General features: G+C 72.3%; 105 protein-coding genes and 3 tRNA genes (2 of these 108 only partly in view). 42 read left to right on the plus strand and 66 right to left on the minus strand.

The features are described from left to right. The 5 genes in view from IRY44_RS10405 to IRY44_RS10425 are tightly spaced (at most 28 nt apart) and all read right to left on the minus strand, a layout consistent with a single transcriptional unit that may run on beyond the window. On the minus strand, positions 1–820 hold the 5' portion of the coding sequence (locus IRY44_RS10405; RefSeq protein ID WP_194800227.1) for a penicillin-binding protein 2. Its footprint begins 689 nt before the window's first position; the window shows 820 of its 1,509 coding nt (coding positions 1–820); the start codon lies at positions 818–820; its stop codon lies off the left edge, out of view. Continuing rightward, positions 817–2,310 (minus strand): FtsW/RodA/SpoVE family cell cycle protein, encoded by a 1,494-nt coding sequence (locus tag IRY44_RS10410; RefSeq protein WP_194800228.1) that lies wholly within the window; start codon positions 2,308–2,310, stop codon positions 817–819. The genes IRY44_RS10405 and IRY44_RS10410 overlap by 4 nt, the downstream gene beginning before the upstream one ends. A 28-nt stretch (positions 2,311–2,338) precedes the next feature. Beyond that, positions 2,339–3,775 carry a PP2C family serine/threonine-protein phosphatase gene (locus IRY44_RS10415; RefSeq protein WP_194800229.1) on the minus strand — a complete coding sequence of 479 codons (1,437 nt, stop codon included), beginning with the start codon at positions 3,773–3,775 and terminating at the stop codon, positions 2,339–2,341. Then, positions 3,772–4,257, minus strand: coding sequence for an FHA domain-containing protein (locus IRY44_RS10420; RefSeq protein ID WP_128138039.1), 486 nt, complete (start codon positions 4,255–4,257; stop codon positions 3,772–3,774). Before IRY44_RS10420 ends, IRY44_RS10415 begins: the two co-directional genes overlap by 4 nt. 6 nt (positions 4,258–4,263) lie before the next feature. After that, entirely contained in the window at positions 4,264–5,052 is a 789-nt protein-coding gene (locus tag IRY44_RS10425) for a DUF3662 and FHA domain-containing protein (RefSeq protein WP_026267912.1), read from the minus strand. A gap of 209 nt (positions 5,053–5,261) precedes the next feature. Between IRY44_RS10425 and IRY44_RS10430 the strand changes: the two genes are divergently transcribed. The 4 genes from IRY44_RS10430 (at position 5,262) to IRY44_RS10445 (ending at position 8,024) form a co-directional block, all read left to right on the plus strand. After that, a tRNA-Leu gene (locus IRY44_RS10430) sits at positions 5,262–5,347 on the plus strand. A 71-nt stretch (positions 5,348–5,418) separates the two neighbouring features. After that, positions 5,419–6,528, plus strand: coding sequence for an NAD-dependent epimerase/dehydratase family protein (locus IRY44_RS10435; RefSeq protein ID WP_194800230.1), 1,110 nt, complete (start codon positions 5,419–5,421; stop codon positions 6,526–6,528). Then, entirely contained in the window at positions 6,525–7,331 is an 807-nt protein-coding gene (locus IRY44_RS10440) for a WecB/TagA/CpsF family glycosyltransferase (RefSeq protein WP_194800231.1), read from the plus strand. The genes IRY44_RS10435 and IRY44_RS10440 overlap by 4 nt, the downstream gene beginning before the upstream one ends. Before the next feature lie 90 nt (positions 7,332–7,421). Further along, a complete protein-coding gene (locus IRY44_RS10445; RefSeq protein WP_194800232.1) occupies positions 7,422–8,024 on the plus strand; it encodes a hypothetical protein in 603 nt (200 codons plus the stop codon). Here IRY44_RS10445 and IRY44_RS10450 read toward each other — a convergent pair. The 3 genes from IRY44_RS10450 to IRY44_RS10460 all read right to left on the minus strand — a co-directional run bounded on the left by IRY44_RS10450 (position 7,992) and on the right by IRY44_RS10460 (position 9,612). Continuing rightward, entirely contained in the window at positions 7,992–8,390 is a 399-nt protein-coding gene (locus IRY44_RS10450; protein WP_194800233.1) for a hypothetical protein, read from the minus strand. The two genes, IRY44_RS10445 and IRY44_RS10450, sit on opposite strands and share 33 nt — an antisense overlap. 149 nt (positions 8,391–8,539) lie before the next feature. Further along, positions 8,540–8,761 (minus strand): DUF397 domain-containing protein, encoded by a 222-nt coding sequence (locus IRY44_RS10455; RefSeq protein WP_194800234.1) that lies wholly within the window; start codon positions 8,759–8,761, stop codon positions 8,540–8,542. After that, positions 8,731–9,612: a helix-turn-helix transcriptional regulator gene (locus IRY44_RS10460; RefSeq protein ID WP_194800235.1), complete on the minus strand. Its 882-nt coding sequence runs from the start codon at positions 9,610–9,612 to the stop codon at positions 8,731–8,733. Before IRY44_RS10460 ends, IRY44_RS10455 begins: the two co-directional genes overlap by 31 nt. A gap of 617 nt (positions 9,613–10,229) precedes the next feature. On the opposite strand from IRY44_RS10460, the gene IRY44_RS10465 reads away from it, so the two are divergent. Then, positions 10,230–10,517 (plus strand): hypothetical protein, encoded by a 288-nt coding sequence (locus IRY44_RS10465; RefSeq protein ID WP_018785581.1) that lies wholly within the window; start codon positions 10,230–10,232, stop codon positions 10,515–10,517. Positions 10,518–10,615: 98 nt separating this feature from the next. Then, positions 10,616–11,095, plus strand: a complete 480-nt coding sequence (locus IRY44_RS10470; RefSeq protein ID WP_194800236.1) for a hypothetical protein — start codon at positions 10,616–10,618, stop codon at positions 11,093–11,095. Positions 11,096–11,130: 35 nt separating this feature from the next. Here IRY44_RS10470 and IRY44_RS10475 read toward each other — a convergent pair whose 3' ends face one another. Beyond that, on the minus strand, positions 11,131–12,057 hold the full coding sequence (locus IRY44_RS10475; RefSeq protein WP_194800237.1) for a PASTA domain-containing protein: 927 nt from the start codon (positions 12,055–12,057) through the stop codon (positions 11,131–11,133). Between the two features lie 97 nt (positions 12,058–12,154). Further along, positions 12,155–12,826 carry a PASTA domain-containing protein gene (locus IRY44_RS10480; protein WP_228531852.1) on the minus strand — a complete coding sequence of 224 codons (672 nt, stop codon included), beginning with the start codon at positions 12,824–12,826 and terminating at the stop codon, positions 12,155–12,157. Between the two features lie 103 nt (positions 12,827–12,929). Here IRY44_RS10480 and IRY44_RS10485 point away from each other — a divergent pair, with 103 nt between their 5' ends. Continuing rightward, positions 12,930–14,405, plus strand: a complete 1,476-nt coding sequence (locus IRY44_RS10485) for a hypothetical protein (RefSeq protein ID WP_194800239.1) — start codon at positions 12,930–12,932, stop codon at positions 14,403–14,405. 166 nt (positions 14,406–14,571) lie between these two features. On the opposite strand, the gene IRY44_RS10490 is transcribed toward IRY44_RS10485, so the two are convergent. Further along, on the minus strand, positions 14,572–16,050 hold the full coding sequence (locus IRY44_RS10490; RefSeq protein ID WP_194800240.1) for a glutamate--cysteine ligase: 1,479 nt from the start codon (positions 16,048–16,050) through the stop codon (positions 14,572–14,574). A gap of 253 nt (positions 16,051–16,303) precedes the next feature. Then, entirely contained in the window at positions 16,304–16,885 is a 582-nt protein-coding gene (locus tag IRY44_RS10495) for a YceI family protein (protein WP_194800241.1), read from the minus strand. Between the two features lie 101 nt (positions 16,886–16,986). Between IRY44_RS10495 and IRY44_RS10500 the strand changes: the two genes are divergently transcribed. Further along, positions 16,987–17,478 carry a MarR family winged helix-turn-helix transcriptional regulator gene (locus IRY44_RS10500; protein ID WP_194800242.1) on the plus strand — a complete coding sequence of 164 codons (492 nt, stop codon included), beginning with the start codon at positions 16,987–16,989 and terminating at the stop codon, positions 17,476–17,478. A gap of 268 nt (positions 17,479–17,746) precedes the next feature. Here IRY44_RS10500 and IRY44_RS10505 read toward each other — a convergent pair whose 3' ends face one another. The 9 genes from IRY44_RS10505 to IRY44_RS10545 all read right to left on the minus strand — a co-directional run bounded on the left by IRY44_RS10505 (position 17,747) and on the right by IRY44_RS10545 (position 32,324). Further along, positions 17,747–20,278: a helix-turn-helix domain-containing protein gene (locus IRY44_RS10505; protein ID WP_194800243.1), complete on the minus strand. Its 2,532-nt coding sequence runs from the start codon at positions 20,276–20,278 to the stop codon at positions 17,747–17,749. Between the two features lie 102 nt (positions 20,279–20,380). After that, the gene (locus IRY44_RS10510) at positions 20,381–21,529 is read right to left on the minus strand and encodes an acyl-CoA dehydrogenase family protein (RefSeq protein WP_194800244.1); all 1,149 of its coding nucleotides are present in this window, start codon (positions 21,527–21,529) and stop codon (positions 20,381–20,383) included. A 92-nt stretch (positions 21,530–21,621) separates the two neighbouring features. Further along, complete coding sequence (locus IRY44_RS10515) at positions 21,622–23,154, minus strand: acyl-CoA carboxylase subunit beta (RefSeq protein ID WP_064448130.1); 1,533 nt, start codon at positions 23,152–23,154, stop codon at positions 21,622–21,624. Positions 23,155–23,343: 189 nt separating this feature from the next. Further along, positions 23,344–24,264, minus strand: coding sequence for a hydroxymethylglutaryl-CoA lyase (locus IRY44_RS10520; protein WP_194800245.1), 921 nt, complete (start codon positions 24,262–24,264; stop codon positions 23,344–23,346). A gap of 25 nt (positions 24,265–24,289) precedes the next feature. Further along, positions 24,290–25,627: an acetyl/propionyl/methylcrotonyl-CoA carboxylase subunit alpha gene (locus IRY44_RS10525; RefSeq protein WP_194800426.1), complete on the minus strand. Its 1,338-nt coding sequence runs from the start codon at positions 25,625–25,627 to the stop codon at positions 24,290–24,292. 77 nt (positions 25,628–25,704) lie between these two features. After that, positions 25,705–26,319, minus strand: a complete 615-nt coding sequence (locus IRY44_RS10530; protein ID WP_120572441.1) for a TetR/AcrR family transcriptional regulator — start codon at positions 26,317–26,319, stop codon at positions 25,705–25,707. 71 nt (positions 26,320–26,390) lie between these two features. Next, complete coding sequence (locus tag IRY44_RS10535) at positions 26,391–29,234, minus strand: hypothetical protein (RefSeq protein WP_194800246.1); 2,844 nt, start codon at positions 29,232–29,234, stop codon at positions 26,391–26,393. Further along, a complete protein-coding gene (locus tag IRY44_RS10540) occupies positions 29,227–31,020 on the minus strand; it encodes an HSP90 family protein (protein ID WP_194800247.1) in 1,794 nt (597 codons plus the stop codon). Before IRY44_RS10540 ends, IRY44_RS10535 begins: the two co-directional genes overlap by 8 nt. Before the next feature lie 164 nt (positions 31,021–31,184). Next, the gene (locus IRY44_RS10545; RefSeq protein ID WP_194800248.1) at positions 31,185–32,324 is read right to left on the minus strand and encodes an NAD(P)/FAD-dependent oxidoreductase; all 1,140 of its coding nucleotides are present in this window, start codon (positions 32,322–32,324) and stop codon (positions 31,185–31,187) included. 91 nt (positions 32,325–32,415) lie between these two features. On the opposite strand from IRY44_RS10545, the gene IRY44_RS10550 reads away from it, so the two are divergent. Genes IRY44_RS10550 through IRY44_RS10560 form a run of 3 tightly spaced genes read left to right on the plus strand, consistent with a single transcriptional unit; the run spans position 32,416 to position 34,751 of the window. Then, the gene (locus IRY44_RS10550) at positions 32,416–33,015 is read left to right on the plus strand and encodes a TetR family transcriptional regulator (RefSeq protein WP_194800249.1); all 600 of its coding nucleotides are present in this window, start codon (positions 32,416–32,418) and stop codon (positions 33,013–33,015) included. A gap of 15 nt (positions 33,016–33,030) precedes the next feature. Beyond that, positions 33,031–33,561: a SigE family RNA polymerase sigma factor gene (locus IRY44_RS10555; RefSeq protein ID WP_194800250.1), complete on the plus strand. Its 531-nt coding sequence runs from the start codon at positions 33,031–33,033 to the stop codon at positions 33,559–33,561. Continuing rightward, positions 33,558–34,751: a hypothetical protein gene (locus IRY44_RS10560; RefSeq protein ID WP_194800251.1), complete on the plus strand. Its 1,194-nt coding sequence runs from the start codon at positions 33,558–33,560 to the stop codon at positions 34,749–34,751. The genes IRY44_RS10555 and IRY44_RS10560 overlap by 4 nt, the downstream gene beginning before the upstream one ends. 55 nt (positions 34,752–34,806) lie before the next feature. Here the strand turns inward: IRY44_RS10560 and IRY44_RS10565 are convergent, their stop codons facing one another. The 3 genes from IRY44_RS10565 to IRY44_RS10575 are packed head-to-tail and all read right to left on the minus strand — an operon-like array spanning position 34,807 to position 36,969. Then, positions 34,807–35,709 carry a sulfurtransferase gene (locus IRY44_RS10565; RefSeq protein WP_194800252.1) on the minus strand — a complete coding sequence of 301 codons (903 nt, stop codon included), beginning with the start codon at positions 35,707–35,709 and terminating at the stop codon, positions 34,807–34,809. A gap of 40 nt (positions 35,710–35,749) precedes the next feature. Further along, positions 35,750–36,196 (minus strand): hypothetical protein, encoded by a 447-nt coding sequence (locus tag IRY44_RS10570; protein ID WP_194800253.1) that lies wholly within the window; start codon positions 36,194–36,196, stop codon positions 35,750–35,752. A 2-nt stretch (positions 36,197–36,198) separates the two neighbouring features. Further along, a complete protein-coding gene (locus tag IRY44_RS10575; protein WP_194800254.1) occupies positions 36,199–36,969 on the minus strand; it encodes an SGNH/GDSL hydrolase family protein in 771 nt (256 codons plus the stop codon). Positions 36,970–37,222: 253 nt separating this feature from the next. On the opposite strand from IRY44_RS10575, the gene IRY44_RS10580 reads away from it, so the two are divergent. Next, the gene (locus IRY44_RS10580; RefSeq protein ID WP_194800255.1) at positions 37,223–38,686 is read left to right on the plus strand and encodes a hypothetical protein; all 1,464 of its coding nucleotides are present in this window, start codon (positions 37,223–37,225) and stop codon (positions 38,684–38,686) included. Between the two features lie 18 nt (positions 38,687–38,704). Then, positions 38,705–40,105 (plus strand): PQQ-like beta-propeller repeat protein, encoded by a 1,401-nt coding sequence (locus tag IRY44_RS10585; RefSeq protein WP_194800256.1) that lies wholly within the window; start codon positions 38,705–38,707, stop codon positions 40,103–40,105. A gap of 14 nt (positions 40,106–40,119) precedes the next feature. Here the strand turns inward: IRY44_RS10585 and IRY44_RS10590 are convergent, their stop codons facing one another. Both IRY44_RS10590 and IRY44_RS10595 read right to left on the minus strand, forming a co-directional pair. Next, positions 40,120–40,635 carry a putative immunity protein gene (locus IRY44_RS10590; RefSeq protein ID WP_194800257.1) on the minus strand — a complete coding sequence of 172 codons (516 nt, stop codon included), beginning with the start codon at positions 40,633–40,635 and terminating at the stop codon, positions 40,120–40,122. Further along, positions 40,632–41,189, minus strand: coding sequence for a putative immunity protein (locus IRY44_RS10595; RefSeq protein WP_194800258.1), 558 nt, complete (start codon positions 41,187–41,189; stop codon positions 40,632–40,634). The genes IRY44_RS10590 and IRY44_RS10595 overlap by 4 nt, the downstream gene beginning before the upstream one ends. A gap of 32 nt (positions 41,190–41,221) precedes the next feature. Here IRY44_RS10595 and IRY44_RS10600 point away from each other — a divergent pair, with 32 nt between their 5' ends. Then, positions 41,222–41,356, plus strand: coding sequence for a DUF397 domain-containing protein (locus IRY44_RS10600; protein WP_194800259.1), 135 nt, complete (start codon positions 41,222–41,224; stop codon positions 41,354–41,356). Here the strand turns inward: IRY44_RS10600 and IRY44_RS10605 are convergent. Together IRY44_RS10605 and IRY44_RS10610 are read right to left on the minus strand one after the other, a co-directional pair. Further along, complete coding sequence (locus IRY44_RS10605; protein WP_194800260.1) at positions 41,331–42,104, minus strand: class I SAM-dependent methyltransferase; 774 nt, start codon at positions 42,102–42,104, stop codon at positions 41,331–41,333. The two genes, IRY44_RS10600 and IRY44_RS10605, sit on opposite strands and share 26 nt — an antisense overlap. After that, on the minus strand, positions 42,101–42,478 hold the full coding sequence (locus IRY44_RS10610) for a VOC family protein (protein ID WP_194800261.1): 378 nt from the start codon (positions 42,476–42,478) through the stop codon (positions 42,101–42,103). The genes IRY44_RS10605 and IRY44_RS10610 overlap by 4 nt, the downstream gene beginning before the upstream one ends. Before the next feature lie 173 nt (positions 42,479–42,651). Here IRY44_RS10610 and IRY44_RS10615 point away from each other — a divergent pair, with 173 nt between their 5' ends. The 4 genes from IRY44_RS10615 (at position 42,652) to IRY44_RS10630 (ending at position 46,055) form a co-directional block, all read left to right on the plus strand. After that, positions 42,652–44,421 carry a proline--tRNA ligase gene (locus IRY44_RS10615; RefSeq protein ID WP_194800262.1) on the plus strand — a complete coding sequence of 590 codons (1,770 nt, stop codon included), beginning with the start codon at positions 42,652–42,654 and terminating at the stop codon, positions 44,419–44,421. A 54-nt stretch (positions 44,422–44,475) separates the two neighbouring features. Then, on the plus strand, positions 44,476–44,895 hold the full coding sequence (locus IRY44_RS10620; RefSeq protein WP_194800263.1) for a CBS domain-containing protein: 420 nt from the start codon (positions 44,476–44,478) through the stop codon (positions 44,893–44,895). A gap of 81 nt (positions 44,896–44,976) precedes the next feature. Continuing rightward, complete coding sequence (locus tag IRY44_RS10625) at positions 44,977–45,402, plus strand: SufE family protein (protein ID WP_194800264.1); 426 nt, start codon at positions 44,977–44,979, stop codon at positions 45,400–45,402. A 20-nt stretch (positions 45,403–45,422) separates the two neighbouring features. Further along, the gene (locus IRY44_RS10630) at positions 45,423–46,055 is read left to right on the plus strand and encodes a DsbA family protein (protein ID WP_013283254.1); all 633 of its coding nucleotides are present in this window, start codon (positions 45,423–45,425) and stop codon (positions 46,053–46,055) included. A 36-nt stretch (positions 46,056–46,091) separates the two neighbouring features. On the opposite strand, the gene IRY44_RS10635 is transcribed toward IRY44_RS10630, so the two are convergent. From IRY44_RS10635 to IRY44_RS10650, 4 genes are all read right to left on the minus strand, one after another. Next, positions 46,092–46,640, minus strand: coding sequence for a YbaK/EbsC family protein (locus tag IRY44_RS10635; RefSeq protein ID WP_194800427.1), 549 nt, complete (start codon positions 46,638–46,640; stop codon positions 46,092–46,094). Positions 46,641–46,699: 59 nt separating this feature from the next. Continuing rightward, a complete protein-coding gene (locus IRY44_RS10640) occupies positions 46,700–46,897 on the minus strand; it encodes a hypothetical protein (protein ID WP_013283252.1) in 198 nt (65 codons plus the stop codon). A 36-nt stretch (positions 46,898–46,933) separates the two neighbouring features. Next, positions 46,934–47,713 carry an SDR family oxidoreductase gene (locus tag IRY44_RS10645; protein ID WP_194800265.1) on the minus strand — a complete coding sequence of 260 codons (780 nt, stop codon included), beginning with the start codon at positions 47,711–47,713 and terminating at the stop codon, positions 46,934–46,936. Positions 47,714–48,071: 358 nt separating this feature from the next. After that, the gene (locus tag IRY44_RS10650) at positions 48,072–49,448 is read right to left on the minus strand and encodes an MFS transporter (RefSeq protein ID WP_194800266.1); all 1,377 of its coding nucleotides are present in this window, start codon (positions 49,446–49,448) and stop codon (positions 48,072–48,074) included. A gap of 160 nt (positions 49,449–49,608) precedes the next feature. Between IRY44_RS10650 and IRY44_RS10655 the strand changes: the two genes are divergently transcribed. Beyond that, positions 49,609–54,078, plus strand: coding sequence for an HAD-IC family P-type ATPase (locus IRY44_RS10655; protein WP_194800267.1), 4,470 nt, complete (start codon positions 49,609–49,611; stop codon positions 54,076–54,078). Here the strand turns inward: IRY44_RS10655 and IRY44_RS10660 are convergent. Both IRY44_RS10660 and IRY44_RS10665 read right to left on the minus strand, forming a co-directional pair. Continuing rightward, a complete protein-coding gene (locus IRY44_RS10660) occupies positions 54,075–55,022 on the minus strand; it encodes an L-threonylcarbamoyladenylate synthase (protein ID WP_194800428.1) in 948 nt (315 codons plus the stop codon). The genes IRY44_RS10655 and IRY44_RS10660 overlap by 4 nt on opposite strands. 89 nt (positions 55,023–55,111) lie before the next feature. Then, positions 55,112–55,702: a helix-turn-helix domain-containing protein gene (locus tag IRY44_RS10665; protein WP_194800268.1), complete on the minus strand. Its 591-nt coding sequence runs from the start codon at positions 55,700–55,702 to the stop codon at positions 55,112–55,114. A 65-nt stretch (positions 55,703–55,767) separates the two neighbouring features. Here IRY44_RS10665 and IRY44_RS10670 point away from each other — a divergent pair, with 65 nt between their 5' ends. Next, the gene (locus IRY44_RS10670) at positions 55,768–56,358 is read left to right on the plus strand and encodes a dienelactone hydrolase family protein (RefSeq protein ID WP_194800269.1); all 591 of its coding nucleotides are present in this window, start codon (positions 55,768–55,770) and stop codon (positions 56,356–56,358) included. Positions 56,359–56,361: 3 nt separating this feature from the next. On the opposite strand, the gene IRY44_RS10675 is transcribed toward IRY44_RS10670, so the two are convergent. Genes IRY44_RS10675 through IRY44_RS10690 form a run of 4 tightly spaced genes read right to left on the minus strand, consistent with a single transcriptional unit; the run spans position 56,362 to position 58,350 of the window. After that, positions 56,362–57,060 (minus strand): PH domain-containing protein, encoded by a 699-nt coding sequence (locus tag IRY44_RS10675; RefSeq protein ID WP_194800270.1) that lies wholly within the window; start codon positions 57,058–57,060, stop codon positions 56,362–56,364. Positions 57,061–57,102: 42 nt separating this feature from the next. Further along, positions 57,103–57,651 carry a hypothetical protein gene (locus IRY44_RS10680; protein ID WP_194800271.1) on the minus strand — a complete coding sequence of 183 codons (549 nt, stop codon included), beginning with the start codon at positions 57,649–57,651 and terminating at the stop codon, positions 57,103–57,105. 10 nt (positions 57,652–57,661) lie between these two features. After that, positions 57,662–58,048, minus strand: a complete 387-nt coding sequence (locus tag IRY44_RS10685; RefSeq protein ID WP_013283243.1) for a VOC family protein — start codon at positions 58,046–58,048, stop codon at positions 57,662–57,664. Next, complete coding sequence (locus IRY44_RS10690; protein WP_194800272.1) at positions 58,045–58,350, minus strand: helix-turn-helix transcriptional regulator; 306 nt, start codon at positions 58,348–58,350, stop codon at positions 58,045–58,047. The genes IRY44_RS10685 and IRY44_RS10690 overlap by 4 nt, the downstream gene beginning before the upstream one ends. Before the next feature lie 51 nt (positions 58,351–58,401). Between IRY44_RS10690 and IRY44_RS10695 the strand changes: the two genes are divergently transcribed. After that, positions 58,402–58,938 (plus strand): AAA family ATPase, encoded by a 537-nt coding sequence (locus IRY44_RS10695; RefSeq protein WP_194800273.1) that lies wholly within the window; start codon positions 58,402–58,404, stop codon positions 58,936–58,938. Positions 58,939–59,017: 79 nt separating this feature from the next. Continuing rightward, a complete protein-coding gene (locus IRY44_RS10700) occupies positions 59,018–59,758 on the plus strand; it encodes an LPXTG cell wall anchor domain-containing protein (protein ID WP_194800274.1) in 741 nt (246 codons plus the stop codon). A gap of 66 nt (positions 59,759–59,824) precedes the next feature. Here the strand turns inward: IRY44_RS10700 and IRY44_RS10705 are convergent, their stop codons facing one another. Next, positions 59,825–60,217, minus strand: a complete 393-nt coding sequence (locus tag IRY44_RS10705; protein ID WP_194800275.1) for an ester cyclase — start codon at positions 60,215–60,217, stop codon at positions 59,825–59,827. A gap of 203 nt (positions 60,218–60,420) precedes the next feature. Between IRY44_RS10705 and IRY44_RS10710 the strand changes: the two genes are divergently transcribed. Next, positions 60,421–61,008: a DUF4240 domain-containing protein gene (locus IRY44_RS10710; protein ID WP_194800276.1), complete on the plus strand. Its 588-nt coding sequence runs from the start codon at positions 60,421–60,423 to the stop codon at positions 61,006–61,008. 445 nt (positions 61,009–61,453) lie between these two features. Further along, positions 61,454–61,801, plus strand: coding sequence for an ImmA/IrrE family metallo-endopeptidase (locus IRY44_RS10715; RefSeq protein WP_194800277.1), 348 nt, complete (start codon positions 61,454–61,456; stop codon positions 61,799–61,801). A gap of 2 nt (positions 61,802–61,803) precedes the next feature. On the opposite strand, the gene IRY44_RS10720 is transcribed toward IRY44_RS10715, so the two are convergent. From IRY44_RS10720 to gyrB, 6 genes are all read right to left on the minus strand, one after another. Further along, positions 61,804–61,879 (minus strand) — tRNA-Ala (locus IRY44_RS10720). A 9-nt stretch (positions 61,880–61,888) separates the two neighbouring features. Then, positions 61,889–62,017 (minus strand): DLW-39 family protein, encoded by a 129-nt coding sequence (locus tag IRY44_RS30670; protein ID WP_013283222.1) that lies wholly within the window; start codon positions 62,015–62,017, stop codon positions 61,889–61,891. Between the two features lie 43 nt (positions 62,018–62,060). Then, positions 62,061–62,134, minus strand: a tRNA-Ile gene (locus IRY44_RS10725). Between the two features lie 143 nt (positions 62,135–62,277). Continuing rightward, positions 62,278–63,204 carry a DUF3566 domain-containing protein gene (locus IRY44_RS10730; RefSeq protein WP_194800278.1) on the minus strand — a complete coding sequence of 309 codons (927 nt, stop codon included), beginning with the start codon at positions 63,202–63,204 and terminating at the stop codon, positions 62,278–62,280. Between the two features lie 3 nt (positions 63,205–63,207). Beyond that, complete coding sequence (gene gyrA / locus IRY44_RS10735) at positions 63,208–65,727, minus strand: DNA gyrase subunit A (protein WP_064448044.1); 2,520 nt, start codon at positions 65,725–65,727, stop codon at positions 63,208–63,210. Between the two features lie 131 nt (positions 65,728–65,858). Further along, positions 65,859–67,805 carry a DNA topoisomerase (ATP-hydrolyzing) subunit B gene (gene gyrB / locus IRY44_RS10740; protein WP_120572508.1) on the minus strand — a complete coding sequence of 649 codons (1,947 nt, stop codon included), beginning with the start codon at positions 67,803–67,805 and terminating at the stop codon, positions 65,859–65,861. A gap of 548 nt (positions 67,806–68,353) precedes the next feature. Between gyrB and IRY44_RS10745 the strand changes: the two genes are divergently transcribed. Then, positions 68,354–68,908 carry a hypothetical protein gene (locus tag IRY44_RS10745; protein ID WP_013283218.1) on the plus strand — a complete coding sequence of 185 codons (555 nt, stop codon included), beginning with the start codon at positions 68,354–68,356 and terminating at the stop codon, positions 68,906–68,908. On the opposite strand, the gene IRY44_RS10750 is transcribed toward IRY44_RS10745, so the two are convergent. Further along, positions 68,893–69,381 (minus strand): MarR family winged helix-turn-helix transcriptional regulator, encoded by a 489-nt coding sequence (locus tag IRY44_RS10750; RefSeq protein WP_194800279.1) that lies wholly within the window; start codon positions 69,379–69,381, stop codon positions 68,893–68,895. The genes IRY44_RS10745 and IRY44_RS10750 overlap by 16 nt on opposite strands. An 87-nt stretch (positions 69,382–69,468) precedes the next feature. Between IRY44_RS10750 and IRY44_RS10755 the strand changes: the two genes are divergently transcribed. Next, positions 69,469–69,708, plus strand: coding sequence for a hypothetical protein (locus IRY44_RS10755; RefSeq protein WP_013283216.1), 240 nt, complete (start codon positions 69,469–69,471; stop codon positions 69,706–69,708). On the opposite strand, the gene IRY44_RS10760 is transcribed toward IRY44_RS10755, so the two are convergent. The 5 genes from IRY44_RS10760 to dnaA form a co-directional block, all read right to left on the minus strand. Further along, complete coding sequence (locus tag IRY44_RS10760; RefSeq protein WP_194800280.1) at positions 69,699–70,304, minus strand: DciA family protein; 606 nt, start codon at positions 70,302–70,304, stop codon at positions 69,699–69,701. The two genes, IRY44_RS10755 and IRY44_RS10760, sit on opposite strands and share 10 nt — an antisense overlap. Then, positions 70,297–71,427 carry a DNA replication/repair protein RecF gene (recF, locus tag IRY44_RS10765; protein ID WP_013473313.1) on the minus strand — a complete coding sequence of 377 codons (1,131 nt, stop codon included), beginning with the start codon at positions 71,425–71,427 and terminating at the stop codon, positions 70,297–70,299. The genes IRY44_RS10760 and recF overlap by 8 nt, the downstream gene beginning before the upstream one ends. A gap of 16 nt (positions 71,428–71,443) precedes the next feature. Next, positions 71,444–72,316 (minus strand): phosphogluconate dehydrogenase (NAD(+)-dependent, decarboxylating), encoded by an 873-nt coding sequence (gnd, locus tag IRY44_RS10770; protein ID WP_013283213.1) that lies wholly within the window; start codon positions 72,314–72,316, stop codon positions 71,444–71,446. 39 nt (positions 72,317–72,355) lie between these two features. After that, positions 72,356–73,489 (minus strand): DNA polymerase III subunit beta, encoded by a 1,134-nt coding sequence (gene dnaN, locus IRY44_RS10775; RefSeq protein WP_194800281.1) that lies wholly within the window; start codon positions 73,487–73,489, stop codon positions 72,356–72,358. A 1,023-nt stretch (positions 73,490–74,512) separates the two neighbouring features. Further along, positions 74,513–76,345 carry a chromosomal replication initiator protein DnaA gene (gene dnaA, locus IRY44_RS10780; protein ID WP_194800282.1) on the minus strand — a complete coding sequence of 611 codons (1,833 nt, stop codon included), beginning with the start codon at positions 76,343–76,345 and terminating at the stop codon, positions 74,513–74,515. Between the two features lie 576 nt (positions 76,346–76,921). Here dnaA and rpmH point away from each other — a divergent pair. The 9 genes from rpmH to IRY44_RS10825 all read left to right on the plus strand — a co-directional run bounded on the left by rpmH (position 76,922) and on the right by IRY44_RS10825 (position 85,777). Next, positions 76,922–77,059: a 50S ribosomal protein L34 gene (rpmH, locus tag IRY44_RS10785; protein WP_018788530.1), complete on the plus strand. Its 138-nt coding sequence runs from the start codon at positions 76,922–76,924 to the stop codon at positions 77,057–77,059. 34 nt (positions 77,060–77,093) lie between these two features. Further along, positions 77,094–77,507 carry a ribonuclease P protein component gene (gene rnpA, locus IRY44_RS10790; RefSeq protein WP_194800283.1) on the plus strand — a complete coding sequence of 138 codons (414 nt, stop codon included), beginning with the start codon at positions 77,094–77,096 and terminating at the stop codon, positions 77,505–77,507. Positions 77,508–77,551: 44 nt separating this feature from the next. Then, positions 77,552–77,791: a membrane protein insertion efficiency factor YidD gene (yidD, locus tag IRY44_RS10795; RefSeq protein ID WP_013477538.1), complete on the plus strand. Its 240-nt coding sequence runs from the start codon at positions 77,552–77,554 to the stop codon at positions 77,789–77,791. Further along, positions 77,792–78,793, plus strand: a complete 1,002-nt coding sequence (yidC, locus tag IRY44_RS10800; RefSeq protein ID WP_194800284.1) for a membrane protein insertase YidC — start codon at positions 77,792–77,794, stop codon at positions 78,791–78,793. It begins immediately after the preceding gene. Between the two features lie 211 nt (positions 78,794–79,004). Next, positions 79,005–79,592 carry a R3H domain-containing nucleic acid-binding protein gene (locus IRY44_RS10805; protein ID WP_135242593.1) on the plus strand — a complete coding sequence of 196 codons (588 nt, stop codon included), beginning with the start codon at positions 79,005–79,007 and terminating at the stop codon, positions 79,590–79,592. 236 nt (positions 79,593–79,828) lie between these two features. Continuing rightward, complete coding sequence (rsmG, locus tag IRY44_RS10810; RefSeq protein ID WP_228531913.1) at positions 79,829–80,692, plus strand: 16S rRNA (guanine(527)-N(7))-methyltransferase RsmG; 864 nt, start codon at positions 79,829–79,831, stop codon at positions 80,690–80,692. 245 nt (positions 80,693–80,937) lie between these two features. Next, complete coding sequence (locus IRY44_RS31165) at positions 80,938–82,275, plus strand: ParA family protein (RefSeq protein WP_269697864.1); 1,338 nt, start codon at positions 80,938–80,940, stop codon at positions 82,273–82,275. A gap of 27 nt (positions 82,276–82,302) precedes the next feature. Then, positions 82,303–83,343, plus strand: a complete 1,041-nt coding sequence (locus IRY44_RS10820; protein WP_194800285.1) for a ParB/RepB/Spo0J family partition protein — start codon at positions 82,303–82,305, stop codon at positions 83,341–83,343. A gap of 1,567 nt (positions 83,344–84,910) precedes the next feature. Next, the gene (locus IRY44_RS10825; RefSeq protein ID WP_194800286.1) at positions 84,911–85,777 is read left to right on the plus strand and encodes a hypothetical protein; all 867 of its coding nucleotides are present in this window, start codon (positions 84,911–84,913) and stop codon (positions 85,775–85,777) included. Positions 85,778–85,779: 2 nt separating this feature from the next. Here IRY44_RS10825 and IRY44_RS10830 read toward each other — a convergent pair whose 3' ends face one another. Together IRY44_RS10830 and IRY44_RS10835 are read right to left on the minus strand one after the other, a co-directional pair. Continuing rightward, positions 85,780–86,772 (minus strand): D-alanine--D-alanine ligase, encoded by a 993-nt coding sequence (locus tag IRY44_RS10830; RefSeq protein WP_194800287.1) that lies wholly within the window; start codon positions 86,770–86,772, stop codon positions 85,780–85,782. Positions 86,773–86,779: 7 nt separating this feature from the next. Further along, positions 86,780–88,093 (minus strand): PLP-dependent aminotransferase family protein, encoded by a 1,314-nt coding sequence (locus IRY44_RS10835; RefSeq protein WP_194800288.1) that lies wholly within the window; start codon positions 88,091–88,093, stop codon positions 86,780–86,782. 282 nt (positions 88,094–88,375) lie between these two features. Between IRY44_RS10835 and IRY44_RS10840 the strand changes: the two genes are divergently transcribed. Further along, on the plus strand, positions 88,376–89,032 hold the full coding sequence (locus IRY44_RS10840) for a GNAT family N-acetyltransferase (RefSeq protein WP_194800289.1): 657 nt from the start codon (positions 88,376–88,378) through the stop codon (positions 89,030–89,032). 8 nt (positions 89,033–89,040) lie between these two features. Here the strand turns inward: IRY44_RS10840 and IRY44_RS10845 are convergent, their stop codons facing one another. The 7 genes from IRY44_RS10845 to murJ all read right to left on the minus strand — a co-directional run bounded on the left by IRY44_RS10845 (position 89,041) and on the right by murJ (position 97,319). Then, positions 89,041–90,201 (minus strand): N-acetylmuramoyl-L-alanine amidase, encoded by a 1,161-nt coding sequence (locus IRY44_RS10845; protein ID WP_194800290.1) that lies wholly within the window; start codon positions 90,199–90,201, stop codon positions 89,041–89,043. A 162-nt stretch (positions 90,202–90,363) separates the two neighbouring features. Beyond that, positions 90,364–90,687 carry a thioredoxin gene (trxA, locus tag IRY44_RS10850; RefSeq protein ID WP_013289375.1) on the minus strand — a complete coding sequence of 108 codons (324 nt, stop codon included), beginning with the start codon at positions 90,685–90,687 and terminating at the stop codon, positions 90,364–90,366. Between the two features lie 38 nt (positions 90,688–90,725). Then, on the minus strand, positions 90,726–91,679 hold the full coding sequence (gene trxB / locus IRY44_RS10855) for a thioredoxin-disulfide reductase (protein ID WP_194800291.1): 954 nt from the start codon (positions 91,677–91,679) through the stop codon (positions 90,726–90,728). A gap of 177 nt (positions 91,680–91,856) precedes the next feature. Then, the gene (locus IRY44_RS10860; protein WP_194800292.1) at positions 91,857–92,804 is read right to left on the minus strand and encodes a hypothetical protein; all 948 of its coding nucleotides are present in this window, start codon (positions 92,802–92,804) and stop codon (positions 91,857–91,859) included. Beyond that, the gene (gene sigM / locus IRY44_RS10865; RefSeq protein WP_194800293.1) at positions 92,801–93,505 is read right to left on the minus strand and encodes an RNA polymerase sigma factor SigM; all 705 of its coding nucleotides are present in this window, start codon (positions 93,503–93,505) and stop codon (positions 92,801–92,803) included. The genes IRY44_RS10860 and sigM overlap by 4 nt, the downstream gene beginning before the upstream one ends. A 43-nt stretch (positions 93,506–93,548) precedes the next feature. After that, positions 93,549–95,159, minus strand: a complete 1,611-nt coding sequence (locus IRY44_RS10870; protein ID WP_194800294.1) for a protein kinase family protein — start codon at positions 95,157–95,159, stop codon at positions 93,549–93,551. A gap of 411 nt (positions 95,160–95,570) precedes the next feature. Then, entirely contained in the window at positions 95,571–97,319 is a 1,749-nt protein-coding gene (gene murJ, locus IRY44_RS10875; RefSeq protein ID WP_194800295.1) for a murein biosynthesis integral membrane protein MurJ, read from the minus strand. A 132-nt stretch (positions 97,320–97,451) separates the two neighbouring features. On the opposite strand from murJ, the gene IRY44_RS10880 reads away from it, so the two are divergent. Both IRY44_RS10880 and IRY44_RS10885 read left to right on the plus strand, forming a co-directional pair. Continuing rightward, the gene (locus IRY44_RS10880) at positions 97,452–98,912 is read left to right on the plus strand and encodes a CCA tRNA nucleotidyltransferase (protein ID WP_194800296.1); all 1,461 of its coding nucleotides are present in this window, start codon (positions 97,452–97,454) and stop codon (positions 98,910–98,912) included. Between the two features lie 177 nt (positions 98,913–99,089). Continuing rightward, positions 99,090–101,126, plus strand: coding sequence for a S8 family serine peptidase (locus IRY44_RS10885; RefSeq protein ID WP_194800297.1), 2,037 nt, complete (start codon positions 99,090–99,092; stop codon positions 101,124–101,126). A 56-nt stretch (positions 101,127–101,182) separates the two neighbouring features. On the opposite strand, the gene IRY44_RS10890 is transcribed toward IRY44_RS10885, so the two are convergent. Beyond that, positions 101,183–102,691, minus strand: a complete 1,509-nt coding sequence (locus tag IRY44_RS10890) for a flotillin family protein (RefSeq protein WP_194800298.1) — start codon at positions 102,689–102,691, stop codon at positions 101,183–101,185. A gap of 25 nt (positions 102,692–102,716) precedes the next feature. Next, positions 102,717–103,259, minus strand: coding sequence for a hypothetical protein (locus IRY44_RS10895; RefSeq protein WP_194800299.1), 543 nt, complete (start codon positions 103,257–103,259; stop codon positions 102,717–102,719). A gap of 79 nt (positions 103,260–103,338) precedes the next feature. On the opposite strand from IRY44_RS10895, the gene IRY44_RS10900 reads away from it, so the two are divergent. Next, a complete protein-coding gene (locus IRY44_RS10900) occupies positions 103,339–103,818 on the plus strand; it encodes a methylated-DNA--[protein]-cysteine S-methyltransferase (RefSeq protein WP_194800300.1) in 480 nt (159 codons plus the stop codon). A gap of 65 nt (positions 103,819–103,883) precedes the next feature. Here IRY44_RS10900 and IRY44_RS10905 read toward each other — a convergent pair whose 3' ends face one another. Then, positions 103,884–104,963, minus strand: coding sequence for an inositol-3-phosphate synthase (locus IRY44_RS10905; protein WP_013289364.1), 1,080 nt, complete (start codon positions 104,961–104,963; stop codon positions 103,884–103,886). Between the two features lie 23 nt (positions 104,964–104,986). Next, the gene (locus IRY44_RS10910; protein ID WP_120572535.1) at positions 104,987–105,625 is read right to left on the minus strand and encodes a PadR family transcriptional regulator; all 639 of its coding nucleotides are present in this window, start codon (positions 105,623–105,625) and stop codon (positions 104,987–104,989) included. Between the two features lie 175 nt (positions 105,626–105,800). On the opposite strand from IRY44_RS10910, the gene IRY44_RS10915 reads away from it, so the two are divergent. From IRY44_RS10915 to IRY44_RS10925, 3 genes are all read left to right on the plus strand, one after another. After that, entirely contained in the window at positions 105,801–106,247 is a 447-nt protein-coding gene (locus tag IRY44_RS10915) for a DUF5318 domain-containing protein (RefSeq protein ID WP_013289362.1), read from the plus strand. Positions 106,248–106,441: 194 nt separating this feature from the next. Then, entirely contained in the window at positions 106,442–109,249 is a 2,808-nt protein-coding gene (locus IRY44_RS10920) for a transglycosylase domain-containing protein (protein WP_194800301.1), read from the plus strand. Between the two features lie 121 nt (positions 109,250–109,370). Beyond that, complete coding sequence (locus IRY44_RS10925) at positions 109,371–110,927, plus strand: glycosyltransferase family 87 protein (RefSeq protein WP_194800302.1); 1,557 nt, start codon at positions 109,371–109,373, stop codon at positions 110,925–110,927. Between the two features lie 21 nt (positions 110,928–110,948). Here IRY44_RS10925 and IRY44_RS10930 read toward each other — a convergent pair whose 3' ends face one another. Together IRY44_RS10930 and IRY44_RS10935 are read right to left on the minus strand one after the other, a co-directional pair. Further along, on the minus strand, positions 110,949–112,949 hold the full coding sequence (locus IRY44_RS10930; RefSeq protein WP_269697858.1) for a hypothetical protein: 2,001 nt from the start codon (positions 112,947–112,949) through the stop codon (positions 110,949–110,951). Beyond that, positions 112,946–113,197: the 3' end of a deoxyribonuclease IV gene (locus tag IRY44_RS10935; RefSeq protein WP_194800303.1), read on the minus strand. Its footprint extends 531 nt past the window's final position; only the last 252 of its 783 coding nucleotides appear in the window; its start codon lies beyond the right edge, outside the window; it ends in the stop codon at positions 112,946–112,948. The genes IRY44_RS10930 and IRY44_RS10935 overlap by 4 nt, the downstream gene beginning before the upstream one ends.

Below are 113,197 nucleotides of genomic sequence, written 5' to 3' on the forward strand. Positions count from 1 at the left end.
GCAGCGTGACCTGCGACTCGGGGCAGATCGACGGCGCCGCGTTGCGGATCGGCTGGCCCGCGCCGGGCGCGGTGTAGCTGGAGCCGGCCGGGATGCGGGTCTGCTGGCCGACTCCGTTCTCCAGCGCCGCCGCGGCCATGACGATCTTGAAGGTGGAACCCGGCGGCAGTGTCTCGGACAGGGCCCGGTTCGCCAGCGGCCGGTCCTTGTCCTTCTCCAGCGTGTTGTACGCCCGGTCCGCCTCGGTGCTGTTGTGGCTGGCCAGCGGGTTCGGGTCGAAGCTCGGCATGGAGACGAGCGCCTGCACCGCGCCGGTACGCGGGTCGATCGCGATGGCCGCGCCCTTGGTCGCGCCGACCTGGTTGTCGTTCAGCTGCTTGAACGCCGTCTCCTGGGCCCGCTTGGAGAGCGTCAGCAGCACGTTGCCGCCACCGGTCTCGTCACCGGTGAACATGTCCTTGATCCGGCTGGCGATGAGCGCGTCGCTGGTGCCGGCCAGGAAGTCGTTCTCCACCCGCTCGATGCCGCTCGCGCTGCCGTTGACCGGCTTCCAGCCGAGCACGTGCGCGTACATCGCCCCGCCCGGATAGGTGCGCTGGTACTTCAGCTCACCACCGGTCTCCTTGCTGACCGCGTACGCGGTGCCGCCGACCTCGATGTTGCCGCGCTTGCGGTCGTACTCGGCGACCTGGACCCGGCCGTTGTAGTCGCTGTTGCGGTACTCGTCGGCCTTGTACGCCTGGATCCAGTTCAGGTTGGCGAACAGCAGCCCGAACAGGACCATCACGACAACGCCGACGCGGCGCAGGGGGGCGTTCACGGCCGGATCACCTCCGTCTGGGCGCCGTGCAACTGCTCGGGCGGACCACCGGCGGGCCGGGCGGCCGGACCACCGCCGCCGGTCACCGGGCGGCGGGCGCCGTCGGAGACCCGCAGCAGCACCGCGATGAGCAGCCAGTTCGCCATCAGTGAGGAGCCACCGGCGGACAGGAACGGGGTGGTCTGACCGGTCAACGGGATGAGCTTGCTGATGCCGCCGACGATGACGAAGACCTGCAGACCCAGCGTGAACGCCAGACCACCGGCGAGCAGCTTGCCGAACGAGTCACGTACCGCCAGCGCGGCCCGCAGGCCCCGCTCCACGATCAGCAGGTAGATCACCAGCAGCGCGGAGAGACCGAACAGGCCGATCTCCTCACCGATGCCGGCGAAGATGAAGTCGGTCTGCACCTCGGGCAGCAGCGCCGGCTGGCCGCCGCCCGGCCCGGCCCCGAACAGGCCGCCGGTGCCGAGCGTGAGCAGACCCTGCACCAGCTGGTAGCCCCTGTCGTACGGCTCGGCGAACGGGTCCAGCCAGATCTGCGCCCGGTCGTAGAAGTTCGCGAACGGACCGCCCACGGTGCTGCCCAGCACGTACGCCAGGTAGGCGCCGCCGAAGAACAGGATCAGACCGATGAGCAGCCAGCTCACCCGCTCGGTGGCGATGTAGAGCGTCACCACGAACATGCCGAAGTAGAGCAGCGACGTGCCCAGGTCCTTCTCGAAGATCAGGACCAGGAGGCTGACCAGCCACACCACGAGCACCGGGCCGAGGTCACGCCCGCGCGGGAAGTCGATGCCCAGCACGCGCCGGCTCGCGAGTGAGAGCACCTCGCGCTTGCGCACCAGGTAGTAGGCGAAGAACGTGAGCAGGGTCAGCTTGGCGAACTCACCCGGCTGGATCTGCCCCAGGCCGGGCACGATGATCCAGAGCTTGGCGCCGTTGATCTCGGAGAACCGCGACGGCAGCAACGCCGGGATCATCACCAGCACGATGCCGGCCAGGCCCAGGGTGTACGCGTACCGGGACAACGACCGGTGGTCCCGCAGGATCGCCAGCAGCCCGGCCGCCAGCACCACGGCGGCCAGCGTCCAGGCGAGCTGCCGGCCACCGGTGCCGGCGAAGATGGCCAGGTCCTCCCGCTCTGCGGGCGTGGCCTTGGCCAGGTCGTACCGGCGCAGGAAGCCGACCCCGATGCCGTTGAGCAGCGCCACCGCCGGCAGCAGCGCCGGATCGGCGAACGGCGCCAGCCAGCGGATCACCAGGTGCAGGCCGAGGAAGACCAGCCCCAGCGCGGCGGCCGGGATCCAGAAGTCGGGCGTGATCGTGTCCAGCGCCTTCGCCTCGACCATCGCCGCGTACGCCGCCACGAGCACCATGGCGAGCAGGAGCAGCGACAGCTCGGCGTTACGCCGGGACCGGGCCAGGCGTACGCCGGACTGCTCGCCCGTCGAAGCGGGCGAGGCGGCCGGTACGGCGGCTGCGGTCACGGATACGTCCTCGGGATCGAGCCGGCACTCACTCCGGCGACCGGCAACCCGCCGGGTCGGCCGGCGGAACGGTGTCGGAGGGTACGGCGTCGGGCGTGATGGTCGTCAGCGGCGTCGGCGCGCCGGGACTCGGTGAGCCGACCGGCGGAACGGACGGTGCGGGACTGCCGCTGACCTGCGGGTTCAGCCCACCCGCTGCCGGGCTGGGGCTGGTCGCACCGGGCGACGGGTCGGGCGGGCAGAGCGGCTTGAGGTTCGGGTTCGCCGGGTCGTCGCTGGTCAGCTCCGCCAGCCGGCGCTCCGCGTCCGGCTCGTTGCGGGCCTGGATGCCCTGCTTCACCCGCTCCTGGGCGGCGAGGGTGAGGTCGTCGAGCCGGGACTCGCTGCGCTCGTGCACGTTCGACAGGTCCAGTCCGGCGACCTGGCCGGGCACCCCGCGGAAGACGGCCAGCTGACCGTCGTCGGTGGCGCCGACGTAGAACTGCCGCTGGGTGTACGTCCACCCGCCGAACGCGCCACCGCCGACGATCACCGCGAGCGCCAGCACCATGGCGACGGTACGCAGCGGCCGCCGACGGCGACGCTCCGGCTCGTCGTCGCGGTTGTCCGCCGGCTCCTCCGGCGCGGGCGGCCGGGGGGCGGACAGCGCCGAGGCGCGGGCCGCCGGGGTGGAGTCGTCGGCCGAGGTCGCCATGCCCCGGTCGCGGGCGGCGGCGCCGCCGACGATCGGGGACGCCTCGACGATGTCCTGGTCGGTGGCGTCGGCGATGATCACCGTGATGTTGTCCGGGCCGCCGCCGCGCAGCGCGAGCTGCACCAGGCGTTCCACGCAGCGCTGCGGGTCGGGGTACTCCCGCATGGTGTCCGCGATGGTCTCCGCGCTGACCACGCCGGAGAGCCCGTCGGAGCAGATCAGGTAGCGGTCGCCGGGCAGCACCTGGCGGACGCTGTACTCCGGGTCGATGTCGCGGCCGTCGAGCGCCCGGGTGAGCAGCGAGCGCTGGGGGTGGCTGCTCGCCTCCTCCGCGCTGATCCGGCCCTCGTCGACGAGCATCTGGACGTACGTGTCGTCCTTGGTGATCTGCGCGAACTCACCGTTGCGCAGGAGATAGGCCCGGGAGTCACCGATGTGGACCATGCCGAGCTTGCTGCCGGAGAAGAGGGTCGCGGTGAGCGTCGTGCCCATCCCCTCCAGCTGCGGGTTGGCGTCCACGGTGTCGCGGAGCTGCTGGTTGGCGGTGCCCACGGCGGAGCGGAGCGCGTCGACCAGGGCGTCACCGGGGACGTCCTCGTCGAGCGGCGCCATGGCACCGATGACGATGTTGCTGGCGACGTCACCGGCGGCCATGCCGCCCATGCCGTCGGCCACGGCGAGCAGCCGCGGTCCGGCGTAGACGGAATCCTGGTTGCCGTCTCGGATCAGACCGCGGTCGCTGTGGGCCGCGTAGCGCAGGGTCAGAGTCATGGCCGTAATTCGAGGGAAGTGCGGCCGATCCGGATCGGCACGCCGAGGGGGACGGGGGTTGGTCCGGTGACCTTAGCGCGATCGAGATAGGTGCCGTTAGTCGATCCGAGGTCCTCGACGTACCACTGCCCGTCGCGGGGCACCAGCCGGGCGTGTCGCGCCGAGGCGTAGTCGTCGGTGATCACCAGGGTCGAGTCCTCCGCCCGGCCGATGGTGATCTGGGCCTCTCCGAGCGTGATCCGGGTGCCGGCGAGCTGACCGGCGGTGACCACCAACTGGTGGGCGGCCCGGCCGCGCTTGGCCTTCGCCGGCTTCCCCGGCTGCCCGGTCGACGCGCCGATCCCCCGCGGCGCGGCCACCAGCTTGCCCGACCGGGCACCGGCGAAGAGGTCCCGGCGGATCACGCCGACCACCGTGAACACGAAGATCCACAGCAGGATGAGGAACCCGAACCGGGCGACGGTGATGACCAGTTCCGGCAACGCGGGTCAGCCGTCCACGCGGAAGGTCAGCGTCGTGGTGCCGAGCTGGATCATGTCGCCGGGGTTGAGGGCGACCGCCGACACCCGCTGGCCGTTGACCATCGTGCCGTTGGTGGAGCCCAGGTCGGTCAGCACCACCTGGCCGCCGTCGAAGTCCAGCCGGGCGTGGCGCCGGGAGATGCCGACGTCGGGCAGGCGCAGGTTGGCCTGGTCGCCGCGGCCGATCACGGTCGAGCCCATCTGGAGCGGGTAGGTGCGGCCGTCGCCGGAGACCAAGCGGACGTTGCGGCCACCGCCGTGACCGGGCGGAGGGCCGTAGCCGCCACCCTGGTCGTACGCCGGGTACGCCGGGCCGGCGTCGTAGCCGCCGGGCGCGGAGACCGGGGCGACGTCGCCGCCGGTGTACACCTCGGCGGTGACCCGGAACATGCCGGTGTCCAGGCCTTCACCGCGTTCGACCTCGACGATCACGTCGCCGTAGACCGTCCACGCCTGCTCGCCGATGAACTCGGCCTGCGACTGCGCCAGCTCCTGGGCCAGCGCGGCAGCGTACGGCGCCAGCCGACTGTGGTCGTAGGGCGAGAGATCGATCACGTAGCGGTTGGGCACAAGGGTGCGCCCACCGGCCAGGATCGCCTTGTGCGCCTCGGCCTCCCGCTGCATGGCGTTGAGGATCTCCACGGGGTGGACCACCCCTTTGAAGACCTTGGCGAAGGCCCCCTCGACCAGGCCTTCCAGACGCTTCTCGAAGCGTTGCAGCACGCTCACCGGCTCCTCCTCGGGTCCCGAGGCAATGATGGTATCCGGACACCGCCTCCGCAGCTCACACGCCGCTCGGCCGGCTGCCGTCGGCCCGTTCGTGACCAGGCCCGCGAGCGTGCTAAAGTTTCGCCCGCCACGAGCGGTGATCGTTCGTGGCGTGGCCAGTGGACAGCGTAATATGTCCCGGCACCCGCCGCAGATGGCGGGCGCGGGATGCGATATGGTGTTCCGGGTCGTGCCACGGGGATGTGGCGGAATGGCAGACGCGCACGGTTCAGGTCCGTGTGTCCGAAAGGACGTGGGGGTTCAACTCCCCCCATCCCCACCAGAACAAGGGCTCCGCACACAGCGGGGCCCTTGCTTCGTATCGGGGCGTTCCGGACGTCACGCTATGCTCCGATGGTTTCCCTGCCTCCCACGGACCAGGAGTGGCGTGTGACTGTCGCGTTGGTGACCGGTTCCGGCGGTCTGATCGGCTCCGAGGCGGCCCGGCACTTCGCCGGACTCGGTCTCGACGTGGTCGGCATCGACAACGACATGCGGCGGTACTTCTTCGGCGAGGACGGCTCGACCGCCTGGAGCCTGGACCGGCTCGCCGCCGACCTCGGCTCCGCGTACACCCACCACGCCGTCGACATCCGCGACCGCGACGGGCTGGAGCAGGTCTTCAAGCGGTACGGCAAGGACATCGCCGTGGTGATCCACAGCGCCGCCCAGCCGAGCCACGACTGGGCCGCCAAGGAGCCGTTCACCGACTTCGACGTGAACGCCGGCGGCACACTCAACGTGCTGGAGAACACCCGGCGGCACGCGATCGACGCGCCGTTCATCCACTGCTCCACGAACAAGGTGTACGGCGACCGGCCGAACTCGCTCCCGCTGATCGAGCTGGAGACCCGCTACGAGCTGCCCGAGGACCACCGCTGGTACGAAGGCATCACCGAGGACATGTCGATCGACGAGTCGCTGCACTCGATCTTCGGCGCCTCGAAGGTCGCCTCCGACGTGATGGTCCAGGAGTACGGCCGCTACTTCGGCATGAAGACCGCCTGCTTCCGGGGCGGCACGCTGACCGGCCCGGCGCACTCCGCCGCCGAGCTGCACGGCTTCCTGGCGTACCTGATGCGCTGCGTGATGGAGGGCCGGACCTACAACCTCTTCGGCTACAAGGGGAAGATGGTCCGGGACGCGATCCACTCGCACGACGTGCTGACCGCGTTCGAGGCGTTCTTCCGCGAGCCGCGCTCGGCCCAGGTCTACAACCTCGGCGGCGGCCGACACTCCAACACCTCGCACATCGAGGCGTTCCGGGTCGCCCAGGAGATCACCGGCCGCGAGGCCCGGATCAACTACGTCGAGCAGGCCCGCACCGGCGACCACCAGTGGTACGTCAGCAGCATGGCCCGCTTCGAGGAGCACTACCCGTCCTGGAAGATCACGTACGACGTGCCGATGATCCTCCGCGAGATCTACGAGGCGAACGTCGGCAAGTGGGTGCCGAAGGCATGACCACCGGGACCAAGCGCAACGTGCTCGGCGTCGGGGTCGACGCCACCGACTACGCAGGGGCCACCGAGGCCGTCGTGGCGGCCGCGCACGAACGCCGCCCGCTGGCGCTGACCGCGCTCGCCGTGCACGGCGTGATGACCGGCGTGCTCGACCCGGCGCACAACGCCCGGCTCAACTCGTTCGACGTGGTCACCCCCGACGGGCAGCCGGTGCGCTGGGCGCTCAACCTGCTGCACGGCGCCGGGCTCACCGACCGCGTCTACGGGCCGGAGCTGACCCTGCGGGTGCTCGCCCGGTTCGCCGAGGAAGGGCTGCCGGTCTACCTCTACGGCTCCACCGAGGAGACCCTGTCCCGGCTGGTACCGGCGCTGGAGCAGAAGTTCCCCGCGCTGAAGATCGCCGGGGTCGAGCCGTCCAAGTTCCGCGCCGCCACCCCCGGCGAGGACGCCGAGATCGCCGACCGGATCCGGGCCAGCGGTGCCCGCCTCGTCCTGGTCGGGCTCGGCTGCCCGCGCCAGGAGGTCTTCGCGTACGCCATGCGCCCGCTGCTCGACATGCCGCTGATGGCCGTCGGCGCGGCCTTCGACTACCACGCCGGCCTGCTGCGCAACCCACCACCGTGGATGCAGCGCGCCGGGCTGGAGTGGTTCTGGCGGCTCGGCCTGGAACCCAAGCGCCTGTGGCGCCGGTACGTCATCCTCAACCCGGCCTACCTGGCCCGGCTCGCCGCCCAGAAGACCGGCCTGTGGAAGGCCACCCCGCCGGCTCCGGCCACCGGGCGTCCCGCCACGTTCGACATCTGAGCCGCCCCTACCCCTACGGGCCCGGGTACGGGGCGAACCGGGGTGCCGTCCCGGATTCGCCGAACGTCGAAACGGGCAAGGCTAGGGGGCATGGATGACCGTCTCGCCGTACTGCTTCCCGTCGCCGCCGTCTGGCTCGCCGCCGGACTGGTCGCGGAGGGCCTGCCCGGGCTCGACCGCGCCTGCGCGCTGCGCCGGCGTACCGGATGGTTGTCCGCCCTGGTGCTGACCGGCCTCGCGCTCACCGCGGCGGTCCTCGCCGTGGGCCTGCAGAGCGCCGGCGACACCACTGTGGACCGGGCCGCCGCCGCGCTCGGCCTCGCGGCCGTGCCGGCAGCGGTGGTGGCGGTCTGCACGGTACGGCGGGTCCGGCGGCTGCGGTCCGGTGCGGGCGCGTTCGCGGCGGCGCCGGGCACCCCCGCCCCGCACGGACTGCGCGCGGCGGCGGCGCACCCGCTGATCGCGCTGCCGCTCCAGGCGACGGCGATCGCGGTGCTGGTGGCGGTGCTGCCGGCGGCCGGGGTCGACCTGTTCGCCGCGCCGGGCGTCGCCGGCCCGGCGATCACCGTCGGGGTGCTCGGCGTGTGCGCGATCGGGGTACGCCACGCGCTGCGGCACAACCGGCTCGCCGAGCGGGCCATGCCGGCCGCCGAGGCGGTGTCAGCGCGACCGGCTCGCGCCCTGCACGTATAGCAGCTCCAGGATCGCGCGGGTCGCCTCGAACCAGCGATCCAGCCAGCCGGGCGGAGGCACGCTGCCCTTCGGGGGCAGCTCCATCAGCAGGCCGCGCAGCAGCGGGTGGTCCACCAGGGACTCCTGCTGCTCGAGCGGCCAGCCGCTCGGCGGGAAGGACGGCTCGGTCAGCGGGTTGGGGTCCAGCGACGGCAGGGACAGCGGCGCCGCTGCCTGCTCGGGGACGCCACCCTCGCGGGTGTCGTCGCCGTCACCGGAGACCACCTCGGTGAGGACGGTGTCCCGGCGGGCACCCCGGTACTTGCCACCGAACCGCTCGGGCTTGCCCGGGCCGCTGGTGAGGTTCTCTGAACCGATCGTCGTCATCCGTCTCGCCTGCCTTGTTCGGTTGCCGATCCGTGCGGTTCAACGAGGCGGATCGGAACTGGCGACGGGTGCCCGCCGCGGCGCGGGTACGCGGACGCGAATGGTCCCGCCCGGCGGCGCTGCCGGGCGGGACCACATCTCGGTGCCGGTCAGCTCCGGCCGAACACGCCGTTCCGGGCGCGGGCGACGAAGGCGTGCCAGTCACCCGGAGCGAAGACCAGGGCCGGGCCGGTCTTGTCCTTCGAGTCCCGCACTCCGACCACCCCGGTCACGTACGCGACCTCGACGCAGTTGTCGCAGTTCGGCCCGCTCTTCGAGCTCTTGAACCACGTCGCCTGCGTCAGGTCCACGGGGAACTCCTTGGTCGCCATTTCCACAGTGGCTCCTCTGCCAGTTTCGCGATGTGTGCGACGGACTCCTCCGGGCGCATGGCCGCTGCTCGAATGTGATCGAAGATGAAGCTGTACTTCTGCAGTTCGTCACTCTTCTCCAGGAAGAGCCCACCCGTGGCGTTCTCCGCGTACACGACATCGGGATCACTCGGCTCGGGGAAGCTGAGGATCGTGAAGGTCCCGTCCATGCCGGCGTGCGCTCCCACCTCGAAGGGCAGGACCTGCACTGTCACGTTCGGCAGTTCGGCCACCTCCACCAACCGCTTGAGCTGACCACGCATCACCGCGTCGCCGCCAACCGGCCGGCTCAGCACCGCCTCATCGAGCACCACCCACAGATCGACCGGATCGTCCTGCGTCAACAACGACTGACGGCCCAGACGGACACGCACCCGTTGGTCGACCTGTTCGTCGGTGAAGTCCGGCCGGGCCGCCCGGATCATCGCGCTCGCGTACTCCTCGGTCTCCAGCAGGCCGGGCACCACCTGCTGCTCGTACGCCCGGATGGAGCTGGCCGCCGCCTCCAGGCCGACGTACGCGCCGACGAGAACCGTGCTGTACGGATGCCACCAGCCCTTCTGCCGGGCCTCCCGGGCGATCTGCACCAGCTCGTCGCTCTCCGCGCCGACGACACCGTAGATGCGCAGCATGTCGCGGACGTCGCGCGGGGTCGCCGTGGTGTGGCCGGTCTCGATCCGGGAGATCTTCGACGCCGAGCACTCCAGCTGCTCGGCGACGACTTCGATGGTGATGCCCGCCGCCTCCCGCTGCCGGCGGAGTTCCGCACCCAGCCGGCGCCGCCGGATGGTGGGGCTGCGCCGTTCACTCACGGTGCCGTCCATCGGATTGCGGGACCACGCTTCACAGTCACCCGGCTACCTCCGGTCGGTCGCGCCCCGGTGCGGCTCCCACCGCGGGCGCGACCGGCGAGCGGCGGGTGTCGTTCGCGGCAGGGGGTGGTGCCGGTCGTCGACCGGCCGCGACGGGCGAAACCGGCGTCCAGTGTGCCGCTCAGATACCTGACGCTTCAAGTTTCGCCGTTTGCGTGTCCGACTCACCTATCGGCAAAAGTCGACGTGCAACTTGCATGTCGCACGTCCCTGATGCAGTCTGTCCGTATGGCACGGGTTACTCACCGTCTTCGCTTGATCTCCGGGCGTGGTGACACCACGGTCCGTGGGACGGCCGGAGGGGAGCCGTCCCGCGCAGTGCGACCTGCCCCGGAATGAAGACCCCGTCGCTGCACGCCAGTTTGGCTGCGGCGGCGGGAGCGGTAACCGGGAGCAGCCGGGTGATGGTCGGGTGGCGGTCCGCCACCGTGGGTACGGCCCGACCAGCACCGACCCACCGACCGCCGGTCCACGAGGCAGACCCCCCGTCACCGGACCGCACCCGACCCCCGTTTCAGCCTCGCCGGTCCCGCCGGCCGACCTTCCCAGGAGCCCATGTGCTTCCCCGCTCCGGTGACGTACTGCACGTGACTCGCGCGGCGAGTGTCCAGTTCCTCCGACCGATCATGTTCCGGGTGATCCGGGTGCTCGACTGGCCGACCTACGACGGTTGGCTCTGGCTCGACGGCTACGAGTTGAACGCGGCGGGGGACGCGGTCAACCGGAGGTCGATCTTCGTACTCCAGGAGGGGTTGCGGCAGCTCCAAGCCGCGCCGGCTCCGCGTCAGCACACCGTGCGGACGGCCCGCCGCCCGGTGGTCCGGACTCCGGTCCGGGTCGGCTGACCTGACGATTCCCGGCCGGGAGGGCGTGCCGTCGCCATAGAATCGGTACGCCCACCCCGGCACGTTCCACCCCGCGCGCCACGGACCCTGAACCTGGGATGGTCATGGTCAACTTGCCCGCCGCGCGCCGGCACCACCGGTCCCGTATCGGCTATGCCCTCGGGCTCTTCCTCTTCCTCGTCACCGCGACCGCCCTCGCGCTCGCGGTCCGTCACCCCGCCTTCTCCGCCACCCAGCAGCTCGCCGAGCCCGTACCGGCACCGGAGATCACCGTGGCCGGCGAGGACGGCCGGACGGACTCCGACGCGGCCACGACCGATACGACCGATTCCGATACGGCCCACTCGGATGCCGCCGGGTCCGATGCGATCGACGACGAGGACGGCGAGGCCGCCGACCCGCCGGAGGACGACGACGACCGGGCCTCGGGTACCGGGGGCGGGGAGGGCACGCTCGCCGAGCGGCCCACCGCTGTCACCGACGACCTCAGCCGGTCGCTGTTCTACTCCGGGCTGCTCGGGCTCGCCATCTCACTGGCCGGACTGGGCCTGGTCGGCACCCGCAGACGCCAGTGGTGATCGTGGCGGCGCCGGCCAGGGCGTCTCGGTGATCGTCAGGGCGTCGTGGTCGTCGCCGGGGCGGAGCCCGGGGTGCTCGGGCCGCTCGTCGGTGGCGCGGGTACGGCCACCACGATCGTGACCCGTTCGTCCTCGCCCACCGGGTAACCGGCCTCGGGATCGGTGGAGATCACCGTGCCGGCCGGGCGATCCGACGCCCGCCGCTGCACCCGGTAGTCCAGGTCCAGCCGGTCGAGCGCCGCCCGGGCGGCGGCCTCCGGCAGCCCCACCAGCGGTGGCATCGGCACCTCGGCCGGGGCGGTCGTGGCCGGCGCCGTACTCGGCGGTGAACTGCTCGGCGCGGCGCTGGTCGGGGCGGCGCTGGTCGGGGCGGCGCTCGTCTGCGCCGAGATGCTCGGCACCGGCGGGCCCGGATCGGAGTTCCGGTCGGCGGCACGCAACGCCAGCCACACCCCCACCCCGATCAACCCGAGCAGGAGCAGCGCCATGATGCCCAGCAGGATCGGCATCCACCAGCGGCGCCCGGCCTGCTCGTCGCCGTAGTACTCGCCGCCGGGCTCGGGGTAGCCCGCCGGACGCGGTGGAGGTACGCCGGCCCGCCCGGACCAGGCACCCACCGGTTCCTGCGCGGCGGTCGCGTCGAGCGGGCGGCGCGGGCCACCCGGCCCTTCCGGGCCTGCCTGTCCTGCCGGGCCGCCGGGCAACGGACGGGCGGCGTCGCCCGCGTTCCGCGGCATCGCGCGGGTCGCCTCCACGTCCTCCTCGCCTGCGTTCCTCGGCAGCGCCCGGGTCGCGTCCGCGTCGTGCCCGGCCGCGTCCCGGGGCATCGCGCGGGTGACGTCGGCGTCCTCCCCGGCGGCGTTCCTCGGCATCGCCCGCGTGGCATCCGCGTCCGGCTCGGGAGGCAGCGCCCGGGTCGCGTCCGCGTCACCGGCGGGTGGTTCCTGACGGTCGTCGCTCATGGCACGTCCTTTCCCCACCGGGACGGGGCGCACGGCCCTCGATCGTCCACCGTAGCGGGCCACGGCGACACCGGCCGGGATCAGCGCGCCGCGCCGGTCAGAGAGTCGGCGACGGGGAGACCGTCGGCGGCGTGGACGCCCGGTCCCCGCAGGTGAGGGTCACCTGGTCGTTCCACCGGGCGGTACTGCCGGCCACCGGCACCTGTGCCGTGACCGGACCCTGCCGGCCGGTGGCGTACCGGGGATAGAGGCCCGCCTCCACCAGATCGTCTGCCGCGTCGGAGCAGGACAGCATGCCCACGTCCGGCACGCTCACGGCCGGCGCCGGCCCGGAGACCCACACGGTGACAGTGGTGCCGCGCTTCACCGGAGTGCCCGGAGCCGGTGAGGCGCGCTCCACGGTGCGTCCGCTGCCCGTACCGAAGACCAGTCGCCAACCGAGGCGGCGCTCGCGCAGGTCCCGGCGGGCCTGCTCGAAGTCGACGCCCACCACCTCGGGCACGGTGAGCCCGGCCGGGGCGCTGGTGCGCGTACCGGATGATGGGGCGGCGGTGGTCGGCGGCGCCGTGGTCGGGGAGGCCGATGTGGACGCGGCGGCGGGCGGAGCGGAGTCGCCGGGCGCGGCCGAGCGCTCCGGCTCACCGGCGAGGATCCACCCGACGCTGGCGCCGATCACGGCCAGCAGGACCACTGCCACACCACCACCGAGGAGCAGCCTGCCCCGCCCCGGCCCGGTGCCGTCGCCCGCCGGTTGCCGCTCGTCCGTCATGCTCCCCCGCCCGATCATCGACGACCGTATCCCTTGCTCACTGACGGTCACGGCCAGTCGTTACGACTCGCCGCGCCGACCACGGGACGTTACGCTCCCCGGCATGGTCAGACGGGGCTGGGGAGGATCGACAGCCGCCGCGCTCGGCGTCGCCGCCGGCGCGGGCGCCGCGCAGCTCGGTTTCGGGTACGGGCTGGGCATCATCAACTGGGTGCCGGACGGCGCGGTACGGGCCGAGGCGGCCTGGGTGGCGAGCCTCGCCTGGGCGACCTGGATCGCGGCGACATCGGTCATCGTCGGTGCGGTCTGCGCCCAGCGCCTGCGTGGTGGCACCGACGAGTCGCCGGGCACGCTGCCCCGGCTCGGCCTGGCGCTCGCCGCGGGTGTCGGCGCGATCGTCACCGTCCTGCTGGTGGCGGTACCCGCGCGGGCGGCCCGGGTGCCGGACGTCTCCTCGCCGCAGGCTGTCGCCGCCGCGTACGCGGGCGCGGGGCTGGTGCTCGGCGTACTGCTCGCCGTCTGGGCGCTGCACACCCGCGCCGCCGCCACCAACCTGATCGCCACCACCGGCTGGCTCTGGCTGCTCGCGGTGGTGTCGGTGGTCGACGGGGTGGTCGCCGGCCGTGGCCTGACCACCGCTCAGCTCGGGATCTGGCAGATCAGCGCGGACCGTGGCGCGTTCTGGATCCGCGACTACTTCTACTGGCCCGGGGCGCTGCTGTCGGTGCTCTCCGCACTGGTGATCGGCCTGGTGGCGGCCCGTCGAGCCGCCCGCGCACCGGAGATCCGGGTCGGCGCGGCAGCCTCCGGGGCGGCCGGACCGCTGCTCGTCGCGCTGGCGTACCTGCTCGCCGTGCCGCGCCTGGCCGGGATCGCCGCGGAGCAGTTGTCGGCCCACCTGATCGCCCCGTACGCGGTGATGGCCGGTGTCGGCGGCTCGATGGTGATGGCCGCGCTGGCCCAGCGTGCCGAGCGCCGGAGCGCCGAGCGGGTGGCACTGCCCCGCCAGCGCACCGGCGAGCCGGACGAGATCAGCGGGGATGCCTCGCCCACCACCGCTGAACCGGGCGGGCCGGACGGGCCGTTGCCGGGCAGCTCGACGTCGGGCCGATCAGGCGCGGCGCCATCGAAGCGGGCGGGCACGTCGACGGCAAGCGTGTCGGATTCGGCCTCGTCGGACGCGTCGGCCGGCGCGCTCCGGGATGCGGCAGTGGAAGACGAGCCAGGCGTGGCGTCCGTCCGGACGGAGACGGATCGGGGACGTGCCACCCGGTCGACCACCGGCCGCCGAGGCCGGGCCGTGCCACCGCAGCGGCAACCCGAGTCACCCACGCAGGCCGGCTCGCACGACAAGGGCTCACCCGCCGACGACCCGAACCCGCGAAGCACGACGGCCGCGTCGCAGGACGACTCCTCGTCCTCGACCCGCTCGTCGGGCCGGACCGGTTCCTCGTCCCCAACCGGTTCGTCAGGCCGGACCGGTTCCTCGTCCCCGACCGGCTCGTCAGGCCAGACCGGTTCGTCGGGCCAGGCCGACCCGCCGGCGCCCACCGAGACCACCCGCCGCCGTGGTCGCTGAGACCCCACCCGCCCAGCCCGCACGTCACCTCGGCCGCTGAGCCACCCGCACGCCCGCATCGATCTTGGAGTTGTGGCACCTCACAAAACTCCCATTCGGAATATTCAAGGTGCCACAACTCCAAGATCGACGAGGCGCGGAGGGCCGGGGTGAGGGCGGCAGGGGACTAGTCGACCGGCCAGGTGTGGACGGGCTCGTTGCCGCGCTGGAGTTCGGCGTACCTCTGGACCATGTGGTGCAGCGCGGCCTCCCGGTCCAGCCCCCGGTTCCGCTCGGCCGTCCACACCGTCTCGGTCTGCCAGACCGCGCCGTTGCGGCCGGTACGGCAGCGGCCCTCGATCACGCCGAGCAGGCGGTCCCGTTCGGCCGGGGCGACACCGAACCGGTCCAGCCCCTGCGCGGCCACCGGCAGCAGCGTGTCGAGCACGAGCGTGGTCACCGGCACGTCGCCGAGCCGGGGCCAGTGCAGGACCGCCTCGATGCCGCGCCGGGCGGCGGCGTGGAAGTTCTCCTCCGCGGAGCTGAACGTCAGCTGGCTCCAGATCGGACGGTCCGACTCGGCGAGGCCGCGGGCCAGCCCGAAGTAGAACGCCGCGTTTGCGAGCATGTCCACCACCGTCGGGCCGGCGGGCAGCACGCGGTTCTCCACCCGCAGGTGCGGGCGGTCGTTCATGATGTCGTAGACCGGTCGGTTCCAGCGGTAGACGGTGCCGTTGTGCAGCCGCAGCTCACCGAGTTTGGGCACACCACCGGCGTGCAGCACCTCGACCGGGTCCTCCTCCTCGCAGATGGGCAGCAGCGGGGGGAAGTAGCGGACGTTCTCCTCGAACAGGTCGAAGATCGAGGTGATCCAGCGCTCGCCGAACCACACGCGGGGGCGTACGCCCTGGGCCTTCAGCTCGTCCGGGCGGGTGTCGGTGGCCTGCTGGAACAGCGCGATCCGGGTCTCCGCCCAGAGTTGCCGGCCGTAGAGGAACGGCGAGTTGGCGCCGACGGCGACCTGCACGCCGGCGATGGCCTGGGAGGCGTTCCAGTAGTCGGCGAAGCTGTCCGGCGCGACCTGGAGGTGGAACTGGAGGCTGGTGCATGCGGCCTCCGGCGCGATCGAGTCGGTGTGCGTACGCAGCCGCTCGACGCCGTTGATGTCCAGCTCGATGTCCTCGCCGCGGGCGCCGACGATCTGGTCGTTGAGGACGCGGTACCGCTCGTTGGTGGAAAGGTTGTCCGCGACCAGGTGGCGTTCGGTGAGCGTGGGCAGGATGCCGACCATCATGATCGTCGCGTCGGACTTGGCGGCCCGCTCGTCGGCGCGGCTGAGGCTGCTGCGCAGGTCCTGCTCGTAGTCGGCGAAGCCGCTGCCCTCGATGAGCCGGGGCGAGGCGTTCAGTTCGAGGTTGAACTGCCCCAGCTCGGTCTGGAACAGCGGGTCGGCGATGTCGGCGAGGATCTGGTCGTTGCGCATGGCCGGTTCGGCGGCGGCGTCGATCAGGTTCAGCTCGATCTCCAGCCCGGTCATCGGGCGGTCGGCGTCGAAGCCGAAGTCGTCGAGCATCAGCGCGAAGACGTCCAGGCACCGTCGGACCTTCTGCCGGTAGCGGACCCGATCCTCGCGGGAGAAGGCGCCCTGCTCGACGTCTGTGCCCATGTGTCCTCCCGGCGCTGGTGCGACGGAACCGTACCGTTCCGCAACGCATTGTGAACCATTCGCGTGGTGGGCGTAAGTGCGCCCGCCCCGCCACCCGGCTGGACGGGCGACAGGTCTGCACCTGTACCCCGTCGCGGCCGTCACCAGCGCGTCAGTGCGGAGAACTTCGCGTGACGATTCGCACCGCCAGGCGTACGCGAGAAGGGCCCGCACCGTCGGCGGACGGTGCGGGCCCCACGGGCCGGTGCCGGGCTCAGCCCTGGCGGATGGCCTCACCCTCGATCTCGATCTTGACCTTGCGGCCGACCAGGACGCCGCCGGTCTCCAGCGCCACGTTCCAGGTCAGACCGAAGTCCTCCCGGTCGATCTCGGTGGAGGCGGAGAAGCCGAAGATGTCCTGGCCGAACGGGCTGCGGCCGACGCCCTCGAACTCCACCTCGAGCTCGACCTGGCGGGTCACGCCCTTGATGGTCAGCTCGCCGACGAGCACGAACTCGTTGCCGTCGCGGGACTTCACCTCGGTGCTGCGGAACTCCAGCGTCGGGTACTGCTCCGCGTCGAGGAACTCGGGGCTGCGCAGGTGCGCGTCGCGGTCCGCCTGGGCGGTGTTGATGCTGGCCGCCTGGATGCTGGCGGTGACCGTGGACTGCATCGGGTCGTCGGCGACGGTGATGGTGGCGGTCGCGTCGGCGAACTCACCGCGTACCTTGCTGACCATCATGTGCCGCGCGACGAAGCCGACACGCTTGTGCGCGGCGTCCAGCACGTAGGTGCCGGGAGCGGGGATGGTGAGACCCTCCCAGTCGCGGGTAGTCGGCTCGGTGCTGCTGGTCATGATGCTCTCCTCCGGAGAAGAATGTTTAGGAGCCCAACGACTGACTGAGCAACTATAGTCATAGCAATATTCCCCGTGTCAAGTGTTGCTAGGATGGTGGCGTGGACCAGAACGTGTTCGACGACCCCCGGATCACTGCCGTCGGCCTGCTCGTCGAGGCGCACGCCGGGCTCGCCGCCCGGTTCGCCGCCCAGTTCGAGGAGCACGGCCTCTCCCCGGTCGAGTTCGAGGTGCTGACCCGGCTCGCCCGCTCACCCAACAACCAGCTGCGGATGACCGACCTGGCCGCGCAGACCTCACTCTCCACCAGCGGCGTGACCCGCGTGGTGGACCGGATGGAACGGGACGGGCTGATCTGCCGGCGTGCCTGCCCGTCCGACCGGCGCAGCTCCTTCGCGGTGGTCACCACTGCCGGACTCGGCCGCCTGGACGACGTCCTGCCCGGTCACCTGAAGATCATCGAGCAGTGGTTCACCAGCCAGCTCGACCCGGCACAGCTCGACGGGCTGCTGGACGGGCTGCGCCGGGTACGCGACGCGGTTCATCCGGGTGCCACCGCCGGCAGCACCGAACCGGCCGAGGACGCCGCCTGACCGGACGTGCTCAGCCGCCGACTACCCACCGGTCACCGGCAGAATGACCGGCAGAACCGCCCCAACGGCCGGACAAAGCGGTCTACATACTCACGAATCGATCGTTCGGCCTCGGTAGTCTTCCGGCAGCGGGGGGCACCGGGGGGTGCTGGCGCGAGCGTGGAGCGAGGGGCAGCACCAGGGGGCTACTTCGCTCGCGCCACCCCCGCGCCCTCCGCCTCCCAGTGCCCCGCCGACAGGCCGGCGACCGCCGCGGCGTCGTCGACGTTCATCGCCGCCGTCGGGCCGAAAGGGAGAACAGCAACTCCTCCTCCTGCGGCAGCAGGCTGACGCCTGTCACCTGCCGCGCCGTGTCCAGCCGGTCCAGCACGGCCGGGTCGGCGGTACTGACCGCCAGCCCCACCAGCGCCTCCACCAGATCCCGCCGGTCGGCGACACCCTCCGCCGCGTCGGCGGTCGCGGCGAACCACTCCGCCGCCACCTCCCGGTCTCCCCGGCGCAGCGCCACGTGCCCCTCGATCAACCCGCGCAACGCGTCCTCGGTGCGCACGTCCCCACCCGAGCCGGGCAGGTCGAGCATCTCCACAGCCGGTGGCCGGCGCCGGCCCGGCACCGCGCCCGACGGCCACAGCTCGGCCACCGTGGCCAGCGCCTCGTCCGTACGCCCGGCGTGGGCGAGGGCCAGCCCGACCGCGCCGATCGTCCGGCGCCGCCGCCCCGGATCGCCCAGCTCCGCGAGCGCGGCCGCCACCCGGCGCCCCTGCTCGGCCGCCTCGGCGTACCGGCCCTCCAGGCGGGTCAGCTCGGCCTGATCGGCCCGCGCCAGCACACGCAGACGCTGGTCACCGCACTGCGCCGCCAGGCGATCGACGGTGGCCAGCCGCCGCCGGGCGCCGGCCAGCCGAGCTTCCCGTACGTCGTGCCAGGTCAGGTGCGCCTGGGCGACGGCCATCTCGCGTACCCGGTGGTGCCGGGTGGCCGCCGCGAGCGCGGCCTCGGCCTGCTCGCGGGCCTCGTCGTGCGCGCCGAGCCCGGGCAGGAGCGCGCAGAGCACGGACCGGGCGGACAGTTCGCCTGTCACGTCGCCCGCCTCGGTGAAGACGACCAGGGCGGCCCGCACGCCCGGAAGTTCCTCCGCGCCCGCGCCGTGCTCGGCGGCGAGCCGGGCCGCGCCGAGCATCGCCCAGGCGCGCAGCGTGGGCCGGGCACCGGCGGTACGCGGATCGGCCAGCAGTTCCCGCAGCCGGCGCCGGCCGGAGACGTCCCGCCCGCGCAGCCGCCACCAGCGGGGCAGGGAGGCGGCGAGCAGGAGCGCCGTCTCGGGCGCGTGCTCGGCGGCGTACGCCAGCGCCGCGGTGATGTCGCTCGTCGCCTCGTCGAGCACGCGCACCGCGTCGGCCATCCGCGGACCCACAAGCCCCGGCGCGGTGCGGTGGACCAGCCCGGCGACCACCGCGGCGTGCCGCATCCGGATACGGGCGGTCTCGCCGTCGGCGTCGGCCTGCTCCGCGGCGAAGTCACGGACCGCGTCGAGCAGGCGGAACCGGAACGGGCCGGTGCCCCGGACACTCAGCAGGCCCAGCTCGCGCAGCCGGTCCAGCATCGGCGCGGCGTCCCACCGCCGGCCGCCGTCGGCGAGCAGATCCTCGGCCAGCTCGACCGACCAGCGGTTACGGAACGCGGACAGCCGCCGCAGCGCCGCCCGGTCGGCGGGCGCGAGCAGGCGGTAGCTGGTCGCCACCGCGTCGCGCAACGTCACCGTACCGGCGGACGGACCGGCGGGTTCCCAGCCGGGGCGTCCGCCGGTCAGGTCCAGGACACGGTCGCCGTAGCGGTCGAGCAGCTCGGTGACGTCGAGGATGCGTCCCCGTGCCGCCATCAGCTCGATGGCGAGCGGCAGTCCGCCGAGCCGGCGCACGAGCGCGGCGAGCGCCGGCAGCTCGACCGGGGCCGGCGGTTCCGGGCGGACCTGGGCGAGCCGCGCGGCGAACAACGCCGCCGCCGGCCAGCGGTCCAGGTCGGCCCGGTCGGCGGGTACGACGCCGGGGGGCGGTACGTCGAGCGGCGCGACCGGCCGGACCAGCTCGCCGGGCAGGCCGACCGGACGGCGGCCGGTGACAAGCACCCGCAGCGTCGGCACGGCGGCGGTCAGGACGCGCAGCGCCTCGGCCACCGCCCCCGGCGCCCGGTCGACGGCGTCGACGAGCAGCAGCGCCCGCCGGTCGCCGATCCGGCAGGACAGGTCGGCCAGCCGGTTCACGCCGAACATCGACGCCGACGCGGCGAGCACGTCCGGGGTGTCCGAGCCCTCACCCACGAGCACCCCGGCCACGCCCGCCGGGTGCCGGGCCGCCACCGCGTGCGCGACGGTGACGGCGAGCGCGGTCTTCCCCACGCCCGCGAGTCCCACCAGGCTGACCACCGGGTACGCGTCGAGCAGGCCGGACACCTCCGCCACGTCCCGCTCGCGGCCGACCAGCGGTACGGGCTGCGGCAGCGCCACCGGCGGATCCTCGGTGCCGGGGCCGGAAGGGCGGGACGCCGCCGGCCGGGCGGTGTCGACGAACTCCCGCCGCTCGTCCCCGCTCAGGCCGAGCGCGTCGGCCAGCAGGTCGACAGTGGTGCGCTGGGGCCGTACGGCCCGTCCTCGTTCCAGATCGCGGACCGTCCGTACGCCAACGCCGGCCCGGCCCGCCAGCTCGGCCTGGGTCAGGCCGACGGCGAGCCGGTGCCCGCGCAGCAGATCGGACAGACCGGTACGACCGCCTGTGCCCCGCGCACGGTCATGATCCGGAGTCATGGGCACGAAGATTACGGATGGACTCCGACGCTCCACAGCCCATCGTCAACCACCCGACCGTCCACTGCCGATATCCGACAGGACACGGTCCGGGGGCCGTCCTCACATGCCGAGGTCGCGCGCGATGATCATGCGCTGCACCTCGCTGGTGCCCTCTCCGATCTCCAGGATCTTGGAGTCCCGCCAGAAGCGGGCCACCGGGTACTCGTTCATGAAGCCGTACCCGCCGTGGATCTGCGTCGCCTCGCGGGCGTTGTCCACCGCCACCGTACTGGCGTGCAGCTTCGCGATCGCCGCCTGACGCTTGAACGGCTCACCGGCGAGCATCCGGGCAGCCGCGTCGTAGTAGGCAAGCCGGGCCGTGTGCGCCTTCATCTCCATGTCCGCGATCTTGAACTGGATGGCCTGGTAGTTGCCGATCGGCTGGCCGAACGCCTGACGCTCCTTGGCGTACTTGATCGACTCGTCGACGCAGCCCTGGGCCAGGCCGACGGCGAGCGCCGCGATGGCGATCCGGCCCTCGTCCAGGATGCGCAGGAACTGGGCGAAGCCCCGGCCGCGCTCGCCGAGCAGGTTGGCCGCCGGCACCCGGCAGTCGTCGAACGTCAGCTCGTGGGTGTCCGACGCGTTCCAGCCCACCTTCGAGTAGCCGGGCGCGACGGTGAAGCCGGGCGTACCCGACGGCACGATGATCGTGGACAGCTCCTTGCCGCCGTCCGGCCGCGTACCGGTGACGGCGGTGACGGTGACCAGCGCGGTGATGTCGGTACCGGAGTTTGTGATGAACGCCTTCGAGCCGTTGATGACCCACTCGTCGCCGTCCAGGACCGCGCGCGTCCGGGTGCCGCCCGCGTCCGAGCCGGTGCCCGGCTCGGTGAGCCCGAACCCGGCCAGCGCCTCACCGCTGAGCAGCTTCGGCAGCCACTGCACCTTCTGCTCCTCGGTACCGAAGCGGTAGATCGGCATCGCGCCGAGCGACACCGCCGCCTCCAGCGTGATGGCCACGCTGGAGTCCACCCGGGCCAGCTCCTCCAGTGCGAGGCAGAGCGCGAAGTAGTCGCCGCCCATGCCGCCGTGCTCCTCCGCGAAAGGCAGCCCGAACAGGCCCATCTTGCCCATCTGACGGACGATCTCGTACGGGAAGGTGTGCTGCTCGTAGTGCTCGGCGATGGTGGGCGCGACCACCTCGCGGGCGAACTCCCGCACGCTGGAGCGCAGCGCCTCCTGTTCGTCGCTGAGCCGGAAGTCCATCTGATCCTCCTGGTGGGACGGCGGTACGGACGGGCCGGGCGCTCGTGACGCCGGTGCGTGGGTCGGTCGGACCCGGGGCGGGCGTAGGTCGGTCAGACCGGGGTGACGCCGTGTCGGCGCCGGGAGAAGTGCCGCTCCTTGCCGCGCGCGGCGGCGAACCGGCGGACCAGCTCGGCGCGCAGCTCGTGCGGCTCGACGATGGCGTCCACCACCAGCTCGCTGGCGAGCCGGACGACGTCGATGTCGCGCTCGTACTCCTCGCGCTTCGCGGCCACGAACGCGGCCCGCTCGGCCTCGTCGGAGATGGCGGCGATCTTGTTGGCGTAGACCGCGTTGACGGCGGCCTCCGCGCCCATCACCGCGATCTTCGCGGTGGGCAACGCGATCGTGGCGTCCGGCTCGAAGCCGGGACCGGCCATCGCGTAGAGACCGGCGCCGTACGCCTTGCGGACCACCACACAGATCTTGGGTACGGTCGCCTCGGAGATCGCCGTGATCATCTTGGCGCCGTGCCGGATGATGCCCTGCTTCTCCACCGCGCTGCCGACCATGAAGCCGGGCACGTCGCTGAGGAACAGCAGCGGCACGTTGAACGCGTCGCAGAGCTGCACGAACCGGGTCGCCTTGTCGGCCGAGTCGACGAAGAGCACGCCACCCTTGAACATCGAGTTGTTGCCGACCACGCCGACGACCTCGCCGTTCAGCCGGCCGAACCCGATGGTCAGCTCCTTGGCCCACAGCGCCTGGATCTCGAAGAAGCTGCCGGAGTCGAGCAGACCCTTGACGTACCGGCGCATGTCGAACGCCTGCCGCTCGCTGGCCGGCACCAGCGCGGCCAGGTCGGCCTTCTCCGGCGCGTCCACCGCTTCGGCGGCGGGCGGGTCCTGCTTCCAGTTCGACGGCAGGTACGACAGGTAGGTCCGTACCACGTCGAGCGCGTCGTTCTCGGTCTTGCAGAGGAAGTGACCGACGCCGGACTCGGCGCAGTGCACCTTGGCGCCGCCCATCGCCTCCAGCGTGGTCTTCTCGCCGGTGACCATCTCGACCATCCGGTCGGAGCCGAGGTACATGCTGGCGTTGCCGTCCACCATGGCGACCACGTCGCAGAACGCCGGGATGTACGCCCCGCCCGCCGCGCTCGGCCCGAACAGCGCGCACACCTGCGGGATCGAGCCGGAGGCGCGGACCTGGTTCCAGAAGATCTTCCCGGCGCCGCGCCGACCGGGGAACAGGTCGACCTGGTCGGTGATCCGGGCCCCGGCCGAGTCGACCAGGTAGACCATCGGCACGCCGGTCGCGTACGCCCGCTCGATGATCCGGATGATCTTCTCGACGGTACGCGCGCCCCAGCTGCCGGCCTTGACCGTGGAGTCGTTCGCCATCAGGCAGACCTGGCGGCCGTCGATGGTCGCGGTGCCGGTGACGACGCCGTCGGCGGGCAGCCCGTCGGCCATCGCGTTGGCGTAGAGCCCGTCCTCGACGAAGGAGCCCTCGTCGACCAGGTAGGCCACGCGCTCGCGGGCGAACAGCTTCCCCTTCGCGGCGTTCGCCGCGTGGTACTTGTCCGCACCTCCGGCGCGGGCGCGCTTGCGTAGCTGCTCCAGAGCCTCACCGTCGAGCGTCACGCCGACTCCCGTTGCCACGGCCCCCGCACAGGGCGCCCACCGACCTGAACGATCGTTAGGCTACCCCACCGCCGCCCTCTCCGGCGACCCGCTCCTCGCCCCCCCACCCATTCACTCCCGTGATCAAGGAGTTTGCGTCCTCCACGCGGCCGAATGAGGACACAAACTCCTTGATCAACGCGGAAACGGTCAGGAGGGGAGGGGGGTCAGGCGGGTACGGGGGCCGGCCCGGAGGACTCCGGACGGGAGCTTCTTGCCCACCAGGGTCTCGGCCAGCTCGGCGGCAGCGATCAGGGCGTCCAGGTCGATGCCGGTGTCGATGCCCATGTCGTGCAGCATGTGCACCGCCTCCTCGGTGGCCAGGTTGCCGCTGGCACCCGGCGCGTACGGGCAGCCGCCGAGGCCGCCGACGCTGGCGTCGAACTCGGTGACGCCCAACTCCATCGCGGTGAGCATGTTCGCCAGGGCGGTACCCCGGGTGTTGTGGAAGTGCAGCAGCACCGGCAGGTGGGCGTTACGGTCCCGGACCGCCGTGACCAGTTCGCGGACGCGCCGGGGCGTACCCATGCCTGTGGTGTCGCCGAAGGCGACGCGGTCCGCGCCGTCGCGGGCGACGCGGTCGACGATCGCGGCCACCCGGCGGGGGTCCACGTCGCCCTCGTAGGGGCAGCCGAAGCTCGTCGCCACGATCACCTCGGCGGTGGCGCCCGCGCCGTGCAGCAGGTCGATCAGCTCGGCGATGTCGTCCAGCGACTCGTCGGTGGAGCGGTTGACGTTGCGGCGGTTGTGCGTGTCGCTGGCCGAGACCACCACCTCGATCTCGGTGAAGCCCGCAGCCAGCGCCCGCTGCGCGCCACGGGTGTTCGGCACCAGGGCGGAGTAGCGCACGCCGTCGACCCTCTCCGCCCGCTGCCACACCTCGTCGGCGTCGGCCATCTGCGGGATCGCCTTCGGGTGGACGAAGGAGACCGCCTCGACGCGCCGTACCCCGGTGCGGGACAACGCGTCGAGCAGCCGCACCTTCGCGTCGGTGGGGATGGGCTCCTCGTTCTGGAGGCCGTCGCGGGGACCGACCTCACGGATGCTCACCGAGTCTGGAAGTTCCGCCATCAGATTCACCTCACTGGGTCGAAGGTCAGCGCATCCGGGAGACGATGCCGGTGTCGTAGTCGCCGGAGAGGAACTCCGGGTTCTCCAGCAGCTCGGCGAAGAACGGCAGGTTGCACTTCGGGCCGACGATCTCGAACTGGGCGACCGCCGCCCGCGCCCGCTCGACCGCCTCCTCGCGGGTGTCGCCGGTGAGGATCAGCTTGGCCATCAGGCTGTCGTAGAACGGCGTGACGGTGTTGCCGGCGACGTAGCCGGAGTCGACCCGCACGCCGGTGCCGGACGGCTCGTTCCAGGTGGCGATCGCGCCCGGGCCGGGCATGAAGCGCTTCGGGTCCTCGGCGTTGATCCGCAGCTCGATGGCGTGACCGCGCGGGGTGAGCGCGTCCGGGTCGAACGTCGGCGCCAGGCCGGACGCCACCCGCAACTGCTCCTCGACCAGGTCGACGCCGTAGACGTACTCGGTGACCGGGTGCTCGACCTGCAGCCGCGTGTTCATCTCCAGGAAGAAGAACTCCTGCGTCGAAGGATCGAGCAAGCACTCGACGGTGCCCGCGTTGCGGTAGTTCACCGCCTCGCCCGCTCGTACCGCCGCGGCCAGGAACCGCTCGCGCAGCTCGGGCGAGACCGCCGGGGACGGCGACTCCTCGACCAGCTTCTGGTTGCGCCGCTGCACCGAGCACTCCCGCTCGCCGAGGGCCACCACCCGGCCGTCGGCCAGGCCGAGGATCTGCACCTCGACGTGGCGCACCCGGGGGAAGTACCGCTCGATCAGCACCGACCCGTCGCCGAACATCCGCTCGGCGAACGCGCGGACCTTGTCGTACTCGGTGCGCAGCGCCGCCTCGTCGGCGGCCACGCCCATGCCCATGCCGCCGCCGCCCGCCGCGGCCTTGACCATCACCGGGTAGCCGATCTCCGCGGCGGCCGCGACCGCCGCGTCCAGGTCGCTCGCCGGCTCGGTGGTGCCGGGCGCAACCGGCACGCCGGCCGCCGCCATCAGGTTCCGAGCGTTGATCTTGTCGCCCATCGCGGTGATCGCGTCGGCGCCGGGCCCGACCCAGATCAGGCCGGCCCCTTCGACGGTACGGGCGAAGTCCGCGTTCTCGGACAGGAAGCCGTAGCCGGGGTGGATCGCCTGCGCGCCGGTGCTACGGGCGGCGTCGAGGATCGCCTCCACGTTCCGGTAGCTCTGCGCCGGGTTCGCCGGGCCGACGCAGACCGCCTCGTCGGCCTCGGTCACGAACGGCAGCCCGTCGTCGGCCTCCGAGTGCACCGCGATCGTCCGGATCCCGAGCCGCCTGCCGGTACGGATGATCCGCCGCGCGATCTCCCCCCGATTCGCGACCAACAACGATTCGATCATCTTCTGCACGGACGTGACCCCTTCTCGACGCAAAGCCGGGGTCTCTTCTTAACACGCGTTAAGGTGAGCGCGGCGTGTCAGGTCGGGTCGGTGGGCGCGAGCAGGGCCGCGAGGGTCGCGCCGCGCAACAGCTCGGCCCGGCGCCGGCGGTCCACCTCGCCGCCGAGGAACGGGGTCGAGTTCATCAGGCCGAACGCCGCGTGGGCGAGCACCCGGGCCTCGCCGTCGGGCAGGCCGGGGTGCAGCGCGGTCAGCACGGTGACCCATTCCTCGACGTACATCCGCTGGAGCCGGCGGATCCGGCGGCGCGGCTCGTCCGGGAGGCGGTCCAGCTCGTGCAGGTGCAACGCGATCACCGCCGGGTTGGCCAGCGCGAAGTCGACGTGGAAGTCGATCAGCGACTCCAGCGCCGCACGCGGGTCGCCCGGGTGACCGGCGGCACGTTCCCGCCCGCCCGCGAGCAACCCCTCGCTCACCGGGATCAGCGCGGCGACGAGCATCGCCTCCTTGCCGGCGAAGTGGTGGTAGAGCGCCGGACCGGTGACTCCGGCCGCCGCGCCGATGTCGTCCATCGACACACCGTGGTAGCCGCGCGCCGCGAAGAGGCCGACCGCGATCTCCAGGATCTCGTCCCGCCGGGACCGGCGCCGGGCCGCACCCGCCGCACCCCGTGCCTGCTGTTCCACCGCCACCGGACCAGCCTAGACCTCGCGTTCGAGCTGGGGCAGCCGCGGTTACCCAACGGTTGCCCCAGCCCGTCGTGTCAGTTCTCCTCGATGCCGTGGTCGGCGCGCACCTTCGCCGCCTCGGCCTCCCGGCCCTGCTCGTCGAGCGCGCGGGCCAGCAGCCAGGCGGCCTGCGTGGCCGGGCGGGAACCGGTGGGCAGCCCGGCGAGGACCGGGCGCAGCAGCCCTTCGGCCTGCTCCGGCCGCCCGTCGCGCAGCAGCAGCTCGCCGGTCAGCACCTCGACCTGCGCCGCCTCGCCGAACGCCTCGATCGACCGCAGGCGCTCCGGGACGCCGTCGACCCGGTCCAGCGCGGCGGTCAGCCGGTCCTCGCCGATCAGCACCCGGGCCACCGCGTCGGCGGCCATCGCCCGCTCGTACGTCACCACCGGCGCCTCGTCTGCTTCGGCCGGGAGCACGGCCGCCGCCTCGTCCACCCGCTCGATCGCGGCGACCGCGGCCGGCAGGTCGCCGGACCAGTGCAGGGCGAGCAGTTCCCGCCGCCGGGCCCGCAGCTCGTCCACCTGGAAACCGGCCAGCCGCCAGGCGGTCGCCGCCGCCGCGAACCGCTGCGCGGCGAGGGCGTCCCGGTCGGCGTCGTAGAGCAGGCCACCGGACTCCTCCAGCACCTGCGCCCGGTGCGGGAGATTGTCCGGCCCGTCCAGGTTCTCGGCCAGCGTGTCGAGCACCGTGAGGGCCAGATCCGTCTCGCCGAGACCGGCGTAGATGCCCGCCAGCATGTGCCGGCAGCGGTCCGCCTCGGCCTGCGCGCCCGCCCGGTCGAGCCCGAGCACCGCCTCCTCGGCCACCTCGGCGGCCTCGGCCAGCCGCCCGGCCACCCGGTACGCCTCGGCCAGCTCCCAGCGCAGCAGCGCGTCGCCGTCCAGCCCCTGTTCGACGCAGAGGGTGACCGCCTCGGCCAGATCCTCCACCGCCTCGCCGGCCCGGTCGGCGGCCATCAGCGCCCGGCCCCGGGTCACCCGCAGCGGCAGGTACGCGCCGGCCGGTGCGACGGACAGCGCCTCGTCGCAGGCGGCCACCGCCTCGGCCGGGTCGTCGGTGGAGCGGGCGTACGCCAGGCAGGCGCCGGTGAGCATCTCGGCGTCGCCCAGCTCACTCGCCAGCCGGCGGGACCGCACCGCCGCGTCCCGGAACTCCTCGGCCCGCTCCAACTGCTCCAGCACGTGCGTGCGGTGCAGCGCGACCCGTCCGGCCAGCCACGGATCGGCGTCCGCCTCCGCCTCGGCCCGGTCGAGCGCGTCGAGCGCCTCCGCCCACTCCTCGCGGTGCACGTGGGCCAGGGCGAGCCGGTCCCAACCGGCGGCCCGGTCACGCGGCTCACCGTGCTCGGTCAGGTATCCGGCCGACTCGCGGGCCAGGGTCATCCCCTCGTCCGCGCTCTCCTCGACCATGCTGAGCAGCACACCGAGCCGCCCGGCCACCACCTGGGCGCGCAGCGGATCCGGCACCTCCCGCCAGGCGGCCAGCGCCTCCCGGTTGACAGCGATCGCCGCCGGTACGCCGTCGTCGTCCTGGGACAGCTCACCGGCCCGCAGCTCCAGCCGCCAGGCCCGGGTGGTCGCGGGCACGTCGGCGTCACCGAACCGCTCGTCGTACGCGCGCAACGCGGCGACCAGGCCGTCCCGGCGGTTGGTGCGCCAGCACTCCTCGGCCAGCGCGAGCAGCTCGTCGGCACCGGCGTCGGCGGGCACCGTCACCGGCTGCGGAGAGGCCACCGGCGCGTCCGAGCCGGTACGCGGCGCGGGCACCGCCGGGCGGCGCAGGCTCGCCGACAGCGGCAGGTGCTCACCGACCGGCCCGGCCGCCAGCTTGCGGGCGATCAACCCGGACTGGTGCGTGGTGCCGTTGCGCGCGTCGAAGCGCTCGGCCAGCGCGGTCGCCGTACCGGCCAGCTCGTCGGCGAGCGCGCCCACCGGTACGTCGGCGGCCGGCCGCTCGCCGGAGGCGCGGCGGTGCACGGTCAGCTCGGCCGGCACCTGGCGCAGCGCCGCCGAGGCGGCGGCCGCGAAGTGCATCGCGGCAGCAGGGGTGGGTGCCCGGTCCAGCCAGTCCAGGTGCCGCTCGACCAGTTCCAGCGCCCGCGCCTCGTTGCCGGTCACGGTGCAGAACTCGACGTGGTCGGCGATGTCCCACAGGTCGGCGAGGTGCCCGCGCACCCGCCGGTACGCCTCCCGGTGCGCGTCCCGCGCCGCGTCGGTACGGCCGGTCTCACGGTAGGGCGTGAGCAGCGCGGTGAGGATCCCCTGCGGCTGCTCGCTACAGGTGAGGCGCCCGGCGAGCACCGGCTCGGCGAGTGCCACCGCCTCCTCGTGCCGGCCGTGCCGCACCAGGTGCGCGACCTGCGTGGTCGGGTCGCAGCCGGCGCAGTCGGAGAGCGTGTCGCGCGGGGTGGTCATCCACTTGCGGTACCACTGCTCGGCCGCCTCCTCGTCGCCCAGGTGCGCGGCCACCAGGTAGCGGTGCTTGTAGACGGCCTGGAGCGAGTGCCCGGAGTCGCGGTAGCGCCGTTCCATGTCGTCGAGGACCGCGTACGTCCGGTCCAGCGGCAGCTCCGGGAACTTCACCATCGCGTTGACCATGTACTTGAAGAACCAGAGCAACTGGTGTGTGTAGCGCTGGTGGTAGGGCTGCGGATCCTTGTCGTACTCGGCCAGGCACCAGGAGAACGTGACGAAGGACTTCGCCGGTTCGCCGCCGTAGACGTACGCGGTGGTGCCGGTGACCCGGGCGGCGAAGGCGAGGTGCCTGTCGTCGCCCGCGTCGGCGCGGCGCAGCAGTTGTTCCAGCGCGGCGATCTGCCCCGGGCCGTACGGCATGGATTCGATCTCGTGGTGCATCCGCCAGAGGTCGTCGTCAGTCACGGGTCTCTCCCGGTACGGCCCGGCCGAGCAGGCCGAGGAAGGAACTGTTCAGCAGTGCGGCGTCGGCCGCCCGGATCGGGTGGTGCCCGAGCAGCAGGGCCTGCCCGTAGAGCGCCTCGACGGCCAGCCCGACCAGCTCCGGGTCGGCGAGCGTGGTGACCCGGCGGACCAGCGGGTTGCGGTGGTTGAGCACGAGTTGCGGGCGGTCCGGCGGGGCGGAGGCGGCGAGCGCGTCGAGCACGCCGCCCCACAGCTCGTCGGCCTTGTCCCGGCTGGCGGCGAGCTGGTCGTGGAACGCGGCCGAGCGGGACACCAGGTAGAGCGCCGGCAGCGAGACCGGATCGTACGCGCGGATCACGACCTCGCAGCCGAGCCGTTCCAGGGCCCGCTGCGCGGCGGTGAGGAACGGCCGCAGGGCCAGCTCGGTCGCCGGGTCGAGGATCTCGAACCGGGTGGTCAGGTCGCTCGGCTCCAGCCGCTCGATCAGCACCGAGCGGTCCACTGCGGGCAGTCGCTCGATCAGCTCGGTGTCGTACGTGTAGCCGCCGTTGACGACTGCCAGTTCCTGCGCGGCGGCGACGGCGGCGAGCTGGCGGAACTCGTCCAGGCTGGCGGCGTACCGGAGCACGCCGTGCCGCTGCCGGAACTCGGCGAGCGTCATCGTGCCGACGTTGGTGTCCATCGGCCACCACTGGTCGACCAGGCGCAGCATCTCGTCGTCGTGCATCGCGAGCGCCTTGACGCCGAGGTGGTGCACCTGGAGGAACTCGCCGAGCCGGCGCGGGTCGTGCTTGGCGAGCCGGACCAGCCAGCCGCGGATCTGGTCGCCGAGCGCGTCCCGGACGGAGGTGAGAAGCCCGTCCTCGTAGAGCGCCTCGCGGCTGGCGGTGGGGCGCAGCTCACTGGCGTCGACCACGCAGTGGGCGAAGAAGGCCCACTCGGGCAGCAGCCCGTCGGCGTGCTCGCTGAGCAGCATCCGCTTGAGGTAGACCCGGTGCCCGGCCCGGGCCGCCGGGTTCACCGCGGCGGGCAGGATGAACGCGACGCCGGTCAGGCCGGCCTCGGGCACGGACAGCGGCACCACGTCGAACGGGGCGAATCCGAGCAGTTCCTGCGCGTACCGCTGGAGGGCGGCCCGGTCGACGGGCGCCCCGGGCGTGGTCGGCCACGGCGGCGGGCCGGACGTGGTCGGCGTGTCACCGACCCGGACGTCGACCGGCAGCAGGCTGCCGTACAGGCGAGCCAGTTCGGTGACTGTGGGTACGCCGAGCCACTGGTCGGCGTCGCGCCGGGGCACCAGCGTGACTGTGGTGCCGGGCTCGTCGCGGGCCTGGTCCGGCTCGGCGAGCCGGACCGCGTACCGCCCGTCGGACCAGCCCGTCCAGAGCACTGTGGGCTCGTCGGCGTGCCGGGTGACCACCCGGATCTCGTCCGCGACCAGGAAGCAGGAGAGCAGGCCGATGCCGAACTGGCCGAGGAACTCGTGCCGGGAGAAGCCCAGCTCGTCGCGCTTGGAGCTGCGGCCGATGGTGGCGAGCAGCTCGTGCACCTGCGCCTCGGTCAGGCCGATGCCGGTGTCGTGCACGCGGAGCGTCCCGTCGCCGGTCAGCTCCGGCGGTTCGATGCGGACCCGCGCCGGGGCCTTCGGGTCGGCGGACCGCCGCGCGGTGATCGCGTCGACGGCGTTCTGGAGCAGCTCGCGCACGTACACCCGCGGACTGCCGTAGAGGTGATGACTGAGCAGGTCGACCACGCCACGGAGGTCCACCTGGAAGGTGCGGTCCAATCGCGCTCCCGGTTCGGATTTTCGGCGCTCACCGTACCGGTCAGCGCCGACAGTGTCCGTCCCGTTCCATCCCTCCCCCTTCCGCCCACCTCCCCGCCGATCTTGCACCTTCCGCCCGGGCGAACGCGCACAAAGTGGACCCGCCGAGGGCCGCAACTGCAAGATCAGCGGGGTGGTGGTTCGAAGCCCGCGAGGCGGGTGGCGATGCGGTGCCGGGCCGGGGGGAGGGTGGAGACGAGGCGGAGCAGCACGTTGCGCAGGGGGCGCGCGAAAGGTGGGGCGGCGGCCAGGCGGGTCAGGCCGGCGGCGAAGCCGAGCACCTCCTCGGCGCGGGGGCGGCGGTCGGCGGCGTACCCGTCGAGAGCCTGCCCGCCCGCGGCGAGCGCGTCGCCGAGCGCGACCGCGTCCCGCAGGCCGAGGTTCATCCCCTGCCCACCGGCCGGGCTGTGCACGTGCGCGGCGTCCCCGGCGAGCAGCACCGGCCCGGACCGGTAGGTGCTCGCGATCCGGTGGTGGATCCGGAACCGCGACGACCAGGCCATGCCGGTGACCCGGTCCGGCCGGCGCGCCGGGCCGCGCTCGTCGAGCAGCGCCTGGAAGTGGTGCGCCTGCGGGTCGCGCGGTGCGTCGTCCACTGTGGCGACCAGCCGGACCGTGCCGTCGGGCAGTGGCGCCCAGACCAGCGGGCCCCGGCGGGAGAGGAAGAGGCTCACCTGGTCGCGCGGGAGCGCGCTGTCCACGCGGACGTCGGCGAGCAGGAACGACTCACCGGGGTCGGCCGGGCCGCCGAAACCGATGCCGGCGAGTTCGCGGACCCGGCTGTGCATCCCGTCCGCGCCGACGACCCAGCGCGCCCGGACCGCGCGGCCGCCGTCGAAGCGCGCGACGGCGCCGTCGCCGTCGAGGTCCAGGCCGGTCATCTCGTACGGCCGCAGCACGCGCCCGCCGAGCGCGGTGAGCCGGTCGGTGAGCACCGCCTCGGTGTCGGCCTGGGAGATCAGCAGCGCGTACGGATAACGCGACGGCAACCTGTCGAAGGGGACGGTGACCAGCACCCGGTCCCGGTCGCGGACGCTGAACCGGGCCGAGTGCAGCCCTCGCGCGGCCAGCGGCGCGGCGACCCCGATCCGGTCCAGCACCTCCAGGGTGCCGGCGTGCACGACCGCGGCGCGTGAGGTGACGGGCGGCTCGGCGAGCCGGTCGACGACTGTCGCGGTCACCCCGTGCCGGGCGAGCGTGACCGCCACGGCCAGGCCGGTCGGCCCGGCTCCCACCACGAGGACGTCGGTGCGTTCGGGCAGCATCGCTTCCACCTCCGGGTTCGGTCAACAACTGTTTGCCAACGCGTGTTGACTTCACTGTAGAGCCGATGTCAACACGTGTTGGCCTACAGTCGTGGACGTGACCGAACCCGCCACCCGCACCCGCCGCTCGGACGCCACCCGGGCGGCCATCCTGCGCGCCGCCCGGGAACGCTTCGCCGCCGACGGCTACGACCGGGCCACCATCCGGGCCATCGCCGCCGACGCCCGCATCGACCCGTCGATGGTGATGCGCTACTACGGCAGCAAGGAGGGGCTGTTCGCGGCGGCGGCCGAGTTCGACCTGCGCCTGCCCGACCTGGCCGAGGTGCCGCCGGACCGGCTCGGCGAGACACTGACCCGGCACTTCGTCCGCCGCTGGGAGGCGGACGGGACACTCGTCGCCCTGCTCCGGGCCGCCGCCACCAACCCCGGCGCGGCCGAACGGATGCGCGGGATCTTCGCCGGCCAGCTCGCCACCGCGGTGGCCCGGTCCGGTGCCGACCCGGCGACCGCCGACCGCCGGGCCGGTCTGGTGGCCAGCCAGATCCTCGGTCTCGCGCTCACCCGGTACGTCGTCCGGCTGCCACCGGTGGCAGACCTCGACCCCGAGGAACTGGCCGACTGGGTCGGCCCGACGATTCAGCGCTACCTGACCCAACCTTTGCCCCCGTCCCGCGCGTCTGGCCGGTGACGGAGGAGGAGCCGGATGGGGCGGAACGCGGACGACGGGCGGGCGGACTACCTCGCCTTCGTCGAGTCGCACCAGCACCGGCTGCTGCGCGCCGCGTACCTGATCTGCGGGAACCGCCACCAGGCCGAGGACCTGCTCCAGGACGCGCTGCTCAAGCTGGCGCTGCGCTGGCCGTCGGTGCGCGACGGCGACCCGGCCGCGTACGTGCGCGCCATCCTCTACCGCGACGCCGTCTCCTGGTGGCGACGGCGGCGACGCGAGTGGCTCAGTGCGTACCCACCGGACCGGCCGGGCAGTGACGCCGACGCCGCGCTGCGGCTCACCGTGCGCGCGGCGCTGGACCGGCTGCCACCACGCCAGCGGGCCGTGGTGGTCCTGCGCTACTTCGAGGACCTGACCGAGGTCGCCACCGCCGAGGCGCTCGGCGTCACCGTCGGCACCGTCAAGAGCCAGTGCCACGACGCGCTGCGCAAGCTGCGCGATGTCGTACCCGCCCCCGGCACGTCCGGAGACGGCCTGGTGACCGGGATGGAGGCGAACCCGTGAACGAACCCGAGCTGACCCGGCTGCTGACCCGGGCCGCCGAGGAGATCCGCCCGACCCGGCCGGCCGAGGCCGGATGGGACCGGGCCGGGCGGGTCCGCCGCGCCCGCCGGGCCGCCGGTGCAGCAGCCGTCGCCGTGCTCCTGCTCGGCGGCGGTACGACGGCACTGCTGCACCGCTCCGGCCCGCCCCCTGCGGCACCGCCCCGCCCGACTGTGACGTCGGCGCCGAGCGCCCCGGTGGTGCAGCGGCCCCCGGACCGGCTCGGACAGGCGGGCGACCCGCTGGGCCGGCTCGGCGACCGGGTCGCCTACCGCCTCTCCGACCGGCCGGTGAGCCGGGCGCTGGCGCTGTACCAGCCGGTCGACCCGGAGACCGGCGACGCCGGCCCGGTCCGGGTGCTGGGTGACGACGGTATGGTCCGCGAACTCGACGTGGTGACGCTCGCGCCCACCCGCGACGCCGAGGGCAACGAGGCCACTCCGCTCAAGCCGGGCAGCCTGTCGCCGGACGGCCGGACCGCCGCGTTCGCGCAGACCGGTGAGGTCGTCGTGGTCGGCCTGACCGACGGCGCGGTCCGCCGCTATCCGCTCACCGGCCACCTGGAACACGTGGTCTGGGCCGGGGACCGGCTGCTGGTCGGGGACAACGACACCACGTACGAGCTGGACCGGCGCACCGGGGAGACGCGGAAGCTCCCGGTCGACCCGTGGACGCTCGTCGTGCCCGAGCCGGCCCGGCCCGGTGATCTGTTCACAGTGGGCGGCTGGTCCGGGGACGGCGGTCTGGCCGTACGCCGGTTCCCCGCCTCCGGTGGCGCGCCGGAGCGACGGCCGGTGACCACCGGGGAGCTTCCCTCCGGTTACCAGCTGAACGAGGTCTACGGGCGGGGCTGGCAGCGCGGCGACCGGATCGGCCAGGCCGGGTGGACCACCACCGCAGGTGCCGCCGGCACGATGAGCGGCGCCGAGGGCGTGGCGGTCCTGGACGCCCGCACCGGGGCGGTGACCCGCCTGCTCGACCTGGGACGCGAGGGCCGGGCCAAGGGGTGCTGCGAGGTGTACGCCTGGACCACCGACGGTGACCTGCTGTTCCGCTACGACGCCGGGCTGGCCCGGTGGCGTCCGGAGACCGGCGCCGTCGACTGGGTGGCGAGCAACGTCCCCGGCCGGCTGTCGATAGCCGCCCGCTGACCGGCCTGGAACGCGGCCGGCCCCGCCGCGGTGACGGCGGGACCGGCCGGGACGTTCAGCGGGTCAGGCCGCCGGGCTGGTCGCCCTTCACGACGGGCGCCCGGACCAGGTTGCCCCACTCGGTCCACGAGCCGTCGTAGTTGCGCACCTGCGGGAACCCGAGCAGGTGGTGGAGCACGAACCAGGTGTGGCTGGACCGCTCACCGATCCGGCAGTACGCCACCACGTCGTCGGACGGGCTCAGCCCGAGCTGGTCGGCGTAGATGGCGCGCAGTTCGTCGGCGGACTTGAACGTGCCGTCGTCGTTCGCGGCGGACTTCCACGGCTTGCTCACCGCGCCCGGGATGTGCCCGCCGCGCAGCGCGCCCTCCTGCGGGTAGTCCGGCATGTGCAGCATCTCGCCGGTGTACTCGCCGGGCGACCGCACGTCCACCAGCGGACGGCCGGCCGCCACGTGCGCCATGACCTGCTCCCGGTACGCCCGGATCGGCGCGTCGTTGCGCTCCGGCACCGGGTACGAGGCGCGGGGCCGGCTCACCTTGTCCCGGGTCAGCTCGCGCCCCTCGGCGATCCACTTCTGCCGGCCGCCGTCGAGCAGCCGTACGTCCTGGTGACCGAAGAGGGAGAAGACCCAGAGGGCGTACGCGGCCCACCAGTTGAAGTTGTCGCCGTAGAAGACGACCGTGTCGTCCCGCCCGATGCCCTTTGCGGCGCACAGCTCGGCGAAGCTCGCGGCGTCCAGGTAGTCGCGGGTGACCTGGTCGTTGAGTTCGGTGTGCCAGTCGACCTTGACGGCGCCGGGGATGTGGCCGGTGTCGTAGAGGAGCACGTCCTCGTCGGACTCGACCACCACGAGCCCTTCGTCGCCCAGGTGCTCGGCCAGCCACTCGGTGGTGACCAGGCGCTGCGGGTCGGCGTACGACTGGAGGCGGGGATGCGGATCGCTCGGCACAGGCATGATCCCCAAGGTACGCCGGATCCGCGGAGCGCGGTGCCGGTCAGGCGCGGCGGTGCACCAGGCGGCCGGCGACCACAGTCGCCAGGCAGGACCCGTCCGCGTCGAACACGGCGAGGTCGGCGCGCCCGCCGGTCACGAGCGCGGGCGGCCGGGCAGCGGGCAGCACCGACACCTCGTTGCGGGCCGCGGCAGCCCGCAACGCCGGATCGGTGACATGTTCGTCGAGCACGGCGGCCACACCGAGCCGGAACAGCGCGTGCACCCGCTCGCGGGGCGTGGGCGCCGCTGGTAGCGGTCCGTCGTGCACCAGCGCCGGCCCGAGCGTGCCGGCCCACCGCCGCACCCGCACCCGGGGGTACGCGCCGGACAGCTCGGCCGTGGGCACGATCGCCTCGACCCGGTCACCGGCGATCACGACGGCGAGCCCGGCGCGGGGTGGGTCGCCGGGTGTCAGCCGCAGCAGGTCGGCGGCGTGGACGGTACGCACGCTCAGTCGCGCTCGACCGGCCCGAGCACCGGCCGTTTCGCAGTGATGAAGTCGCCGGAGGACCGCCCGGTCAGCCGGCGCCTGATCCACGGCGCCAGGTGCTTGCCGGCCCAGCGCAGGTCGGCGGCGCGCGCGGCGAGCCACGGGCTGGGCGCCGGGTGCGGCGGCACCAGCAGCCACTCCTCGTCGCAGCCGACGCCGAGCGCGGTGAGCACCTGCGCGGCGACCCGGCGGTGCCCCTCCGCCGACAGGTGGATCCGGTCGGTGCTCCAGAGCAGCGGGTTGAGGTAGGTGTCGTCGGCGTACAGGTCGACCAGGATCGCGCCGTGCCGCTCGGCCACCTCGCCGACGACCCGGTTGAGCAGCGTCACGCGCGGGGCCATCAGCCGCTGGCCGGGCAGCCGGGACATCACGTCGGCGAACCGGAACAGGATCACGTCGCTGCCGCCGGACCGCAGCCGCTGCACGACCGCGTCGAAGCGGGGGACGAACGCGTCCGGGTCGAAGCTGCGGCGCAGCACGTCGTTGCCACCGGCCGCGAAGCTGATCAGGTCGGGCTTCATGGCCAGCGCGGACGGCACCTGCTCGGCCACCACGTTGGGGAACAGCCGGCCGCGGATGGCCAGGTTGGCGTAACCGAAGTCGGGCCCGGCCTCGGCGGCGAGGCGGGTGGCGACCAGATCGGCCCAGCCCCGGTAGCTGCCGTCCGGATACGCGTCGTCCATGCCCTCGGTGAAGCTGTCGCCCACCGCCACGTAGCTGCGCCAGCGCACGGCGCCTCCCTCAGACGTCCCGGCAGAAGTGCGTCGCACAGTCTGTCACCGCGCGGGCCGGTCCCGCTGGCCCTGAACCCCGGACGTGGCGGATGTCTCGACGTCCTGTTCACGACAGCCACCCGAGGGGACAAATCCACCGGACACGACCGGCGGGGCAGAATCCGTCGCCCGGACCGGGGATGATGTCTGCCGTCATCCGGCCGGGCGAACCGTCCGGTCGGTCCCGCACCCGGCACGAGCGAGGAACCACATGACGCAGGGGCACCCACCGCCCGGCCACGCCGACCCCCGGTACGGCGTGTCGCCGCCCGCGCAGCCGGTGCCGTGGGCGCCGCCGCCCCCGGCGCCGAAGTCCCGCCGTGGGCTCTGGATCGGGCTCGCGGCGGGTGCACTCGCGCTGGCGGTCTGCGCCGGCACGGCGGTCGGCGTCGGGCTGGGCCTGCGCGGCAACGACGAGGACGCCCCCGCGCCGAAGGCGGCAGCCGGCGCGAACGGCGTCACCGTCACGAACGCCGAGTTGGCCGGACTGCTCGACCGGCACAGCAAGGCGCTCGCGGCCAAGGATCTGGACGGCTACCTGGCCGCGTTCGATCCGGCCCGCAAGGATCTGATCGCCGGGCAGACCCAGCTCTTCCGCAACCTCATGAAGTTGCCGCTGTCGGTGGCCCGCTACGAGACGGTCGAGCAGCAGGGCCGCGTGAGCGACGCCTTCGGGCAGGGCGTCACGTTCCAGCTCGACGTCTCGTTCGTGCACCAGTTGGACGGCTTCGACCGGGCCCCGGTCTCCGAGTGGTACCGGTGGACGATCGTCCGCGCCGGCAAGGACGCGCCGATCCGGGTCGTCGCTGTGACCGGAGCGCCGGCCGGTGGCAACGGCGACTCGAAGACCGTCTACTACCCCGGGCCGTGGGACAAGTGGCGGGACATCCACGTCGAGCGGACCCCGTACGCCCTGATCATCACCGACGCGGCCCGGGGCGACCTGGCGAGGCGGTACGCCCCGGCCGTCGACAAGGCGGTGACGAGCAACCTGGCCGTGTGGCGGGCCAACGCGCCGCCCGAGCCGATGACGGACAAGTTCGTCGTCACGCTCGCCGACGGCAAGGACGAGATGACCTCGCTCTACCGAATCGGCACCGAGAAGGCCACCGAGGCGGGCATCTCGCTGGGCATGGTCGCGGCCGAGCGGAAGGACGGCAAGGCCACGATCGGCGGCACCCGCATCGTGGTGGACACCACCGACAGCTACTTCACCCGCTCCGGTGGCGACAACGACGCCCGCATGGTGTTGCGTCACGAGATCGCGCACTCCCTGATGACACCCCGCACCGACCTGACCGCTGTGGACGAGTTCAGCAAGCTCGACGAGTGGGTGGTCGAGGGCTTCGCCGAGTACGTCGCCTTCCACGGCCGCCCGCTCGGTGCCAGCGAACGCACCGCGCAGGCCCGGAAGCTGGTCCGCGACGGGTGGAACGGCACGCTGCCCGGCAACGGCGACTGGGACGACCCCGGCCGGCTGAGCTTCCACTACTGGCTCGGGCACGCCGCGATGAACCACCTCGCCGAGAAGCACGGTGAGCCGAAACTGTTCCGCTTCGTCGAGGCCGTCTACGCGGGCACCCCGACCGACCGCGCCGCCCGGGACGTGCTGGGCGTGTCGCTCGACGAGTTCCAGGCCGGCTGGGCCGACTACGTCCGCGCGCAGGCGCGCTGACGGGAACGGAGACGACCGATGACGTACCAGCATCAGCACCAGCAGCCGCCCGCGTACCCACCGGCGGGCCGGCCGGGTGCGGCCGGTGCGCCGCCGGTGGCGCCGAAGCGGCGCGGACGCGTGGCGTTGCTCGTCGCCGGTGGCCTGGTGGCGGTGCTCGCGGTCGCGGCCGGCACCGCCTACGGCGTGTCCCGGCTGGTCGGCGGCGGTGACGACGGGAAGAAGCTGCGCACCGCGTGGGTGCTCGACTTCCCGGAACTCCAGCGCAACGGGCTGAAGACGTACGACGGGCAGGACATGTTCGGCGCCTGGCTGATCGGCGACGCGGTGGTGCGGGCGCAGCCGGACGGCGTCATCGCCTACCGGCTCGGCGACGGCGGCCAGGCGTGGGGCGTGCCCGCGCCGCAGGCGTCCTCGCTGTGCGCGGCCGCGCAGACGCTCGCCGAGGGGCGGGGCGTGGTGGCGCTCGGTTCCGCCGACTCGTGCGACACGCTCGTCGGGTTCGACGCTGCCGGGGGCACGCAGACGTGGCGGGCGACGTTCCCCGTCGAACGCCGGACGGGCCGCTCCGAGATCGTCGCCCCCGACCTGTCCGTGACCGCCGGGCAGGTGGTCGTCCGCAGTGGCGAGAGCGTGCTCGGCTACGCGCTGGCCGACGGCAAACGGCTGTGGCAGACCGACGCCGACCGGTTGCTGCCCGGCCGCGACTGCCGCCTGACCGACGCGCAGGCCGCCGGGGACCAGGCGGTGGTCACCGCGCGTTGCGACGGCGACCAAGGCGCGCTGCTCGGCCTGGACCCGGCCACCGGCAAGCCGCGCTGGAAGCAGGACCTGCCCGCCGCGCAGCAGAGCGACGGGGTGCTCAGCGTCGACCCGCTGGTCAGCCGGCCCGGTCTGGTCACCGAGACGTTCGTCGCGCGCGACGCCACCGGCAGGGCGCGGGCCACGTTCGGCAACCCCGTCGACGGTACGGGGTTCAGCGACCTGCCGGTCAACCGTTCCAACACGGTGAGCGGGCCGGAGGTCCGGCCGTACCTGGCCGACGCGGACACGCTGTACCTGCCCACCGAGTCCGCTCCGGTCGGCGACAAGATGCGCCAGGCCAACCAGGTGGTGGCGATCGACCTGACCACCGGGAAGCGGCGTTGGGTGTCGTCCGGGCACACCGACAGCGAGGTGGAACTCGTGCGCCTCGACGAGCAGGGCGTGCTGGCGTGGGAGGTGGGCGACCGGCGTGACCTCGCCCCGCGGCTGGTCCGGATCGACCCGGCCACCGGAAAGGTGAGCGTGGTGGCCGAGGCGCCGCTGTCGGCCGGCACCGAGGGCAGCGACGCGAAGGTGCTGGAACGCGACGGCACTGTGGTGCTGGTGCCGTGGAAGCAGGTCACGGCGGACGCGGCGATCACCGTGCTGCGCTGACCGGCGCAGCGGCGTCAGCAGTCGAAGACCGACCAGCAGATGTCGTTGCGCAGCCGCTGGTCGTCCAGGACCAGCTCGCGGATCTCGGCCGGGAGCTGGTCGCGCTGCCACCGGCACTCGGCCCGCCCGGCCGCCTCGGCGAGACCGGCGGGCGCCGCCGCGCGTACCGCCTTGATCGCGTACGCGGCGGCGCCGAGTTCGTGGGCGGCCACGTGGGCCACGACGGCGGCCTGACCGGCGGCGTACGCGGCGTCGCGGGCCGCGCCGCGCAGGTCCCGGGCCGCGCCCATGGCGTGCCCACCCGCCGCACGCGCCTCCATCATCCTGACCTCGCCCCGCACCCAGGCGCGGGCGTGCTCGATCGCCTCGCGTGGGCGGCTGTCGTCCGGCCGGACCGCCTCGAACAGGCCGAGGACGTGCTCCGCGCAGGTGGCGGCCCAGAGCGCCAGCAGGTGGTGGTGCTCGTCGGTGAGCGTGCCGCCCCGGCGGATCGTGGTGAACCGGGGATCGCGGACCTTCGGCAGGATCACGACGCGGCCTCCGGCCCGGCGGCGCCCTGGCGCAGGTCGTGGTCCAGTTTGCTCATCAGCCGGGCGACCCGGCTGCCACCGCCGGTCAGCTGCGGATAGCGGCGCAGCACGTCGACGAGCACGGGGGTGGCGAGGCGCCGGTACCCGTCCAGCGCCGCCGTGCCCACGGTCTCGTCGCCGCCGGCCTCCAGTTCGGCGACACGCGCGGCGTTGGCGGCGGCCCGCAGGATGTGGCCGACCTGGGTGGCCTTCGCGATCGGGTGCAGGTACGCGGCCGCCGCGGCGTCACCGGCGGCCCGGGCGGCCAGGCGGGCGGCCTCGGTGGGCGCGGACCGGGCGGCCCGGTGCGCGTCGAGGGACGTGACCCGCTGGAGTCTCGTCCGGGCGGCACCGCGCGCGAACGTCCAGGCCGCGTCGACAGCCGCGCGGGGACGCGGGTCATCGGGGACCGCCCGCTCGTAGACCGGGAGGACGTCCTCCGCGTGGCGGACCGCGTACCGCGCCACCTCGCGCAACTCGTCCATCGTCAGGTCGAAGTCCCCGGGCGCAGTCATGTCGCGGGCATCGTATCGGTGATGGTGACCTCGTGGAGCTGACCGGAGCGATCTGGCCGGGGTGGTCGGGTGCGGGACAGCAGGACCCGGCCGGGCCGGTGCTCACCTTCACACCCGACGCCTGGCGGGCCTTCGTCCGGGTCAGCGGGAGCCGCGCGTCGCGCTGATCAGCACCGTGTGCTTGCGTACCCGAAAGGCGCCCTCGGCGTCGATGCGGGCCTCGATCGCGGCGCGGGCCGCCGCCTCCTGTGCGGCGGTGAGCGGCCCGATCATGCTGGCGACGTACGCAAGGATCGGCTCGGCGGCGGGCACCACCAGCTCGTCCGGGTAGCGCTCGACCGTCACGTCGTCGAAGTGGGCGGCGACCCGTGCGGGTGTCGCCTCGGCGGTGACGTCGTTCTTGTCGTGGAACCGGACGGCCAGGTCGGGACACCCGATCACCGGGCCGAGCGCGTTCAGCTCGGCCATGTGGTCGCGGCCGTTCACCGCGACGGTGAGCCGGCCGCCGGGGCGTAGCACCCGGGCGAACCCGCGCAGCGCGGCATCCGGGTCGTCCAGGTGGTAGAGCATGCTGTTGGCGATCACCGCGTCGGCTACGCCGGCACCGAACGGCAGGTGCGTGGCGTCGCAGCGCAGCACCCGCGCGCCGGGCACCTCGCGCAGTCGCGCGCACATGGCGGGCGAGAAGTCGGTGAGAGTCAGCCGGGGTCGGTGGCCGACCCGGTGCCACAGCTCGCCGGTGCCGGCGCCCACCTCCAGCACGTCGCCGGACAGCGGCAGCCGCTCGCCCAGCCAGGCGAACCAGCTCTGCGGATTGGTGCCGTACGAGTGCAGCGCCATGCGGGCGATCAGGTTGCCGGTCGTCGTCGCGTACTGGCTGGTCGCCCGAGCCGCCGCGCTGGCGCCGCCGGTCACGAGAGGTAGAAGCAGAACGGGTGACCGTCCGGGTCGAGGAGCACCCGGACGTCGTCCTGCGGCTGGAAGTCGGGCAGTGTCGCGCCCACGGACACCGCGTACGCCACGGCTGCCTCCAGGTCGCCGACCTTGATGTCCAGGTGGACAGACATCTGCTGGTCGCCGGGACCGGCCGGCCATACCGGCCGCACGTAGGCCGGCTCGTCCTGGAAGGCCAGCCAGTGGCCACCCTCCGGCGGGGCGAGGAGGACCCAATCGGCTTCCTTCTCGCGCCGGGTCCAGCCGAGCAGCCGCTCGTAGAACGCGGCCAGGTCCTCTGCGGACGGCGCGTCCAGCACCGTTGTCGTCAGCTTCATCAGCGGTCGCTCAGCCATGCCGCATTCCTACCCGGCACCCGCGACATTTACCGGCCCGTCCGCACCATCTCGGCGGGGTGGCGGCATCGACACCAGTCGGATGCCGCCACCCCGCCGAGCCGGCGACGATCGGTCCGCGCGGACACCGAAAGGGGTCGCCCGGCCCTCCGCTCGCACCATAGGCTGCGCCAATGCTGCTGCGCATGTCGACCCTGCTGCTCCGGACCCTGCGCGAGGACCCGGCCGACGCGGAGGTGCCGAGCCACCGGCTGCTGCTGCGCGCCGGCTACGTCCGCCGGGCCGCGCCGGGCGGCTACACCTGGCTGCCGCTGGGCAAGCTCGTGCTGGACCGGATCACCGCGATCGTGCGGGACGAGATGACCGCGATCGGCGACCAGGAGGTGCACTTCCCGGCGCTGCTCCCGGCCGAGCCGTACCGGACCAGCGGGCGGTGGACCGAGTACGGGGACGACATCTTCACGCTCGCCGACCGCAAGGGCGCCGACCACCTGCTCGCGCCGACCCACGAGGAGTTGGCCGCGCTGCTGGTGAAGGACCTGTTCACCTCGTACCGGGACTTCCCGGTGACGCTGTTCCAGATCCAGACCAAGTTCCGCGACGAGGCCCGCCCCCGGGCCGGTCTGCTGCGCGGGCGCGAGTTCCTGATGAAGGACGCCTACTCGTTCGACCTGGACGAGGCCGGGCTCCAGGCGGCGTACGACCGGCACCGGGCCGCCTACGAACGCGTCTTCACCCGGCTCGGCCTGGACTTCACCACTGTCCACGCGATGTCCGGCGCGATGGGTGGGTCCGCGTCGGAGGAGTTCCTGGCCGCCACGCCGGTCGGCGAGGACACGTTCGTCGGCTGCACCGCCTGCGCCTACGCGGCGAACACCGAGGCGGTGGTGACCCGCCCCCCGGCCGCCGGTGACCCCGACGCGTATCCGCCCGCCGAGGTGCACGACACCCCGGAGACGCCGACCATCGCCGCCCTGGTCGAGCTGGCCGAGGCCCGGAAGCTGGGCGGGCGCACCGGCTGGACCGCCGCCGACACGCTGAAGAACGTGGTCCTCACCGTCCGCCGGCCCGGCGCCGAACAGGGCGAGCCGCTGGTGATCGGCCTGCCCGGCGACCGCGAGGTGGACCTCAAGCGGGTCGAGGCGGTGCTCGCCCCGGCCACGGTGGCGGTCTTCGAGGACTGGGACGCCCACCCCGAGCTGGTCCGCGGCTACATCGGGCCGCAGATCCTCGCCAAGCACGGCATCCGCTATCTGGTCGATCCCAGCGTGGTGCCCGGCACCGCCTGGCTGACCGGCGCGAACGAGCCGGGCCGGCACGCCACCGACGTGGTGTGCGGGCGCGACTTCGTACCGGACGGCACGATCGAGGCGGCCGAGGTGCGGCCCGGGGACCCCTGCCCGGCCTGCGCCGACGGTGAGCTGACCATCCGGCGTGGCATCGAGGTCGGGCACATCTTCCAGCTCGGACGCCGATACACCGACGCGTTCGCGGTCGACGTGCTCGGCCCCCAGGGCAAGCCGGTCCGGCCCACGATGGGCTGCTACGGAATCGGCGTTTCCCGGGCGGTCGCCGCAGTGGCCGAGCAGCACCACGACGACAGAGGGCTGGTCTGGCCCGCGGCGGTCGCGCCGTGCGACGTACACCTGATCGCCGCCGGGAAGGGGCCGCAGCTCGACGCGGCGCTCGACCTCGGCGGGCGCCTCGCCGCCGCCGGCCTGCGGGTGCTTGTCGACGACCGCACGCACGTGTCCGCCGGGGTGAAGTTCACCGATGCCGAGCTGATCGGCATCCCGCGCGCCGTCGTGGTCGGCCGCCGCCTGGCCGACGGGTACGTGGAACTGCGCGACCGGGCCACCGGCGAGCGCACCGAACTGCCGGTGGAGGCCATCGTGGAGCGCCTGCGCGACGAGGTGGGCGCGACGCGCCGCGACGGGGTGTAGCGACCGCGCCACCGGGTACCGCAGACGGATCGACCGAAGCGTTCGGAGGCTCTCATGTTCCGCGTCAGTGACGTCATGACCAGACAGGTGGTCTACCTCCCGGCGGAGACCCCGTTGGACGAGGCGGCCCGGGTGATGAAGGAGTCGGACATCGGCGACGTCGTGGTGACCGACGGCGCCACGCTCGCCGGCATGCTGACCGACCGCGACATCGTGGTCCGGGCGGTGGCCGAGCGCGCCGACCCCGGCACCACCACGATCGGTTCGATCATCACCCGCGAGGTGGTGATGATCGAGCAACACTGCACGGCGAACGAGGCGGCGGCGCTGATGCGAGAACGCAACATCCGCCGGGTGCTCGTGTGCGACAACGAGCGCAAGCTCGTCGGCATCGTCTCCCTCGGTGACCTCGCCATGCAGCTCGACCCCCAGTCGGCGCTCAGCGACATCAGCGAGGCCGCACCGAACGTGTGACGGGCGGGCCCCGCTCGCGTGACGCGGGGCCCCGCCCGGCACCGCCGGGTGGTGGAGCTGGGCGACGGATAGCCTCGACCCATGCCCGAGATGCCGACCAAGCTGGCCGAGATCGTCGACGAGTTCGCCGCCGCGCCCCGCGACGTCGTCCTGGAGATGCTGCTGGAGTTCGCCGACGTGATCCCGCCCCTGCCCGAAGGCGTGAACCGGGAGGAGCTGGAGCAGGTCCCCGAGTGCCAGACCGCGTTCTTCCTGCGCGCCGAGGTGAACGCGGACAAGACCGTGAGCACCGTCTTCGACTGCCCGCCGGAGGCACCCACCACCCGGGCGTTCGCCGGCATCCTCGCCGAAGGGCTGACCGGGGCGAGCGCCGAGGAGGTGCTGGCCGTACCGGACGACCTCTACCAGCGGATGGGCCTGGCGCAGGCGATCAGCCCGCTGCGCGTACGCGGCGGCACCGCCATCCTGGCCCGGCTCAAGCGCCAGGTCCGGGAACAGATCTCCTGACCTGCGGGTTGTCGCTGGTCATGGACATCGAGATCTACGCCGACGTGGTCTGCCCCTGGTGCTGGATCGGCAAGCGCCGGCTGGAACAGGCGCTGGAGTCGTACGACGGCGAGGTGAACGTCCGGTTCCGGCCGTTCCAGCTGGACCCGACGCCGGTCACCGAGCCGAAGCCGCTGCTGGAGGCGCTCGGCGACAAGTTCGGCGGGCGGGACAAGGCCGAGGGCATGGCCGCGCACGTCACCGGCGTCGCCGCGGGCGCGGGCCTCGACCTGCGGTTCGACCGGGCGGTGGCCGCGAACACGTTCGACGCGCACCGCCTGGTGCGCTTCGCCACCGAGCACGGGCGCTCCGCCGAGATGGTCGAGCGGCTCTACCGGGCGCACTTCCACGACGGCGTCGACGTCGGCTCGATCGACGCGCTCGTCACGCTGGCCGGCGAGGCCGGACTGGACGAGACCGAGGCGCGGCAGTACCTGGAGTCGAACCTGGGCCGCCGGGAGGTCGCCGCCGACCTGAGCACCGCGCACCAGCTCGGCGTCTCCAGCGTGCCGACGTTCGTGCTGGCCGGGAAGTACGCGGTCACCGGCGCCCAGGAGCCGGAGACGCTGCTCGCCGCGCTGCGCGAGGTGGCGCAGCGCGAAGCGGCAGCCTGATGTTTCACGTGGAACAAGATCGATGCGGATGAGGACCTAGGCCGGCTTGGCCAGGTCCTCCACCACCCTCGCCCCGGGCAGCGCGCCGAGCGCCGGCCCGGGCAGGGCGATCTTGCTGTGCCGTACGCCCGAGCCGATGATGACGTGCGGCGTGGCGATCACCCGCGAGTCGACGAGGATCGGCCAGTCCGCCGGCAGGCCGATCGGCGTGATCCCGCCGTACTCCATGCCGCTCGACTCGACCGCCTCGGCCATCGGCGCGAAGCTCGCCTTGCGCACGTCGAGCAGCTTGCGGACCACGCCGTTCACGTCGGCGCGGGTGGTGGCGAGCACGACGCAGGCCGCGTACCGGATCTCGCCGCCGCGCTTACCGGCGACCACCACGCAGTTGGCCGACTCCTCCAGCCCCACCTCGTACGCCTCGCAGAACGCGGCGGTGTCGGCCAGGTCGGCGTCGATCGGGGCGACCAGTACGTCGTCCACGTCCACCGGGGCCTCGGCCGGCCACTCCCGCAGGGCCGCGGCGACCGGCGGGGCCAGCAGGTCGAGCCGGGTCCGGGCCGGCTCCGTCTTCAGCGTCCCCATCATGCCGCGATCCTCGCACCCGTCGGACGGATCGACCGGCCGGACCCCGCTCCCGCCCTTCAGTTGGGATTGGTGAGGAACGCGTTCTCCTGCGCGAAGTCCCGGCTCTCGGTCGTGGTGAGCTGCCGGCGGCGGAGCACCTCGGGACGGTTCGCCTCGGCGTCCTCGATGCCGTGCCGGACGCCGACCCGGATCACGCCGTAGAGGAAGACGAAACCGAAGACGTACAGGACCACGGTGGCGACGAAGACCAGCATGCGGTCACCGTAGGCCGGTGCGGACCCGACCGTTTCTCATCTTCCGCCGGTTCCCCCGTACGTGTCAGCGAGGTGGTCGGCCCAGGTCCGCACGCCGGTCGGCGTGGCGGTCGTGGTGAGACCACCCGCCCGCAGCTCCCGCCCGAGCCGGCCCGGGATCCGGACCGGCAGCAGCGGACGGCGTACCCGCCGGGCCGCCAGCCAGGCGCGGGCCGCGTCGTCGTAGCGCAGCACCTCCGGTCCGCCGAAGTCCTCCACCCGGTGCGACGGCCCGGCCAGCAGCAGCACCGCGAGCCGGTCCGCGACGTCGACCGGGTCGACCGGCTGGGCGAGCACCGCCCGGTCCCCGATCACCGGGCCGAGCCGGCTCGCGCCGCGCAGCAGCCCGTCCAGGAACTCCGGGAACTGGGTCGCCCGCAACACGCTCCACGGCACCGGCCCGGCGGCCACCACCTGCTCGGCCGCGAGCTTGTGCCGGTAGTAGCCCAGCGGCACCCGGTCGACGCCGACGATCGAAACGAAGACCAGGTGACGCACCCCGGCGTGACCCGCGGCCACCGCGAGCCGGCGGGTGCCGAGCACGTCGATGTCGTGGGTGCGCCGCCGCGGCGACGAGGCCAGGTGCAGCACCGCGTCCACCCCGGCGACCGCCTCCGCCAGCCCGGCGCCGGTGGCCAGGTCGGCGGTCACCCACTCGACCCCGTCCCCGGTACGCGGCCCGCGGCTCATCGCGCGCAGCGTGAAGCCCTCGTCCCGCAGCCGGGGCACCGCCACCCGTCCGAGCCGCCCGGTCGCCCCGGTCACCAGCACCCGCATCGTCACTCCTCCCGCTCACACCGCAACCGCCGTGCGCGTAGTTCCTGCCGACTCCACCGACGCCGCAGTGGGTTCGCGCCGTAGCCGATTCGTCCGGCTGCATTCCCAAGGACGGGGGCCGGGCGCGGATCGTGACCGCGCGGCGGGTCGCCGTGATCACACCGATCCTGCGGCACGAGGAGGACGGCGGAGGGCGGATTCGGCTCGCCCGTGACGATGCGTGAGGTCCACGCGAACAACATCCACCTCGATCGACATACCTCTGAGTCATAAATATGACCAGGAGTCATACCGATCTCCGGTGATGCCTTCGATCGGCGGCATCACCGAACGTGACGGACGGCAGAGCCTATGCCGCTCAGCCGACAGGGCGTGGCACCACCCGGCCGGCCAGCAGCAGGCCCAGCAGGCCGCAGGCGGCTGCCACCGCCAGCGTGGTCGCGAAGCCGGCCGGGCCGGGGGACGCGCCGGCGGCCAGTACCGCGCCGGTGAGCGCCAGCACTGTCGCGGCGGCGAGCGAGTCGCCCAGTTGCAGCGCCGAACTGTTGCGGCCCTGCTCGGCCGGGGCGGACTGCTCCAGCGTGAGCACCGACAGCGACGGATAGAGCAGGCCCATGCCGAGCCCGGCCACGGCCCAGGAGAACACCGCCGGCAGCACCGGCAGTCCGGGCACCAGCGCCGACGCGACGCCCGCCGTACCGATGGTGATGCAGGCCAGCCCGGCCCGGGGCAGCGTGGCCGCCGAACGGGGTGAGCCGATCCGCCCCTGGATCCACGAGCCCACCGACCAGGACAGCGCCCCCACGGTCAGCACCAGGCCGGCGCCGGTGGGCGAGAAGCCGCGCTCCCGGGACAGCATCAGCGGGATCACCACCTCGGCGGCCACGAACGCCGCCGACGCCAGCGCGCGCAGGCCGATCACCGTCGGCAGCCCCCGCGCCGCGCGCAGGAACCCGGCCGGCAGCAGGTGTGGCACGCAGACGAACAGCCCGGCCAGCGCCCCGGCGATCAGGGCGCCGGCGAGCACGCCGCGCTGCTGCCCCCCGTAGTGCAGCAGTGCGGCGCTCGCCCCCGCCCCGCAGGCCCAGCCGATCCGGGCCAGGGCACCCGCCGGCGGGCGGGTCGCCACGGTGGCGGTCAGCGCCCGCAGACCCGGCTGGACCAGCAACGCCGCCGGGATCGCCACCGCCGGCACCGCGAGGAACACCCACCGCCAGCCCAGATGTTCCACGATCAGTCCGGCCAGCGCCGGGCCGACCAGCGACGGCACCACCCAGGCCGCGGCGAACGCGGCGAAGATCCGGCGCCGCAACTGCTCCGGGTACGCCTGACCGACGACCACGTAGAGCGCCACCGAGACCAGTCCGGAGCCGAAGCCCTGCACCACCCGCCCGACGACCAGCACCTCCATCGTCGTGGCGGCACCGGCCACCACCAGCCCGGCGACGAACCAGACGACCCCGTGCCACAGGGCCGGGCGCGGCCCGCGCGCGTCGCACCAGATGCCCGAGGCGACCATCGCCACCACGCCGGAGGCGAACGAGCCGCCGAACGCCAGCGCGTACAGGCCGAGCCCGTCGAGGCTGCGCGCCACTGTCGGCATGGCGGTGCCCACCGCCAGCGCCTCGAACGCGAGCAGGGACACCAGGGCGACACTGCCCACCGTCATCGCCCGCAGGCGCGGAGACCAGAGGTCGACGGGTGGGTCAGCCGGAACGGCGGTGGTGCTGGTCATGGCGTTCAGCCTCGGACCTCACCCCCGGTTGAGGTCAACTGTGGCGCGCGTCTCGTCCGGCGGGAACAGCGGGGTGATGCCCGGAAACTTCTGCCGTCGGGGTGGCATGACGGACGCCGCGCCGGGAAGTCGGGCCGCCGGGACGAGACCGGGAGGCGAGATGGCGCTGGGACGGTTCGCCGGCCTCCTGCTGTCTCCGACTGTCGTGCCGGAGACCGCCGCGCGTGTCGCGCGTACCGTCGGTTCGGCCCTGCCCACTGATGCCGTGCCGGCCCGGGTCAGCGAGGTGGCGGGCAGCGTCGGTACGGCGGCGGCCCGGCTGGCCCGACTCACCGGGCTGACCAGCCGCCGCGTGTGGTCGCAGGACGGCCGCCACCACATCGAGGTGCACGGCGTCTGCCAGGACGGCGGCGACCGGCTGGCCCGCCACGTCGAGGCGGCGCTGGAGTCGATGCCGGGCGTGACCTGGGCGCGGGTCAACGCGCCGTCGGGCCGGGTGGTGGTGGCGACCGGGGATCCGGCGCCGAAGCTGCGCGACCTGATCGCCACTGTGGCGCGCGTGGAGCAGACCTGCCCGTACGAGCCGGACCCGGAGATCGAGCCGCCGCAGCCGCCCGAGGACGGACCGCGTACCGCGCGGACGTTCGGCGCGCTGCTGTCCGACGTGCTCGGGTTGAGCATCTCCGCTGCTACCCGGGTCCTGCCGCTCACCCCCATCCCGGCCGAGGTGGCCGGGCTGCTCGGCGCCGTCGACCTGCACCCGAAGCTGCACGCGCTGGCCGGCCTGGGCATCCGCGCCGACCCGCGCGCGGAGGTGCTGTTCCCGCTGGCCGAGGCCGTGGTGCAGGGTCTCACCGGCGGCTGGGCCGGCATCGTGCTCGACGGCGCGCAGCGCGTGGTGCAGTGGGGCGAGGGCGCCGCGCAACTGGCCGCGTGGCGGCGAGCCGAACCGCACCTGACCGGTGACCCGGAGCGGGCTGTGGCCCGGGTGCCCGACGGCGAGCGGCCCTGCCCGGTGCCCGACGGCCAGCCCGAGCGGTACGCCAAGCGGGTGCTCCCGGCCGGCGCGGTCGCCGGGGCGGCGGCGCTGCCGGTGCTGGGACCGAAGCGGGCCGCCGCGCTGGCGCTGTCGTCGCTGCCGAAGGCGCCCGGTTCCGGCCGCGAGGGGTACGGCGCCCAGCTCGGCCGGATGCTCGCCCGGCGCGGCGTGATCGCGATGGACCGCAGTGTGCTGCGGGAGCTGGACCGGATCGACACCCTGGTGCTCGACGCGGCGGTGCTCGGCTCGGACCGGGGCGTCCTGGCCGACCTCGCGCCGCTGGCCGACGCCGACACCGGGCAGGTCGCCGCCCGGGCGTTCGCGTTGTTCGACCCGGCCGAGCCGGACGCGGTACGCGCCGCCGAGGGCTGGCGGATCGGCCCGCTGGACCGCCTCGGCGCCGACGATCCCGGTGACACCCCGGACAGCGCCCGGCTGCGCGCCGACGGTGGACGGCTGCTCGGGCTCGCCGAGAACGGCCGGCTCGCCGCCGTCCTGAGGGTCGAGCCGGAGCCCGCGCCGGGCGTGGACGCGCTGGCGTCGGCCGCCCGGCAGGCGGGACTGCGGCTCGTGGTCGGCGGCGCGGACGACGGCCGGTACGACTTCGCCGACCTGCTCGTACCCGGTGGGGCCCGGCTCGCCGACGCGGTGCACGACCTGCAACGCGAGGGCGCGGTGGTGATGGTGGTCTCCGGTGAGCGGTCGGCGCTGGCCGCCTCGGACTGCGGTCTCGGCGTGTACGGCCCGGACGACCTGCCGCCGTGGGGCGCGCACCTGCTGGTCGGTGACGACCTGCGGGTACCGGCCCTGCTCGTCGACGCCGCCGGGGTGGCCCGCCGGATGACCGAGCAGAATGTCCGGATCTCGATGGCCGGCAGCGGGCTCGGCGCACTCGCCGCGTTCACCGCCGACCGGCGGCGGCTGCCCCGCCCGACCCTGGCGGCGGTGAACGGCGCGGCGGCGCTCGCGTTCGCGCACGGCGTGGTCCGGGCGCACCGGCTGCCGGACCGGACCGGCGCACCGATGCCCGCGCTCACCGCCTGGCACCTGATGCCGGCGCAGACCGTCCTGGACCAGCTCGCCACCGGCCCGTCCGGGCTGGCCGAGGAGGAGGCGGCCCGCCGCCGGCGCGTCGAGGTCGGCGACGAGCACGGCCCGGCCGGGCTGCTGCGCGCGTTCGTGGAGGAGCTGTCCAACCCGCTCACCCCGGTGCTGGCCGCCGGTGCGGTGCTCTCCGCCGCGTTCGGCTCGCTCGTCGACGCGGCACTGGTCGGCGGTGTGGTGGGCGGGTCCGCGCTGGTCGGGGCGGTGCACCAGCGCAACACCGAACGCTCCCTGGCCGAGCTGCTGTCCCGCTCGGCGGTCACCGCCCGGGTGCTGCGCGACGGCGCCGAGCGGGTGGTGCCCGCCGAGGAACTGGTACGCGGCGACGTGATCACGGTCAGCTCCGGGGACGCCGTACCGGCCGACTGCCGGGTGCTGACGAGCGACGGGCTGGAGGCGGACGAGTCGTCGTTGACCGGCGAGTCGCTGCCGGTGGCGAAGAGCCCGGAACCGGTGGTGGCGGCGGCCGTCGCCGAACGGCACTCGATGCTGTTCGAGGGCACCACAGTGGCCGCCGGGCACGGCACCGCCGTGGTGGTGGCGACCGGCGCGGAGACCGAGGCCGGGCGGAGTCTCGCGATGGCCCGGCAGGCCCCGCCGGCCAGTGGCGTGGAGGCGCGGCTCGGCAAGCTGACGAGCAGCGCCGTACCGCTGGCGGCCGCCTCGGCGATCGCTGTCGCCGGGGCGGGGCTGCTTCGGGGCGTACCCCTTGCCGAGACGGCGGCGACCGCCGCGAACCTGGCCGTGGCGTCGGTGCCGGAGGGGTTGCCGTTCCTGGTCAGTGCCGCGCAGCTGGCGGCGGCGCGGCGGCTGGCCGAGCACGGCGCCCTGGTCCGCAACCCCCGGACCATCGAGGCACTGGGCCGGGTCGACGTGCTCTGCTTCGACAAGACCGGCACGCTCACCGAGGGGAAGTTGCTGCTGGCGGGGGTGGGTACCGGTGACGGCCGGTACGCCGTGCTGGACGAACTGGACGAGCCGCTCCGGTCGACGCTGGCCGCCGCCGTGCGGGCCACCCCGGCCGCGGACGACCCGGACGAGTTGCCGCAGCAGACCGACCGGGCGGTACGCCACGGCGCCGACGCCGCCGGGGTGACCGAGCGGACCGGCGCGCCGGAGTGGACCGCCACGGCCGGGCTGCCGTTCGAGCCGTCCCGGGGCTACAGCGCCACAGTCGGCCGTGGCACCGGCGGGCTGCTGCTGAGCGTGAAGGGCGCCCCCGAGTCGGTGCTGCCGCGCTGTGCGTCCCGGCGCACCGCCGAGGGGGACCGGCCGCTCGATGAGGCTGGGCGCGAGGAGGTGCAGGCCATGCTGGCCGGGCGGGCCGGTGCCGGGCACCGAATCCTCGCCGTGGCCGAGTGCCGGGTCTCCACCGAGCAGGTCAGCGACGAGCAGGTGAACGGGCTTGTCTTCGTGGGTTTCCTGACGCTAGCCGACGGGGTGCGGGACAGCGCCCGGCCGGCGGTGGCCCGGATCCGGGCCGCGGGCGTGCACACCGTCATGATCACCGGCGACCATCCGGCCACGGCCGAGGCGATCGCCGCCACGATCAGCCCGGACGACGGCGGTCAGCGCGTCGTCACCGCCACCGACCTGGACCGGCTGGACGACGCCGCGCTCGCCGAGCGCCTGATGGCCACCGACGTGGTGGCGCGCTGCACGCCCGCGCACAAGGTACGGATCATCCAGGCGTTGCAGCGCCAGGACCGCACCGTCGCGATGACCGGTGACGGCGCGAACGACGCGCCGGCGATCCGGCTGGCAGACGTCGGCATCGCGCTCGGTCAGCGGGGCACTCCCGCCGCCCGCGCCGCCGCCGACCTGGTGGTCACCGACGACCGGCTGGAGACGATCATCGCCACGCTGGTCGAGGGACGCGCCATGTGGTCGTCCGTGCGGCACGCGCTGAGCATCCTGGTCGGCGGCAACCTCGGCGAGATCGCGTTCAGCGTGCTCAGCGCCGCCGCGACCGGCCGGTCCGCCCTGGGGGGCCGGCAACTCCTGCTGGTCAACCTGCTCACCGACCTGGCACCGGCGCTCGCCATCGCGGTCCGCCCGCCCGCCGACGACAGCGCCGACCACCTGCTGCGGGAAGGCCCGGACTCCTCGCTCGGCGTCACCATGACCCGGGAGATCGGGCTGCGCGCGGCGGCGACCACGCTGGGCGCGACCGCCGGTTGGACGATCGCCAGGTGGACCGGAACCCAGCGGCGCGCCAGCACCGTCGCGCTCGCCTCGCTGATCGGCACCCAGCTCGGGCAGACCGTGCTGGCCGGCGGCACCAGCCCCAGCGTGCTCGCCGCCACCGCCGCGTCGGTGGGCGTGCTCGTGGCGGTGGTGCAGACGCCCGGTGTCAGCCACTTCTTCGGCTGCACCCCGCTCGGCCCGGTGGGCTGGACCATCGCCACCGGCTCGGCGCTCGGCGCGACGTTCGCCAACGGCGCGCTGACCAAGCTGGTCGACCGCCTGCCGCAGCCCGGTTCTTAGTGCCAGGTGGCGGCGGCCCGCCGCAGCCTGTCGTTTATCGCGCGGCCCACGCCGGTCTCCGGCACCGGCTCGGCGACGATCTCGGTCACCCCTGCTGCGTCGAGCCGGTGCAGCGCGTCGAACAGGCGCGCCGCCGCCGCCGTCACGTCGCCGTCGGGCGACAGCACCTCCACCGCGGCCCAGTCGCCGTCCGCCGGTGGCTCCCGGAAGGCCAGGAATCCCCGTCGGCCGCCGCCGGGCTCGGCCGCCGCGCCCAACCGCAACGGGGTACGCGGCGCGTAGTGCGCGGCGAGCGTCCCGGGCGCGACCGGCTGACCGGAGCTGCCCTGGCGCACCTCGACCGGGCCGACCGCCTCGATGATCGCCTCCACCGGCAGCGCGCCCAGCCGCAGCACCACCGGCCGGTCGCCGCGCGCGTCCACGATCGTCGACTCGATGCCGCACCGGGTGGGCCCGCCGTCGAGCACCACGTCCACGGCGCCGCCCAGCCCGGCCACCACGTGCTCGGCCCGGGTGGGGCTGAGCTGGCCGAACCGGTTCGCGCTCGGCGCCGCCACCGGCACGCCCGCCGCCGCGATCAGCGCCCGCGCCGACGGCTCGTCCGGTACGCGTACCGCCATCGTGTCCAGGCCGGAGGTGACGATCGGCGGGATGATCTCCGGGCGGTCCACGATCAGGGTGAGCGGGCCCGGCCAGAACCGCTTCGCCAGCTCGGCCACCACCGCGGGTACCTCGCCCACCAGCGCGGCCAGGTCGGCGGCGTCGGCCAGGTGGCTGATCAGCGGGTCGAAGCTGGGCCGGGCCTTCGCCTCGAAGATCCGCGCGGCGGCCCGGGCGTCGAGCGCGTTGGCGCCCAGCCCGTAGACCGTCTCGGTGGGGAAGGCGACCAGCCCGCCGACGCGCAGGACGGCGGCTGCCTCGTCGATGCCGCGCTCGGCCGGCAGGACGCGCGGGGATCCGGTGCTCACGCTTCCGACGCTAGCCTGCCCGGTTCGCCGCACCGGCAAGACCCTGCCGTCGCGTGGCGGGGCCGTCAGTCGCGCCTGTCGGTGGCGGGGTCCGTGTCGGGGAGCGTGGGCGCGTCGGTGGGGTAGAGGCCGGCGGCGAAGCCGTACACCTGGTCGCCGGCGCGGGGGATCTGCGCGAACCGCCGGGCCAGCGCCTGCACCTCCGCCCAGAACTCGCGGACGTCCTCGATCGGGATGCGCGCGTGCACGAGGGTGCACCGCAGCTCGTCGGCGGCGTGTGCGGCAGCCGCTTCGGCTGCCGCCTCGGCGAGCCCGTTGATCCGGGACACCACCTGTTTGTCCTCGGCCCGGCTGAGCGCGCCGACGTAGTAGGTGCGGGCCACCCGCCCGTAGAACCGCTCCTCGATGGCGCGTACGCGGCGGGTCCGCACCACGCGCAGCAGACCGGCGTCCACCAGTTGGTTCACGTGGTACGCCACGCTGCTCTTCGGCCGGTCGACCGCGCGGGCCATCTCGTTCACGGTGGCGGCGCGCTCCAGCAGCAGTTCGAGCAGCGTGCTCCGCAGCGGGTCGGCGAGCGCGCGCAACTGCCCCGGAGCGGTGACCACGAGCAGGTCGTCGAGGTCGTAGTCCGGGATTCGCTCATTGACCGACATTTCTCGACCGTTCTAAGATTCTGGTTCGTTCGATAACTCTGGTCTGACAACTCAGGAGTGTAGTGATGGCCGAGATCGTGCTCTTCCACCACATTCAAGGGCTCACGGACGGCGTCCGCGCGCTCGCCGACGCGCTGCGGTCCGGTGGGCACACCGTCCACGTCCCCGACTTCTTCGACGGCGAACGGCCGGCCACCATCTCCGACGGCGCCGCGCTGATCAAGCGGATCGGCGGCGACGTCCTCGACCAGCGCGCCGACGCGTACGTCGCCGGCCTGCCCGCCGGCCTCGTCTACGCGGGCGTCTCCTGGGGCGCCGCCATCGCCCAGCGGCTCGCCCAGACCCGGGCCGGCGCCCGGGCCGCCCTGCTCTACGAGGCCTGCCTGCCGGTGACCGGCGAGTGGGCGATCGGCCCCTGGCCCGACGGGGTGGCGGTGCAGGTGCACGGCATGGAACAGGACCCGTTCTTCGGGCTCGAAGGCGACGTGGACGCCGCGCGCGAGCTGGTGTCGATCGTCGGTCCCGAACGCGGCGAGCTGTACGTCTACCCCGGCGACCGGCACCTGTTCACCGACAGTTCGCTGCCCTCGTACGACGCCGAGGCCACCGCGCTGGTGGTGAGCCGCAGCCGCGAGCTGCTCGACCGGCTCGGCTGACGCCTACCCGTCACCGCGCAGACGCGCCAACGCGGCCGCGTACTCGGCGTCGGTCAGCACCCCACGCTCGTACTGCCTGGTCAACGCGTGGAGGTCACGCCGCTGCGCGGCACTCGGAGCGGGCCGCCGAATCTGCTCCGGCGGGTCCGGACGGCCGACGCGGACCGGATCCGGCGCCGGGCTCGCCGGCCTCGCCGGACCGCGCTGCTCCGCGGGCCGGGCATTCCGGTGGCACTCCCGCAGGTTCGCGAGGATCTCGTCGTAGTGCTCCGGCCAGGTGACCAGCCGGGTCAGCTCCAGGCGGAACGGCCGGACGATGGCGCCGGACTGGATCGGCGTCTGCACCGGCTCGCCGTCGATCCGCTCGATGACGATCGCGTCGCGTCCCATGTCCAGACCCGCTATCGAAGCCGTACCGCTGTGGATCTCCACGACCGAGGCCCACGGCACTGTGGTCGTGCGGAGCAGCGAGCGCGAGCGTACGCCGACGGGGCTCACCCAGACGCCGAGCATCGCGCGGCGGACCGCGACGGCGAGGACGCCGGCGTTCCACACTCCGAGGACCACCGCCTCCCCTTCCAGGAGTCTGCCGCTGCGGAACCCGAACACGATGAGCACGAAGAAGCCGACCGCCAGCCCCGCCACGACCATGAAGCCGGAGGTGGTCAGGTCCAGCGAGTACGGGCGCCGCCACACCGTCATGCCGCCAGGATGACCGATCGTGTCCAGCGGTTCCGCGCGGAGTCAACGCCCTCTCGCCAGTTCCGCGACCTCGGCGAGGCTCGCGACCCGGTCGCACTCGTCGTCGGTCAACGTGTTGATGAGCGCCTTGGCGGCCTGGGCCTGGGGAGTCGTGGGCAGGGCACCGGCCAGCAGGTCCGGCAGGACCAGCTCGTAGCCGACCCGCGCCCGGGGTGAGTAGCGGTGGCGGCTGCGGGTCACCGCCGTGGCGACGCGCAGCGCGTGCTCGTTGCCGGGCGGCACGTGCGGGCGGTCGCGCTCCCGGGCGCCGAACCGCATCCGGTGGCGGAACTCGCACGTCTCGCACGTCGCCGGTCCGGCGGTCAGCCGTGCCCCGCAGTCGGGACAGGTCAGCCGGTCCACCGCGCCGTCCACGGTCCGCCAGTCGTACGCTCCGGGGTCGTCGACGACGAGCCAGGCCAGCTCGCTCTCCTCGGGCGAGCCCGGCGCCACGTCCAGCTCACCGCGCAGCCGCGCCCAGGCGTCCCGGATCTCGTCCTCCAGGCGAGCCACCGCGGCGGCAAGCGCCGGGTTACGCCACGGTCCGGCCATTGTCGACCCGCTACCGGTACTGTGCGATCTGGATCAGGTTGCCGCAGGTGTCGTCGAACACGGCGGTGGTCACCGGGCCCATGTCGACCGGCTCCTGGGTGAACAGCACGCCGAGGCCCCGCAGCCGGTCGTGCTCGGCGGCCACGTCGTCCACCGCGAACTGCGTCAGCGGGATCCCGTCGCCCGCGAGCGCCTCCTTGAACGCCTTGGCGGCCGGGTGCGCGTCGGGTTCCAGCAGCAGCTCCACGCCGTCCGGGGCGTCCGGCGAGACCACGGTCAGCCAGCGGTACTCGCCGGTCGGCACGTCCGTCTTCTTCACGAAGCCCAGCACCTCGGTGTAGAAGCGCAGGGCCTTGTCCTGGTCGTCGACGTACACGCTGGTGAGGTTGATTCTCATGGGTTCTCCTGGGTGGGTGCGTCGGGCCTGAGCCATCGCTCGGTGATGGACCGCAGCGGGCGGGTGTCGAGGTGGTGGAACTTGTAGCGGCCCTGCCGCCGCGTGACGATCAGGCCGGCGGCCTCCAGGACGTCGAGGTGCTGGGAGATCGCCTGCCGGGACGAACCGACCTGGTGCTTCGTGGCCAGCCGGCCGCAGATCTCGAACAGGGTCTGACCGTCGCGCTCGGTCAGCTCGTCGAGGATCAGGCGGCGGGTGGGATCGGCCAGCGCCTGGTACAGATCGCCCACGTCACCCACCATAGGCAAGTAACAGCTTGCCTATCAAGGGGTTGCCCGCAATCGGAGGACGTCATGCCCGGATACATCCTCACCGGCGCTCCCGGCTCCGGTAAGACAGCGATCCTGCGCCACCTGGAGATCGACGGCCACCCCGTCGTGGAAGAGGCGGCGACCGACGTGATCGCGCTGCACCAGGCGCTCGGGCGGCCCGAGCCGTGGCGTGAGCCGGGCTTCGCCGAGTGGGTGCTGGATCTCCAGCGGAGGCGTCGGTGCCGAGCCGAGATGTTCGGCGGCGACGTGGTGTTCCACGACCGCTCACCCGTCTGCACGCTCGCGTTGTGCCGCCACCTGGGGCTGACGCCGCCACCCGCGCTGTTCGATGAGATCGAGCGCATGACGGCGGAGCGAACCGTCTTCTTCGTACGGAATCAGGGCTTCGTCGAGGCGACGGCCGCGCGTCGGATCAGCTTCAAGGAGTCACTCGTCTTCGAACGGATTCACGAGCTGACCTATCGCGAGGCCGGATTCGACCTCGCCGACGTGCCGGCGGGCCCACTGGCAAACCGGGTGGCATCGATAGAAGAGGTAGTTGATCGACTGCGTCGTTAGCGCAATCAATGCCCCTTGCTTTTCGGACCGACGCCGGTAACATCTGCATGTTTTGATCTCCACGGGGAGGAAAGTCCACATGCAATGGAAGATTCCGGCCGGTGCCCTGGTGGCGCTGGCCTTTTTGATTCCGGTGGCGCCGGCGGCGGCGCAAACCGCAGCGCCCGGGCTCAACGAGTCCTGCCAGACTGTCGAACGCGAGGTGTACAAGGACTTCCGCGAACTTGTCACAATCGACCTCGACAGCGCCCCCGTTTCCGAGCTGCGGCTGCTGGCCTACCGGATTCTGGACGAAGCGCAGGCCGAATCGCTGCCCGTTCTGCCGAGCGAGATCGAGGAGCGACTGAAGGGCACCTCTGACGACCTTCGCGCATACCTCAAGAACCTGGAGAATCGCTGGGCGACGGCTCTGCGCGTCAGGATCGGCCAGACGATGACGGGCGCCGGCCCCAACGTGCGGGCCGCCGCGCAGAAGGTGCTCGACGACCCGTCCGTCGAGGTCTACCTCGCCTACCTGAACATCGGCCTGTACGAGGCTCGCGCGCTCGACTGCGCGTCCCAGCCGACGGCGACTCCGACGCCGTCTCAGCCCACGACCACGCCGACCGCGACGCCCAGCGCCACGTCGACAGTCGTACCGCCCGTCACTCCCTCCGCCAGCCTCGGCGCGCCCGGTGGCGGCGAGGGCGGCGAGGGCGGCGGGCTGCCGGTGACCGGCGCCGACACCGCGACCGTGGCCGGCGTCGGCGGGGCGCTTCTGCTCCTCGGCGGTGTCGGCTACGTCATCGGACGCCGACGTCGTTCCCGCTTCGTCGCATAGTTCCCCTGGGCGCGCCCAGCTCGATGCCTCATCGGGCTGGGCGCGCCGCGTTTTCCGGATCCCCCGTCAGCCGGCGAGCTGCCGCCGCACCGAGTCGGTGTCCATCAGGTACGACATGAACTTGAACTTGCCGTCCTGGACCCGGTAGAAGGCGGTCTCCGTGAACGCCACCGACTTGCCGGTGGGGGTCAGGCCGTTCCACTCCTTGACCGGGGTACCCGTGTCGACGAGCCGGGCCGCGATCCGATCGCCTTCGACGACGACGTCCTGGATCTCCCAGTGGAGGTCCGGCACCGCCTCCACGTGCTTGTAGAACTCCGCCACCATGTCCGCCATCTTGACCGGGGTGCCGTTCATGATGACTTCCTCGTGGGCGAAGTCGGCCATGCGGGTGAACTCCCGCTTGTTGGCCAGCTCGACGTACCGCAGGTAGAAGTCCCGCAGTTCCTGGGTGGACATGCCTGCATCCGTCGCGGTGGAGCTCATGATCGGTATTCCTCATCTGTTGATGCCGGCCCCGTTCCCCGGGCCGATCGCTGGAGCGAATTTTTGTACCGCTCGGTTCTGCAACGACCGTAACAGACTTCTGTACCGATCGGTCCATGATCAAGGTCACTTTCTGTACCGAGCGGTAGGGCACCGCCTCCGTTACCGTCCTCGCCGTGGACGAGGCGGAGTTCTGGACGCTCCTGGAGCGGTCAGCCGAGGAGACGACCGACCCGGACTACCGGCTGACCTGGTTGACCCACCACCTCAGCCGGCTCTCCCTCGCACACATCGCGGACTTCCAGCTCAACCTGGAAGCCGCCCGCCGCCCGATCGACACGTACGCCATGTGGGGTGCGGCGAACCAGATCCTGGACGGCCTCTGCAGCAGCGACACGTTCTGGTACTTCCAACCGTGGCTGATCGGCCAGGGGCAGCGCCTGTGGCATCACGTCACCCAGAACCCGGACAACCTCGCCGACCTGCCCGCCGTTCGTGTGCTCGCCGGCCGCAGTCACGACGAGTGGGCAGACGCGGAATGGCCACAGTGGGAGGAACTCGCCTACGTCGCGGCCGACGCGTACGGACGCGCCCCCGGCCAGAGTGACGGGCTCCACGAAGCGCTGGACGCCCGAGGTCACCGCGCGTACGCCGACCCGGAACCGAACGATCAGCCGTGGGACAGCGACAGCCTCACCGAGATCGCGCAACGCCTGCCGCGCCTCGCACGCCTGTTCCCCCGCCGGCAGTACGTGACGCCCTGACGCGAAAGACTTCGATAACCTCCACGGGTGCCGTCGATCCGCCCGGTTGCCCTGGCCGTACCCCGGCGCCGTGAGGACATGCTCGTGTTCGAGTACCACGACTCCACCAAGGATCAGACGCTCTACCGGCCCCTTGGGTGCGGGCATCGACTTCGGTGAGATACGCGACGACGCGGGCACCAAGGTGATGTGGCGACCGCTGGACAGCTTCGACGCCAGGAGTCCGCTCTACCCCGCCGGCATCATCGAGTTGCTCCACGGAGAAACCCGTTGTCGTAGGTAGTGCCGCCCGCCGAGCATGGCCGCTGTGAGCCGAAGCCTCCGAACAGATCCCCGCTCCCGCCAGGCACTCCGGCGGGCACCCCGGCTCGACCGGGTGCGGATCCACGTTCACGCACCGCGGCCCGGGTTCGCGCACCCGGCGAGCGGACAAGACGTTCGCGACGTGCTGGAGGCCCTCGGGTCCTGGGCGTGGTACGGGTTGCGCGCTCTCGAGCTGCGGCAGACCGAGGACTTCCGGCCCGGATTCGTCGTCTACGGCAGGACCCGAGTGCCAGGCGAGATCGTCCTCTACGAGCAACCGTTATCGGAGGCCGTAGCGTTGCGGGACTTCATGCGGTTCGACGTACTGCTGCACGAGCTCGGACATCACGTGCTCCAACACCGCAGCCGGAAGGTCGGCCGGGTGCAACGCCGATCAGATCATGAACGGTTCGCCGAGGCTTTCGCTGATCGATGGAAGCCGACCGCCCAGGCGGCACTCGAAACAGCCGCTGGTAATCAGGCGAAATGATGTGGTGGAGCCCAGGGGACTCGAACCCCTAACCCCTGCCTTGCAAAGGCAGTGCTCTGCCAGTTGAGCTAGGGCCCCGTGACGGCGTCAGCGCAGGTCGGGCGCCGTGGTCGCCTCGTGCCACAGGGCGCGCTCGTCGTTCGAGGCCTTGACCTTCTTGGCCACGACGGCGGCCACACCGACGATGCCGGCCAGGATCAGGAGCTTCTTGAACATGTGCTTGACCCCTCGCGCTCGACTGTCGTCGGACGATGTGCGGTGGGGCTAGCTGGAATCGAACCAGCGACCTCAGAGTTATCAGCTCTGCGCTCTAACCGACTGAGCTATAGCCCCGCGTAGCGACGAGCTAGGTTAACCCATCGCCTCCACCGCGCCCAAATCGGGGGTGCGTAGTGGAAGCGCCCGCGCCATCTCGAACCTACCCGGACGTACGACGCCGGGGCGACCGCTTTACGCGGTGCCCCGGCGCCGGTCGATCAGTCCCGCTCGGCGAGCGTCAGCTCGATGCCGCCGACCAGGTCGGCGCAGACGTTGTAGACGAACGCGCTGAGCGTCGCCAGCGCGGTGAACAGCACGACGTTCACCAGGCCGATCAGCGACGACGTCAGGATCACGCCCTTGGCGGTGATCCGGAAGCCACCGCCGCCCTGGCCGCCACCGGCGTTCACCAGGTCGGTCAGGCTGTCGTTGACGCTCTTGAACACACCCATCGCGTCGAGCGCCAGGTAGAGCACCGACGTCGCCACGACGACCACGATGAAGAGCACCACGGACACCGCGAAGGCGAACTTCATCACCGACCACGGGTCGATCCGCTTCAGGTTCAGCCGGGCCCGTCGCGGTCCGCGCGACGCGGCCGAGCTGACCGAGGTACGCGCGGCGCGTACCGCCTCACCCACGCGCGCGGCGCCGACTGCCGCCGCGCCGCTGATGCCCGGCGGCAGGCCGCCGCCGTTGGCGGGCCGGGACTGGACGTTCGCGGCGCCGCCCGGGCGCGAGCCGTCGGGCGACGCCTTCGGGGCGGTACCCAGGCCGGCGCCGATCCGCGGCTGCGTGCCGGTCGTACCGGTGGAGGCCCGGCCGGCGGCCGACGGCGCCTTGATCGGCTGGGTGCTCGTGGCGTTCGTGGGCTTGGCGGCCGGGGCGGCCAGACCGTCGGCCGACGTCGGCGCGTCGACCTTGGTCTCGGCCGAGTCCCGGGAACCGGAGTCCTCGGCCGGCTTGTCCGGAGGCGGGGCCATGCCGGGAGCCCGGGTGAACTTCGGGGCAGGCGCGTCGGCGGGAACCGTGGCCCGGCCCACAGCCGCGCGGCCGGTCGCTGGTGTGCCGCCCTGCGCGGCCTCCTCCTCGACCGGAGTGGCCGAGGTCCCCTTGTTCCCCGACTTCGCCTGTGTCTCCGTCATCAACTAGTCCTGTTCGTCAGGCTCGTCGGCATTGCGAGCAATCGCCACGATAGTCACGCCGTCCGGGAGGTCCATCAGCTTGACCCCCATTGTGTTCCGGTCACGCGTACGGCGTACAGGCTTCACCGGAGTCCGGATGACGCCGCCGTTGCTCGTGATGGCGAACAGCTCGTCCTCCGGATCGATCACGACCGCGCCGACCAGGCCACCGCGTCGCTCGGTGATCTTCGCGGTCAGCACGCCCTTACCTCCCCGGCCCTGGACCGGGTATTCCTCGATCGGGGTACGTTTCGCGTAACCCCCGTTCGTCGCGACCAGAACGTCCAGACCCTCTCGCACCACCTCGACCGCGAGCAACTCGTCCTCGCCGCTGAAGCGCATGCCGATCACCCCGGACGTGGCCCGGCCCATCGGGCGCAGCGCCTCGTCGGTGGCGTTGAAGCGGATCGCCTGGGCGTTCTTCGACACGAGCAGCAGGTCGTCCTCCGGAGCGGCCAGGACCGCACCGACCAGTTCGTCCTCATCGCGCAGGTTGATCGCGATGATGCCGCCGGAACGGTTGGAGTCGAACTCCTCGAGCCGCGTCTTCTTCACCAGGCCGTTCTTCGTGGCCAGTACCAGGTAGGGGGCCACCTGGTAGTTCGGGATTTCAATGATCTGCGCGATCTGCTCGTCGGGCTGGAACGCGAGCAGGTTGGCCACGTGCTGGCCCTTGGCCACCCTACTGGCCTCGGGAAGCTCGTACGCCTTCGCCCGGTAGACCCGACCCTTGTTCGTGAAGAACAGGATCCAGTCGTGGGTAGAGCATACGAAGAAGTGGCTGACGATGTCGTCCTGGCGGAGCGTCGCCCCGCTGACGCCCTTCCCGCCGCGCCGCTGCGACCGGTAGAGATCGACCTTGGTCCGTTTGGCGTACCCGGTGCGCGTGATCGTCACCACCACGTCCTCGCGGGCGATGAGGTCCTCCATGGAGACCTCGCCGTCGAACGGGACGATCTTGGTACGCCGGTCGTCGCCCCACTTCGCGACGATCTCGCCCAGCTCCTCCGAGACGATCCGCCGCTGCCGCTCCGGCTTGGCCAGGATGTCCTTGAGGTCGGCGATCTCCAGTTCCAGCTTCGCCAGGTCGTCCAGGATGCGCTGCCGCTCCAGGGCGGCCAGCCGGCGCAGCTGCATGTCCAGGATCGCGGTCGCCTGGACCTCGTCGATGTCCAGCAACCGGATCAGACCCTGCCGGGCGTCCTCGACGGTGGGCGAGCGCCGGATCAGGGCGATCACCTCGTCCAGCGCGTCCAGCGCCTTTGACAGACCGCGCAGGATGTGTGCCCGCTCCTCGGCCTTGCGCAGCCGGAACGCGGTCCGCCGCCGGATCACCTCGATCTGGTGCTCGACGTAGTAGCGGATGAACTGGGCCAGGTTGAGCGTGCGCGGCACGCCGTCGACGAGCGCCAGCATGTTGGCGCCGAACGTCTCCTGGAGCTGGGTGTGCTTGTAGAGGTTGTTCAGCACCACCTTGGCGACCGCGTCGCGCTTGAGCACGAGCACGATCCGCATGCCGGTACGCCCGGAGGACTCGTCCCGGATGTCGGCGATGCCGGCGAGCTTGCCCTCCTTGATCAGCTCGGCGATGCGCTCGGCGAGGTTGTCCGGGTTGACCTGGTACGGCAGCTCGCTGACCACGAGCGCCGGCCGGCCCCGCTTGTCCTCCTCGACCTCGACCACGGCGCGCATCCGGATCGAGCCACGCCCGGTCCGGTACGCGTCCTGGATGCCCGCCTGACCGACGATCAGGCCGTGGGTCGGGAAGTCCGGGCCCTTGACGATCTCGAGAAGGGCTTCCAGCGTGGTGGCCTCGTCGGCCTCCGGGTGCTCCAGGCACCACTGCACCGCCGCGCCGATCTCGCGCAGGTTGTGCGGCGGGATCTTGGTGGCCATGCCGACCGCGATGCCCTCGGAGCCGTTAATCAGCAGGTTGGGGATCCGCGACGGCAGGATGGTGGGCTCCTTGGCCCGGCCGTCGTAGTTGTCCTGCAGGTCGACGGTGTCCTCGTCGATGTCCCGCAGCATCTCCATCGCCAGCGGGTCGAGCTTGCATTCTGTATATCTCATGGCGGCAGCCGGATCGTTTCCGGGCGAGCCGAAGTTGCCGTTGCCGTCGACCAGCGGGTAGCGCAGCGACCACGGCTGCGCCATCCGGACCAGCGCGTCGTAGATGGCCGAGTCGCCGTGCGGGTGGAACTGGCCCATCACGTCACCGACGACGCGGGAGCACTTCACGTACCCGCGGTCCGGACGGTAGCCGGAGTCGAACATGGCGTAGAGGATCTTGCGGTGGACCGGCTTGAGCCCGTCCCGGACGTCCGGCAGGGCCCGCCCGACGATGACGCTCATCGCGTAGTCGAGGTACGAGCGCTGCATCTCGACCTCGAGGCCGACCGGCTCGATCCGGTCGTGCTGGACGACCGCGGCCAGTGTCTCCGGGGTCTCCGGCTCGTTCGGGGTGGACTCGGGAGTATCGGTCACTGTTAACCCTTATCAGACTCTTCAGTCGTGGTCTCGCTGTGGATAACGGCTGTGGAAAGCGTTCAGGCTGTGGATAACTCTGTGGACTCCCGGGCCGACCGGTGGATGCCCGGCCGGCCCGGGTGGGTCCGTCAGATGTCCAGGAACCGCACGTCCTTGGCGTTGCGCTGGATGAACGACCGGCGAGCCTCGACGTCCTCGCCCATCAGGACGCTGAACAACTCGTCCGCGGTTGCGGCGTCGTCGAGCGTGACCTGGCGCAGCGTACGCGTGGCCGGGTTCATCGTGGTCTCCCACAGCTCGGGGTAGTTCATCTCGCCGAGACCCTTGAACCGCTGGATGTCGTCCGGGCGGGCGTTGGGCTTCTTCTGCTGGCGCAGGGCGATCAGGCCATCGCGTTCCCGGTCCGAGTACGCGTACTGGGCGTCGTCGCCCTTCTTGTTCCACTTGATCTTGTAGAGCGGCGGCGCGGCCAGGTAGACGTGGCCCAGCTCGACCAGCGGCCGCATGAAGCGGAACAGCAGGGTGAGCAGCAGCGTCTGGATGTGCTGGCCGTCGACGTCGGCGTCGGCCATCAGCACGATCTTGTGGTAGCGCAGCTTCTCGATGTCGAAGTCGTCGTGGATGCCGGTGCCGAGCGCGGTGATCAGCGCCTGCACCTCGTTGTTCTTCAGCACCCGGTCGATCCGGGCCTTCTCCACGTTGAGGATCTTGCCGCGGATCGGCAGGATCGCCTGGACGCGCGGGTCGCGGCCCTGCTTGGCCGAGCCGCCGGCCGAGTCGCCCTCGACGATGAAGACCTCGGACTCGCGCGGGTCGGTGGACTGGCAGTCGGCCAGCTTGCCGGGCATCGAGCCGGACTCCAGCAGCGACTTGCGCCGGGCGAGCTTGCGCGCCTGCTGGGCGGCGATTCGGGCCCGTGCCGCCTGGGACGCCTTCTGGATGATGATCTTCGCCTCGGCCGGGTTGCGGTCGAACCAGTCGACGAGCGACTCGTTGCAGACCCGCTGCACGAAGCCCTTTACCGGGGTGTTGCCCAGCTTGGTCTTGGTCTGACCCTCGAACTGCGGGTCGGTGAGCTTGACCGAGATGATCGCGGCCAGACCCTCGCGGATGTCCTCACCCGAGAGGCGCTCGTCGCCCTTGAGCAGCTTCTTCTCGGCACCGTAGCGGTTGACGACGCTCGTCAGCGCGGCCCGGAAGCCCTCCTCGTGGGTGCCGCCCTCGTGGGTGTTGATGTTGTTGGCGAAGGTGTAGACCGACTCGCCGTACGACTCGTTCCACTGCATGGCGATCTCGACCGACATGCCCGTCTCCTCGGCCCCGAACTCGACCACCGTCTTGTGGATCGGGCTCTTGGAGGCGTTGAGGTGCCGGACGAAGTCGGCGATGCCGCCCTCGTAGTGGAAGGTGACCTCGCGGGTCTTGCCGTCCTCGTCCTCCGGGACCCGCTCGTCGAGCAGGTGGATGGTCAGACCCCGGGTGAGGAAGGCCATCTCCTGGAGGCGCCGGTAGATGGTGTGGAAGTCGAAGTCGACGGTCTCGAAGACGTCCGGGTCGGGCCAGAAGGAGACGGCCGAACCGGTGCGGTCGGTCTCCTCGCCCTTCTCCAGCGGCGTCGGCTTGGAGTGGTCGTACTGCTGACGCCAGACGAAGCCGTCCTTGTGGATCTCCACGGCCATCCGGGTGGACAGCGCGTTCACCACGGAGACGCCGACGCCGTGCAGGCCGCCGGAGACGGCGTACGCCTTGCCGTCGAACTTGCCGCCCGCGTGCAGCACGGTCAGGGCGACCTCGACACCCGGCTTCTTCAGCTTGGGGTGCAGGTCGACCGGGAAGCCACGGCCGTTGTCGGTCACCCGGACACCGCCGTCGGCCAGCAGCACCACGTCGATGGTGTCGCAGTGCCCGGCCAGCGCCTCGTCCACCGCGTTGTCGACGACCTCCCACACCAGGTGGTGCAGACCGCGCTCGCCGGTGGACCCGATGTACATACCGGGCCGCTTCCGGACCGCTTCCAGGCCCTCGAGCACGGTGATCGACTCGGCACCGTACTTCTTGTTGTCCTCCGCTGCCACGCTCGGCCACTTTCTCGCACCGGCCGCGCGTGGGCGCGGGGGCGCGGGTTCGGCGGACAGGACGCGACGTCGGCGCGCATGGTCCGCCCCTGGGGTCGCCAGGCTCGGATCGTGTGCGCCGGGCGCCGCGGTTGCCCGCGGATCGCGATCGGCTCGGACCTGATACGGGACTATGATCGAGGGCTCATGCGGGCCCCTGTCCGTCGCTCCGTCTCGGGTCTTTCGTCTCGCCCTCAATCTTACTGTGCGGAGCCGACCAAACCGCCACTCGGCACCCTCTCCGGGGCGGCTGAGAATGCCGTAGCCGGACGAACCGCGTCGCCCGCGACTCCCCCTACACGCCAACGGGCCGGTACCGCGCCACCGGCCACCGTGAGCCGTGACGATCATCCGACCGGTGATCGGCGGGTGCCCCGACCGGGGGTCGCGGCCGGGCCCGGCGTGCCGTAGCTTTTGCGGCGCCGCCGTTGCGGTCTTGATCTTTTGCGCCCGGAACCGGGACGATCGTCGGAGATGGTCCGAAAACGCTTGGTGAGAGGTGACGCCAGATGGGGCTGGACAACGTCGCGGTGCACTGGCCGCGGACCGGCCGCTTCTACGACCCGGTCGCGCCGGCTGAGTTCGTGGACTTCGGCGAGATCGTGGACATGCCCCGGATCTCCGCGCCGACTGCGGCGCTCGCCGAGCTGATCGCGAAGACCGGCACGGTACGCGCGACCGCGTACACCGAATTGGTCGACCTGATCCTCGGGCTGGAGAATGTGCTCTACGCCACGGAGAACGCGGTCGAGGACGAGGACCCGGTGATCGACCCGGACGGCTGCTCCTGGATCGCCGAGGGCGTGGAGAAGTTCGTCGCCCGGCACCGGCCGTACGGCGAGCCGGTCACGTTCGAGTCGGTGAGCGAGGTGCTGCGCGCGCTTCTCGGCGACGGTCGGCTGGCCGAGCAGCAGCTCCGCTGGCTGGACAGCCGCCTCGACCGGCTGCGGGACGAGAGCGGCGATCCGCCGCAGTGGAACTTCACCTGCGCCGAGCTGAGCGTGCTGGCGGCCTTCTACCGGCGCTGCGCGGAGCGGGGTTTCGCGGTCTACGCCGACGCCTGACCGGGCGCCGCAGTGCCGGGAGGAGACGTGGCCCGGTTGGCGGCCGCGATCACCTCGGTCAGCGCTGTGTGCAGGTGCCGCAGGTCGGCCAGCGGCAGGCCGAGGCGCTGCACGATGGCGGGCGGGATCCGCTCGGCCTGCGCCCGCAGCGCCTGCCCTTCGTCGGTGAGCGAGACGGCCAAACTGCGCTCGTCGGCGGCGTCGCGTTCCCGCCTGATGTAGCCGGCCGCCTCCAGCCGCTTGAGCAGCGGTGACAGCGTGCCCGGGTCGAGCTGGAGCAGCCGGCTCAGATCCCGCCCGGACAGCGGCGCGTGCTGCCAGAGCGCCAGCATGACCAGGTATTGCGGGTGGGTGAGCCCCATCGGTTCCAGCAGCGGGCGGTAGACCGCGACGACGCTCCGGGCGGCGACGGAGAGCGCGAAGCAGACCTGCTGCTCCAGCGCCAGGGGGTCCTCCTCGATGCCGTCGGTCACCGGCGTCCTCCTCCTCGTCGTCGTTGCGATGGTAGCAACGATTGGTGTACCAATGGTTTGCACACAAAACAGCGAGAGGGCGGCGGGATGAGCGACGACGAGCAGGTGGGCGACGCCTCCGGCAAGGGTGGCCGCCTGTTGGGCTGGGTGTTCCGCAACCTCGCCGGCCCGTCCCAGGTGCAGGGCGCGGTGCAGGGCGGCTCGAAGCTGGCCCGCGACGCGTGGAAGGAAGACCTGGAGCGCCGCAAGCAGTGGAGCCGTGAGCAGCGCGAACTCAAGCGCGCCCGGCGTGAGGCACGGCGCTCGGGCGGTGTCGGTCAGCCGTAGGTGTCGCGGGGGCCGCGCCCGCGTACCCGTCGGGGGCCGCGCGACCACGACGGCGCCGCCGGCCCGTGGATGTGCAGCTTGCGCACCACGTTGTGGCCCACCTCGCGGGCGATCTGCTGCAACAGCGAGCCCGCCAGCAGGCGCAACTGGGTCGCCCACGCCGTCGAACGCGCCTCCACGGTCAGCTCCCCGTCCTCCAGCTTGACCGGGCGGCTGTGCTGCGCGACCTCCGGGCCGACCACCTTCTCCCACGCGCCGAACACCGTCGCCTCGGCCGCCGGCTTCTGCCAGCCCCGCGCCTTCATCAGCTTGTCCAGCACCGCGCCGAGCGGCTGCGGGTCGCGCGGGTCCGGACCCGGGCCGGAGTAGCCGCGCAGCCGCTTCTCGCCGTCGCCGCGGACCGCGCCGCGCCGTCGCGGGGCCGCCGCCTGCCGCCGGGCCTTCGCCGCGTCGAGCACCGCCCGGGCCAGTTCCGGCCCGGTCGAGCCCTCCGGCAGGTTCGCGGCCGGCTCACCGCCCGCGGGCTTTCCCGGGGTACGCGCGTCGCGTCCCGGCCCGAGCCGTGCGGGCGGGAGCTGCACCTCGTCATCAGGCACGCCGCACCGTCCCCTCGCCCACCGCGTACCGGGTGCCGCGCAGCGTCGCCGGCACGTCGTCGTCCACGGCACAGGTGACCAGGAGCTGGCTCGCGCCGCCGACCAGTTCGGCCAGTCGTTCCCGCCGGCCGGTGTCCAGCTCGGCGAAGACGTCGTCGAGCACCAGCACCGGCTCGATCCCGTCGGCGCGCAGAAGGTCGTACCCGGCCAGCCGCAACGCCAGCGCGTACGACCAGGACTCACCGTGGCTCGCGTACCCCTTGGCGGGCAGCGGGCCGAGCGTCAGCGCCAGGTCGTCGCGGTGCGGGCCGACGAGCGTGGTGCCGCGCTCGATCTCGGCGGCGCGGTTCGCGGTCAGCGCGGCGGCGAGCGCCTCCGCCAGCGCCGCGCGGTCCGCGCCGGGTTCGGGCAGCTCCACCGAGGGCCGGTACGCGATGCCCGCCGCGCCGCGGCCGGCCGCCACCGCGTCGTACGCCTTCGCCACGTGCGGGGTCAGCGCGGCCACCAGTTCCAGGCGGCCGGCGAGCAGGTCCGCGCCGTGCTGCGCCAGATGCGCGTCCCACACGGCCAGCGTCGACAGGTCACCGCCGCGTGTGCCGCCGGTCTTCCGAGCCAGGTACGACGTACGCAGCAGCGCGTTGCGTTGCTTGACCACCCGTTCGTAGTCGGCGCGGACACCGGCGTAGCGGGGCTGGCGGGTGACCAGCAGGTCGTCCAGGTAGCGGCGGCGTTCGGCCGGATCGCCGCGGACCAGTTCCAGGTCCTCCGGCGCGAACAGCACCAGGCGCAGCGCGCCGAGAACGTCCCGGGCGCGCCGGGCCGGAGACCGGCCGAGCCGGGCCCGATTGGCCTTGCCCGGCACGATCTCCAGCTCGACCAGCAGCTCCCGACCCTCGTGCACCACGGCGCAGCGGATCACCGCCGAGGCGGCGCCCATCCGCACCAGCGGGGCGTCGGTGGCGACCCGGTGCGAATCCAGGGTCGCCACGTAACCCAGCGCCTCGACCAGGTTGGTCTTGCCGACGCCGTTCGCACCGACGAGCACGTTCGGCCCCGGCTCCAGGTCGACGCCGACGCGCTCGTACGAGCGGAAGTCGACCAGTTCGAGCCGGCGGACGTACACAGCCTGTGGATACCGGTCAGCGCTTGTGGACGGCGTGGCCGCCGAACTGCTGGCGCAGCGCGGCGACGGCCTTCATCGCGGGCGAGTCGTCCTGCCGGGAGGCGAACCGGGCGAACAGCGACGCGGTGATGACGTTGAGCGGCACGGCGAGCCGGACCGCCTCGTCCACGGTCCAGCGGCCCTCGCCGGTGTCCTCCGTGTAGCCGCTCAGCTCGGCCAGCTCCGGGTCCTCGTCGAGTGCCCGGTCCAGCAGGTCGAGCAGCCAGGAGCGCACGACGGTGCCCTCGCGCCACGACTTGAACACGCCGGGGACGTTGGTCACCAGCTCCGAGGCCGCCAGCAGCTCGTAGCCCTCGGCGTACGCGTGCATCAGGCCGTACTCGATGCCGTTGTGCACCATCTTGGCGTAGTGACCGGCGCCGACCGGGCCGGCGTGCACGAAGCCGAACTCGCCCTCGGGCTTGAGCGACTCGAAGATCGGCATCAGCCGCTCGACGTGTTCCTGCGCGCCGCCGACCATCAGCGCGTACCCGTTCTGCCGGCCCCAGACGCCGCCGGACACGCCGACGTCGATGTAGCCGATGCCCTGCTCGTTCAGCCGCTCGGCGCGCGGGGCGTCGTCGCTGAACCGGGAGTTGCCGCCGTCGATGATGATGTCGCCCTCGCCGAGCACACCGGCGAGCTCGTCGATGGTGGCGTCGGTGACGCCGGCGGGGACCATGACCCACACCGCGCGGGGCGACTGGAGCTTCTCGGCAAGCTCGGCCAGGCTGGCGGCGTCGCTGATCTCCGGGTTGTGGTCGTAGCCGACCACCTCGTGCCCGGCGGCCCGCAACCGCTCCCGCATGTTGCCGCCCATGCGGCCGAGTCCTACCAGGCCGAGCTGCATCTGCTCCTACCTCCGTACGTCAGGGTCGTGCTGCTGCGATCAGCGGGACACGCGGATCGGCATGATGAGGTACCGGTACCCCGGGATGACCTCGCCATCCTCGCCTGCCGGGGAGATGACCGCGGGCTTGAACGCGTCGACGAACCGGAGCAGGGCGTGCTGCGCGCCCAGGTTGGCCAGACCGTCGATGAGGTACTGCGGGTTGAACCCGATGGTCAGCGGCTCGCCGCTGAAGGTGGCCTCCATGGCCTCGCTGGCCCGGGCCTCCTCGGTGCCGCCCGCCTCGACCACGAGACCGTCGGCGCTGAAGCTGAGCAGCACCGGCGTGGTGCGCTCGGCGACCAGCGCGACGCGCTTGACCACCTCGATGAGCGAGGAGACGGCGACGCGGGCCTCGGCGTTGTGGTCGGCCGGGAACAGCGAGCGCACCGGCGGGTAGTTGGCGCCGTCGAGCAGCCGGCTGGTGGTGCGGCGGGTGCCACCGGAGAAACCGATCATGCCCTCACCGGCGCCGCCGGAGGACAGCGCCATGGTGACGTGGCCGCCGAGCGGGCCGAGCGCCTTCGCGGTGTCGTGCAGCGTACGGGCCGGCACCAGCGCGTTGAGGCTGATCTCCGGGTCGTCCGGGTTCCACTCCATCTCGCGCAGCGCGAGGCGGTAACGGTCGGTCGCCAGCATGGCCATCGTGCTGCCGCTCAGCTCGATCCGTACACCGGTCATCATCGGCAGCGTCTCGTCGCGGCCGGCGGCGACAGCCACCTGGGCCACGGCGGAGGCGAAGGCGGCGGCGTCGACGGTGCCGGCGCTCTCCGGCATCTCCGGCAGCGTCGGGTAGTCCTCCACCGGCATGGTGGGCAGCGTGAACCGGGCGCTGCCGCAGACCAGTTCGAGGTGGGCGCCGACGGCGGCGATGTCCACCGGCTTGGCCGGCAGGGCCTTGGTGATCTCGGCGAGCAGGCGGCCGGAGACCAGGGCGGCGCCGTCCGCGTCACCCTGCACCTCGACCGTCACCTGGCTGGAGACCTCGTAGTCGAAGCCGGAGACCTGCAGGTTGCCGTCGGTGACGCGGAGCATCACCCCGGCCAGCACCGGTACGGAGGGTCGGTTGGGCAGGCTCTTGGCGGTCCACGCGACCGCCTCGGCGAGCGCGTCGCGCTCCACTCGGAACTTCATCAATGCCTCCGCGTCGACGTCAGCGACAACTCTCTCATGCCGACCGCTGCCACCCGTCCCGCCCGACCGTGCGGGTACCCATCGCACCTTAAGGCGCTGGGGCATCGGCTGTGCGCCCGACCCCGTGGATCCAGGTGCCCCGGGCGACTGCCGACAGCAGTGCTCCGGCCCGATCCACAGGAAGTCCAACGGTGATGATTGGTTTTTGTTGTTTAGAAGAGATAACTCATCGTCTTCATCGCACCTGTGCAAACTGTGGAGAACCGCCGTCCGCGCAGGTCATACACGTTATCCACCGGTGGTTTGGCTGTGGAGAACCAGGGGTAAAACTCGTGTCCCGGTCCACAGCCCTCGCCGGCCGCCGGGTTTTCCACGGCTGTCCACTGGTTGTCCACCGGTAATCCACCGGTTTTCTCCCCAGCGCTGTGGACAGCGCCGGAGACGTCCACAGCCGTCGTCCCCAGAACCTTCAACAGCTCGCCCACAGGTTGGCCGCTGTCTGGGGACAACGGGACCGTCATCCCCAGGCGTCCACAGCGTCGTCCCCAGGAGTTGTCCACAGTCTGTGGGTAACCGGCCGAGTGCAAAGGGTGGTTGTCCACCGCCTGTGACACAGGGGTTGTGGACAACGGGTACGAGCTGTGGACGAACACACGACAGACCCTGGGCCCTCCACCGGGTCGAGGGTCAACAGTTCCCCGCTGTCGGCTACTTGCCACCCGCCATGCCCGCCCGGCCGCGCCCAGCCCTGCACGGGTTGACCATGAAGTTGGCGGCATCTGGCGTCCGGTTTGTCGCCGCTAACCTCATGATCGACGCGAACGGTCGGCCGGTGAGGGCGGGACCGTGGCTGCTTTCGGGGCACGCGTGAGCGTGACGCTCAGCTCTGGCGAGATCGCTCGCGCGTCCGCCCCTTCTTGTTGACCAAGGAGTCTGGGGGCAGGAATGACGTGTGTTCGCTACCCGAACTCCTTGATCACCGCTGGAGCGGCGGGAGCGGCGGGAGCGGCGGGAGCGGGACGGTCAGGTGTTCTGCTTGATGCGGTTCGTCAGCTCGGCGATCTGGTTGTAGAGCGAGCGCCGCTCCGCCATCTGCTGACGGATCTTGCGGTCCGCGTGCATCACCGTCGTGTGGTCCCGGCCGCCGAACGCCTGCCCGATCCGGGGCAGCGACAGGTCGGTCAGCTCCCGGCACAGGTACATGGCCACCTGGCGCGCGTTCACCAGCACCCGGGAGCGGGAATGGCCGCGCAGGTCCTCCAGGCTCACGCCGAAGTAATCGGCCGTCGACACCATGATCTGGTCCGCGGTGATCTCCGGGCCGGCGCCGTCCGGGATGAAGTCCCGCAGCACCTCCTCGGCCAGCGACAGCTCGACCGAGGAACGGGTGAGGCTGGCGAAGGCGGTGACGCGGATCAGCGCCCCCTCCAGTTCGCGGATCGAGTTCGACACCCGGGACGCGATGAACTCCAGCACGTCCGGCGGGGCGAACAGCCGCTCCTGGGCCGCCTTCTTCTGCAGGATCGCGATCCGCGTCTCCAGGTCCGGCGGCTGGATGTCGGCGAGCAGACCCCACTCGAAGCGCGTACGCAGCCGGTCCTCCAGCGTCGCCAGCTGCTTCGGCGAGCGGTCCGAGGTGATCACGATCTGCTTGTTGGCGTTGTGCAGGGTGTTGAAGGTGTGGAAGAACTCCTCCTGCGTCCGCTCCCGGTTCTCCAGGAACTGGATGTCGTCGATCAGGAGGATGTCGACGTCCCGGTAGCGGCGCTGGAACGCGCTCGTCTTGTCGTCGCGCAGCGAGTTGATGAAGTCGTTCGTGAACTCCTCGGTCGAGACGTACCGGACCGAGCGGGCGTTGCCGAGCGTCGTGGCGTAGTGCCCGATGGCGTGCAGCAGGTGGGTCTTGCCCAGCCCGGAGCTGCCGTAGATGAACAGCGGGTTGTACGCCTTCGCCGGCGACTCGGCCACCGCCACGCTCGCGGCGTGCGCGAATCGGTTGGACGAGCCGATGACGAACGTCTCGAACATGTACTTCGGGTTGAGCCGGTTGCCGCCGCTCTCCGTACCGCCGGGGAGCCTGCGGTCGGCCTGGCCGCCTCCCGGACGGTGGTGGTCGGCGCCACCCCGGCCGGGGCCGTTGTCGGTGGCGCCGTCGCGGGGCAGGCCGCGCATCGGCGCGGGGTCGGCGGGCGGGCTCTCCCGGTAGCGGGGCTCGTATCCGCCGGCGTCCGGCACGGGCGGCTCGATGCGGGTGCGTTCGTCGAAGGCGCGGCGCTCGGGCGCGGTGCGTACCGGCTCGGCGAACGCGGCGCTGAAGAGCGTGTCCTGCGCGTCCCGGCCGGCCGGGATGAGGTGCGGGCGGCCGCCGTCTGCGGTCCGCTGCCGCGGGGCCGGCTCGTCGAGTGGCTGCTCCGGGCGCGGTTCGCCATATCCGGCCTCGGCGTACCCGGGTTCCGGGCGCGGCGACGGGAAGGCCTGGGCGGAGGCGGGCGGGCCGGGCTGGTCGAAGCCGGGCAGCGGGGCGGCGCCGTCGTGCTCGGGCAGCGGCTCCGGGCTGCTGCGGTAGACGGTGCCGGCCGGGCGGGCATTCGGGTCGTCGGCGACCCGTACGGTGACCGCCACCTGGATCGGCCGGCCGAGCAGGCGGCTCAACGCCTCGGTGATGGCCGGGCGGAGCCGGGACTCGATCACGTCCCGGGTGAAGGCGTCCGGCACCGAGAGCAGCGCGGTGTCCTCGACGATCGCCCGCAGGCGGGTGAGCCGGAGGTACGCCCGTTGCTGCGCGGAGATGATCTCGTCGGCGAGTTCGTCGGTGGTCGCCGTCCACACCGCGGCAAGGTCGGTCGCTCCGGTCACCGTCGTGCCACCCCCTCGCCTGCTCCTTCTCACGCCCGCCCGGACGGCTGACCGGTCGTCATCCACAAGTTATCCACAGCCTGTGTACCGACCGATTGTGGCCGCCCACCGGACGCGGGTCGGACCTGCCCCCCTCGATCCACGGAGGCGTTGAAGCGGGTTCACCGTGCCGAACGATTCAACAGCGTGTCCGGTCTTGCCGATCGGCGACAAACCCCGGACCCCCGACGCCGACCGCAATCGCGCACGCTAACAGCGCGGACCCCACAGCATCAACCGGCGACACCCTGACGACCTTGGCAACATCAGTGAAAACCGCCCCTTCGGTCGCGCTTGCCCGCAGGTCGGACGCCCGAGTGTGACGTTTGACGGTCATTGCGCCCCTGCGTAGGCTGGAGCGGCTGCTCTCTCGCCCTCTGCTAGGGTGATTGATGCTTGCTGTCCGTGGCTGTCATCCCGCATCGCCGGGGAGCGTGTCACGGCAGCGCCGATCGGAGGTCACCGACAGGTGATCTGGACCAGCACACGACCCCGGGCGATCCGCCGCGCGGGGCGTACGACAACGGAGAGCCTGACGTGAGCAAGCGCACCTACCAGCCGAACAACCGCCGGCGCGCGAAGACCCACGGCTTCCGGCTGCGCATGCGCACCCGTGCCGGCCGCGCCATCATCGCTACCCGTCGCTCCAAGGGCCGCGCGCGCCTGTCGGCCTGACGCCGACAGGTCCGGTCCGGGGACGTGGGCAGTCGTGCTGGCCGCCGCGCAACGACTGCGGCGCAGTAGCGACTTCGCCGCAGCGGTTCGCGGTGGCCGACGCGTCGGCCGCGGCGCCGTCGTGGTCCACCTGACCCTCCCCGAGCCGATCGGCACCACCGCGACACCCTCGCCGGAGCCGGCGCGGACCCTCGATGCGGAGACCTCCGCACCGAGCCGCGCCGGCTTCGTCGTGTCCAAGGCCGTCGGCGGCGCGGTGGTCCGCAACAAGGTCCGCCGCCGGCTCCGGCACCTGGTCCGCGAGCGGCTGGCCGAGCTGCCCGCCGGCACGACCCTCGTGGTACGCGCGCTGCCCGCATCGGCCGACGCGACGTACACCCGGCTCGGGGCCGACCTGGACGCGGCCATCGCCGCCGCGCGGGCCCCCCGGGGACGGCGGTCGCGGTGAGCGGCCCGACGACGGCGACTCCGCCGCCCACAACCGGTGCCCGCATGCTGCTGGCGCCCATCATCGCGTACCGTCGGTGGATAAGTCCGGCACTGCCGGCCCGCTGCCGGTTCTACCCGTCGTGCAGTGCCTACGCCGTGGAGGCGGTGTCCCGGCACGGTGCGCTGCGGGGAGCCTGGCTGACGGTCCGTCGGCTGTCGCGCTGCCACCCCTTCCACCCTGGTGGACACGACCCGGTTCCGGAGCCGGGCGACCGCCGCCGTTCCGACGTGACTGGAGCCTGAGTGTTTAGTCTCGACTGGATCTACTACGCGATCTCGTGGATCCTGCTGACCTGGCACTCGGCCTGGGACGCCATCGGAGTTCCGGTCGGGGCCGTGATCGGTACGAACTGGGCCTGGATCCTCGCCATCGTCTTCCTGGTGGTGACGGTCCGGGTGATCCTGTTCCCGGTCTTCGTCAAGCAGATCAAGTCGCAGCGTGCCATGCAGGCGCTCCAGCCGAAGGTCAAGGAGCTCCAGGAGAAGCACAAGGGTGACCGGGAGACGCTCCAGAAGGAGATGATGGAGCTCTATCGGAAGGAAAAGGCCAACCCGCTCATGGGCTGCCTTCCGATGTTCCTCCAGATCCCGGTCTTCCTGGGCCTGTTCCACACGCTGCGCCGCCTCAGCCCCGACAACCAGGGCAAGACCCTGTACGGCTGGACCGTCGACCAGTTCAACAGCGCCTCCAACGCGACACTGTTCACCGCGCCGATCTCCGGCAAGTTCGGCTCCACCGCCGAGGAACTGAGCCGGCTGGGTGCGAACACCGGCACGGTCAAGGTGGTCGCCGGCATCCTGGTGCTGATCATGATCGCCACCACCTACCTGACCAGCCGTCAGATGATTCTCAAGACCGGGTGGGCCGAGGACCCGCAGCAGCGCATGGTGCAGCGGCTGATGCTCTACGGCATCCCGCTGTCGCTGCTGATCTCGGGTGCGATCTTCCCGATCGGTGTGATCATCTACTGGGTCACAAACAACCTCTTCACGCTCGGCCAGCAGCAGTGGGTGCTGCGGAAGTTCCCGCCGCCGCCGACCGCGAAGAGCACCAGCGCCGCCAAGAGCACCTCCGGCAAGAACCCGGTGCAGCAGGCCAAGGCCGGTGGCCTGTTCGGCCGCAAGGCGGCCCAGCCGCCGGCGAAGGCTCCGGCCGCCGCGCCGAAGGTGGCCGGCCCGAAGCCTGGTGCCAAGCCGGTCAACCCGAAGAAGGGTGGCAGCAAGCCCGCCAAGCGACAGGGCTGAGCCCACAGGGCCACCGTCGGCGACGTCGGCGGTGGCCCGTTCCGGCCGCGTGCTGCCATCCGAGGAGTCGGCGCCGGGCCGGAATCACCGCGCGGAGCGCGGACACGGGCGAAACTGGCCCGTACAGACGTGCCCGAGGGCACCCGGCGAACCTCCCGCCGGCCCCGGGAGACCAGCGGACCCCCGACGGTCCGGCCGAGCGAGTACGGAGATGAGACCCGTGACCGAGACCAGCATCCCCAGCGCCGACCAGTCCCTGGACGAGGAGACCCCCGTTACCGCCGCCACCGAGACCGAGGACGCCGCGGGCGAGGCCCGGGAGAAGAAGGCCCCGGCCGAGAGCGACCTGTTCCGGCAGAGCGAGATCGCCGCCGACTACGTCGAGGGTCTGCTGGACATCCTCGACTACGACGGTGACATCGACGAGCTGGTGTCGGGTGGCCGCCCGGTGGTCGAGGTGGTCGGCGGCCGGCTGCAGAACCTGGTCGGCCAGCGTGGCGCAACCCTGGAGGCGCTCCAGGAACTGGCCCGGCTGGCCGTGTTCCGCCAGACCGGTACGCCGAGCCGGCTGCTGCTCGACGTCGGCGGCTACCGGGCCGCCCGCCGCAAGGAGCTGGCCGCCGTGGCGAAGAACGCGGTCGAGAAGGTCAAGGAGCACGGTGAGCCGGTGCGCCTGGAGCCGATGTCCGCGTTCGAGCGCAAGTGCGTGCACGACGTGGTGAACGCGATGAGCGGGGTGGAGAGCGAGTCCGAAGGCGTCGAGCCCAACCGCCGCATCGTCGTCCGGCCGGTGGACTGAGGTCCGTGATCTCCGACGAGACGACGGCAGGAGCCGTGACCGGCCCGGGCGGTACGCCGCCCGGGCCGTCGGCTGTGCGCCCCGACCCCACTGTCGACCCGGTCTTCTCCGACGACGACGGGCCGGCCGACCCCGCGTACCCGGGAAAGGCAGTGACCGACCCCGGCGAGCCCGCCTTCTCCGGCGAGCCGGGGGTGGTGACCGGGGTCGAGCCCGCAGACCCGGCGGTGGACGTGATGCCCGCCTTCTCCGGTGAGCCGGCGGCGGACGTGGCACCGGCGGCTCCGGCCGCGGCGGCCGACCCGGTCTTCGCGGAGCCGTCGGCGGATGCACCGTCCCTCGTGGACGGTGGCGACGCCGGTGCCCCCGACCCGGCGACGGCGACGCTGCCGCCCGAGCTGGCGGAGGCCGCCCGCGCGTTGTTCGGCGACCGGCTCGACCTGGCCGCCGCGTACGCCGAACTGCTCGCCACCGACGGCGTGGTCCGCGGCCTGATCGGGCCCCGCGAGACGCCGCGGCTCTGGGAGCGGCACCTGCTCAACTGCGCGGTGGTGGCGGAACGGATCCCGGAGGGAGCCAGCGTGATCGACGTCGGCTCCGGCGCCGGGCTCCCAGGTCTGGTGCTGGCGATCGCGCGCCCGGACCTCACCGTGACGCTCGTGGAGCCGCTGGCCCGGCGGACCGCCTTCCTGATCGAGGCGGTGCAGCGCCTCGGCGTGACCCGGGATGTGCGTGTGTTCCGTGGGCGGGCCGAGGAGGCGGCGGCCGGCTCGCGCGACCGGGAACCGCTGAGCGCCGACATCGTGACCGCCCGCGCGGTGGCCCCGCTGGACCGGCTCGCCTCCTGGTGCCTGCCGCTCGTGGCTCCCGGCGGACGGCTGGTCGCGCTCAAGGGCGCCTCGGCGGCCGACGAGATCACCGAGCACACCGAGGCCGTGATCCGCCTCGGCGGCGGGACCCCCGAACTGCACCGCTGTGGCGAAGGGGTGATCGACCCCCCGGCGACTGTGGTCGAGGTGGTCCGGGAGCGCGTGGTGAACCCGCGCCGTCCCAAGAAGCCGAAGCGGTCGCGTGGCGGTCGCCGTCGCGGCGACCGCTGAGCGGGTACGCCATTCCGCATGCCCGGTCCGGTCGTTGGACCGGTGGGCGTGACGCGATCGATCGCAACCCGACATGGACCCACCGCGCCCGTCGGCCGTAGGCTGACCGCGCGTCGATAGTGTGGAACGGCGGTGCCGGGCGGCACCCGAACCCGATGGTTCCCGCCGAGCCGACGGCGCCGTGCAAGGCGCGGACGCGATTCGACGGGTGCGGACCGACCATCCGGAGCGGGTAGGGATGACAGGTGCATGACGACGGCAGGTACGACGATCCACGTTTGACCGGACCAGGAGGCCAGCCCTCCGCCGACCCCGTTTCACGTGAAACCAACTACCAGGAGTGGACGGTGAACGAGTCCGGCGAACCGTCCTCCCCGCATCCGGCACAGCCGCCCAAGCGACGGGAACCGTCCGTCGGCGGGCCGGCGCGTCCCGTCTCGTCCGCGCCGGCGAATGTACCGCCGGCCCGCGATCCGCTCGATCCGGCCGACGGTCCGGTGAACGCACCGACCCCGCGCCCGCCCGCGGTGCGAGCGAACGCCGCGGTACCCACCCGCTACGAACCCCAGCCGCCCGTCTCGGCCGTGCCGTACCCGGCCGCCCCCGAGGCCACCGTGGCGCCGTCCGACACGCCACAGGCAGACGGGTACGGGGACGAGGTAGACGTCAGCACGTACGTTTCACGTGAAACCCCGACGCGCGAAGAGGATGATCCACCGTTGGCTATGGAGGCGATGCGCGCCGTGCAGATCCTGAATCCCAGTGGCGAGGTCACCATGCCGCGCCCCGACCGGACCCGGGTGATGTGCGTCGCCAACCAGAAGGGCGGCGTGGGTAAGACGACCACCACCGTGAACCTCGCCGTGGCGCTCGCGCTGCACGGCAACCGGGTGCTCGTGGTCGACCTTGACCCCCAGGGCAACGCCTCCACCGGCCTGAACGTGCCGCACCACACGGGCGTGCCCGACGTCTACGACTGCCTGATCGACAGCGTGCCGCTCGAAGAGGTGGCCCAGGCCGTCGAGGGCATCCCGAACCTCTGGTGCGTACCGGCGACCATCGACCTGGCCGGCGCCGAGATCGAGCTCGTCTCGGTGGTGGCGCGGGAGTCGCGCCTGGCGCGGGCCATCGCCGCGTACCCGGGGCACTTCGACTACGTCTTCATAGACTGTCCGCCGTCGCTCGGCCTGCTGACCGTCAACGCGCTCGTGGCCGCGCAGGAGGTGCTGATCCCGATCCAGTGCGAGTACTACGCACTGGAGGGTCTCAACCAGCTCATAAACAACATCAACCTGGTTCGTCAGCACCTCAACCCGAAGCTCGAGGTCTCCACCATCCTGCTCACCATGTACGACAGGCGTACCCGGCTCGCCGACGCGGTGGAGCAGGACGTCCGGAACCACTTCGGCGACAAGGTGCTCCAGGCGGTCATCCCCCGCAACGTGCGTGTCTCCGAGGCGCCGAGCTACGGCCAGTCGGTGATGACCTACGATCCCGGTTCGCGGGGAGCCACGAGTTACTTCGAGGCCGCCCAGGAGATCGCGGAGCGAGGCGTCAAGGAGCCGGTGAGCCGGAATGCGTAGTGCGGAGATGTCGCTGGGAGGCGTCGCATGAAGAACCGTCCCCGCGGCGGACTGGGCCGAGGGCTCGGCGCCCTCATCCCCACCGGCCCGGTACCGGGCGCCGAACCGGCGGCCACCGAACCGGACTCGTCGCCGGCTGCTGCGGCGCCGTCGGCTCCGGCCGCTGGTGCGACTGCTGCCATCACCGGTGGCGTCGCAAGCACCCCCTCGCCGGCCGCCGAGCCCGAGCCGCAGCTGAGCCCGGTTCCCGGCGCGCGCTTCGCGGAGATCCCGGTCGACGCGATCGTGCCGAACCCGAAGCAGCCCCGGCACGTCTTCGACGAGGAGGCACTGGAGGAACTGAAGACCTCGATCCAGGAGGTCGGCTTCCTCCAGCCGATCGTGGTTCGCCAGCTCGACCCCGACAAGTTCGAACTCGTGATGGGCGAGCGGCGCTGGCGTGCCGCCCAGGCGGTCGGCCGGGAGACCATCCCCGCCATCGTCCGGGACACCAAGGACGACGCGATGCTCCGGGATGCGCTCCTGGAGAACATCCACCGCGCCAACCTCAACCCGCTCGAAGAGGCGGCGGCGTACCAGCAACTGCTGGAGGAGTTCGGCGCTACACACGAGGAACTGGCCCGGCGGATCGGCCGCAGCCGTCCGCAGATCTCCAACACGATCCGGCTGATGAACCTGCCGCCCGCCGTGCAGCGCCGCGTCGCCGCCGGTGTTCTCTCCGCCGGTCACGCCCGAGCTCTGCTCAGCCTCGACAACGCCGAGGCGCAGGAGGCGCTCGCCGAGCGGATCGTCCGCGAGGGCATCACCGTACGCGGTGCCGAGGAGCTGGTGCACCTGGCGCTCGCCGAGGAGCCGGCGAAGTCGGCCGCTGCCAAGCGCCGGCCGAAGCCGCACGCCCCGGCGCTCACCGATCTCGCAGACCGGCTCTCCGACCGGTTCGACACCCGGGTGAAGGTCGACATCGGCCGCAGCAAGGGCAAGATCACGATCGAGTTCGCCACCGTCGACGACCTGGAGCGGATCGTCGGGATCATCGGCATGGGTGAGGACGGGACGCCCGAGGCGTAGTCCTTCCTTCTCCGGTTGTCGATCCGGCCGCATCCCGACGAGAGGATGCGGCCGGATCCGTATCCGGGCCGGTTCGGTGCCGCTCGTTCGCCGGCGGCGGCATTGGGTCACCGCGATTCCGGTCGACGGAGAGAACGACCACTCGGAAGTCGGCGTCTCCGACGACGGGCCGGGCTGTCCGGTGCCGATGGTGCTCACTGAAGGCCCGGGGCGCCCCTCCCGCGCTGACGCGGCCGAAGCGGGCGGGAGCGTCGGGTCGCATCCGTTGGTGAGCTGTCGCGCCTCGTTCCGCGTTTCACGTGAAACGGGGACCGGTGACTGGGAGATGGGGCGCGGGTGGACCCACTCGCCGCGCTGCTGATTGGTGGCACGCCGTGCGCCCGAGCGCTGAGCGGCCTAGTGCGCGAGGGCGGAGTGCGCAAAGGTTCCGAGGGCGCCTTCGGCGTTGACGAGTCGGTGCGCGCCCACTTCGCTGGTCTGGCAGGAGGGCTGACGGCGACGGCCCAGACCCAAGGGGCTGAGCACACTAGGCCGTGGCGGTCGCGCGGGAGTCGCTCTGCCGAGCCCGATCCGGTTGCGCATGTGAGCCGATCCCGGCGCACCGAGCCGCGCTCCACGGAACCGGGGAGCGCCGAGCGAGGGTCGCTGAGCCGAGGAATGCCGAACCGGAGAGCTGCCGAACCCGGGACGGGACGGAGCCGGGAGGGGACGGAGCCGGGGAGCGCCGAACCGGGGACCGCCGAGCCGAGGACTCTCGCGAGGAGCCCGGGCAGCGGGCCGAGGCGTGCGGCCCGTCAGCATTCCCGGGACGGCTTCCCGCTGAGTCGTCGGTGCCGCCCTCGAATGACCTGCCAGCTCTCCCCGCCCCGGGCCGGATGGTCGCAGACTTCAGGGCGGTGGCGAGCCCTATCAGCGATCGAGCGCAAACCCGAGGCCGTGTGGCCCGGCTCGGCCGGTCGGCTCGAACCCGTCTGCTGTTTCACGTGAAACGCGGCGACCGACCCGATCCTCATCCGATCGAGTGCCGGCTGTGCCGAGTACAAGCCATGAGGCGCGGCGCCGGCCATTAAGCCGAGCGGTGATCGGCGCGGCTTGAGATCCGCGCGGCCCGGTCCGTTCCCACCGAACAACCGCGGGATGGTTCGCCTCCCGACTTACTTCCCCCGTCGCCTCGCGGCGCCTCGTTCGATCGGCCGGACCCGCCGAGGACTCAGTCACGGAACACGGCCGGCCCGGCGCCGGTGAGCCGAGCCACCGAGCCGAGAAGCGCACCGACGCGCACTCGCGTTTCACGTGAAACGGCTAGAAGGAGCCGCCGACACCCCGGTGCGGATCGGTCGCCGGATCGTTGGAAGAACGAGCCCGGAGACACCCGAGGTTATCCACAGCAGTTGTCCACAGGCACTCCCTGTTTCACGTGAAACGAAGCGAGGAAACCCTTGCTGAGCAGTGCATGACGCGCTGTACTGGTGATCTCGGCAGCCTGTGGACAACGCGGTGGACAACCGGTGGGCGGCCAGTGGAACAGGTAGGGACAGGCGTCGCCAACTCGGTTAGGGTCAGCGTCGTGCCGGACACCCCTCCCTCAGTTCCCGACTTCACCCAGTGGCCGTCCTTCCCCTTCGAGGGCGATCTCCGCGTCAAGCAGCTCGACGAGCCCGTACCGTTCGAACCTCCCCGCCGTGGCGAGGCGGACCGGGAGTGCACCGCCTGCAACGCGCCCGACGAGGCGTACATCTGGGTCGGCGAGCGGTGGCGCGTCCGCGCCATGGACCGGCCCACCGGCCTGCCGATGGTCCTGATCCTGGAGTCCCGTTCCCACCTGGATCTGGGCGACCTGCCGAACCTGCTCGCCGCCGAACTGGGCGTGATGACCGTCCGCCTGGAGCGGGCCGTGCGGTCGCTCGACGGGGTGGCCCGGGTCCACGTGAACCGGTGGGGCGACGGGTCGGCGCACCTGCACCTGTGGTTCCTGGCGCGGCCGTACGGGCGGCTGCAACTGCGGGGCACGTTCCTGTCGCTGTGGGACTCGATCCTGCCGCCGATCTCCGAGGACCAGTGGCGGGAGAACCTCGCCATGGTGGCCGCGTGGCTCGCCGAGTTCGGCGGTCGTCCGTTGGCCGAGCCGCCGCGCATCCAGTGGCAGGCGCCGTCGAGTCTCTCCGCGACCTCGCCCGCGAACGCCGCTGAGGAGCCCGAGGAGGAGTCCGTCTCGGTGATCGAGGCAGCGGACGAGATCCCGGAGTCCGACGCGGCAGCGGACGTCTCAGACCCCTCGGCGGGCCCGTCGGAGCCCGACCCGGCACCGCAGACCGGCTCGATGCCGGTATCCGCGCCGGGCAGCGCGCCGACGAGCGAAGGCGACGACGAGTCGGGGGACGAGGGCGGAGACGAGAACGACCGGCCGGACGCAGCGCGTACCCGGGAGAGCTGAGGTCAGCGGCGGGCGGCGGCCCGGGTCACGAGCGTGCCGAGGACCCGGCCGAAGTCCAGCCCCGCTGCCTGGATCGCCAGCGGTAGGAGCGACGTCTCGGTCATGCCCGGGGAGACGTTCACCTCCAGCACGTGCGGGTCACCGCCGGCGTCGACGATCAGGTCGACCCGGGACACGTCGCGCAGCCCGAGCGCGGTGTGCGCGGCGAGCGCCACCTCGGTCACCCGAGCGGTCGTCGCGGCGTCGAGGCGGGCGGGCGCGTGCCAGGTGGTACGCCCGGCGGTGTAGCGGGCCGCGTAGTCGTAGACGCCGTTGCGCGGAACGATCTCGACCGGGGGCAGGGCCTGCGGCCCCTTGCCGAGGTCGAGCACGGAGACCGCCACGTCCATCCCGGGTACGTAGCGTTCCACGAGCGCGGTCTGGTCGTACGCGAAACAACCCACCATGGCGGCCGGCAGCGACGCCGCCTCCCGGACCACGGCGGCGCCCAGTCCGGAACCGCCCTGCGCCGGCTTGACCATCAGCGGCAGCCCGAGGCGGTCGACGATCCGGTCCAGGACGGCGACGGCGCCCAGCTCGGAGAAGCGGTCGTGCGGCAGCGCCACCCAGTCGGGCGTCGGGATGCCCGCCTCGCGCAGCACCGCCTTCGCGGACGGCTTGTCCCAGGCGAGGCGGGACGACCGGGCGTCGCAGCCGACGTATGGCACGTCCCAGAGGTCGAGGACGCCGCGCAGCGAGCCGTCCTCGCCGGTGGCGCCGTGCAGGGCGATCACCACCGCGTCCGGCGGGTCGGCGGTCAGCGCGGGCAGCAGCGCCACATCGGCGTCGCGCAGTTCCGCCTCGACGCCCACCGCGCGCAGCGCGTCGAGCACCCGGCGGCCCGACCGCAGGGAGACGTCCCGCTCGTAGGAGAGGCCGCCCGCGAGTACGAGCACGTGCAGCTCGTCGACGGCGGATCCGGTCACGGGAGGCGTTGCGGCGGGGCTGTCGGACATGCGGGCATCATGCCAAGTCGGGGCCGGGCGCGTCCGAGCCGCCCTGGCGGCGGCGCGGTCCGGCACCGCCGACCGCGCCGAAGACCTTGCGCATGGCGATCTCCTGCTCCATCACCCCGGCCAGCCGGCGGACGCCCTCGCGGATCCGCTCCGGCGTCGGGAAGGAGAAGTTGAGCCGCATGTGCCCGGCGCCGGTGCCGTCGGCGTAGAAGCCCGTCCCCGGCACGTACGCGACGCGCGCGGCCACTGCCCGCGGCATCATCGCCTTGGAGTCGAGCCCGTCGGGCAGCGTCGCCCAGACGAACAGGCCGCCTTGCGGCCTGGTCCAGGTGGTGCCCTCGGGCATCAGGTCGGCCATCGCGTCGAGCAGCGCGTCCCGGCGCTCGCGGTAGATCTCGCGGTAGACCTTGAGCTGCTGCCGCCAGGGCATGGTGCCCAGGTAGGTCGAGACGGCCGACTGCGCGTAGGCGCTCGGGCAGAGGATCTGCGCCTCGCTGGCGATGACCAGCTTGTCGCGGACCGCGTGCGGGGCCAGGATCCAGCCGACCCGCAGGCCCGGCGCGAACGTCTTGGAGAACGTGCTCAGGTAGAAGACCCCGTCGCGCCGCCGGGCCCGCAGCGGCCGGGGCGCCTCGCCCTCGAAACCGAGCTGACCGTACGGGTCGTCCTCCACCACGAGCAGACCGGCGCGCTCGCAGATGTCCAGCACCCGCTCGCGCCGCTCCTCGCTCAGCGTCACGCCGGCGGGGTTCTGGTAGGTGGGGATGGTGTAGAGGAACTTCACCCGCCGGCCGGCCCGGGCCAGGTCGGCGATGGCCGTCTCCAGCGCCTCCGGGATGAGCCCCTCGTCGTCCATCGGCACGTGGGCCACCTGGGCCTGGGCGGCCTGGAACACCCCGAGCGCGCCGACGTAGGTCGGGCCCTCGGCGAGCACCACGTCACCCGGGTCCAGGAAGAGGCGAGCCACCAGGTCGAGGGCCTGCTGGCCGCCGACCGTGACCACCACGTCCTCCGGCGAGGCGCCGCAGGAGGCGTCGATCCCGGACAGGGACATCACCTCGCAGATCCGCTCGCGCAGCTCGGGGGCACCCTGGCCGACGCCGTACTGGAGGGTGGTGGCGCCGTGCTCGGAGCCGAGCCGGCCGAGCATCTCGCCTACCGCGTCGAGTGGTAGCGCCGCGATGTAGGGGGCCCCACCGGCGAGCGAGACGACCTCCGGCCGGTTGGCCACCGCGAAGAGTGCCCGGATCTCCGAGGCGGTCATCCCGCGGACGCGCCGGGCGTACCGGTCGGTGTAGTCGTCGAGCGTCGTGCCGGTCATGGACATCACCTCGATCGGGTGTCGGCGGGGCTGCCGCCCGGTGTGGTACCCGCGATGCCGACATCCATTGGCGGCGGGGGCCGGTTGGTCGATCGTAGTCCCCGGTGACGGTCGCGGCACCGGCCGTGTGGACACGTCCACATCCCGGACCCGCCGTCGGCCGTCCGGGCGGGGGTTCGCGCGTTCCCTCCCGTACCGTCGGACAGGGGCGTACGATCGCTCGTCGGGAGCAGGAGGGCGCGGGAGGAACCGGCGCTCCGAGCCTAGTGGTGGGGTGCGCTCATGTCGCGACGTCTGGTCAGCCTGACCCTGGACACGCTGGAGGACCTGCCTCGATCCTGCCGGAGCTGCGTCTACTGGGAGCTGGATCCGGTCTCCGCGGAGCGGGCCTGTGCGGCCGGTGACCCGGGCCTGGAGAAGGAGGCGTGGGTCTCCCAGACACTGCTGGAGTGGGGTTCCTGCGGCAAGCTCGTCTACGTCGACGGCATGCCGGCCGGTTTCGTCATGTACGCCCCACCGGCGTACGTCCCGCGCTCGATGGCGTTTCCCACCTCGCCGGTCTCGGCGGACGCGGCATTGCTGATGACGGCGCACGTGGTGCCCGCCTTCGCCGACGGCGGCCTGGGCCGGATGCTGGTGCAGGGCGTGGCCCGCGACCTGACCAAGCGCGGCATCAAGGCGATCGAGGCGTTCGGCGACGCGAAGTTCGGCGACGACCCGGCGCGCGCGTGCGTGGCGCCCGCCGACTTCTTCCTCTCGGTGGGCTTCAAGACGGTCCGGCCGCACCCGCGCTACCCCCGGCTGCGGCTGGAGTTGCGGACGGCGCTGAGCTGGAAGTCGGACGTGGAGTACGCGCTGGAGAAGCTGCTCGGCTCGATGAGCCCGGAGACGCTGCTGCGGCCGGTCCGCCCGGCGCCCGCCACCCGCTCGACGAGCTGAGTCGCGGCTCAGTCGACGACGGTGCCGGCGGCCACGATCGCCCGCAGTTCGCTCACGTCGATCGAGCCGGTCGGCACGTCCCGCTCGATCGGCAGGTACATCCGCTGCACGCCGGCCACGATGGCCTCGACCACCCGGTCCCGGAAACGCGGGTCGACGAGCCGCCCTCTGTCGTCCGGTGAGGTGAGGTAGCCGACCTCGACGCGTACCGCGGGCATCCGGGTGAGCCGGAGCAGCTCCCACGCCTTGGCGTGGGTACGGCAGTCGCGCAGCCCGGTGCGGGCCACGATCTCCCGCTGTACGAGCCCGGCGAGGCGCTCGCCGGTGGCCGACGTGACGCCGTTGTCGGTGCCGTAGTGGTAGGTCGCCACCCCCTCGGCCTCCGGGTTGGCGTGCCCGTCGGTGTGCAGGGAGATGAACACGTCGGCGCCGAGGGAGTTGGCGAGCTGGGCCCGGTCCGCGTCCGGCAGGCAGGCGCCGGGCGACGGGCCCCGGGTGAGCTGTACCCGTACGCCGGCGGCGGCGAGCCGCCCCTCCAGCCGGCTCGCGAGGTCGTGCACGAGGTCCGCCTCGGTCCAGCGCAGCGTGCCGTCGGGCACCACCACGCCCGGGTCGGTGCCCCCGTGCCCCGGGTCGATCACCACGGTCCGCCCGACGAGCGTCGGACCGGCCTGCCGGATGGCGTCGGACTCGCGCAGCCACTGCGGGCGGCCGCCGACCACCTTGCGGCCCAGGCGGCGCAGCGCGTTGACGGTGTGCGGCCCGCACGAGCCGTCCGGTTTCAGGCCCATCTCCCGCTGGAACTGCGCCACCGCACGGGAGGTACGGATGCCGTAGATGGCGTCGGCGCGGCCCACGTCGTACCCCATCTCCAGCAGCCGTTCCTGGAGCGAGCGGATGTCCTCGCCGGTCAGCGGCTCGGGTACGGCGTGGTAGAGCGCGCGGGCGCCGAACCGCCAGCGGGCCGCGTCGAGCGCCCGCCAGGTCTCGGCGCCGACCCGCCCGTCGACACTGAGGCCGCGGGACTGCTGGAAGGCCCGTACCGCGCGTTCGGTCTGGGCGTCGTAGTCGTCACCTGCGGCCTCGGCGGGGAGAAGCTCCAGGCCGGCGAGGACGGTACGGATCTCGGCCACCGCCGGTCCCTGGTCACCGGGTCGGATCGGACGCACGACGACCCCCTCTGCACGGACGTTGGCGGACCGGAACTCCGACGGATGCTTACGGAGCGTACCGTGGCCGATACCCGGCGGGTTCGCGTTCATGCAGGTCAGGTAAGCCGGAACCCCCGCCACCGGGGGTGGTGACGGGGGTTCCGGCGGTGTCGGTACGGCTCAGAGCGCCGACTCGATGAGCTTGACCAGCTCGCCCTTCGGCTTGGCGCCGGCGATCGACTGCACCGGCTGGCCGTTCTTGAAGATGGTCAGCGTCGGCACCGACATGACCCGGTAGGCGCGTGCCGTCTCCGGGTTCTCGTCGATGTTGAGCTTGACGATGGTGACCTGGTCCTTCATCTCGCCCGCGATCTCCTCCAGCAGCGGCGAGACCTTGCGGCAGGGGCCGCACCACTCCGCCCAGAAGTCGACCAGCACCGGCTTGTCGGACTGCAGCACGTCACTGACGAAGCTGGCGTCCGTGACCGCCTTGGTTGCTCCCACTATGAACTCTCCTCCTCCGAACCTTGCTCGTGGAACTCTCAGCCCTGGATGGTGGCGATGAACCGCTCGGCGTCCAGCGCGGCGGCGCAGCCCGTGCCGGCCGCCGTGATGGCCTGCCGGTAGGTGTGGTCGACGACGTCACCCGCCGCGAACACACCGGGCACGCTGGTACGGGTGCTGGGGGCCTGCACCTTCACGTACCCCTCGTCGTCCAGCTCCACCTGACCGCGGAACAGCTCGCTGCGCGGGTCGTGCCCGATCGCCACGAACACGCCCGTGACGTCGAGCACCTTGCTCTCGCCGGTGTGCACGTTGCGCACCCGTACGCCGCTCACTTTGCCGTCGTCGCCGAGGATCTCCTCGACCACGGTGTTCCACTCGACCTTGATCTTCTCGTTGCTCAGCGCCCGGTCCGCCATGATCTTGCTGGCGCGGAACGAGTCGCGGCGGTGGAGGATCGTCACCGACTCGGCGAAGCGGGTGAGGAAGCTCGCCTCCTCCATCGCCGAGTCGCCGCCGCCGACCACCACGATGTGCTGGTTGCGGAAGAAGAAGCCGTCACAGGTGGCACAGGACGACACACCGTGGCCGAGGTATTCCTGCTCGCCCGGCACACCCAGCGGACGCCAGGCCGAACCGGTGGAGAGGATGACGGCGCGGGCGCGGTACGCGGTCTCGCCCACCCACACGGTGCTCACCGCGTCGGAGCCGATCTCGCCGGTGTCCTTCAGCTCGACCCGGGTCACGTCGTCGGTGAGGAACTCGGCGCCGAAACGCTCGGCCTGCTTGCGCATGTTGTCCATCAGCTCGGGGCCGAGGATGCCGTCCGCGAAGCCGGGGAAGTTCTCCACCTCGGTGGTGGTCATCAGCGCGCCACCCGACTGCACGCCCTCGATCACCAGGGGCTTCAGGTTGGCGCGGGCGGCGTAGACCGCCGCTGTGTAGCCGGCCGGACCGGAGCCGATGATGATCAGGTTGCGGACCTCGTCCACTGCCGTCTCCCGATGTGTGTGTTCGTCACCGGCCGCACCGATGTCGATCCCGAGTGCCGACGGCTCTAGGGACGCCGGCGCCTGACTTGCAGAACGCCATCGTACGAAGCGGGGATTCCCGAGCCGGTCATCCGGTGGGTCAGGTCACGTGGCGGGACAAGCGTCGGGACCGCGTTTTCACCCTACCCGCGTACGGAACCGCGTGTCCGCGCCGGACCCGGGTACCCCGCACTCCGGCCCGCTCACCCAGCCCCAGCGGGCGCCGCCCGCGTCCGCGAACGTCACCACGAGCGCCGGGGCGCCCCGGAAGCGGGCGTAGTCGACCATGTTCACGGTGAGCGGCCCGCCGCCGTGCTCGGCCCCGATCGCGGTGAGGCACGCGGCGAGCGTCTCCGGCCGGGACAGCCGGTCCAGCCCGCCGAGCGCGCTGAGGCGCTGATCCTCGCGGAACAGGGGCGTCTCCGCGCCGTCCTGCGCCGCGCCGGACGGGCCGGCCATGTCTCCCGGGATCGACTTCGCTCCGGTGGCCGCCCGGTCGGCGGCGAGGCGTTCCGGTGTCCAGTCGGTGCCGCTGCGCACTGCCGGTCCGGTGGTCCGGTACGGCGCGGCGGCCATCGGTGCCGCCTCCCCGCCCGCCCGGTCGGCGGTGCTGACGCCGCCGTCGCCCGAGTCGGCCATCCGGCCCACACCGAGCCCCACCGCGGCGACCGAGGCCGCGGCCAGCGCCACCGGCCCGGCGATGCGGGCCCAGCGCCGAGGACGGCGACCGGGTCCGCTGTGCCGGTCGGGACGGAGGGCCGTGCCGGGTGGCCGGCTCGCGCCGCCGGGCTGCGCCGGCACGAGCGGCGTACCGTCGCGCAGCGCGGGACCGGCCCCGGCGAGCGCCGCGGTGATCCGGTCGGCCACGGCCTGCGGCATCTCCGGCGCGGGGCCCGCGGCCCAGCCGGCCAGATCCGCGCCGACCAGGTCGACCGCGTCGGCGAGATTCGCGTACGCGGCCCGCCACGCCGGGTCCTCCTCGACCAGCCGGGCCACTGTCGCCTGCTCGGGGGTGCCGTCCAGCGCCCCGCCGAGGTAGTCGGCGAGCAGGTCGTGGTCGACCTCGCTGAACTCCCGGGAAGTCACGGCTCCTCCTGGCTGACGGCCTGACGGGACGCTCCCGACGAGGATCCGACGCCCTCGGGGCGCCTGCGGTTCCCGTGAGTGAGCCGCGGCACGTCCTCGGCCGGTGCGTCGGTGCCGGTCCGCAGGTGCCCGAGCAGCACGGCGAGGCGGGCCCGGCCCCTGGCGCACCGGCTCTTGACAGTTCCCTCGGCGACGCCGAGCACGGCGGCGACCTCGGCCACCGGGTAGCCCTGCACGTCGACCAGGACCAGCGCGGCCCGTTGTTCGGCCGGCAACGCCGCGAGCGCCTGCCGGACCACGAGCGCGGTGTCGTGGTCGCGGGCCGGTGCGGCCGGTTCCGGGCCGCCGGTGTGCCGGCCCGGTTCGCCGTCGGTGTGCACGCCGTCCGGCAGCGGGACGGTGGCATGGGTCTGCCGCCGCCGGATCCGGTCCAGGCAGGCGTTCACCACGATGCGGTGCAGCCAGGTGGTGACCGCCGAGTCGCCCCGGAACCGGGCCGCGGCGCGGTGCGCCGACAGCATGGCGTCCTGGAGGGCGTCGGCGGCCTCCTCGCGGTCGCCGATCGTCCGCAGCGCGACCGCCCAGAGGCGGTCCCGATGCCGCTGGAACAGCTCGGTGAAGGCGTCCCGGTCGCCGGCCGCGTGCGCCCGCAGCAGCTCCAGGTCGGAGCGGCCGGGACGCGTGCCGTCGCGGTCCGCCATCACCACATCCGGCGGCGGTGGCGCGGCGGGGACGGCAGCCGGGTCACGAGCCCTGGACCACGATCTCCTGGACGCCGAGCTTCCAGGTGTTGCCGTTGTCCTTCACCGGCAGCTTGGTGATCCAGAACAGCAGGTACTGGTACTTCTGGTCCGGCTCGAAGGCGTTGAAGATCATCTTGGTGCCGCCGTCCTCGTTCGCCGGCCCGATCATCGTCGAGTAGGCGTTGACGAGCTGCTTGTCACCGGAGGACGTGGACGGGAAGTCGCCGCGGGTGCCGGCGCGCAACTCGACGGTGGCGCCGGTGGCCGAGAGCGTGGCCTCCAACTGCTTGACCGAGTGCGGGGCGCCCAGGTCGATCCAGACGCCCATGCCCTTCTTGATGCCGCCGAACTTGGCGTTCGTCCGGTAGGTGTTGGTCTCCCAGCCCTCGTCGTCGTCCCCGTCGATGACCTTCTCGGCGTTGCGCACCTCGGCGCGGTCGCCGTCCGGGTCGATGATCCGTACGTCCTGGATGGTGAGCTTGCGGACCTGCGCGGCGGGCTCGGCCCCGCCCTCGGTGGCCGGCGCGCTGTTCGACGGCTGGGCGACCGGCTCCTTGTCGCCGTCGTCGCCGCCACCGAGCGCGTTGATGCCGATGAGCAGCCCGACCAGGGCGACCGCCAGCAGGCCGGCGATGCCGATGGCGACCTTGCGGCCACCGGCCGCGGCCAGCGGGGAGGGCTCCTCGCCGGGGTCGGCGGCGAATCGCAGCGGGCCGGCCTGCTCCAGGAACTGCTCGTCGGCCGGAATGTCGAGCCGGCTCAGCTCGGCGGCCAGCACGTCCGACGACGGCGCGGGGATCTCCGGGTCGAGCAGGTCCATGGTCAGGTCGTCGAGGTAGGCCGGCACCCCGGCGCGCATCTGCCGGGGCGCGGCGATGGCGCCGCCGGCGTCCCGGACGGCGTCCGGCAGGGCGGCGCGGCCGTGCCCGGCGGTGGCGCCGTGCAGCGGGGCCTCGCCGTGCGGCCAGTGCCCGGTCAGGGCGAAGTAGAGCACCCCGCCGACCGCGCGCAGGTCGTTCTCCTGGCTGTCCGCGCCGTCGGTACGCGCGTCGGCGAGCACCACCCGGCCGTCGTCGCTGATCATGACGGTGCCGGGGTGGAGGTTGCCGTGCACCATGCCGGTGGCGTGCACGGCGGCGAGGGCGCTGGCGACGGCGTTGCCGATCGCGGTGGCCCGGGCCGGGTCCAGCGGCCCGTCGGCGGCGACCATCTCGCGCAGCGACTGCCCGTCGACCCACTCGCGGACCACGTACGCCCGGTCGTCCTCGTCGATCGCGTCGTAGACGCCGACCAGGTTGGGGTGGATGACGCGGCTCGCGGCGACCGCGGCCTGAAGCATCTCGGTGGCGGAGTCGCCACCCGGGTAGCGGAGGACCACGGCGACGGGACGGCGGAGCACCACGTCGACACCGCGCCAGACCAGCCGGCCCGCGCTGTCGTTGTTGATGTGCTCGACCAGTTCGTACCGCTCGGCGAGCAGCTCACCGACCGTGGGAGCACCGAAGGTCACGACCGCAGGAGAGGTCTCCTCCGCTTCCTGACCCTCGCCGACCTGGGTCACCCGTCCTCCCTCGGTGATCGCGTCGATCGATGGACCCGTGCTGCTGGGCATGTGGCTTCCCGCTCTGCCTTCGGTGGAACGGCCGCGGTGTCGACACCCGCGTCGATCCCGGTCGTACCCGTCGAGAGCGACCTTACCCGGGATGCCCGGTTCTCCGACATGTCATCTTCCCGCTGTGACCGGCCGGAAGGCCAGTCGCCGCGGGCCCCGGCCGGGTCGCCCGCCCACCCGGCGGGCGAGCCGGACACGCACCGCCAATCTAGAGGTTGACGGCAAGGAGGCGGCACAGGGGCGTACCGGTGCGGCGGCGGGGAGGTTTTCCCCGCCCCGGCCTGCGCTCCCTCGTCCGTACGGTTGGTTGTCCACAGGCCGAGAGGCCCATTGGACGGCGGAATTCCAAGTTATCCACAGCCGTATCCCCAGCCTGGTGATCCTCGTTCACCGTCGGTCACCGCGAGGGGGTCAACGCCCGAGGCGCCGCCGGACCATCCCGACCACCTCGGTGATCTCGCCGATCCGCAGCACCACGGCGAGCCCGAGGTAGGTCGCGCCGATCGCCGCGCCGCCGATCACCAACTGGACCGCTGCGGCGAGCCAGCTCAGGCTCTCCGGGTCGCCGGGGAGCACCGCGACCACGAGCACACCGACGACCGCCGCGCCGAGGGCGGCCACGACCACCCGGCCGAGCGTCCGCATGATCCCGCCCAGCCCGATCCGGCCCACCCGGGGCCGCAGCAGCATCGCCGAGATGATCGCCGCCGCCAGGTACGACACCGCGTTGCCGAGCATCATCCCGGCCGCCGCGAACGTGTTCGAGAAGAGCAGGAACAAACCCACCTGGAGCAGCACGCGCAGCGCCACCACCGGAATGTTGATCAGAGCCGGGGTACGGGTGTCCGGCAGCGCGTAGAACGCAAAGGTGAAGAGTTGGCTCACCGCGAACGGCACCAGGCCGAGCGCCGCCACCAGCAGCACCGTCGAGGTGGCCACCGCGTTGTCGCCGGTGAACGCGCCGTACCGGAACACCACCACCGAGATCGGGGCGGCCAGCACCGCGTAGCAGACCGCGATGGGCGCGAGCACCGCGGTGACCATCCGGGTGCCCCGGGACAGGTCGGCGGTGACGTCGTGGAACCGGTTCTCGGCCGCCGCCGCGCTCATCCGCGGCATCAGCGCGGTGATGATCGAGACGGCGATGATGCCGTGCGCCATCATCAGCAGCAGGAACACGTTGTTGTAGATCAGCAGGCCGGCGTTCTCGCCGTCCCCGCCGGTGGCCCGGTTGAGCAGGTTGACCACCACGAAGAGGCCGAGCTGGTTGACCGCGACGTAGCAGAACATCCAGGCGCCGAGCCGGGCCAGCTCGCGCAGCCCCAGCTCGCGGAAGTCGAACCGCGCCTTCCACCGGAAGCCGACCTTGCGCAGCGCGGGCAGCAGGCCGACGGCCTGCACCGCCACGCCCAGCAGCGTGCCGCCGCCGACCAGCAGGATCCGGTCCCAGCCCACCTCGTCGGGCCGGAGGCCGGTCGCGCCGAAGACGACGATGTACAGGCCGAACGTGCCGATCGAGACGAGGTTGTTGAGGATCGGCGCCCACATCGGGGCGGCGAAGTGCCCCCTGGTGTTCAGCACCGCGGCGATCAGCGCGCTGATGCCGGTGAAGAACAGCATCGGCAGCATCAGGTACGACAGCCGGGTGACGAGCTTGGTGTACGCCGGATCGTCGCCGCCGGCCGCGTACACGGCGGTCAGCAGCGGGGCCAGCAGCACCGCGATCAGCGCGGTCACGGCGAGCGCCAGCACCGCGAGCGTCAGCAGGCGCTGCGCGTACGCCTCGCCCCGGTCCGCGTCGATCCTGCGGCGGCGCACCAGCACCGGCACCAGGACGCTCGTCAGCACGCCGCCGAGCAGGAACTCGTACACCTGGTTGGGCAGGAACTGGGCGGTGGTGAACGCGTCGCCGACCATCGTGCCGAGCGCGGCGCCGATCATCAGGTTGCGGATGAACCCCGTACCCCGGCTCACCAGGCTGCCGATCGCCATCACCGCGCTGTTCGCCGCGGCGCTGGTCTCGGCGACCACCTCCTGCGGCGGCGCGACGGCCTCGACGCCGGGCTGGTTCAGCGGCTCGGCGGAGATGAAGGTGGCGCCGTCGTCCGGCGGCAGGCCGCCGCCGGACGCGTTCGCGCTGCGGTAGAGCCCGCCGCTCATCTGCCAGCCTCCAGTGGGTACGTGGCGACCGGGCCCGGCCGGCCCTGCCCAACCGGAACCTTAGTCAACCCGGACCCGTTACCCGCGCCCGGCGCGGTCGATCCACCTCCGGCCCGATAGGCTGGCGATCCCATGTCCGAAGCCTCCGCCTCCCACGCCGCCGACCGCCGCGAACTGACCGCCGCGCAGCGCAACGCCGTCGCCGAACTGCTCCGAGTCTCGCCGGTCGCCGACGAGCTGGGCCGGCGCTTCGCCCGGGCCGGTCACGAACTGCACCTGGTGGGCGGATCCGTCCGCGACGCACTGCTCGGGCGGCTCGGCAACGACCTCGACTTCTGCACCGACGCCCACCCGGACGAGACCATCAAGGTCATCCGCGGCTGGGCGGAGTCGATCTGGGAGACCGGACGCGAGTTCGGCACCATCGCCTGCCAGCGCGACGGCCTCAACCTGGAGATCACCACGTTCCGGGCGGAGGTCTACGACCAGGTCAGCCGCAACCCGGTGGTGCAGTACGGCACCAGCCTGACCGAGGATCTCAAGCGCCGCGACTTCACCGTCAACGCGATGGCGGTCAGCCTGCCCGACCACCGGTTCACCGACCCGTACGGCGGGCTGGCCGACCTGGCCGCCAAGATCATTCGTACCCCGGGGACGCCGCAGGAGTCGTTCCGCGACGACCCGCTGCGGATGCTGCGCGCGGCCCGGTTCGCCGCCCAGCTCCGCTTCGCCGTCCACCCGGACGTCCGGGCGGCGATGACCGAGATGGCCGGCGACCTGGACCGGATCACCGCCGAGCGGATCCGGGACGAGTTCACCAAGCTGCTCTGCGGCGCCGACCCGATCACCGGGCTGCGCCTGCTCGTCGACACCGGGCTGGCCGAGCGCTTCCTGCCCGAGCTGACCGGCCTGAAGCTCACCATCGACGAGCACGCCCAGCACAAGGACGTCTACGAGCACACGCTCACAGTGGTCAGCAACGCGATGTCGCTGGAGTCCGACGGCTGCGACTTCGTGCTGCGGATGGCCGCGCTCATGCACGACGTCGGCAAGCCGGCCACAAAGGCGGTCGGCGCGGACGGCCGGGTCAGCTTCCACCACCACGAGGTGGTCGGCGCCCGGCTGACCAAGAACCGGATGAAGGCGATGCGCTACTCCAAGGAGATCACCTCCCAGGTGGTCAAGCTGGTCGGGCTGCACCTGCGCTTCTACGGGTACGGCCGGGGCGAGTGGACCGACTCGGCGGTGCGCCGGTACGTCACCGACGCCGGTGACCTGCTGTCCCGGCTGCACAAGCTGACCCGGTCCGACTGCACCACCCGCAACCGGCGCAAGGCCGCGCAGCTCGCGGCCGACTACGACGCGCTGGAGGAGCGGATCGCCCGGATCGCCGCCGAGGAGGACCTGGCCCGGGTCCGGCCCGACCTGGACGGCAACGCGATCATGGAGCTGCTCGGCGTACCGCCGGGGCCGGTGGTCGGTCGCGCGTGGCAGTACCTCAAGGAGTTGCGCCTGGAGCGCGGGCCGCTGGACCGCGACGAGGCCGAGGCGGAGCTGCTGCGCTGGGCGCGCGACGAGGGCATCACCGGCTGAGACCGGCGTCCGTGATCTGACGACGATACGGCGGCGTGTCGACCGAACGGGTGACCCGTTCCGGTCGATGTCTCCCGCATGATGAGTCATCGGCAGCCGCCGGATCGACAGATGCGGCTGGTCCGATCTCATCCGCCCGTCCGCTCCGGACGGTCGCTGGACACGGGGAGTCGATTCATGACACGTCACGGCGGCCTGCGCCGCTCCGCGCTCGTGGGGCTGGCCCTCACCAGCGCCACCTCCATCCTCTGCGCCACAGTCGCCGGGCCGGCCCTCGCCGACCCGAAACGACCGTCGGTCCGTGGCGCCGGCACGGCCGAGGCGGTGCCCGGCCGGTACATCGTGGTCCTCAAGAAGGGCAAGACCACCCCGGCCAAGGTGAAGTCCGCCGCGTCCGCGCTGGCCGGCGAGCACGGCGGCACCGTCCGCCGGGTCTTCGGCAAGGCGCTGAACGGCTACTCGGCCACCATGGACGCCCGGCAGGCCGCGCGGCTCGCCGCCGACCCGGACGTCGAGTACGTCCAGCAGGTTCAGCGCTGGAGCACCGCCGGCACCCAGACCACTCCGCCGTGGGGCCTGGACCGGATCGACCAGCTCAAGACCCGGACCGACGGCAAGTACACCTACCCGGCCACCGGCGCCGGGGTGACCGCGTACGTGATCGACACCGGCATCGACATCGACCACCAGGACTTCGGCGGGCGCGCCCGCAACGGCTACGACGCGGTCGAGCAGGACGACGTCGCGCAGGACTGCGACGGGCACGGCACCCACGTGGCGGGCACGATCGGCGGTACGACGTACGGCGTCGCGAAGGCCGTCGACCTGGTCGCCGTCCGGGTCCTCGACTGCTCCGGCAGCGGCGACACCGAGCAGGTGATCGCCGGCATCGAGTGGGTCACCGCCAACGCCACCGGGCCGTCCGTCGCCAACATGAGCCTCGGCGTCGATCGCGTCGACCAGGCCGTGAACGACGCGGTCACCCGCTCGATCGCCTCCGGCATCACCTACGCCGTCGCGGCCGGCAACAGCATGCAGGACGCCTGCGGCTCCTCGCCGGCGAGCGTGCCCGCCGCGATCACCGTCGGCGCCACCGACCGGGTCGACATGCGTGCCTGGTTCTCCAACTACGGCCGCTGCCTGGACCTGTTCGCGCCCGGCACCGGCATCGTCTCGGCCAAGGCCGGCAGCGGCGCCGGCACGGAGTCGATGAGCGGCACCTCGATGGCGTCCCCGCACGTGGCGGGCGCCGCCGCGCTGCTGCTGGAGGAGCACCCGGCCTGGTCGCCGCAGCAGGTACGCGACTCGGTCGTGACCACCGGCATCGGCGGCGCGGTGCACGACATCATGGGCTCCACCGACCGGCTGCTGCACATCGGCTCGGCCGTGACGGCCCGCGGCTCGTACGGGCTCAAGGCCCGCGTCAACGGCCGTTACGTCACCGCGGAGAGCGCCGGGGCGAAGCCGCTGATCGCCCGGGGCACCTCCATCGGCGCCTGGGAGAAGTACGACGTGGTCGACGCCGGCGGAGGCCTGTTCGGCCTGCGGGCGCGGGTCACGAACAAGTTCGTCACGGCGGAGAGCGCCGGAGCGAAGCCGCTGATCGCCCGCTCGGCCACCATCGGCGCGTGGGAGAAGTTCCAGATCGTCGACAACACCGACGGCACGATCAGCCTGAAGGCGGCGATCAACGGCAGGTACGTCACCGCGCCGAGCGCCACCTCCCCGCTGATCGCCAGCAAGACCGCGATCGGCACCGCCGAGAAGTTCGACTTCGACGCCCCGGCGCCCCTCGTGAGCATCAAGTCGGTGGCCAGTGGCAAGTTCGTGACGGCGGAGAGCGCCGGGGCGAAGCCGCTGATCGCGCGCTCGGCGACCGTCGGCGCCTGGGAGAAGTACGAGCTGGTGAACGTCGGTGACGGCTACGGCACCTTCGGCCTGAAGGCCCAGATCAACGGCAAGTTCGTCACGGCGGAGAGCGCCGGGGCGAAGCCGCTGATCGCCCGGGGCGCCTCGATCGGCGCGTGGGAGGGGATGTCGTTCCTCGACTACAACGCCGACGGCTCGGTCTACCTGTACGCGAACATCAACGAGAAGGCGGTCACCGCCGGCAGCGCCGGCACCAGCCAGCTCATCGCCGGCCGGACGATCGACTGGAACAGCCCGACCCTCGGCCTGGGCGTCGGCGAGAAGTTCGTCGTCGCCGTGCTCTGACCCGTACCACAGCACGACGCCCGCCGGCTCCCGAGGGGAACCGGCGGGCGTCGTCGTCACTGGGTGACGGTGCTGCCGTCCACAGTGGTCTTGCCGTTGTGCTGGGCGCTGCTGCCCAGCCGCGCCAGCAGCCCGGCCAGGTCGATGCCGGTCAGGTCGCTGCCGAGCTGGAGGCCCTGGGCGACGTTGCCGGCCACCGACTTGGTCAGCGAGGACGCGCCGTCGGTGGAGATCACCGTCATCTTGTCGATCGCGCCGATCGGGGCGCTGGCCGCGCCGACCACCTCGGGCAGCACCTTGACCAGCAGGTCCAGGACGGCCGCCTCGCCGTACGCGGCGAACGCCTCGGCCTTGCGGGCCATCGCGTCGGCCTCGGCCTGACCCTTGGCGAGGATCGCCGCGGCCTCGGCCTGGCCCTCCCGCTCGACCGCCTCGGCGATCGCGGAACGGCGACGCTGCTCGGCCTCACCCTCCTTGGCGCCCTCGATCGCGTTCGCCTCGGCCAGCGCGGCCCGGCGGGCCCGCTCGCCCTCACCGGTGAGGCGGGCCTGCTCGGCGGAGGCCTGCGCGGCAGCGATCGTGGCCTGCCGCTGCGCGTCGGCGTTGAGCACCGCCGCGTTGCGGTTCGCCTCGGCCTCCTGCTCCACCTTGTACCGGGCGGCGTCGGCCGGCTTGCGCACCTCGGTGTCGAGCTGGCGCTGCTTCAGCTCGGCGTTGCGCTCGGCCACCTTCTGCTGCTCGGAGAGGATCGCCTGGTCCCGCTCGGCCTGCGCGAGCGGACCGGCCGCCGCCGACTTCGCCTTCGCCGCGTCGATCTCGGCCTGGATGCCGGCCTGCTTGAGCGCCAGGTTCCGGTTCGCCTCGGCGATCGCCTCCTCGGCGAGCAGCCGCTCCTGCTCGGCCTGCTGGCGGGCCCGCGCCTCGGCGATGGCCGCGTCCTTGAGCACGCGGGCCGCCTCCGGCCGTCCCAGGTCCTGGAGGTAGGAGCCCTCGGCCAGGATGTCCTGAAGCTGGAAGGTGTCCAGCACCAGGCCCTGGTTGGTCATCGAGTGCTCGGCCTCCTCGGCGACCGCGCTGGCGAACGCCGCCCGGTCCCGGATGATCTCCTCGACGGTGAGCCGCCCGACGATCGAACGGAGCGCGCCCGCGAGCACCTCGCGGGTGAAGTTGTCGATCTCCTCCTGCTGGTTCAGGAAGCGCTGGGCGGCGGCCCGGATCGCGTCCTCGGTGCCGCCCACCTTGACGATCGCGACGCCGTGCAGCTCGGTACGGATGCCCTGCTTGCTCACCGCGCCGCGGATGCTGACGTCGATCCGGCGGCTGGACAGGTCGAGCGACTGGAGCTTCTGCACCACCGGCAGCACGAACACCGAGGCGCCGAGCACGACCTTCTGCCCGGACATGTCGGTGGCCCGGCCGCCGTCGGCGGTCTGGGTGGTACGGCCCTTGCGGCCGGTGACGATGAACGCCTGGTTCGGCCCGGCCACCTTGATCCGGGACAACACGAAGAGGACGAGGACGACGGCGAGGAGGACCGCGCCGCCGATGGCGACGAGCAGGGGCATGGGGGTTCCCGTCTGTGTGGTGGGGTCAGTAGGTCTCGACGTGCACGCTGGTCTCGCTCAGGGCTTCGACCACGAAGATCCGGGTGCCGACCGGCATCGGCCCGTCGGCGCGGGCGTTGAGCTTCACCGGCTGACCGGCGAGGCGTACCCGCACCTCGCCGTAGCCGCCGCTGGGGATCGGCGTCACCACCAGCCCGATCGCGCCGGCCAGGTGGTCGCGGGTGGGTGTGGCGTCGGTGCGCATGTTGCGGGCCGCGCGGCTCAGCCGGGCCGCCAGCCAGCCGGTGGGCACGGCGGCGAGCGCGCCGCCGGCCACCGCCGCCGCGACCATTCCGGGGGTACGACCCCCGAGCAACTCGTTGACGATCGCGCCGCCGAACCCGAACGCCCCGGTGAACCCGGCGGCCGCCTCCAGCGACACCGGCCCGTCGACGTCCGGCTGGCCGAGGTGGAGCACTCCCGAGCCGAGCAGGGCGAGCGTCAGCACGCCCACACCGACCCCGCCGATGATCAGGAAAATGAGCGTCCCGGTGGCCATGACCTGCACGGTATCGACGCCGTGCAACATCGACTTCGTTCAGCGGACGTCCAGCGGCGGGTCAGGGCCGGTCGGGGAGAATGTCGGCGGCCGCGCGACAATAGGTGACATGCGCTGGACCGTGCTCGACTCCCCGATCGGGGAGTTCTCCGTCGGCACCGACGACGACGCGGTGCGCGGCGCGCACTTCGGCCGGGTGGACGGGGCCTCGGGCGAACCCGGCGAGGCGGTGGCCCGGCTGGCGGTGGCGGAGCTGCGGGCGTACTTCGCCGGTGAGCTGACCGAGTTCACCGTCCCGGTGTCGGCGCCCCGGGGCTCGGAGTTCGAGCGCGCCGTCTGGCGGGAGATGACCCGCATCCCGTACGGGGAGACGGCTACCTACGGCGAGGTGGCGAAGGCGGTCGGTGATCCCGGCGGCGCCCGGGCGGTCGGGGTGGCCTGCAACCGCAATCCGGTGCCGGTGATCGTGCCCTGTCACCGGATCGTCGGCGCGGGCGGCAAGCTGGTCGGCTTCGGCGGCGGGCTGCCGCGCAAGGTGACGCTGCTGGAGCTGGAGGCGTCGGTGGCGCTGCGGCGCGCCTGGTCCTGACGTACGCGAAGAAGGAAGGCCGGGTCCGCGCGGACCCGGCCTTCCTTCCTGTGCGTGTCAGCGTGTCAGCGCTCGATCTCGCCGGCGATGAACGCCTCGACGGCGGCGTGCGCGTCGTGGTCGGCGTACTGCTCCGGCGGGGACTTCATGAAGTACGAGGAGGCGGAGAGGATCGGGCCACCGATCTTCCGGTCCAGCGCGATCTTCGCGGCGCGGACGGCGTCGATGATGACACCGGCCGAGTTCGGCGAGTCCCACACCTCGAGCTTCAGCTCAGCGTTGAGCGGGGTGTCACCGAAGGAGCGGCCCTCCAGGCGGATGTACGCCCACTTGCGGTCGTCCAGCCACGGCACGTGGTCGGACGGGCCGATGTGCACGTCGCTCTTGCTCATCTCGTGCGGGATCTGCGAGGTCACCGACTGGGTCTTCGAGATCTTCTTCGAGACCAGGCGGTTGCGCTCCAGCATGTTCATGAAGTCCATGTTGCCGCCGAAGTTGAGCTGGTACGTGCGCAGCAGCTCGACCCCGCGGTCCTCGAAGAGCTTCGCCAGGGCGCGGTGCACGATGGTGGCACCGACCTGGCTCTTGATGTCGTCGCCGACGATCGGCAGGCCGGCGTCGGTGAACTTCTTCGCCCACTCCGGGTCCGAGGCGATGAACACCGGCAGGGCGTTCACGAACGCGCAGCCGGCGTCGATCGCGGCCTGGGCGTAGAACTTGTCGGCCTCCTCGGAGCCCACCGGGAGGTAGGAGACGACCACGTCGACCTGCGCGTCGCGCAGCGCCTGCGCCACGTCGACCGGCTTGGCGTCCGACTCCTCGACGATCTCGCGGTAGTACTGGCCCAGACCGTCGAAGGTCGGGCCGCGCTGCACGGTGACGCCGGTCGGCGGCACGTCGCACAGCTTGATCGTGTTGTTCTCGCTGGCGACGATCGCCTCCGCGAGGTCCATGCCCACCTTCTTGGCGTCCACGTCGAACGCCGCGACGAACTTCACGTCGGAAACGTGGTAGTCGCCGAAGGTGACGTGCATGAGACCCGGGACGCGGTCGTTCGGGTCGGCGTTCCGGTAGTACTCCACGCCCTGTACGAGGGACGAGGCGCAGTTACCCACACCGACGATGGCGACGCGGACGGAGCCCATAGCGTCTGCCTCCTTCTTCTTCATCACGGCCGCTCTGTCCTGGACGTTCCAGGCGTGGGCGGGCTGTCGTTGTCTCCTCGGCCACCGGCCGTCCCGGGTCGCGGGTCGGCCGGGGCCCGGCCGGAGCGCTCGTTGGCGATGAGCTCCTCCAGCCAGCGGACCTCGCGCTCACAGGCGTCGAGCCCGTGGCGTTGCAGTTCCAGGGTGTACGCGTCGAGGCGCTCGGCTGCCCGGCCGAGCACGTCACGAAGACCTTCGCGACGTTCCTCGATCTTGCGGCGACGACCTTCCAGGATCCGGAGCCGGGTGGCCTGGTCGGTCCGGGCGAAGAACGCGAAGTGCACGCCGAAGCCCGTGTCGTCGTACGTCTCGGGTCCAGCCTGCGCTATGAGCTGGGCGAAGCGTTCCTTGCCCTCCGCGGTAATGGTGTAGACCACCCGACCGCGTCGGCTGGTCAGCGCGGGAACCTCCTCGGCGGTCGCGGGTGTCTCGGCGGCTTCGGCGATCCATCCCGCCGCCTGCAGCCGGCGCAGGGTCGGGTAGAGAGAGCCGTAGCTGATCGCCGCCCGGATGGCGCCGAGCTTGGCGGTCAGCTCCTTGCGCAGCTCGTAGCCGTGCATGGGCGCCTCCTGCAGGAGGCCGAGGATGGCGAGCTCGAGCACGGGCCATCCCTTCTTTTCCCCCTGCGCGGAGAGCTAACCACCGCGATGTATCGGACCGATACATCGCACGTTAGCGGAGAGGGGAGGGTGGGGCAAACCCCTGCTTACGCGACGCGATCATCACGGATCGTGACCGTGGTCGCCTGGGTTCGCCGGAGCGCGTACCCTTTCCCGCATGCGTACGCAGCGCCAGGTCGTCGACTACTCGCTTCAGAAGCGGGCTGTGCTGCGTGAACTGCTCGCCGGGCGGATCGGCACGTACGACGTCTGCGACGCCTCGCCGTACCTGAAGAACGCTGCTCGTTTCCACGGCGAGCCGACCGACCACCGCTGCCCGATCTGCCGCAGCGAGAACCTGATCCACGTCCACTACATTTACGGGGACGAACTCAAGCAGTCGGCCGGCCAGGCGCGTACCCGGGCCGAGTTGCCCGTCCTGGCCATGACGCTGCGTGAGTTCCAGGTGTTCGTGGTGGAGGTCTGCCCCGGCTGCGACTGGAACCATCTCGTCGAGCAGTTCCTGCTCGGCCGGGACGGTCTCGCGGGCGAGGCGGAGGACGCGGACGAGTCGGTCGCGGCCAACGGCTCCACCCCTCGGCGAAGGCGAGAGGCGCAACGGTGAACGTGGCTGTCCCGATCGCTGCCGGCCCATTCCCCGGGTGGCAGAAGCGACAGCCTTTAAGCGTAATTGGTCCGAATAGGTCGGATTTGACGGGCACGCGCCGGTACCGCCGGCGGGTAACGTCCCGTGTTCCAGCTCACGGCAACCCGGTGGCGGCGCCCCCGCGCCCCACCGCGACCGGCAGGGTGTGAGGAATGAACTACGGCGATCCCAGTTCTTCGCGTGGGCGGGCCCAGATCCCGGGCCCGAACGGCGACCCCGGTTCCGAAGGGAGCCGGGGCGGGAACGGTTGGTCCGGCGCGGCGGACGGCGGCGCCTCGGCGCGCGCCTCCGCGACACCGTACGGCGCGGGCGGCCGGGCCTCGGTCGGCGGCGCCGCTCCGGCCCCGCGCGGCTCGGCCTCGGTCGGCCGGGCCGGTACGGGCGGCCGCGCCTCGGTGCCCGTCTCGCCGGCTCCCGGCGCCTCCGGGCGCGCCGGCGCCGGCCGGGCGTCGGTGCCGGTGTCCCCGGCCGCTCCGGCCGGGCGGGCCTCGGTGGGCGCGGCGAGCGTGGGCGGGCGTGCGAGCGTGGGCGGACGCGCGAGCGTCGGCGCGGCAGCAGTCGGTGGCCGCGCCCGGGTACCAGGTGCCGCCGGCGGTGGCCCCGGTGGTCCCGGCGGCCCCGGCGGTCCGCTCGGTCCCGGCCGGCGTGGCCGCGGTGAGGACCCGGCGCGCGCCAAGAAGCGCCGCCGGATCAACATCCTGATCGCCGGCTTCGCCGTGTTCATCATGCTCGCCGGCATCGGCGTGGTGAGCTTCACCTGGTACTCCACCAAGGTGGTGCTCCCGGAGGACACCATCCCGCCGCTGTCCACCACCATCTACGACTCGACGGGCACCGCGATCGCCCGGATCGGCGACCAGAACCGGCAGCTCGTCACCATCGACCAGATTCCGGAGCACGTCCAGCACGCGGTCGCCGCGGCGGAGGACCGGAACTTCTACAAGCACTCCGGTGTGGACTACAAGGGCATCGCCCGGGCCGCGTGGAACAACCTCACCGGCGGCGACAAGCAGGGCGCCTCGACCATCACCCAGCAGTACGCGCGCAACGCGTTCGAGAACCTGAACCAGGACACGTACGGCCGCAAGGTGAAGGAGGCGATCCTCGCCTCCAAGCTGAACGACAAGTACGACAAGCGCGTGATCATGCAGCACTACCTGAACGTCATCTACTTCGGCCGGGGCGCGTACGGCATCCAGGCGGCGGCACGGACCTACTTCGGCAAGGACGTCAAGAGCCTGAACGTGGCCGAGGCCGCGGTGCTCGCCGCACTGATCAAGCAGCCGGAGCCGAGCGCCACCCACCAGGGCTACGACCCGGCGATCAACCCGACCGCCGCGCTGGACCGGTGGAACTACGTGATCAACGGCATGATCACGGAGAAGTGGCTCGATGCGCCGAACACGCCGGTGCACCCCACCGAGTACCCGACGAACATCGCGAAGCCGTCGAAGAACAGCGGCGGCGGCTTCGGCATCGACACCCCGTACGGCAACATCGTCAACTACGTCTCGCAGGAACTGCGCGAGATGAAGCTCTGCACCGACAAGGAGGCCGAGGCGACCGAGAAGAAGCCTCTGTGCTCCAAGGCGCTGAGCCGGGGTGGTTACAAGATCACCACTACGATCAACCGGAAGATGCAGGAGGCGGCGCTCGCCGCGGCCCAACGGGCCAAGAAGGGCTCCGAGCTCGCCGGCCAGCCGTCGAACCTGATGGCTGCCGTGGTGGCCATCGACCCGAAGACCGGCCGGGTGCTCGCCTACTACGGCGGCGACAACGGCACCGGCACCGACTACGCCGGGAAGAACGTCGACAACGGCGTAGTAAGCGGCGGGCACTCGCCGGGTTCGAGCTTCAAGATCTACACGCTCGCCGCGGCGCTCAAGGAAGGCATCTCGCTCAAGTCCCGGTGGAAGGGGACGGCGTTCACGCCGAAGGGCACCAAGTTCAAGGTCAGCAACGCCGGCGCGGACACGGTCAAGTGCGGTGACTCCTGCACCCTCGAACAGTCGACGCTGAAGTCGCTGAACGTGCCGTTCTACTACATCACCGAGCAGATCGGGCCGGACAAGGTGCTCGACATGGCCAAGCGGGCCGGCGTCACCACCATGTGGCAGACCGACACCAACCCGGCCAAGGCGCACGACCTGACCAAGGCCGACCCGAAGGACCTGGCTCCCTCGCCGTTCTTCCACGTCATCGGCTACGGCCAGTACCCGATCACGGTGCTCGACCACGCCAACGGCGTCGCCACGTTCGCCAATGAGGGCATCTACCACAAGGCGCACTTCGTCCGGAAGGTGCAGAAGCAGAACCCGAACACCGGCCAGTGGGACACGCTCGGCGGGGAGAAGCTCGATCCGCAAAAGCGGATCGACAAGGAGATCGTCGCCGACGTCACCTCCGTGCTGAAGCAGTACCCGGGCCAGATCAACAAGAAGCTCGAGGACGGCCGTCAGGTCGCCGAGAAGACCGGCACCTGGGAACTCAACGACAAGACGACCGCCAACGGTGACGCCTGGATGATCGGCTACACGCCGCAGCTCGCCACCGCGGTCTGGGTCGGAAACGTCAAGGACCGCAAGGCGATCAAGTACAAGGACGGCCGGGACATCAGTGGCGCCCGGATGCCGGGTGACATCTTCCAGCGCTTCATGAACGACGCGCTCAAGGGCAAGGACAAGGAAGAGTTCCCGCCCGCGGCGAACATCGGCAAGGACGACGCCGGCAACGGCGAAGTGCCACCGCCGGCGAACGAGCCCGGCCAGCCGGGCCAGAACTGCGACCCGCTCGGCCTGTTCTGCCCCGGCGGCACGCCCGGCGGCGGCACCCCGGGTGGCGGCGACCAGGGTGGCACCAACCCCGGTGGAGGCGGGCTCCCCGGCGGTGGTGGACGGCCCGGTGGCGGCGGTGGCGGCGGTGGGTTGCTACCGAGCACACCACCGACACGACAGAACTGACGCGTACCACCTGACGGCGGCGGCCGGACCTCGGGTCCGGCCGCCGCCGCGTTTCGTGTACCGGTAATTTCTCCGCGCGCGACGGGACGGCGACCCCCGGTGTACGGCAGGATGCCTCTCCATGAGCACTCAGTCGCCCGCAGGCATCGATGAGCCCGGCGCGTCCGAGGCGGCGCCACGACCCGCCGAGACGGTGGACCATCCCTCCCGCTCGGACTGGTTCGTCCGCGGCGCCTCCGGCCTGATCGGCGGGCCGCTCGGCGACCACGCCGCCGCTCTCGACCGGCGCGCCGGCCGGGAGAGCCGGTTCTGGACCGCCGGCCGGATCGTGCTGGCCCTGGTGTGCCTGACGCTGGCCCTGCACTGGGTGCAGAAGTCGCCCTGCCAGGACGGCGCCTGGCAGAACAACATCCAGTACACCCGGATGTGCTACACCGACGTGCTGGCGCTCTACTACGCCGAGGGGCTCAACGAGGGCAAGGTCCCCTACGCCGACCACCCGGTGGAGTACCCGGTGCTGACCGGCTACTTCATGGGCGCCCTCGGCCTCCCGGTGCACGCCCTCGGCTCCGACAACCCCGCCATCAACCAGGGCCAGTGGTTCTACAACCTGAACGCGCTGGTGCTCGGCGCGCTCGCCGTCGCCACCGTCGCGGTGATCCTCAGCCTGCGCCGACGACGACCCTGGGACGCCGCGTTGTTCGCGCTCTCCCCGGCGCTGGTGCTCACCGCCACCGTCAACTGGGACCTGCTCGCCATCGGCCTGGCCGCGTTCGGCCTGCTGGCCTGGGCACGCGCCCGGCCCGACCGGTACGCGCTGCTGCTGCCCGGAGTAGCAGGCGTCCTCATCGGACTGGGCGGCGCGGCCAAGATGTGGCCGCTGTTCATCCTCGGCCCGATCCTGGTCCTCGCGTTGCGCGCCGGCAAGATGCTGGCCGGGCTCGTCGCCACGGCGACCGCGCTGGTGACGCTCGTGGCGGTGAACCTGCCGGTGGCGATCCCGTACCGGGAGAACTGGGAACGCTTCTTCGACCTGAACACCACGCGCCCCATCGACTGGGGCACGCTCTGGTACATCGGCCGCTACCTGGACGGCCGGATCAGCCCGTCCGCACCCGGCGAGCTCGGGCCCTTCGAGTGGCTGAACGCGAACATCCCCACCCTCAACTGGCTGTCGTACCTGCTGTTCGGGCTGGCCTGCCTCGGCGTGGCCGGGCTGGCCCTGCTGGCGCCGCGCCGGCCCCGGCTGGCCCAGCTCGCCTTCCTGGTGGTCGCCGCGTTCCTCATCTTCAGCAAGGTCTGGTCCCAGCAGTTCGTGCTCTGGCTGCTGCCGCTCGCGGTGCTCGCCCGGCCGCGCTGGGGTGCGTTCCTGGCCTGGCAGGTCGCCGAGGTCGGCTACTTCGCCGCCTTCTACGGCGAACTGCTCGGCACTGCCATGTCCCGGCCGGTCTTCCCCGAGGGCGTCTTCGTGCTCGCGTCGAGCCTGCGCCTGATCACCGTGGTGGTGCTCTGCGGGTTCGTGATCCGGGACATCGTGCGGCCCGAGCTGGACGTGGTCCGGCACACCTACGCCGACGACCCGGACGGCGGGGTGCTCGACGGCGCGCCCGACGCGCCCTGGCATCAGCGCTGGCGCGCGCGAGCCGCCGAACGGCCCGTCGAACCCGTTCCGGTGTGACCGAGCCGGTCGTGTTCCGGTCTACAGCCGGAACACGACCGCCTCGCCGACCTGCTCCCGGGTCACGCCCGGCGTGTCGACCGGCCGGTCGAGCATCCCCTCCCACGGGGTGCCCGCCAGCTCGTCGCGCAACACGACCACGTTCTTCACGCCGATCTGCCGCAGGTAGTCGACACTCGCGTAGTCCGGGAAGCTGACAGTCGCCTCGCGGATCTGGGCCTGCGAACGCGGCGTGAAACCGCTGCCGCCGTTGACCATCGGCTGGAACCGGTCGGTGGACCAGAGCATCACCGGCTGATCCAGGTTCTGGCTGCTCGGCAGCACCAGCATCGGGCCGTCCACCGTCCGCATCGCCGCCGGCTGCCGCGGCACCACCGGCTGCGGCGTCGCGTTCAGCCCTTCCACGATCACCAGCGCCAACGGCAGCAGCGTGGCCAGACGCAGCCACGGGCCCGGCCACGGCGGCACCCGCTCGGCGGCCAGCTCGCGTACCCGCATGCAGAACGCGGTGACCGCGCCGGCCGCGAGCAGGCCCAGCAGCAGCGTGGCCCAGAGCATCATCCGGCCCGGCGTGCGCAGCCCGCTCCAGCCCGGCAGGTAGTCGAACAACGGCACGTAGGTGAACCGGCCGCCGAAGAACCGGGTGCCCATCGCCAGCGCCATCGTCACGAGCACGCCGGCCAGCAGGAAGATCCGGTGCCGGACCCGCCAGACCGAGAAGAACAGGCCACCGGCGGCGAGCGCGTAGAGCACGAAACCCGGCAGCAGCGTCATCTCCGGATGCCAGGGCAGCACGGCCCGGGCGCCCTCGTGCAGCCCGCCCCAGACCCGCGACTCGGCCGGCGCGGTGAAGAACCCGCTCGCCGGCGGCGAGTAGAGCGCGATGTCACCGAGCGTCCGCTCCGCGTTCGGGTGCAGCTCGGCGACCTTGAAGTACGGCACCGCCAGCGCCGCGCCCACCGCGGCGAAGGCCAGCCCGCCGAACACGTCGGCCAGGAACAGCCGCCGCCCGAACGGACGCCGCACCCGGCGCCGCCGCACGAACCACAGCACCACCGCCACCAGAACGGTGCCGGCCAGCATGTACGCGAACGGCAGCCCGATGCCGAACCCCAGGCTGAGCTGCCACGCGGCCACCAGCCACCCGGCGAACGCCCAGCCCGCCTGCCGGCGACGCGGCCGGTAGCCGTAGCGCAGGGACCAGCCGTGACCCCGGGCCAGCATGGCCAGCGCCAGCGGGATGCCGCCGTTGGAGAGGATGTGCAGGTGCCCCGCCTGGGCCAGCAGCCACGGCGCGTAGGCGAAGCCCGCCCCGGCCACCGCGCCGCCGATGCGGCCCGCGCCGAGCTGCCGGGCCAGCACGTACGCGCCGAACGCGGCGAGCGCGTGCGCCAGCACGAACATGATGTTGTAGCGCAGCACGGCGTGCTCCGGGCCGACCCCGATCAGGCCGGCCGGGGCGTACCCGAGGAGCGTGTCGGAGAACGCGAAGCTCCAGTTCTCCGGATAGAACGTGTTCGCGTGCCACAGCATCGCCGGGTCGGTGCGCAGGATGTGGCCGGACCACGCCATCTGCCACGCCTGCAGGCTCGGATCCCAGTAGTCCTGCGGCAGCGTGTGCCGCGGATAGCGCAACGTGGGCCAGGTCATCGCCGCGGCCAGCGCCAGCGCGGCGACGGCGGCGAGCGTCCACTCGTGCACCAGGAACCGGCCGACCGCGCGGATCGCCCGCCGGGGCCGGCCGAGCACCGGCTCCGGTGCGGGCCCGAACGCGGACCACGGATCGGCGGGCTCGTCACCGGCCGTACCCGTGGTGTCCTTGTCGCCGCTCCTGGCCTTCTCGGCTGCGGCGGCATCTCCGGCGGCGGCGGCGCCGTCCTTGGCGTCGCCCGTGTCGTCGGCGCCCTGGTCCCGGGCGTCGGTCTTCTCCCCGCCGGTGGCCTCGTCTGCGGTGCCGTCGCCGGGCCCGGCGTCCGCCGCCTCGGCGCCGCCGCCTGCCTTGCCGGACTGCTCGGTCGTCACGCCGCCGCGCCCAACTGCCCGCGCAGGAACGCGATGTCGGCGGCCTGGCCCTCGACGCCGCCGGGGGTCTCCACGATCACCGGTGCGCCGGCCGCGCGGATCAGCGCCACCAGCAGTTCCGGGTCGATGGTGCCACCGGTGAGGTTGTCGTGCCGGTCCTGGCCGGAGTTGAACGCGCCCTTGGAGTTGTTCGCGTGGATCAGGTCGATCCGGCCGGTGATCGCCTTCACCCGGTCGACCAGGCCCAG

It is taken from the genome of Micromonospora sp. ANENR4 (assembly GCF_015354395.1).
GTDB lineage: Bacteria > Actinomycetota > Actinomycetes > Mycobacteriales > Micromonosporaceae > Micromonospora > Micromonospora aurantiaca.

Bases quoted from the DNA above. Each gene is read 5' to 3' on its own strand.
- IRY44_RS10595 (WP_194800258.1), bottom strand. From the start codon at position 41,189: ATGACTGCGCCCGGGGACTTCGACCTGACGATGGACGAGTTGCGCGAG.
- IRY44_RS10625 (WP_194800264.1), top strand. From the start codon at position 44,977: ATGCCCGAGATGCCGACCAAGCTGGCCGAGATCGTCGACGAGTTCGCC.
- IRY44_RS10900 (WP_194800300.1), top strand. From the start codon at position 103,339: ATGCGCTGGACCGTGCTCGACTCCCCGATCGGGGAGTTCTCCGTCGGC.
- IRY44_RS10610 (WP_194800261.1), bottom strand. From the start codon at position 42,478: ATGGCTGAGCGACCGCTGATGAAGCTGACGACAACGGTGCTGGACGCG.
- IRY44_RS10680 (WP_194800271.1), bottom strand. From the start codon at position 57,651: ATGGCCGGACCGTGGCGTAACCCGGCGCTTGCCGCCGCGGTGGCTCGC.
- IRY44_RS30670 (WP_013283222.1), bottom strand. From the start codon at position 62,017: ATGTTCAAGAAGCTCCTGATCCTGGCCGGCATCGTCGGTGTGGCCGCC.
- IRY44_RS10690 (WP_194800272.1), bottom strand. From the start codon at position 58,350: ATGGTGGGTGACGTGGGCGATCTGTACCAGGCGCTGGCCGATCCCACC.
- IRY44_RS10415 (WP_194800229.1), bottom strand. From the start codon at position 3,775: ATGACTCTGACCCTGCGCTACGCGGCCCACAGCGACCGCGGTCTGATC.
- IRY44_RS10870 (WP_194800294.1), bottom strand. From the start codon at position 95,159: ATGCCCAGCAGCACGGGTCCATCGATCGACGCGATCACCGAGGGAGGA.
- IRY44_RS10805 (WP_135242593.1), top strand. From the start codon at position 79,005: ATGAGACCCGTGACCGAGACCAGCATCCCCAGCGCCGACCAGTCCCTG.
- IRY44_RS10440 (WP_194800231.1), top strand. From the start codon at position 6,525: ATGACCACCGGGACCAAGCGCAACGTGCTCGGCGTCGGGGTCGACGCC.
- IRY44_RS10925 (WP_194800302.1), top strand. From the start codon at position 109,371: ATGAGCACTCAGTCGCCCGCAGGCATCGATGAGCCCGGCGCGTCCGAG.
- IRY44_RS10580 (WP_194800255.1), top strand. From the start codon at position 37,223: ATGACGCAGGGGCACCCACCGCCCGGCCACGCCGACCCCCGGTACGGC.
- IRY44_RS10650 (WP_194800266.1), bottom strand. From the start codon at position 49,448: ATGACCAGCACCACCGCCGTTCCGGCTGACCCACCCGTCGACCTCTGG.
- IRY44_RS10505 (WP_194800243.1), bottom strand. From the start codon at position 20,278: ATGACTCCGGATCATGACCGTGCGCGGGGCACAGGCGGTCGTACCGGT.
- gnd (WP_013283213.1), bottom strand. From the start codon at position 72,316: ATGCAGCTCGGCCTGGTAGGACTCGGCCGCATGGGCGGCAACATGCGG.
- IRY44_RS10585 (WP_194800256.1), top strand. From the start codon at position 38,705: ATGACGTACCAGCATCAGCACCAGCAGCCGCCCGCGTACCCACCGGCG.
- IRY44_RS10665 (WP_194800268.1), bottom strand. From the start codon at position 55,702: ATGTCGGTCAATGAGCGAATCCCGGACTACGACCTCGACGACCTGCTC.
- yidD (WP_013477538.1), top strand. From the start codon at position 77,552: ATGCTGCTGGCGCCCATCATCGCGTACCGTCGGTGGATAAGTCCGGCA.
- dnaN (WP_194800281.1), bottom strand. From the start codon at position 73,489: ATGAAGTTCCGAGTGGAGCGCGACGCGCTCGCCGAGGCGGTCGCGTGG.
- IRY44_RS10885 (WP_194800297.1), top strand. From the start codon at position 99,090: ATGACACGTCACGGCGGCCTGCGCCGCTCCGCGCTCGTGGGGCTGGCC.
- IRY44_RS10495 (WP_194800241.1), bottom strand. From the start codon at position 16,885: ATGACCAGCAGCACCGAGCCGACTACCCGCGACTGGGAGGGTCTCACC.
- murJ (WP_194800295.1), bottom strand. From the start codon at position 97,319: ATGAGCGGCGGGCTCTACCGCAGCGCGAACGCGTCCGGCGGCGGCCTG.
- IRY44_RS10890 (WP_194800298.1), bottom strand. From the start codon at position 102,691: ATGCCCCTGCTCGTCGCCATCGGCGGCGCGGTCCTCCTCGCCGTCGTC.
- IRY44_RS10615 (WP_194800262.1), top strand. From the start codon at position 42,652: ATGCTGCTGCGCATGTCGACCCTGCTGCTCCGGACCCTGCGCGAGGAC.
- IRY44_RS10730 (WP_194800278.1), bottom strand. From the start codon at position 63,204: ATGACGGAGACACAGGCGAAGTCGGGGAACAAGGGGACCTCGGCCACT.
- IRY44_RS10835 (WP_194800288.1), bottom strand. From the start codon at position 88,093: ATGACCGGCACGACGCTCGACGACTACACCGACCGGTACGCCCGGCGC.
- IRY44_RS10645 (WP_194800265.1), bottom strand. From the start codon at position 47,713: ATGCGGGTGCTGGTGACCGGGGCGACCGGGCGGCTCGGACGGGTGGCG.
- IRY44_RS10920 (WP_194800301.1), top strand. From the start codon at position 106,442: ATGAACTACGGCGATCCCAGTTCTTCGCGTGGGCGGGCCCAGATCCCG.
- IRY44_RS10915 (WP_013289362.1), top strand. From the start codon at position 105,801: ATGCGTACGCAGCGCCAGGTCGTCGACTACTCGCTTCAGAAGCGGGCT.
- IRY44_RS10470 (WP_194800236.1), top strand. From the start codon at position 10,616: ATGGTCATGGTCAACTTGCCCGCCGCGCGCCGGCACCACCGGTCCCGT.
- IRY44_RS10895 (WP_194800299.1), bottom strand. From the start codon at position 103,259: ATGTTGCACGGCGTCGATACCGTGCAGGTCATGGCCACCGGGACGCTC.
- IRY44_RS10700 (WP_194800274.1), top strand. From the start codon at position 59,018: ATGCAATGGAAGATTCCGGCCGGTGCCCTGGTGGCGCTGGCCTTTTTG.
- IRY44_RS10490 (WP_194800240.1), bottom strand. From the start codon at position 16,050: ATGGGCACAGACGTCGAGCAGGGCGCCTTCTCCCGCGAGGATCGGGTC.
- IRY44_RS10510 (WP_194800244.1), bottom strand. From the start codon at position 21,529: ATGGACTTCCGGCTCAGCGACGAACAGGAGGCGCTGCGCTCCAGCGTG.
- IRY44_RS10905 (WP_013289364.1), bottom strand. From the start codon at position 104,963: ATGGGCTCCGTCCGCGTCGCCATCGTCGGTGTGGGTAACTGCGCCTCG.
- IRY44_RS10445 (WP_194800232.1), top strand. From the start codon at position 7,422: ATGGATGACCGTCTCGCCGTACTGCTTCCCGTCGCCGCCGTCTGGCTC.
- IRY44_RS10685 (WP_013283243.1), bottom strand. From the start codon at position 58,048: ATGAGAATCAACCTCACCAGCGTGTACGTCGACGACCAGGACAAGGCC.
- IRY44_RS10630 (WP_013283254.1), top strand. From the start codon at position 45,423: ATGGACATCGAGATCTACGCCGACGTGGTCTGCCCCTGGTGCTGGATC.
- IRY44_RS10705 (WP_194800275.1), bottom strand. From the start codon at position 60,217: ATGTCCACCCAGGAACTGCGGGACTTCTACCTGCGGTACGTCGAGCTG.
- sigM (WP_194800293.1), bottom strand. From the start codon at position 93,505: ATGGCGGACCGCGACGGCACGCGTCCCGGCCGCTCCGACCTGGAGCTG.
- IRY44_RS10655 (WP_194800267.1), top strand. From the start codon at position 49,609: ATGGCGCTGGGACGGTTCGCCGGCCTCCTGCTGTCTCCGACTGTCGTG.
- IRY44_RS10520 (WP_194800245.1), bottom strand. From the start codon at position 24,264: ATGGCGGAACTTCCAGACTCGGTGAGCATCCGTGAGGTCGGTCCCCGC.
- IRY44_RS10880 (WP_194800296.1), top strand. From the start codon at position 97,452: ATGTCCGAAGCCTCCGCCTCCCACGCCGCCGACCGCCGCGAACTGACC.
- IRY44_RS10565 (WP_194800252.1), bottom strand. From the start codon at position 35,709: ATGCCTGTGCCGAGCGATCCGCATCCCCGCCTCCAGTCGTACGCCGAC.
- IRY44_RS10755 (WP_013283216.1), top strand. From the start codon at position 69,469: ATGAGCGACGACGAGCAGGTGGGCGACGCCTCCGGCAAGGGTGGCCGC.
- IRY44_RS10620 (WP_194800263.1), top strand. From the start codon at position 44,476: ATGTTCCGCGTCAGTGACGTCATGACCAGACAGGTGGTCTACCTCCCG.
- IRY44_RS10695 (WP_194800273.1), top strand. From the start codon at position 58,402: ATGCCCGGATACATCCTCACCGGCGCTCCCGGCTCCGGTAAGACAGCG.
- IRY44_RS10525 (WP_194800426.1), bottom strand. From the start codon at position 25,627: ATGATCGAATCGTTGTTGGTCGCGAATCGGGGGGAGATCGCGCGGCGG.
- IRY44_RS10475 (WP_194800237.1), bottom strand. From the start codon at position 12,057: ATGAGCGACGACCGTCAGGAACCACCCGCCGGTGACGCGGACGCGACC.
- IRY44_RS10555 (WP_194800250.1), top strand. From the start codon at position 33,031: ATGGGGCGGAACGCGGACGACGGGCGGGCGGACTACCTCGCCTTCGTC.
- IRY44_RS10640 (WP_013283252.1), bottom strand. From the start codon at position 46,897: ATGCTGGTCTTCGTCGCCACCGTGGTCCTGTACGTCTTCGGTTTCGTC.
- IRY44_RS10435 (WP_194800230.1), top strand. From the start codon at position 5,419: ATGGTTTCCCTGCCTCCCACGGACCAGGAGTGGCGTGTGACTGTCGCG.
- IRY44_RS10670 (WP_194800269.1), top strand. From the start codon at position 55,768: ATGGCCGAGATCGTGCTCTTCCACCACATTCAAGGGCTCACGGACGGC.
- IRY44_RS10635 (WP_194800427.1), bottom strand. From the start codon at position 46,640: ATGGGGACGCTGAAGACGGAGCCGGCCCGGACCCGGCTCGACCTGCTG.
- IRY44_RS10830 (WP_194800287.1), bottom strand. From the start codon at position 86,772: ATGTCCGACAGCCCCGCCGCAACGCCTCCCGTGACCGGATCCGCCGTC.
- IRY44_RS10450 (WP_194800233.1), bottom strand. From the start codon at position 8,390: ATGACGACGATCGGTTCAGAGAACCTCACCAGCGGCCCGGGCAAGCCC.
- IRY44_RS10820 (WP_194800285.1), top strand. From the start codon at position 82,303: ATGAAGAACCGTCCCCGCGGCGGACTGGGCCGAGGGCTCGGCGCCCTC.
- IRY44_RS10675 (WP_194800270.1), bottom strand. From the start codon at position 57,060: ATGACGGTGTGGCGGCGCCCGTACTCGCTGGACCTGACCACCTCCGGC.
- IRY44_RS10840 (WP_194800289.1), top strand. From the start codon at position 88,376: ATGTCGCGACGTCTGGTCAGCCTGACCCTGGACACGCTGGAGGACCTG.
- IRY44_RS10485 (WP_194800239.1), top strand. From the start codon at position 12,930: ATGGTCAGACGGGGCTGGGGAGGATCGACAGCCGCCGCGCTCGGCGTC.
- IRY44_RS10545 (WP_194800248.1), bottom strand. From the start codon at position 32,324: ATGCTGCCCGAACGCACCGACGTCCTCGTGGTGGGAGCCGGGCCGACC.
- IRY44_RS10480 (WP_228531852.1), bottom strand. From the start codon at position 12,826: ATGACGGACGAGCGGCAACCGGCGGGCGACGGCACCGGGCCGGGGCGG.
- IRY44_RS10745 (WP_013283218.1), top strand. From the start codon at position 68,354: ATGGGGCTGGACAACGTCGCGGTGCACTGGCCGCGGACCGGCCGCTTC.
- rsmG (WP_228531913.1), top strand. From the start codon at position 79,829: ATGCCCGCCTTCTCCGGTGAGCCGGCGGCGGACGTGGCACCGGCGGCT.
- IRY44_RS10455 (WP_194800234.1), bottom strand. From the start codon at position 8,761: ATGGCGACCAAGGAGTTCCCCGTGGACCTGACGCAGGCGACGTGGTTC.